General features: G+C 42.2%; 99 protein-coding genes, 1 pseudogene and 1 riboswitch (2 of these 101 only partly in view). Of the genes and pseudogenes, 90 read left to right on the top strand and 10 right to left on the bottom strand.

From position 1 onward, the window contains the following. The 7 genes from V7D18_RS09170 to V7D18_RS09200 form a co-directional block, all read left to right on the top strand. On the top strand, nt 1-484 hold the 3' end of the coding sequence (locus V7D18_RS09170; protein WP_426153597.1) for a DUF2974 domain-containing protein. The gene continues 611 nt to the left of window position 1, outside the view; only the last 484 of its 1,095 coding nucleotides appear in the window; the start codon falls outside the window, past its left edge; it ends in the stop codon at nt 482-484. Nucleotides 485-566: 82 nt separating this feature from the next. Then, a complete protein-coding gene (locus V7D18_RS09175; RefSeq protein WP_426153599.1) occupies nt 567-2,090 on the top strand; it encodes a response regulator transcription factor in 1,524 nt (507 codons plus the stop codon). A gap of 111 nt (nt 2,091-2,201) precedes the next feature. After that, complete coding sequence (locus V7D18_RS09180; RefSeq protein WP_426153601.1) at nt 2,202-3,101, top strand: carbohydrate ABC transporter permease; 900 nt, start codon at nt 2,202-2,204, stop codon at nt 3,099-3,101. Continuing rightward, a complete protein-coding gene (locus V7D18_RS09185; protein ID WP_426153603.1) occupies nt 3,101-3,946 on the top strand; it encodes a carbohydrate ABC transporter permease in 846 nt (281 codons plus the stop codon). Before V7D18_RS09180 ends, V7D18_RS09185 begins: the two co-directional genes overlap by 1 nt. A 26-nt stretch (nt 3,947-3,972) precedes the next feature. After that, entirely contained in the window at nt 3,973-5,754 is a 1,782-nt protein-coding gene (locus V7D18_RS09190) for a cache domain-containing sensor histidine kinase (protein WP_426153605.1), read from the top strand. Between the two features lie 95 nt (nt 5,755-5,849). Continuing rightward, nucleotides 5,850-7,148 (top strand): sugar ABC transporter substrate-binding protein, encoded by a 1,299-nt coding sequence (locus V7D18_RS09195; protein WP_426153607.1) that lies wholly within the window; start codon nt 5,850-5,852, stop codon nt 7,146-7,148. A gap of 78 nt (nt 7,149-7,226) precedes the next feature. Continuing rightward, nucleotides 7,227-9,146 carry a glycoside hydrolase family 127 protein gene (locus V7D18_RS09200; protein WP_426153609.1) on the top strand — a complete coding sequence of 640 codons (1,920 nt, stop codon included), beginning with the start codon at nt 7,227-7,229 and terminating at the stop codon, nt 9,144-9,146. A 73-nt stretch (nt 9,147-9,219) separates the two neighbouring features. On the opposite strand, the gene V7D18_RS09205 is transcribed toward V7D18_RS09200, so the two are convergent. Continuing rightward, entirely contained in the window at nt 9,220-9,666 is a 447-nt protein-coding gene (locus V7D18_RS09205; protein WP_426153611.1) for a hypothetical protein, read from the bottom strand. A gap of 176 nt (nt 9,667-9,842) precedes the next feature. On the opposite strand from V7D18_RS09205, the gene V7D18_RS09210 reads away from it, so the two are divergent. Both V7D18_RS09210 and V7D18_RS09215 read left to right on the top strand, forming a co-directional pair. Then, the gene (locus V7D18_RS09210; RefSeq protein WP_426153613.1) at nt 9,843-10,529 is read left to right on the top strand and encodes a response regulator transcription factor; all 687 of its coding nucleotides are present in this window, start codon (nt 9,843-9,845) and stop codon (nt 10,527-10,529) included. Continuing rightward, a complete protein-coding gene (locus V7D18_RS09215; protein ID WP_426153615.1) occupies nt 10,526-11,998 on the top strand; it encodes a sensor histidine kinase in 1,473 nt (490 codons plus the stop codon). Before V7D18_RS09210 ends, V7D18_RS09215 begins: the two co-directional genes overlap by 4 nt. 105 nt (nt 11,999-12,103) lie before the next feature. Here the strand turns inward: V7D18_RS09215 and V7D18_RS09220 are convergent, their stop codons facing one another. Further along, nucleotides 12,104-12,598 (bottom strand): DUF2127 domain-containing protein, encoded by a 495-nt coding sequence (locus tag V7D18_RS09220; protein WP_426153617.1) that lies wholly within the window; start codon nt 12,596-12,598, stop codon nt 12,104-12,106. Between the two features lie 181 nt (nt 12,599-12,779). Here V7D18_RS09220 and V7D18_RS09225 point away from each other — a divergent pair, with 181 nt between their 5' ends. Further along, a complete protein-coding gene (locus V7D18_RS09225; RefSeq protein ID WP_426153619.1) occupies nt 12,780-13,670 on the top strand; it encodes a polysaccharide deacetylase family protein in 891 nt (296 codons plus the stop codon). Between the two features lie 172 nt (nt 13,671-13,842). Next, a complete protein-coding gene (locus tag V7D18_RS09230; protein ID WP_426153621.1) occupies nt 13,843-14,670 on the top strand; it encodes a lysophospholipase in 828 nt (275 codons plus the stop codon). 463 nt (nt 14,671-15,133) lie between these two features. Here V7D18_RS09230 and V7D18_RS09235 read toward each other — a convergent pair whose 3' ends face one another. Next, the gene (locus tag V7D18_RS09235; RefSeq protein WP_426153623.1) at nt 15,134-16,006 is read right to left on the bottom strand and encodes an AraC family transcriptional regulator; all 873 of its coding nucleotides are present in this window, start codon (nt 16,004-16,006) and stop codon (nt 15,134-15,136) included. A gap of 190 nt (nt 16,007-16,196) precedes the next feature. On the opposite strand from V7D18_RS09235, the gene V7D18_RS09240 reads away from it, so the two are divergent. The 25 genes from V7D18_RS09240 (at nt 16,197) to V7D18_RS09360 (ending at nt 48,544) form a co-directional block, all read left to right on the top strand. Next, nucleotides 16,197-17,048, top strand: coding sequence for a class II fructose-bisphosphate aldolase (locus tag V7D18_RS09240; RefSeq protein ID WP_426153624.1), 852 nt, complete (start codon nt 16,197-16,199; stop codon nt 17,046-17,048). Nucleotides 17,049-17,066: 18 nt separating this feature from the next. Next, complete coding sequence (gene xylB, locus V7D18_RS09245) at nt 17,067-18,593, top strand: xylulokinase (RefSeq protein WP_426153626.1); 1,527 nt, start codon at nt 17,067-17,069, stop codon at nt 18,591-18,593. Beyond that, on the top strand, nt 18,590-19,636 hold the full coding sequence (locus tag V7D18_RS09250; RefSeq protein ID WP_426153628.1) for a galactitol-1-phosphate 5-dehydrogenase: 1,047 nt from the start codon (nt 18,590-18,592) through the stop codon (nt 19,634-19,636). The genes xylB and V7D18_RS09250 overlap by 4 nt, the downstream gene beginning before the upstream one ends. Nucleotides 19,637-19,645: 9 nt before the next feature. Then, nucleotides 19,646-20,581, top strand: coding sequence for a 1-phosphofructokinase (gene pfkB, locus V7D18_RS09255; RefSeq protein WP_426153629.1), 936 nt, complete (start codon nt 19,646-19,648; stop codon nt 20,579-20,581). A gap of 2 nt (nt 20,582-20,583) precedes the next feature. Continuing rightward, the gene (locus tag V7D18_RS09260; protein WP_426153631.1) at nt 20,584-21,465 is read left to right on the top strand and encodes an aldose 1-epimerase family protein; all 882 of its coding nucleotides are present in this window, start codon (nt 20,584-20,586) and stop codon (nt 21,463-21,465) included. A 21-nt stretch (nt 21,466-21,486) separates the two neighbouring features. Continuing rightward, nucleotides 21,487-22,494, top strand: a complete 1,008-nt coding sequence (locus V7D18_RS09265; protein WP_426153633.1) for an aldo/keto reductase — start codon at nt 21,487-21,489, stop codon at nt 22,492-22,494. A gap of 143 nt (nt 22,495-22,637) precedes the next feature. Then, the gene (locus V7D18_RS09270) at nt 22,638-24,242 is read left to right on the top strand and encodes a response regulator transcription factor (protein WP_426153635.1); all 1,605 of its coding nucleotides are present in this window, start codon (nt 22,638-22,640) and stop codon (nt 24,240-24,242) included. Further along, entirely contained in the window at nt 24,220-25,986 is a 1,767-nt protein-coding gene (locus V7D18_RS09275; protein ID WP_426153637.1) for a sensor histidine kinase, read from the top strand. The genes V7D18_RS09270 and V7D18_RS09275 overlap by 23 nt, the downstream gene beginning before the upstream one ends. Next, nucleotides 25,973-26,947 (top strand): substrate-binding domain-containing protein, encoded by a 975-nt coding sequence (locus V7D18_RS09280; protein WP_426153639.1) that lies wholly within the window; start codon nt 25,973-25,975, stop codon nt 26,945-26,947. The genes V7D18_RS09275 and V7D18_RS09280 overlap by 14 nt, the downstream gene beginning before the upstream one ends. Before the next feature lie 124 nt (nt 26,948-27,071). Beyond that, nucleotides 27,072-28,595 carry a sugar ABC transporter ATP-binding protein gene (locus V7D18_RS09285; RefSeq protein WP_426153640.1) on the top strand — a complete coding sequence of 508 codons (1,524 nt, stop codon included), beginning with the start codon at nt 27,072-27,074 and terminating at the stop codon, nt 28,593-28,595. Next, nucleotides 28,576-29,562 (top strand): ABC transporter permease, encoded by a 987-nt coding sequence (locus V7D18_RS09290; protein ID WP_426153642.1) that lies wholly within the window; start codon nt 28,576-28,578, stop codon nt 29,560-29,562. Before V7D18_RS09285 ends, V7D18_RS09290 begins: the two co-directional genes overlap by 20 nt. A 54-nt stretch (nt 29,563-29,616) precedes the next feature. Next, a complete protein-coding gene (locus V7D18_RS09295; protein ID WP_426153644.1) occupies nt 29,617-30,753 on the top strand; it encodes a substrate-binding domain-containing protein in 1,137 nt (378 codons plus the stop codon). Between the two features lie 56 nt (nt 30,754-30,809). Then, nucleotides 30,810-31,247 carry an RbsD/FucU family protein gene (locus tag V7D18_RS09300; RefSeq protein WP_426153646.1) on the top strand — a complete coding sequence of 146 codons (438 nt, stop codon included), beginning with the start codon at nt 30,810-30,812 and terminating at the stop codon, nt 31,245-31,247. A gap of 259 nt (nt 31,248-31,506) precedes the next feature. Continuing rightward, entirely contained in the window at nt 31,507-32,676 is a 1,170-nt protein-coding gene (locus V7D18_RS09305) for an aldo/keto reductase (protein WP_426153648.1), read from the top strand. Nucleotides 32,677-32,738: 62 nt separating this feature from the next. Next, entirely contained in the window at nt 32,739-33,644 is a 906-nt protein-coding gene (locus V7D18_RS09310; RefSeq protein ID WP_426153649.1) for a helix-turn-helix domain-containing protein, read from the top strand. Between the two features lie 182 nt (nt 33,645-33,826). After that, nucleotides 33,827-36,433: an HD domain-containing phosphohydrolase gene (locus tag V7D18_RS09315; RefSeq protein WP_426153651.1), complete on the top strand. Its 2,607-nt coding sequence runs from the start codon at nt 33,827-33,829 to the stop codon at nt 36,431-36,433. A 36-nt stretch (nt 36,434-36,469) separates the two neighbouring features. Then, nucleotides 36,470-36,577, top strand: a riboswitch (TPP riboswitch). A gap of 69 nt (nt 36,578-36,646) precedes the next feature. Then, nucleotides 36,647-37,471, top strand: a complete 825-nt coding sequence (thiM, locus tag V7D18_RS09320) for a hydroxyethylthiazole kinase (RefSeq protein ID WP_426153653.1) — start codon at nt 36,647-36,649, stop codon at nt 37,469-37,471. After that, nucleotides 37,458-38,096, top strand: coding sequence for a thiamine phosphate synthase (thiE, locus tag V7D18_RS09325; RefSeq protein ID WP_426153655.1), 639 nt, complete (start codon nt 37,458-37,460; stop codon nt 38,094-38,096). The genes thiM and thiE overlap by 14 nt, the downstream gene beginning before the upstream one ends. Beyond that, the gene (gene thiD / locus V7D18_RS09330; RefSeq protein WP_426153657.1) at nt 38,093-38,875 is read left to right on the top strand and encodes a bifunctional hydroxymethylpyrimidine kinase/phosphomethylpyrimidine kinase; all 783 of its coding nucleotides are present in this window, start codon (nt 38,093-38,095) and stop codon (nt 38,873-38,875) included. The genes thiE and thiD overlap by 4 nt, the downstream gene beginning before the upstream one ends. Before the next feature lie 76 nt (nt 38,876-38,951). Then, nucleotides 38,952-39,614, top strand: coding sequence for a TetR/AcrR family transcriptional regulator (locus V7D18_RS09335; protein ID WP_426153659.1), 663 nt, complete (start codon nt 38,952-38,954; stop codon nt 39,612-39,614). Further along, on the top strand, nt 39,611-40,807 hold the full coding sequence (locus V7D18_RS09340) for an Acg family FMN-binding oxidoreductase (protein WP_426153660.1): 1,197 nt from the start codon (nt 39,611-39,613) through the stop codon (nt 40,805-40,807). The genes V7D18_RS09335 and V7D18_RS09340 overlap by 4 nt, the downstream gene beginning before the upstream one ends. A gap of 104 nt (nt 40,808-40,911) precedes the next feature. Then, nucleotides 40,912-42,873, top strand: coding sequence for a methyl-accepting chemotaxis protein (locus V7D18_RS09345; protein WP_426153662.1), 1,962 nt, complete (start codon nt 40,912-40,914; stop codon nt 42,871-42,873). Between the two features lie 141 nt (nt 42,874-43,014). Then, the gene (locus V7D18_RS09350) at nt 43,015-43,848 is read left to right on the top strand and encodes an undecaprenyl-diphosphate phosphatase (protein WP_426153664.1); all 834 of its coding nucleotides are present in this window, start codon (nt 43,015-43,017) and stop codon (nt 43,846-43,848) included. A 68-nt stretch (nt 43,849-43,916) separates the two neighbouring features. Then, nucleotides 43,917-47,363, top strand: a complete 3,447-nt coding sequence (gene uvrA, locus V7D18_RS09355) for an excinuclease ABC subunit UvrA (protein WP_426153666.1) — start codon at nt 43,917-43,919, stop codon at nt 47,361-47,363. Continuing rightward, the gene (locus V7D18_RS09360; protein ID WP_426153668.1) at nt 47,360-48,544 is read left to right on the top strand and encodes an MFS transporter; all 1,185 of its coding nucleotides are present in this window, start codon (nt 47,360-47,362) and stop codon (nt 48,542-48,544) included. The genes uvrA and V7D18_RS09360 overlap by 4 nt, the downstream gene beginning before the upstream one ends. A 40-nt stretch (nt 48,545-48,584) precedes the next feature. Here the strand turns inward: V7D18_RS09360 and V7D18_RS09365 are convergent, their stop codons facing one another. Continuing rightward, nucleotides 48,585-49,409 carry a MerR family transcriptional regulator gene (locus tag V7D18_RS09365; protein WP_426153670.1) on the bottom strand — a complete coding sequence of 275 codons (825 nt, stop codon included), beginning with the start codon at nt 49,407-49,409 and terminating at the stop codon, nt 48,585-48,587. A 363-nt stretch (nt 49,410-49,772) separates the two neighbouring features. On the opposite strand from V7D18_RS09365, the gene V7D18_RS09370 reads away from it, so the two are divergent. The 13 genes from V7D18_RS09370 (at nt 49,773) to V7D18_RS09430 (ending at nt 63,313) form a co-directional block, all read left to right on the top strand. After that, nucleotides 49,773-50,153, top strand: coding sequence for a response regulator transcription factor (locus V7D18_RS09370; protein ID WP_426153672.1), 381 nt, complete (start codon nt 49,773-49,775; stop codon nt 50,151-50,153). Then, nucleotides 50,140-50,772 (top strand): chemotaxis protein CheC, encoded by a 633-nt coding sequence (locus tag V7D18_RS09375; RefSeq protein ID WP_426153675.1) that lies wholly within the window; start codon nt 50,140-50,142, stop codon nt 50,770-50,772. The genes V7D18_RS09370 and V7D18_RS09375 overlap by 14 nt, the downstream gene beginning before the upstream one ends. Beyond that, nucleotides 50,765-51,703, top strand: a complete 939-nt coding sequence (locus V7D18_RS09380; protein WP_426153677.1) for a diguanylate cyclase domain-containing protein — start codon at nt 50,765-50,767, stop codon at nt 51,701-51,703. The genes V7D18_RS09375 and V7D18_RS09380 overlap by 8 nt, the downstream gene beginning before the upstream one ends. 89 nt (nt 51,704-51,792) lie before the next feature. After that, the gene (locus V7D18_RS09385) at nt 51,793-52,698 is read left to right on the top strand and encodes a LysR family transcriptional regulator (protein WP_426153679.1); all 906 of its coding nucleotides are present in this window, start codon (nt 51,793-51,795) and stop codon (nt 52,696-52,698) included. Between the two features lie 139 nt (nt 52,699-52,837). After that, complete coding sequence (locus V7D18_RS09390; RefSeq protein WP_426153681.1) at nt 52,838-54,142, top strand: SLC13 family permease; 1,305 nt, start codon at nt 52,838-52,840, stop codon at nt 54,140-54,142. Nucleotides 54,143-54,186: 44 nt separating this feature from the next. Next, nucleotides 54,187-55,122, top strand: a complete 936-nt coding sequence (locus tag V7D18_RS09395) for an alpha/beta hydrolase fold domain-containing protein (protein WP_426153683.1) — start codon at nt 54,187-54,189, stop codon at nt 55,120-55,122. A gap of 12 nt (nt 55,123-55,134) precedes the next feature. Continuing rightward, complete coding sequence (gene dgoD / locus V7D18_RS09400; protein WP_426153685.1) at nt 55,135-56,277, top strand: galactonate dehydratase; 1,143 nt, start codon at nt 55,135-55,137, stop codon at nt 56,275-56,277. Nucleotides 56,278-56,398: 121 nt separating this feature from the next. Then, nucleotides 56,399-57,022 carry a DUF4397 domain-containing protein gene (locus V7D18_RS09405; protein ID WP_426153688.1) on the top strand — a complete coding sequence of 208 codons (624 nt, stop codon included), beginning with the start codon at nt 56,399-56,401 and terminating at the stop codon, nt 57,020-57,022. 99 nt (nt 57,023-57,121) lie between these two features. Further along, nucleotides 57,122-57,553: an N-acetyltransferase gene (locus V7D18_RS09410; RefSeq protein ID WP_426153690.1), complete on the top strand. Its 432-nt coding sequence runs from the start codon at nt 57,122-57,124 to the stop codon at nt 57,551-57,553. 73 nt (nt 57,554-57,626) lie between these two features. Further along, on the top strand, nt 57,627-58,205 hold the full coding sequence (locus V7D18_RS09415) for a TetR/AcrR family transcriptional regulator (protein ID WP_426153692.1): 579 nt from the start codon (nt 57,627-57,629) through the stop codon (nt 58,203-58,205). Nucleotides 58,206-58,302: 97 nt separating this feature from the next. After that, the gene (gene ilvB, locus V7D18_RS09420; protein WP_426153694.1) at nt 58,303-60,024 is read left to right on the top strand and encodes a biosynthetic-type acetolactate synthase large subunit; all 1,722 of its coding nucleotides are present in this window, start codon (nt 58,303-58,305) and stop codon (nt 60,022-60,024) included. Between the two features lie 18 nt (nt 60,025-60,042). Then, complete coding sequence (gene ilvN, locus V7D18_RS09425; RefSeq protein ID WP_426153696.1) at nt 60,043-60,528, top strand: acetolactate synthase small subunit; 486 nt, start codon at nt 60,043-60,045, stop codon at nt 60,526-60,528. A gap of 136 nt (nt 60,529-60,664) precedes the next feature. Then, nucleotides 60,665-63,313 (top strand): NYN domain-containing protein, encoded by a 2,649-nt coding sequence (locus tag V7D18_RS09430; protein WP_426153698.1) that lies wholly within the window; start codon nt 60,665-60,667, stop codon nt 63,311-63,313. Nucleotides 63,314-63,390: 77 nt separating this feature from the next. Here V7D18_RS09430 and V7D18_RS09435 read toward each other — a convergent pair whose 3' ends face one another. Continuing rightward, nucleotides 63,391-64,110, bottom strand: a complete 720-nt coding sequence (locus V7D18_RS09435) for a GntR family transcriptional regulator (protein ID WP_426153700.1) — start codon at nt 64,108-64,110, stop codon at nt 63,391-63,393. A gap of 288 nt (nt 64,111-64,398) precedes the next feature. On the opposite strand from V7D18_RS09435, the gene V7D18_RS09440 reads away from it, so the two are divergent. Both V7D18_RS09440 and V7D18_RS09445 read left to right on the top strand, forming a co-directional pair. Further along, the gene (locus V7D18_RS09440; RefSeq protein WP_426153702.1) at nt 64,399-64,662 is read left to right on the top strand and encodes a CD3324 family protein; all 264 of its coding nucleotides are present in this window, start codon (nt 64,399-64,401) and stop codon (nt 64,660-64,662) included. A 125-nt stretch (nt 64,663-64,787) separates the two neighbouring features. Then, nucleotides 64,788-66,116: a hypothetical protein gene (locus V7D18_RS09445; protein ID WP_426153705.1), complete on the top strand. Its 1,329-nt coding sequence runs from the start codon at nt 64,788-64,790 to the stop codon at nt 66,114-66,116. Here the strand turns inward: V7D18_RS09445 and V7D18_RS09450 are convergent. Both V7D18_RS09450 and V7D18_RS09455 read right to left on the bottom strand, forming a co-directional pair. After that, on the bottom strand, nt 66,104-68,677 hold the full coding sequence (locus tag V7D18_RS09450; protein ID WP_426153707.1) for a PEP/pyruvate-binding domain-containing protein: 2,574 nt from the start codon (nt 68,675-68,677) through the stop codon (nt 66,104-66,106). The two genes, V7D18_RS09445 and V7D18_RS09450, sit on opposite strands and share 13 nt — an antisense overlap. Before the next feature lie 15 nt (nt 68,678-68,692). Continuing rightward, nucleotides 68,693-69,286 (bottom strand): TetR/AcrR family transcriptional regulator, encoded by a 594-nt coding sequence (locus V7D18_RS09455; protein WP_426153709.1) that lies wholly within the window; start codon nt 69,284-69,286, stop codon nt 68,693-68,695. A gap of 309 nt (nt 69,287-69,595) precedes the next feature. On the opposite strand from V7D18_RS09455, the gene V7D18_RS09460 reads away from it, so the two are divergent. From V7D18_RS09460 to V7D18_RS09500, 9 genes and pseudogenes are all read left to right on the top strand, one after another. Beyond that, nucleotides 69,596-70,768 (top strand): HAD family hydrolase, encoded by a 1,173-nt coding sequence (locus V7D18_RS09460; protein WP_426153711.1) that lies wholly within the window; start codon nt 69,596-69,598, stop codon nt 70,766-70,768. Between the two features lie 25 nt (nt 70,769-70,793). Next, on the top strand, nt 70,794-71,441 hold the full coding sequence (locus tag V7D18_RS09465; protein ID WP_426153713.1) for a CatA-like O-acetyltransferase: 648 nt from the start codon (nt 70,794-70,796) through the stop codon (nt 71,439-71,441). Nucleotides 71,442-71,461: 20 nt separating this feature from the next. Then, nucleotides 71,462-72,016, top strand: coding sequence for a GNAT family N-acetyltransferase (locus V7D18_RS09470; protein ID WP_426153716.1), 555 nt, complete (start codon nt 71,462-71,464; stop codon nt 72,014-72,016). A gap of 78 nt (nt 72,017-72,094) precedes the next feature. Further along, a complete protein-coding gene (locus tag V7D18_RS09475) occupies nt 72,095-72,478 on the top strand; it encodes a VOC family protein (protein WP_426153718.1) in 384 nt (127 codons plus the stop codon). A gap of 56 nt (nt 72,479-72,534) precedes the next feature. Next, complete coding sequence (locus V7D18_RS09480; RefSeq protein ID WP_426153721.1) at nt 72,535-73,422, top strand: GNAT family N-acetyltransferase; 888 nt, start codon at nt 72,535-72,537, stop codon at nt 73,420-73,422. A gap of 36 nt (nt 73,423-73,458) precedes the next feature. Next, nucleotides 73,459-73,887, top strand: a complete 429-nt coding sequence (locus V7D18_RS09485) for a GNAT family N-acetyltransferase (RefSeq protein WP_426153723.1) — start codon at nt 73,459-73,461, stop codon at nt 73,885-73,887. Nucleotides 73,888-74,380: 493 nt separating this feature from the next. Then, on the top strand, nt 74,381-75,235 hold the full coding sequence (locus V7D18_RS09490; protein WP_426153725.1) for a CPBP family intramembrane glutamic endopeptidase: 855 nt from the start codon (nt 74,381-74,383) through the stop codon (nt 75,233-75,235). Between the two features lie 79 nt (nt 75,236-75,314). Beyond that, nucleotides 75,315-75,853 (top strand): annotated as a pseudogene (locus V7D18_RS09495) (flavodoxin family protein). 93 nt (nt 75,854-75,946) lie between these two features. Next, nucleotides 75,947-77,512 carry a nitrite/sulfite reductase gene (locus tag V7D18_RS09500; protein ID WP_426153727.1) on the top strand — a complete coding sequence of 522 codons (1,566 nt, stop codon included), beginning with the start codon at nt 75,947-75,949 and terminating at the stop codon, nt 77,510-77,512. A gap of 114 nt (nt 77,513-77,626) precedes the next feature. Here the strand turns inward: V7D18_RS09500 and V7D18_RS09505 are convergent, their stop codons facing one another. Further along, on the bottom strand, nt 77,627-78,508 hold the full coding sequence (locus V7D18_RS09505) for a helix-turn-helix domain-containing protein (protein WP_426153729.1): 882 nt from the start codon (nt 78,506-78,508) through the stop codon (nt 77,627-77,629). 156 nt (nt 78,509-78,664) lie between these two features. Here V7D18_RS09505 and V7D18_RS09510 point away from each other — a divergent pair, with 156 nt between their 5' ends. From V7D18_RS09510 to V7D18_RS09570, 13 genes are all read left to right on the top strand, one after another. Further along, complete coding sequence (locus V7D18_RS09510; RefSeq protein ID WP_426153731.1) at nt 78,665-79,738, top strand: Gfo/Idh/MocA family protein; 1,074 nt, start codon at nt 78,665-78,667, stop codon at nt 79,736-79,738. A gap of 19 nt (nt 79,739-79,757) precedes the next feature. Continuing rightward, on the top strand, nt 79,758-80,504 hold the full coding sequence (locus V7D18_RS09515) for a sugar phosphate isomerase/epimerase family protein (RefSeq protein WP_426153733.1): 747 nt from the start codon (nt 79,758-79,760) through the stop codon (nt 80,502-80,504). A 21-nt stretch (nt 80,505-80,525) separates the two neighbouring features. Further along, nucleotides 80,526-81,491 (top strand): sugar phosphate isomerase/epimerase family protein, encoded by a 966-nt coding sequence (locus V7D18_RS09520; protein ID WP_426153735.1) that lies wholly within the window; start codon nt 80,526-80,528, stop codon nt 81,489-81,491. Between the two features lie 20 nt (nt 81,492-81,511). Beyond that, the gene (locus V7D18_RS09525; RefSeq protein ID WP_426153737.1) at nt 81,512-82,564 is read left to right on the top strand and encodes a Gfo/Idh/MocA family protein; all 1,053 of its coding nucleotides are present in this window, start codon (nt 81,512-81,514) and stop codon (nt 82,562-82,564) included. Nucleotides 82,565-83,010: 446 nt separating this feature from the next. Continuing rightward, nucleotides 83,011-84,453, top strand: coding sequence for an ABC transporter substrate-binding protein (locus V7D18_RS09530; RefSeq protein ID WP_426153739.1), 1,443 nt, complete (start codon nt 83,011-83,013; stop codon nt 84,451-84,453). A gap of 67 nt (nt 84,454-84,520) precedes the next feature. Continuing rightward, entirely contained in the window at nt 84,521-85,432 is a 912-nt protein-coding gene (locus V7D18_RS09535) for a sugar ABC transporter permease (protein ID WP_314463022.1), read from the top strand. Nucleotides 85,433-85,434: 2 nt separating this feature from the next. Continuing rightward, on the top strand, nt 85,435-86,295 hold the full coding sequence (locus V7D18_RS09540) for a carbohydrate ABC transporter permease (protein WP_426153742.1): 861 nt from the start codon (nt 85,435-85,437) through the stop codon (nt 86,293-86,295). 91 nt (nt 86,296-86,386) lie between these two features. Further along, the gene (locus tag V7D18_RS09545) at nt 86,387-87,427 is read left to right on the top strand and encodes a LacI family DNA-binding transcriptional regulator (RefSeq protein ID WP_426153744.1); all 1,041 of its coding nucleotides are present in this window, start codon (nt 86,387-86,389) and stop codon (nt 87,425-87,427) included. 140 nt (nt 87,428-87,567) lie between these two features. Then, entirely contained in the window at nt 87,568-89,331 is a 1,764-nt protein-coding gene (locus V7D18_RS09550; RefSeq protein WP_426153746.1) for a sensor histidine kinase, read from the top strand. Next, nucleotides 89,324-90,844 carry a response regulator gene (locus V7D18_RS09555; protein WP_426153748.1) on the top strand — a complete coding sequence of 507 codons (1,521 nt, stop codon included), beginning with the start codon at nt 89,324-89,326 and terminating at the stop codon, nt 90,842-90,844. The genes V7D18_RS09550 and V7D18_RS09555 overlap by 8 nt, the downstream gene beginning before the upstream one ends. Before the next feature lie 154 nt (nt 90,845-90,998). After that, nucleotides 90,999-92,369: an ABC transporter substrate-binding protein gene (locus V7D18_RS09560; RefSeq protein WP_426153750.1), complete on the top strand. Its 1,371-nt coding sequence runs from the start codon at nt 90,999-91,001 to the stop codon at nt 92,367-92,369. Between the two features lie 62 nt (nt 92,370-92,431). Then, on the top strand, nt 92,432-93,343 hold the full coding sequence (locus V7D18_RS09565; protein WP_426153752.1) for a carbohydrate ABC transporter permease: 912 nt from the start codon (nt 92,432-92,434) through the stop codon (nt 93,341-93,343). A 3-nt stretch (nt 93,344-93,346) separates the two neighbouring features. Beyond that, nucleotides 93,347-94,198 carry a carbohydrate ABC transporter permease gene (locus V7D18_RS09570; RefSeq protein WP_426153755.1) on the top strand — a complete coding sequence of 284 codons (852 nt, stop codon included), beginning with the start codon at nt 93,347-93,349 and terminating at the stop codon, nt 94,196-94,198. 344 nt (nt 94,199-94,542) lie between these two features. On the opposite strand, the gene V7D18_RS09575 is transcribed toward V7D18_RS09570, so the two are convergent. Beyond that, the gene (locus V7D18_RS09575) at nt 94,543-94,770 is read right to left on the bottom strand and encodes a MarR family winged helix-turn-helix transcriptional regulator (protein ID WP_426153757.1); all 228 of its coding nucleotides are present in this window, start codon (nt 94,768-94,770) and stop codon (nt 94,543-94,545) included. Nucleotides 94,771-94,802: 32 nt separating this feature from the next. On the opposite strand from V7D18_RS09575, the gene V7D18_RS09580 reads away from it, so the two are divergent. From V7D18_RS09580 to V7D18_RS09615, 8 genes are all read left to right on the top strand, one after another. Further along, nucleotides 94,803-95,006 (top strand): SDR family NAD(P)-dependent oxidoreductase, encoded by a 204-nt coding sequence (locus V7D18_RS09580; RefSeq protein WP_426153760.1) that lies wholly within the window; start codon nt 94,803-94,805, stop codon nt 95,004-95,006. A gap of 160 nt (nt 95,007-95,166) precedes the next feature. Then, nucleotides 95,167-96,234 (top strand): LacI family DNA-binding transcriptional regulator, encoded by a 1,068-nt coding sequence (locus tag V7D18_RS09585; protein WP_426153762.1) that lies wholly within the window; start codon nt 95,167-95,169, stop codon nt 96,232-96,234. Nucleotides 96,235-96,560: 326 nt separating this feature from the next. Beyond that, entirely contained in the window at nt 96,561-97,955 is a 1,395-nt protein-coding gene (locus V7D18_RS09590; protein ID WP_426153764.1) for an ABC transporter substrate-binding protein, read from the top strand. 56 nt (nt 97,956-98,011) lie between these two features. Beyond that, complete coding sequence (locus tag V7D18_RS09595) at nt 98,012-98,884, top strand: carbohydrate ABC transporter permease (protein ID WP_426153766.1); 873 nt, start codon at nt 98,012-98,014, stop codon at nt 98,882-98,884. Nucleotides 98,885-98,891: 7 nt separating this feature from the next. Continuing rightward, nucleotides 98,892-99,719, top strand: a complete 828-nt coding sequence (locus V7D18_RS09600; RefSeq protein WP_426153768.1) for a carbohydrate ABC transporter permease — start codon at nt 98,892-98,894, stop codon at nt 99,717-99,719. A gap of 12 nt (nt 99,720-99,731) precedes the next feature. Beyond that, nucleotides 99,732-101,078 (top strand): glycoside hydrolase family 172 protein, encoded by a 1,347-nt coding sequence (locus V7D18_RS09605; RefSeq protein ID WP_426153770.1) that lies wholly within the window; start codon nt 99,732-99,734, stop codon nt 101,076-101,078. A gap of 16 nt (nt 101,079-101,094) precedes the next feature. Next, entirely contained in the window at nt 101,095-102,579 is a 1,485-nt protein-coding gene (locus V7D18_RS09610) for a glycoside hydrolase family 32 protein (protein ID WP_426153772.1), read from the top strand. Between the two features lie 31 nt (nt 102,580-102,610). After that, entirely contained in the window at nt 102,611-103,585 is a 975-nt protein-coding gene (locus V7D18_RS09615) for a carbohydrate kinase family protein (protein ID WP_426153774.1), read from the top strand. A 147-nt stretch (nt 103,586-103,732) separates the two neighbouring features. Here V7D18_RS09615 and V7D18_RS09620 read toward each other — a convergent pair whose 3' ends face one another. After that, nucleotides 103,733-104,716 carry a LacI family DNA-binding transcriptional regulator gene (locus tag V7D18_RS09620; protein WP_426153776.1) on the bottom strand — a complete coding sequence of 328 codons (984 nt, stop codon included), beginning with the start codon at nt 104,714-104,716 and terminating at the stop codon, nt 103,733-103,735. Nucleotides 104,717-105,245: 529 nt separating this feature from the next. Here V7D18_RS09620 and V7D18_RS09625 point away from each other — a divergent pair. The 9 genes from V7D18_RS09625 to V7D18_RS09665 all read left to right on the top strand — a co-directional run. Further along, entirely contained in the window at nt 105,246-106,475 is a 1,230-nt protein-coding gene (locus V7D18_RS09625; protein WP_426153778.1) for an ABC transporter substrate-binding protein, read from the top strand. A 108-nt stretch (nt 106,476-106,583) separates the two neighbouring features. Then, on the top strand, nt 106,584-107,465 hold the full coding sequence (locus tag V7D18_RS09630) for a carbohydrate ABC transporter permease (RefSeq protein ID WP_426153780.1): 882 nt from the start codon (nt 106,584-106,586) through the stop codon (nt 107,463-107,465). Between the two features lie 33 nt (nt 107,466-107,498). Next, nucleotides 107,499-108,329, top strand: a complete 831-nt coding sequence (locus tag V7D18_RS09635) for a carbohydrate ABC transporter permease (protein ID WP_426153782.1) — start codon at nt 107,499-107,501, stop codon at nt 108,327-108,329. 18 nt (nt 108,330-108,347) lie between these two features. Beyond that, the gene (locus V7D18_RS09640; RefSeq protein ID WP_426153784.1) at nt 108,348-109,823 is read left to right on the top strand and encodes a glycoside hydrolase family 32 protein; all 1,476 of its coding nucleotides are present in this window, start codon (nt 108,348-108,350) and stop codon (nt 109,821-109,823) included. Nucleotides 109,824-109,849: 26 nt separating this feature from the next. After that, complete coding sequence (locus tag V7D18_RS09645) at nt 109,850-110,839, top strand: carbohydrate kinase family protein (protein WP_426153786.1); 990 nt, start codon at nt 109,850-109,852, stop codon at nt 110,837-110,839. A gap of 26 nt (nt 110,840-110,865) precedes the next feature. Beyond that, complete coding sequence (locus V7D18_RS09650; RefSeq protein ID WP_426153788.1) at nt 110,866-112,221, top strand: NosD domain-containing protein; 1,356 nt, start codon at nt 110,866-110,868, stop codon at nt 112,219-112,221. A gap of 426 nt (nt 112,222-112,647) precedes the next feature. Further along, nucleotides 112,648-113,649 carry a LacI family DNA-binding transcriptional regulator gene (locus tag V7D18_RS09655; RefSeq protein WP_426153789.1) on the top strand — a complete coding sequence of 334 codons (1,002 nt, stop codon included), beginning with the start codon at nt 112,648-112,650 and terminating at the stop codon, nt 113,647-113,649. Nucleotides 113,650-113,757: 108 nt separating this feature from the next. Next, nucleotides 113,758-115,056 carry an ABC transporter substrate-binding protein gene (locus V7D18_RS09660; protein WP_426153791.1) on the top strand — a complete coding sequence of 433 codons (1,299 nt, stop codon included), beginning with the start codon at nt 113,758-113,760 and terminating at the stop codon, nt 115,054-115,056. Between the two features lie 27 nt (nt 115,057-115,083). Continuing rightward, nucleotides 115,084-115,343 carry the beginning of a carbohydrate ABC transporter permease gene (locus V7D18_RS09665; RefSeq protein WP_426153793.1) on the top strand. Its footprint extends 637 nt past the window's final position, so only the first 260 of its 897 coding nucleotides appear in the window; the start codon lies at nt 115,084-115,086; its stop codon lies off the right edge, out of view.

A 115,343-nucleotide genomic window follows, 5' to 3' on the forward strand; every position in this document is an offset into this window, starting at 1 on the left:
TAAGGAAAATACCTTAGATCTCCCTGAACTGGAGAGCAGTCATACGATAGTGGAAAAGACAGTGCCTCAGTCATCGGTGATTGGCATGCTGCTGGAGAACCAGGAGCGCTTTTCCATCGTAAAGAGCAGCAGGACCGGCCTTTTGCAGCACGATCCTTTTTCATGGATCATAGAAGGAGATCATTTTGTAATTGTTGAACGGTTAACGAAAAGTGCCAAATACATGGATAAATCACTGCATAACTGGCTGGGAGCAGTTTCTGATGAAGAACGGGAACGTTTTGTCAATGCGCTGTATTCCGTTCTGGATACGGAAGATACACAAAACATCAGACAGATCGGATCTGAGTGGCAGAAAACCCTTCCCCTGATGATGGGGCGGGTGAGAAATCTTGATGTATATTCCAGATTTTTAATCCATAAAATGCTGAAAACCATGGCTGCATCTGCTCTTAAAAGCATAACGGAAAAGGGGGAGGATTGACAGCTGATTTAGATTAAAGTAATATGAAAACAGCAATTAAATGGGGAAGAACGACGGTCGTTTTATAAAAGGGGTAAGAAGCATGAGGTTACTGATTGTAGAGGATGAAATTCGGATCAGAGAAGGAATTCAAAAGCTTTTAGGTAAGATGAGGCAGGATTACGATATTGTGGGAGAAGCGGAAAACGGGGAAGACGGGCTTCGGATGTTAAAAGAGCTGAAGCCGGATATTGTAATAACAGATATCAGAATGCCAAAGATGGATGGCCTGGAGATGATGAGCAATGCGGTGAAAGATGGAATTACTGCGAAAGCTATCGTATTAAGTGCCTATTCGGAATTTGAATATGCCCGTCAGGCGATGAAGCTTGGAGTGACAGAATATCTGCTGAAACCCATCTCGCTCAATGATTTTTCACAGGCACTGGAACATGTAGAGCTGCAGGTGGAAAAGGACAGGCAGGAGAAGCCTGAAAAGATCGGAACGCTGGAGCAGATACTCTATGATTTCATAAACGGGCGCATGGAGATGGAAGAGGATATAAGAGCTTATTTAAAACACAGTTATCAGATGGAAGAAGCTGAGAGACTGATATTGATCTATGTATATCTGGGAAACCGGTATGAGGAAGAGAAAGATGGCGCAATGAAACAGTTACGTCATGTTTTTTCCGTGTATCCGGATCTGTCTTTCTGCATTCTGGATCTTAGATACAGAAAATCAATGGTTGTGGTTCTTTACCATTACAAGGATGCCCACGATCTGGAGCGGTGGCTGCAGCAGCAGATTCTAAAGCAGAGACCACGGCGGATGACCTTTGGCTGGACAGAGGTAACAGGAGCGGCTGAATTGAAGAGAGGGCTTGACAGTCTCAGCCCTTATATGGACTGGAATATATCCTTTGATGAGGAAATTCTCATTTCCTATCCGAAGATTACGCATGTTCAGACGGTGCCCTGCATCTATCCCATTGAGCTGGAGACGAGGATAAAAGTGACAATCTGTTCCGATAACTGGGATAAGGCAAAAGCGCTTATGGGAGAATTTCATGACAGTTTTCATGACGGTAAGATCTATGCGCCCAAAGAAATTAAGGAGTGCTATGTGCGTTTTTTGTGGGCTGTAATGGGAATTTCCAAGGAACTGGGATGTATCAACTTTGAGTCTTTAAAGCAGCAGAAGCTTTTAGAGATGATTATGGAGGCAAAGCGGAGAGAAGAACTGGCGGATGCGGCAGATTTCCTGTTTGATTATATAAAGCCCCGGGAGGAAGACAGGGAGATCACTCATCTGACAGTAAGGCGGGTGAGAAGCATGATACAGGAATTTTATCAAAGCGGGATCACACTGGATGAGATTGCCTCAAAGCTGAATGTCACACCTGAATATCTGGGAACACAATTTCATAAGGAAATGGGGCTGACCTACAGTACATACATGAAAAATTTCAGGATTAACAAAGCAAAGGAACTGCTGTGCGGGACGCATATGAAGCTGTATGAAATAGCAGCAAAGGTAGGCTATTCGGATCCGAAGTACTTCAGCAAGGTATTTAAGGAGATGACAGGACTGCTTCCGGCAGATTTCAGAAAGACTTTAAAATAGGGGAAAACGTTTAGGTTTTTCCTCCTTTTCAAGGTTTCCCGTATTTTGGGAAACAGTCATACAGTGTAAGATGATTTCAGTGGAAATAAATGAAAAGGAGGACTATTTTCAGTGAAACAAATCAAAAGCTTTTTCCGGTATGAGAATATCGGGCTGCTGTATGCGCTTCCGGCGTTTCTTTATATGCTGTTTTTTGTGGGATATCCCATTGTCAGCAATCTTATTTTAAGTCTTCAGAATGTTACGGTCAGGAATCTGGTCCGTGGATCGAGAGACTTTATTGGTTTTGATAATTACATAAAACTGATGCATGATACTGTTTTTTTAAGGGCGATGTTCAACACCCTGCTGTTTACGGTAAGCTGCCTGGTTGTCCAATTTGTCATCGGCTTTGCGCTGGCACTGCTGTTTCAAAAAGATTTTTCCTTTGCCAGACCGGTCAGAGGGCTTCTTATGATACCCTGGATGATTCCCATGACCGTGACTGCTTTGATTTTTAAGTTTATGTTTTCCACCGATGTGGGGATTATCAATTATTTCTTAAAAAGTGCAGGCCTGATCTCAGAAAATATTCAGTGGCTCACAAGTCCGGCTACTGCGATGACTGCAGTTATTATAGCAAATATCTGGATCGGAATTCCCTTTAATACAATTCTTATTTCAACAGGACTCACCACAATCCCATTGGAACTGTACGAGAGCGCTGCCATTGATGGGGCAAACGGAAGGCAGAAATTCTTTAAGATCACCCTTCCTCTCATGAGAACCACAATCGAATCACTTCTCGTTCTGGGTTTTATTTACACGTTCAAGGTTTATGATATGGTCTATGTAATGACTGGGGGCGGTCCGGTAAATTCCACCCATTTACTGTCCACTTATTCCTACAAATTGTCCTTTGAGATGTTCCAGTACAGCCTTGGCTCTTCCGCTGCCAATGTACTGCTGGTAATTTTGCTGCTTGTGGGCGTTGTGTATTTAAAAATCACGATGAAAGGGGAGAAGGAGTGATGGAGAAGGAAAGAAAAAAAGGGAAAAAGGAATTTCTGTTATGCTTTATTTCTGTAATTATCCTGTGTGTGCTGCTGTTTCCGCTGTTCTGGATCTTTGTTACCTCTCTGAAAACGGAGAAGGAAATCTTTCAGATTCCGCCCACGTTTTACCCCCATGTTTTAAATACAAAATCTTATGCGGCCCAGGTTGGCAACGGAGATTTTAATATGTTCCGGTCCTTTGCAAACAGCCTTATTATTTCTGCCGGAGCCATGGCAATTGCAGTTATTCTGGCTGTTCCGGCTTCCTATGCCGTAGCAAGATATCATTTCAAAGGGAGAAACGGAATGCTTCTGTGCTTTCTGGTGACCCAGATGCTTCCGGTTTCCGTCCTTTTGACACCTATGTTTATTATGTTTAAGGGAATGCATATATACAATACCTGGCTGTCCGCCATTTTATCCGATGCAACGCTTGGAATCCCATTTTCGGTGCTTATTTTAAAAAATTATTTTGCTTCTGTTCCAAGAGATCTGGAAGAAGCTGCCTATATTGACGGGTGCACCCGCTTTCTGGCGTTTATCAGGATTCTGCTTCCGGTTGCAAAGCCCGGAGTGGTGGTGTGCGCAATCTTTTCCTTCCTGTATGGCTGGGGAGATTTAGCCTATGGCATGACATTTATTCTGGACCAGAAGAAACGGCCGATTACAGCGGGAATCTTTAATTTCATGGGGCAGTACGGCACAAAGTGGAGTTATTTAACTGCCTTTGCCATCGTGACGATTATACCGGTTGCGCTGATCTTTTTATTTATGCAGAAGTATATTATATCGGGAATGACAAGCGGGGCAGTTAAGGGATAGAAGTTTTGGAATTGTGGGGGAGCCATATGAAAAAAGTGAGTCTGAAGAAAAAATTAATCCGCCTTTTCTGGGCGACTTCTACAATTCCAATTCTGGTATTAAGCTTTTATTATTTCTATAACATTTCAGTTACATTAAAAAAGAACACCCAGGAGCTGACCAGTGTAAGCTTAATGCAGATGGATAATAATTTAATCATCCGGCTGAAAGCATATGAGGATCTTTTGTTCCAGATTTATACCAATGATGATGTAGTGGCGTGGGTGGACCGGTTAGATCAGAAGGAGAATGCATCGGTTGCCAAGAACCAGCTCCGCAGATATTTAAGGGGACTCCTTAATACAAAAGAGTACATAAAATCTATCACAGTCATTACGCCTGAGGGGTTTAGCATTACTTACAACCAGCTGTCTGCAGCCACCTATGAAAATTCATGGATGAACAGTTTCAGCCTTTCCCAGGAGGAGCTTTATGGGGAAGTATCCTCGGATAATCAGACCCACATTTTCCCCACAGAATACGGGACCAGATTTGCAAATGAAGATTATTATCTGCTTCATCTGGCTCACCGGATTATAGACTACAAAAATTTAAACAAAGAAAACGGCATTGTGATAGTCAGTCTTGATAAAGAATTTCTTCAGAGTGTGTGCAAGGTTCAGGGGCAGGACAGGGATAAAAGTTTTAACTTCATCATTGATGAGGCGGGGCGTATCATTGCTTACCGCGAACCGGAAAAGATTGGAAAAGTTCTTTACGGAAAGGGGGCACCTTTAGAAGCCAGGGTGGAGGCTTGCAAAAAGTTTATAAGGGAAGAGGGCCTGTACGAGGAACGCTATACCTCTGTCTGGCTTTACCACGACGACACTCTGGGCTGGGATCTGGTGAATGTGATGGATCAGGGTAGCTTAATGAAAAATTTGAACAGTCAGATCTATCTGATTGTAGCCTTAAGCCTTATCCTTCTTATGGTCACTGTGTTACTGACATTTGGGGTGCTGGACCGTCTTGTTGACTCGGTGAAGATGGTGGTGGCATCCATGCAGAAAGCGAGAGAGGGAGATTTAAAAGTCCGTATAGAGACTGACAGGAAAATGCCCGTGGAAATTGAAACCATAGCAGTCCAGTTTAATGACATGCTGGAGAAGCTGGAGACGGCACTTAAAAAAGAAAAAATGGCAGGTCAGATGCAGCGCCAGGCAGAGCTAAAGGCAATGGAAGCTCAGATTAATCCCCATTTTCTCTATAACACACTGGATACCATTAACTGGATGGCAATTGATAAAGATGAATTTGATATCAGCAATGCCATTAACTCCCTGGCCACCATACTCCGGTATGCCATTGCGGACAGCAGCGGGGAGGTTTTTGTGCGGGATGAGATCGACTGGCTGAAAAAGTACATTTATTTACAGCAGTTCAGGCTGAAAAATAATTTCACCTGCAGCATCAATGTGGATCCTGATGTGATGGACCGTCGGATTCACAAACTTTTGCTACAGCCGTTTGTTGAAAACTCGATCATTCATGGCTTTGAGGGAACAAAGACCAATCACGTTCTGGAAGTGAGTATGTGCAGGGAAGGGGAAGAATTGCGGATTCTCATCCGCGACAATGGAAAAGGGATGGAGCGTCATAAACTGGAATTAATCAGAAGAGGAATTTTTGGAGAGTCGGATGCAGCGTCTCATATCGGCATGGAAAACGCTATTACCAGACTTCGGATGTACTACGGAGACGATGTGAAAATTGAGATTAACAGCACCTCAGGTATGGGAACGGAAGTTGTTTTACGAATTCCTACTTAAGAATATTTACCCTTTTTAAGATTTGTTGAGTTTTTTCCTGGTTGCATTACCGTTATAATTAAGTCGTTGAAATAAAAAATTAAAGGAGGAAAAACATGAAAAAGTTAATGACAGCCTTACTTTTTGCTGCGCTTCTTGGGGGAGCGGTGACAGGCTGCAGCTCCGGGAGCGGAGCTGTGTCAGCGACGGAAAGTGGGACTAAGACCGCTAATAGCAGTGAAAAAGCGGCGGCAACCGGAAGTGAGAAAGCTTCGGAGACGGAAAAAAGCAAGACCACTGGTGATGTGACAATCTGGTACTACTGGGAGACAGAAGGACATCAGAAAGCACTGAATCATATCATCGAAGAATTTAACGGATCACAAAGTGAGGTTAAAGTACAGGCAAAGTATGTTCCATTTGCCGATTTTAAAAAGCAGCTTTCCATCGGCGCATCTGCAGATGAACTGCCGGATCTGGTAATTCTCGACAATCCGGATCATGCTTCTTATGCGGCTATGGGAATCTTTGCAGATTTAACCGGAAGATTTGATGTTAGCACCTATTATCCAGGTCCCGTAAATTCATGTACGTTAGACGGCAAGCTGTATGGAGTTCCTTTCGGAAGCAACTGTCTGCTCCTTTTCTATAATGAGGATATGTTAAAGGCAGCCGGATGCAAGGTTCCCACCACATGGGATGAGCTGCTTACCACTGCAAAAGCCTGTACAACGGGTCAGGTTTCAGGATTTGCACATTGCAGTCTGCAAAACGAGGAGGGTACCTTTAACTTCCTGCCATGGGTATGGTCAGCAGGTGCCACAGCTTACGATCTGAATTCAGAAGGCGGAATCAAAGCACTGACCATGGTGAAAAATCTGGTTGATTCCGGCGCCATGACAAAGGAAGCAATTAACTGGACACAGGGAGACACCATGAATCAGTTCATATCCGGAAACTTAGCCATGATGATCAACGGAACCTGGCAGGTTCCTACCATGCGCCAGGAAGCGCCTGATTTAAAATGGAACGTTGCTCCGATTCCCATGGATAAAAAACAGGCCTCCGGTCTGGGCGGAGAAAACTATGCAGTGATTGCAGGAGGCAATGAGGAAGGGGCTGTTCAATTCCTCAAATATGCCACGAGCGAGGAGACCTGCCTCTATATGATGAATGCAATGGGATATATCTCTTCTGATTCTGTCATTGCAAAGAAGCAGTTTAAGGGGGATCCGGTATATGATGCATTTGTTGAGGAAATGCAGTATGCAAATGCAAGAGGACCGTTACCGGAATGGCCGGACATCTCTGATGCCATATCATTGGCATTTAATGAGGTGATGACAGATTCTAGCACACCGGAGGAAGCTGCGGCGAAGGCTCAGGCTGTCATTGATGGTATTATTAAAAAATAGAAATACATACAATAAAAAAGAAGTGGCGCCGGCTGTCAATGCCGACGTCACTTTGCAGAGTAAATCAGGAGGTGCAGTATGAATAAAGTGGAAATACGCGACAGATTTTTCAGCAGGTACAAAGAGTTAATCAGAACGGAGATGGTTCCGTATCAGTGGAAGGTTCTAAATGATGAAATTGATATCACCATTGAACGGGAGCGTAACGACGATTCCATTCCCAATGAGAAGAGCCACGTGATTGAAAATTTTCGGATTGCGGCCGGACGGAAAAAAGGAAATCACTATGGCTGGGTATTTCAGGACAGTGATCTTTATAAATGGCTGGAGGCGGTTGCTTACACCTTGCGGGAGAAGATGGATGAAGAATTAAAGCGTCTGGCCGATGATGTTGTGGACTTAATCAGTGAAGCCCAGGAAGAAGACGGATATCTGGATACATACTTCACCATTGAGGAGCCTGATCAGAAATACAAACGCCTGTGGGAGAGTCACGAGTTATACTGTGCGGGACATTTTATGGAGGCGGCAGTGGCTTACTATGAAGCAGCGGGGAATCAGAAGGTTCTTAAGACTGCATGTAAGCTGGCAGACCACATTGACTCTGTGTTTGGTGATGAGGATGGAAAAATTCATGGCTATGATGGTCATGAAGAGGTTGAAATCGGCCTTATGCGGTTATACCGGCTGACACAAAATAACAGATATCTAAAACTTGCCCGGTACTTTTTATTTGTGCGGGGGACCGACTGCGATGGTATGAATTCCAAACATCTTCCTCTGACTTATTATCAGGCTCACCTTCCTGTTTTGGAACAGGATACTGCTGAGGGACACGCGGTAAGGCTTGTTTATCTTTGCACTGCAATGGCTGATGCAGCGGGTGAGACAGGGGATGAGAAGCTTCTTTCGGCGTGCAGGCGGTTATGGAAGAGCATTGTAAACCGGCGTATGTATATTACCGGGGGAATCGGTTCCACTGTTTCCGGGGAAGCATTTACTCTGGATTACGATTTGCCCAATGATACCATGTACTGTGAGACCTGTGCTTCTGCAGGCCTGGTGTTTTTTGCATACCGCATGCTAATGGCGGAGGAGAAGGGGGAATACGGGGATGTGATGGAGCGCGCACTTTATAATACGGTACTGGGTGGTGTGGCTCTTGACGGAAAACATTTCTTTTATGTGAACCCTCTGGAGGTGGTCCCGGGTAAATCATCAAAGGATCCTTTAAAGAGCCATGTAAAATGCGTTCGTCCCCAGTGGCTTGGCTGTGCATGCTGTCCGCCCAATCTTGCAAGGCTTTTAGCCTCTGTGGAGCAGTATGTTTTTGTCCAGAAGAAAAATAAGCTTTTAGTAAATCTCTTTGTGGAATGTAAGGGAAGCTTTGTAATAGAGGATGGCATTCTGGAAATAGATCTAAAGACCGGATATCCTTGGGATGGGTGTATAGAAATAAAGCTAAATTACAGCGGAACCGCCAGTGTCTGCCTGGGAATCCGGGTGCCGTCATGGTCCGATACCTTTGGTGTGGAGATAAATCACGAAAGCGCAGCTTTTGAGACGGTAGACGGATTTATCTATATGAATCAGGTTTTCAGAGAGGATACCATACGACTGAAACTGGATATGGGAGCAAAGCGCTGGTATGCCAATCCAATGGTAGAAAACGATCTTGGAAAATTTGCAGTTTCCAGAGGTCCTCTTGTTTATTGCCTGGAAGAAGCGGATAATGGAAAGAATCTGCACCTTTTGTCAGTGGAAAAACAGGAACCGTTTGAGTATGAATTTGAGGAAACACTTCTGGGAGGCGTGGGAATTGTCACTGCTTCCGGCTGGAAGACAGAAGCGGATCGGGAAGAGGAAGGACTTTACAGAAAAAGTAATTCTGCAGAAAAGAAAGTGAAGACGAAAATCAAATGGATTCCTTATTACAGCTGGGCCAACAGGGGAGAAAACGAAATGCGTGTATGGGTCAGAGAAGATAATCTGCGTTAGAAGGAAGCACAACCACTCCCTGCCGAAATGAGAACGGCAGGGGGCGGTTGTTTCAATATCTTAAATTATTCTGTTAGTTGTTCCGGTATCCTAATCCGTTACCTCTGCGGTGATAACCCATTCCGGTTCCGCTGCATCCGCCTGCGCCACAACCTGTGCCTATACCTGCGCCGGTACCGTTTCCGTCACAGGCTGCCTGCCTCTCACGGATTGCGGCAAGCTGTGCATCTGCCTGCTCCTGGGTCAGTGTTCCATCAGCCACTTCCTCATTGAGCCTGTCTTCGTGGATATCAGCTACTGCCTGCTGGAATTCGCTTAATTTTCCTGCGTCGGCAGCCATGGATCCGTAGGTTTTTCCTGATTTGCGTTCTGCTGTTACCTCATCAATTGTTTTTCCTGTAATACCTGATACTGCTTCGGCCGGTGTCTTGTAAGCGGCAGCTGCAAATGAGGTCATGGTTGCAGCTGAAAGTGCAAGTGCAAGGGCACATCCTGTAATCACTTTTTTCTTGTTTTTCATAGTTTGTAAACTCCTTTCGGTTTGTGTTATTTTCCTTTCGGTAAGTTCATAATAACGTTTGTATATGGCACGAATGTGTCAGAAATAGTCTTTTTGTTTGTCATTTTATTTTTTGTGCCATGAAGTTGCCTTATTTCGCTGTTATATTTATAATAAAATTACAGGAGGTATTTTATATGTCTATAATGCTGATCGCGGATGACAGTCCTCAGTTATTAAATATTTTAAACAGTGCCGCCAGAAAAGAAGGCTACGATACGGTACTTGCACAGGATGGGCAGCAGGCATTAGAGGAATTTTATGATAAGAAGCCGCAGGTTGTGCTTCTTGATGTGATGATGCCAAAACTGGACGGCTTCCAGGTGTGCCGGGAAATTCGCAGACAGTCCGATGTTCCGGTCATAATGGTAACTGCAAGAGGGGAAGATTTTGAGAAGATCATGGGTCTGGATATTGGAGCGGATGATTACATTGTTAAACCATTTTCTCCAGGAGAGGTTATGGCACGGGTGAGAGCCGTGCTGCGCCGTATTGAAAAAGGTGCAGGGGAGCCAGGGAAGATACTTTCTGTTGAGAATCTCACCATAAATCTGGAAAATTACAGCGTTATGGTTGGTGACAAGCCCATACTTTTAACAAAGCGGGAGACGGACATGCTCTGGACGCTTGCAGGCGGAAGGAACCGGGCCTATACCCGTGAGATGCTTCTGGATCTATTGTGGGGATACGATTATTACGGTGATCCCCGTACGGTTGATTCCCACATGAAAAGGCTGAGAGCCAAGCTGGAAGAAGTTCCTCACCCCACTTGGGAGATTCGTACGATCCGGAATGTTGGCTATAAATTTGAGGTGCTCCCATGAATAAGAAAATAGTCTGGAAACTGGTTGCCTCTTTTGCAGCAGTGCTCCTTTTATTTACTGCAATATTAGGTACTGTATTTGTGTCCATGTTCCGGCAGCATACCATTGCAATCACCCGGTCTTCCATGGAAAAAAGAGCAGTTTCCATCGCAGAAACCCTGGCACTCTATGAGAACGGAGAAGGCGGAGCCCCGCAGTTTGGTATGGGGATGGGAATGGGGCACCACGCAATGGCAGGTTATGGGGCATATCTTCGTTTTTTGGATCAGGTAGCCATGGCAACGGTGTGGATTGTAGATGATGAGCGAAATCTCATATCTGCCAGTCATGACGGGGTTACTTCCGGGGAGGAACTGCCTGAGAATGCGGAGAAAATCATCAGCAGGGTTTTAGAAGGTGAAATTACCTACGGAGAAGAATTTTCCGGGTTATTAAATGCACCGACTCTGACCGTTGGCGTGCCTATCCGTACAGCAGACGGGATTTCGGGTGCTGTTCTTCTTCACTCCCCGGTCAGCGGAGTAAATGAAGCTGTACTACAGGGATTGTCCGCTCTGGGAGCAGGAGCTGTGATAGCTCTGGTTCTTGCAGGTATGGCGGCAGTGTGGCTGTCTTACCGCTTTACCAATCCCCTGCGACGCATGAATCATGCGGCACGCTGTCTTGCCGACGGTGATTATATGGCTAAAACCGGTGTTGCACAGGCCGATGAGATCGGTCAGCTTGCCCAAACCATTGATTTGCTTTCCGAACGTCTGACTGAGGCCAGAAAGCAGCAGGCGGCCCTGGATAAGATGAAACAGGATTTTGTAGCAAATGTCTCTCACGAGCTTCGTACACCGGTGGCGGTTTTACGGGGGTCTCTGGAGGTGCTTTGGGATGGGACCATCAATACTCCCGAAGAAATAAAGGAATACTATGATCAGATGTTAGGAGAAAGCAGACATTTAGAGCGGCTGGTAAATGATCTGCTGGATTTGTCCCGCCTTCAGGATGACCAGTTTACCCTTGACATGGGAGAAGTAAATCTCTGCGACGTAATCCGGGATACACAAAGAGCAATCCGCCGTTCTGTAAAGGAGAAAGAGCTTCAGCTTCTGGTAAATTGTCCGGGAGAGGAGTGCGTTGTGAATGGAGATTACGGGCGACTCCGCCAGCTTGTTTTAATTCTCCTTGATAATGCTGTTAAGTTTTCCGCACAAAAGGGAGTTGTGGAACTTACGCTTACAAAGCAGGGAGAAGGCTGCCTGATTACTGTCACTAATAGCGGTGAAGAGATTAAACCCGAAACAATACCATATATTTTTGACCGTTTTTATAAAATAAACAGCCCTCAGAACCGTTCTGGCACCGGGCTGGGGCTAGCCATTGCAAAGCAGATTGCTGACAGGCATACTGCTCATATCAGTGTGGAAAGCAGTAAGGGAAAAACCAGTTTCTTTGTTAGATTTAAAGGTAATGTGATTTAAAACCATATCGCTTTAATAATAAGGAGTGCTGTCAGCAGCCATATGAATATTACTGGCAGGGCATGCTGATCAAAGTTTCAAATATCAGCATGTTTTCCTCTGCTATCAGCTGATGCTGTGTGAATTTGCTTTTATTCTTTTATATTCCAAATAGGTTAATGCGATCATGACAGCGTCAAAGATAGAAAGTATTATTAGAAAAACTGACTGAGTAAACGTATAGCGGTATAGCTGATAAGCTATAAACAGAATTAAGGAGACGATGGTAAGAGGATATGCCCATAAGTTTTTAAACAATAGCAAAAGAATCAGAATGCACTTTATCATTCCATGGGATATCAGGTAAAATACGGCAAAATGCTGGGTACTGATTGAAAAGCTGCTGCTTAAGCTTATCAGGAAATTCGCCACCCAATCCTTTGGATCTTCCGATAATTCATGCTGAGTCAAAAAACGCGTCAGCCAATTCAGCCTGTTCGGGTTTAAGAATAGCAGGAATACTCCGCCAATGATTTCCATCAGGGCGTGAATGCCCTTTAAAAGCAGCCCTATTTCAAAACTCACATGAATGATGTTATTTTTATAAATATCATTTTTCATCTATTATCTTCCCCATTTTTCAATTATTTTTTTATATAATGAATTATTATTATCTAATATAACTGAAATTATCATGTTGATAATATACCAATAACTCCGCATTAAAAAGAAATATATCATAAAGTAATATATATGTATTAAATCAGCATACAATTGTTGTAACGATATAAAAGGGCATATTATGGATCAAATAAAAAAATATGGAATTATTACAAAAAATATAATTTTAATCATAACTTTCAGCCTATTAACTATTTCCATATTTAATAGTATATATAAAATCCATGAGGTCTCTTCTGTACAACCGATTGATGGGATTTTAGTTCCGATCATAATGTATCATCAAGTAAAAGATAGTGGTTTTGGCAATGATGTTATTAGTCCTAATGAATTTGAAAGTGATTTAAAGTATTTAGAAGAAAATCATTACAATCCTATAACAATGACACAATTAATAGATTATGTTTATAATAAAAAGGATTTACCCCAGAATCCAGTCATTCTATCTTTTGATGACGGGTATCTTAGTACCTATTTAAATGTTTATCCTCTGCTAAAAGAATATAATATGAAAATAGTTTTATCTATAATTGGGAAAAGTGTCGATGATTTTTCGAAGGTATGTGATGAAAATATTGAATATTCTCACCTTACATGGAATGAAGTAAAAGAAATGCAGCAATCTGGATTGGTTGAAATACAAAACCACTCCTATAATTTACATAAAATTTCAAAAGTGCGCTATGGATGCAGTCAAATGGCTAATGAATCATTGGAGCACTATGAAGAATTTTTATCAAATGATATAAAGATGCTGCAGGAAGAAATTACGGCTATGACAGGTAATAGTCCAAATACATTTACCTATCCATTTGGCAGATATAACGAAAAATTAGAAACTATCATTAAAAAACTCGGCTTTAAAGCGACCTTAACCTGTAAATTTGGTGTAAATGTTATAAATAATGATCCCGACACTTTATACTGTCTAAAGAGAATACGTCGAGCCCATAATCATAGTATTAAAAAAATGTTAAAAGAAGGAATGGCCACGGTGAAACATAATAAATAAGCCCTTTTTATCTTAACCTGCCTAAGATTTCTTTCACCAATTCGAATTCAAATTCCGTTATACGCAGTCGGGTAATATCATATGGACTTGCTATAAAGCAGTTTTTATAATATGATGAATTTACAGGAGTACAGGTGTTAAAATTCATGTGAATTTGAAAGGAGAAGGTACTATGAATGGGGAAAGCAGAAGGCAGGAGGAAACAATGATTTCTTCCTTCGATGGCACAAAACTGAGATTTAGAAAAGATGCAGTGGAGAATCCAAAAGCGCTGATCGTCATTGCTCATGGCTTGTGTGAGCATTTAAACCGGTACGATTACTTTACGGAAAAGCTTAACGAGAATGGATACAGCGTCTACCGGTATGACCAGAGGGGGCATGGGAAATCAGAAGGGAAAAAAGTTTATTTTAAAGATTTTAATGAGATGCCTGACGATCTGGGGCAGATCCTTGCTCTTGCCAGAGAGGAGAGCAGCGGGAAAAAGGTTTTTCTCTTCGGACACAGCATGGGCGGGGAGACAGTAACACTGTTCGGTGCAAAGAATCCGGGAATGGCGGATGGAATTATTACTTCTGGTGCGCTGACCCATTACAATCACCCGGTTATGGGAGATCAGTTCCCCATTGAGGCACCGGATGATACCTATCTGCCGAATCAGCTTGGTGACGGAGTATGCAGCGATAAAAAGGTGATTGAAGCATATGTTTCGGATCCTCTGGTGGAAAAGGAGATCAGCACTGGGTTAATTAATCAGATTTACGAAGGTGTGCAGTGGCTGAAAGCCAATATAAAGAGCTTCTCCGATCCGGTCCTGATTCTTCATGGAGCTGATGACGGCCTGGTTGCTGCAAAAGATTCCCTGGATCTCTTTGAAGAAATAAGCTCTAAGGATAAGAGCCTGCATGTCTATGCAAACCTGTTTCATGAGATCTTAAACGAGCCGTGCAGAGATGAGATTATTGCGGATATTTTACTGTGGCTTGGAAAACATATCTGATGGATTTGAATATATATTTATAAGAAAAGGCACTCTGCGTTTTAAATTGGCAGGGTGCCTTAAAGCTTATAGGGAAAGTAATTGCACATTGAAATGGTATATGTTACCATAGAGTTTGGAACAATCGTGTTACAGGGTGTGTTGACCTCATTCTCTATTGGAATGGGGGTGATGCTTATGAAGTTTGACATTAAGGATTTAATGACCTTTGGTCTTTTTCTTCTGGCGTTACTTACATTCGTTTTTACGTTTTGTAAGTAGTAATACATAGCAAAAACCACCCTGGTTAAACTTGGCAGTTACGGGGTGGATATGCTACTCATGTAATGGTCAACCACCTTGTGGACGGTTGTTCCTTTTATAATTCTAGAATATCATTACTATTTGTTTCTGTCAAGACTAAGTTAAAATCTAAACAGCCGGAGTGGAAGATCGGAAGAATTAATTAATACTCCTTCCTGCCCTATTTATCCAGTATCATATTCTTCTTCCTGTAATTGCTGGGTGAGATTCCATAATACTGCTTAAATGCATAGGAAAAGTGCTGAATGGAAGAGTAATTCAACCGGTCGGAAATTTCCGATATATTAATGGCAGCGTCATTTAAATAGATCTTTGCCATAGACATCTTTGCTTCTGTTTTTTTCTGCTGAAAGGTCTTGCCGTAATAATCCTTCAAAAACCGCTCGGTCTGGCGTACGCTTAAGCCAAGCCGTTCCGCCAGATGCTCCAGGGTAATAGTCTCGTATTCATAGAGAAAGCATTCTTCCACAATGATATACTTGCTGTCTACCAGATTGGAAGGTGAAAAATGAACCTTTGACTGGGCTTTATATTCATAGTTTCGTACAATTTTAACTACACATTGCTGGAGAAGAGCCTCCACCAGAATCATGTATCCCGTATACCTATGTTCCAGCTCAAAAAAGATCTGCTGCATCAGCGGATACAGCTCCTGGGTATCCTGTCCAAACCAGAAATGGGTTTTTTCGAATTTAAAATCCACCGTATCCGCCTCAGGCTGTGTATGGGCACTGTTTTTTTGCAATTTGAAATAAATACAGTACTCCGCCATAGGATCATTCTTGAAAGGAATCTGTTCATGCTCCACGTGCGGACCTGTCATGTACAGGGTATTGGGTGTAATATTATAAATCTGATCATCGATATTTACTTTCCCATGACCATAAGGAATATAGTGGATTTCATAACTGTTATTCCCGTGGCTGTGTCTTGGCATGGAACGAAGAAACCGCTCAAATACAATGTTTAAGACCAGAAATGTGGTATCGTCGATCACTATTTTTATATTTAAATCTTTATATCCCGTCCTCATGATTTCCCCCTCTGTTTTCCTTCTCTTATCTTACTTTATCAGCATTATTTCTACAAGTCAAGGAATGTTCGATAACACGACATACAGACGCGCCTTCTGTCTGGTTCCCCTCTAATTTTCCTCAGCTGAACCGGTATAATGGTAAGTGTAAAGAATCAAATGACCGTAACAATGTAAGGAGGAAAATAATATGTCACTGGTTACATCGGAACAAATGCTTTTGGATGCTCAAAAAGGCGGGTACGCCATAGGAGCTTTTAATGTTGAAAATATGGAAATGCTGAAGGCTGTGGTGGCTGCAGCCGAAGAACTTCGGGCACCGGTTATGCTTCAGACCACACCGTCAACGGTTAAATACGGAACACTGGAAACATACTATGCCATGGCAGCAGCAGAGGCTGAGAAAGCAACCGTACCGGTATGCCTTCACTTAGATCACGGCAACAGCTACGAGCTTGTTCTCCAGGCAATCCGCGCTGGATATACATCAGTCATGATTGATGGTTCCCACGAAGACTTTGAGAGCAACATCGCTTTGACCAAACGGGCTGCTGATGCTGCCAGAGCCTGCAACATCACAGTGGAAGGCGAGCTTGGAAAGGTTGGAGGCAAGGAGGATGATCTGGAGGCAGAAGCGGACAACAACACAGATCCCATGCAGGCAAAGGAATTCGTGGAACGGACAGGGGTTCATTCCCTCGCAATTGGAATCGGAACCGCTCACGGATTTTATGCAACAACCCCGGTTTTAGACAAAGAGCGGATCGGTGAAGTCAAAAAGCTGGTGTCAGTGCCGCTGGTTCTTCACGGTGCCTCCGGTTTAAGCGACGAAGATGTGAGAGAATGTGTCAGCAGAGGAATGTGTAAGGTAAACTTCGCCACAGAATTAAGAGTGGCCTATACCGATGCAGGGAAAAAGCTTTTAAAAGAGAATCCGGATACCTTTGATCCCAAGAAATTAGGCATGGTTGGAATGGAAGCAGTGAAGCAGTTTGTTAAGAACCGTATTCTGGTCTGCGGATGTGACCATAAAGCGGACTGATTTTATCAGGAGGAAAACATGAAACCTTATTTATTAGGGATTGACGTAGGCACCAGCGCCTGTAAGATCGCCGTTTTCGATAGAAATGGAACCGTTTTAGAGGCTGCAACCGGGGAGTATGAGGTTTACTATCCCCAGACTGGCTGGGCAGAGCAGGATCCGGATGAGTGGTGGCGGGTGATCTGCAACACGATGAAATACATATTTTCCAAATCACAGATAAAGCCGGAAGAAATCGCAGGAATCGGAATCGACGGACAGAGCTGGTCAGCCATAGCAGTCGACAAAGAGGGCAGTGTGTTAACCAACACGCCCATCTGGATGGATACCAGGGCCGATGACATTTGCAGGGAACTGAGTGAGAAAGTGGGAGAACAGCGGATATTTGAAGTGGCAGGCAATTCCCTGCAGCCTTCCTACAGCACTGCGAAAATCATCTGGTACCAGAGAAATATGCCAGAGGTATATGAAAATATATACAAGATACTGCAGTCGAACAGCTACATTGCCTATAAACTCACCGGTCAGATGACTCAGGATCTTTCCCAGGGATATGGTTTTCACTGCTTTGACATGCATACCGGAACCTGGGATCAGGCGATGTGCGAGGCTCTTGGCATTCCAGCGCAGATTCTTCCGGAAATTCACCCCTGCCATGAGGTGATTGGCACAGTGACGAAAGCTGCTGCAGCCCAGTCCGGACTGGCAGAGGGAACCCCTGTGGTAGCCGGTGGTCTTGACGCAGCCTGCGGTACCCTTGGAGCCGGAGTGATCCATGCCGGGGAAACCCAGGAACAGGGAGGTCAGGCCGGCGGAATGAGTATCTGCATCGACAGCTATAAAGCAGATCCAAGGCTGATTTTAAGCTGCCATGTTGTACCCGGAAAGTGGCTTTTACAGGGAGGCACAACCGGAGGCGGCGGAGCCATGCGGTGGCTGGAGAAGGAGTTTGGCGCATTTGAAAGAGAAGAAGGCAGAAGAACCGGGAAAAGCTCCCTGGATCTATTCAATGAAGCTGCCGGAAGCGTCCCGCCAGGCAGTGACGGGCTGATCTTCCTTCCTTATATGGCAGGGGAGCGCTCCCCATTATGGAATCCCTATGCAAAAGGCGTTTATTACGGAATGGATTTTGGAAAGACCAAAGGCCATTTCATACGCGCGGCCATGGAGGGAGTTGCCATGTCCTTAAGGCATAATCTGGAAGTGGCGGCAGAGGCAGGCGCATCCGTTGATGTATTAAGGGCCATGGGAGGATCTGCAAATTCTCTTTTGTGGACCCAGATTAAGTCTGACGTGACCGGCAAGCCTGTGATCGTTCCTTCTTCCGATACAGCCACAACGTTAGGGGCTGCAATCCTGGCCGGAGTCGGAGTTGGAATTTATGAAGATTTCGAAGAGGCAGTTAAGCTGACTGTGGAAAATAAACGGTATCATGTTCCCAATCAGGCGGACAGTAAAATCTATGACCGGAATTACCGGAAATATTTAAGCTTATATGAACATTTAAAAGATATGATGGTTCAGGAAGGAGAAAATGAGTCATGAAAGCAGCAGTTGTTTGTGCAAATGAGGACGTAAGGTATATGGATTATGAGGAGCCGCAGGCAGGTCCCGGACTGGTAAAGATCAAAGTAAAGGCATCCGGTATCTGCGGATCTGATATTCCCAGAGTGCTGCATAACGGAGTACATTTTTATCCCATTGTTCTGGGACATGAATTTTCCGGAGATGTGGTGGAAGTCGGAGAAGGGGTTACATCAGTAAAGCCGGGAGACCGGGTTTCCGGAGCGCCTTTAATTCCCTGTATGAAATGCGATGACTGCCAGAATGGAAACTTCTCTCTTTGCAGACACTATAGCTTTATCGGTTCCAGGCAGCAGGGAAGCAACGCAGATTATGTGGTAATTCCGGAGCAGAATGCGGTTGTATTTGATAAAAGTATTTCCTATGAGCAGGGTGCTATGTTCGAACCTTCTACCGTTGCCCTTCACGGTCTGTTCCAGAATGACTACCGGGGCGGTGAGTATACTGCAGTTTTAGGCGGAGGAACCATCGGCATGTTTACCATGCAGTGGGCGAAGATCTTCGGAGCCAAAAAAGTGGTTGTATTTGATATCAGTGAAGAACGTCTGGAGCTGGCGAAACGTCTGGGCGCAGATGAAGCAATTAATACAACACAAGAGGGCTTTAAAGAAAAAGCAATGGCTCTTACAGAAGGAAAAGGCTTTTCCTATGTATTTGAAACGGCAGGACAGGTGCCAACCATGCAGATGGCATTTGAACTGGCAGCCAATAAAGCCAGTGTCTGTTTCATCGGAACTCCCCATGTTGATTTATCCTTTACCCCTTCCATGTGGGAGAACATGAACCGGAAAGAATTTAAGTTAACCGGGTCCTGGATGTCTTACAGCTCTCCCTTCCCTGGAAAAGAATGGAAGCTGACCGCCCATTACTTTGCAACCGGACAGCTGAAGTTTGATCCCGGATTTGTCTATAAGAAGATGCCCATGAGTCAGGCACAGGAAGCATTCCAGCTCTTTAAGACACCAGGTCTGGTAAAGGGAAAGATTCTTTTGGTAAACGAATAGGAGGGACCGATGATACTGACCGTAACATTAAATGCTGCCATTGACAAACGGTATGTAGTTGATGGTTTTTCACAGGGAGAAGTAAACCGCGTGAAAACATGTTCCTATACGCCGGGAGGGAAAGGCTTAAATGTTTCAAAGCCGGCAGTCATTGCAGGAGGCAGCGTTGTGGCAACCGGTTTTGTAGGGGGCCATGCAGGTAATTATATTGAAGAAGCATTAAGCTCCTTTGGCATCACCAGCGCATTTTACCATCTGAAAGGAGAGAGCCGTTCCTGCATTAATATCTGGGATGAAAAAAATAAGATTCAGACAGAATTTCTGGAACCTGGTTTTGAAGTGGAGGAAGAGGATTTTCTTGATTTTCTGGAACATTTTAAGAAGCTTGTAAAAGAGGCAGAAGTCATAGCCATATCAGGAAGCGTGCCCAGAGGACTTGACGGAACTGCTTACCAGAAGATGGTGAAGATCGGAAAAGAAGCAGGAAAAAAGGTGATCTTAGATACCAGCGGAAATCTGCTTAAGATGGGGATTGAAGCCGCTCCTTCCATGATCAAGCCCAATTTAGATGAGATCCGTATGCTGACAGGAAAAAGCTGCGACAGCCTGGAAGAGATGATTGAAGCTGCAACGGACATTCATAAACGCGGCGTGGAGATCGTGGCAGTTTCCCTTGGCTCGGAAGGCTCCTTCGTGGTATGCAGCTCCGGTATCTACAGAGCAAGAGTGCCCAAAATAGATGCGGTAAACACGGTGGGATGTGGTGACTCCATGATTGCAGGTTTTGCTCTTGGGCTTTCAAAACAGCTTCCAATGGAAGAAATATTAAGAAATGCAAGTGCTGTTTCAGCAGCCTCTGCGTTACGAGAGGAAACAGGCTTCTTCCTGCTGGAAGACATGGAGCGGCTGCTGCCGCAGATAGAAATCACAAGAATCGGGGGTTGAATATGAAATATTCATTAAAAAATGACCGGCTGGAAGTGGGATTTACCTCCCTGGGAGGAGCCCTCACATCCATAAAGAACGAAGAAGGTGCGGAGTATTTATGGCAGGGAGATCCTGAGTACTGGAGCGGGCAGGCTCCGGTCCTGTTCCCCATCTGCGGCAGCTTAAGAGATAACAGGGCAGCCACAAATGGAGGAAAGGAGATCCGGATGCCAAGGCATGGGATTGTCCGCAAGGAAGAATTCAAGCTGGAGTCGGAAAAAGAGGACAGTATCTGTTTTTCCATTTCAGAAAATGAAGAGATGCTGGGAAAATATCCTTACCCCTTTACTCTCTCTATTGAATACCGGCTGGAAGAAAGCAGCATTCATGTGACATATGGAATAAAGAATACAGGAACAGAGGATATGCCCTTCTTCATCGGAGGCCATCCGGCGTTTCGCTGCCCCCTCTTACAAACAGAGGACTATGGGGATTATCAGGTTATATTTGATGAAAAAGAAGAGAAAACCGCTCCCACACCGGACTTAAAAACAGGTCTGGTTGATATGGGACACAGGAAGGAAATCCTCTTTGACGGCACCGTTCTTCCTCTCGCCCATTCCCTTTTTTATGAAGACGGCATCATATTTGACCGGCTGAAATCGAAAAAAGTAACCCTCTGCCACAGGGAAAACGGGCATGGAGTAGAACTGGAGATGGGATCCTTTCCCTATCTTGTAATCTGGTCAGCTGCCAACGACGGACCGTTTCTTGCTTTAGAACCCTGGACAGGACTGTCCACCTGCAGCGACGAGAACGATGTATTTGAAGAAAAACGAAATGCAGCAATTGTAAAGCCAGGGGAAGAAAAACGGCTGAGCTATATAATTACAATTCTATAAAAAGAGAAGGAGAATATGACAATGAAAGAATTTGTAAATCCGGCATTGGTGCCAAAAGTGAAATTATACACAGGGGAGGAGATTCCCTGCGTGGGTATGGGAACCTTTGGTTCCGACCGTTTTACTCCAGATGAAGTATCTGCAGCTGTTGCGGGGGCGATCCGCTGTGGATACCGCTTGTTCGACTGTGCGGCCTGCTATGGAAATGAGGATCAGATTGGTGAAGTATTTCATCTGGCATTTTCAGAGGGGGCAGTGGAACGGAAAGATCTATTCATAATGACAAAAGTATGGAACGACATGCATGAAAGAGTCGAGGAATCATGCAGAAAGAGCATTGTTGACTTACAGTGCGAATATATGGATATGTTCTTTATACACTGGCCATTTCCAAATTATCACGCTCCCCACTGCGATGTAGATTCCCGCAATCCGGATTCCAGACCATTTTCTCCGGAAGAATTTTTAAAAACCTACCGTCAGTGTGAGGAACTGGTAAAAAAAGGACTGATCCGCAACATCGGAATTTCCAATATGACCATTCCAAAGCTGGAAGCAGTTCTTCCTCACATGAACATTATGCCTGCAGCCTGCGAGATGGAGCTTCACCCCTGTTTCCAGCAGCAAAAGCTGTTTGATTATCTGGTTGCTCATCATATCCAGCCTATCGGTTTCATGCCATTAGGTTCTCCACAGAGACCGGAAAGAGATATGTGTCCGGAGGATGTGGCGGATTTACAGACGCCGGAGATGAAACTAATCGCGGCGGCGCACGGCGTTCATCCAGCTGTTATCGCTCTTAAATGGGCCCGTCAGAGAGGACAGATCCCCATTCCTTTCTCCATTCATGAAATGGAATACGTAAGTAACTTAAAGGCAATGACAGAGGATCCCCTAACAGAAGAGGAAATGAACCTGATCGCAACCCTGGAGAGGAACAATCGTCTGGTGAAAGGGCAGGTATTCCTCTGGGAAGGCGCAAACGACTGGCATGATCTGTGGGATGAGGATGGTTTTATTGTAAAATAACCGGGTACATGTTACATAAGAAACAGCCGGAATTTTTGAAGCACACAAATTACTTCAGAAATTCCGGCCTTATTGCTATTTTCTTTTCTGGAAACTGCGCATACTGACTGTAGCGCTTATTGGAGATATGAGGGGATAGTTATATGTATAAGGTATTGTTGGTTGATGATGAAATTCTTATAAGAGAACGGATTTCTCAGAGAATACCATGGGGATCATTGGGGTTCGAGCTTGCAGGAACCTCCGAAAACGGAAAGGAGGCCATCGGCTTTATGGAGAAGCAGCCGGTGGACCTTGTTCTGACGGATATCTGCATGCCCTATGTAGACGGCCTTGAGCTGGCAAAATATTTATATGAAAACAGGAAACATACTAAGACCGTGATTATAACCGGTTACGATGAATTTGAATATGCCAAAAGAGCGGTGGAATACCGTGTGCTTTCCTATGTATTAAAGCCTGTCACAGCAGGGGAACTGATTGAAAAGTTAAAGGAGGCAAAAAAAATCCTTGACGGGGAAGCGGAAAATCTCCAGGTCCGGACCTATTATGAAGGGAGTTACCCCCTTTTAAAAAATCAGTTTCTGCTTCAGCTGGGACAGGGACGGATTCATGAAGATCAGATTGGGGACAAACTAAAAGAATTCCGTATCGATTTTTCCGGTGAATGTTATTGTACGGCTCTCCTGTGCCCGCGGGAACAGACGGAAAAAAAGGAAATATCCCAAATGGCGGACTTAATCCGGAAGGGGTGGAGTGAAGACGTGCTTGTGACCGAAGACGATGACGGCCGGATCCTTCTTTATGTGAAAAAGAAAAACAGCTCACAGATGAAAAAAGAGATGGCGGATATCTGCAATGAATCTGCAGACCTCATTCTTAAGAAGATGGGGAAAACCGTATACTGTCTGGTTGGAACCTGTGTATTTAATTTAAGCGGGCTCAGTTTTTCTTATGAAAAAGCTATGGATATGAAGGAATATCTTTTTCTGGAGCGGGAGCCTGGAATCTATGAGTGGGACAGATTTCAAAAATACAGGCTCAGTGCCCAGGGATTATTAAGTGAAGGGGAACGGGAAAAACGAATTGTGCTTGCAGTCAGAAGCAATCTGGAAGAGGAGATTAAAACGGAGATTGCGCAGATCAGGGAGGAATGCCAGGCCAACTGGGTCACCAGGAATAAGGTTGTGGTGATCTACCAGAGCCTGATCCTTGCAGTCATGAATTTTCTGGAACGGCTTAATCTTGTGGAAGACGGATTTTTCCTGAAAGAACAGGAGATCATATCAGGACTTTTTGGCTGTTCCTATATTTCAGAGATGGAAGAAAAGGTGCTGGACTTTTTTCATGCAGCATTGGAAATAGTGAACAGCAACAGAGGAAATTACGGGGATCATCAGGCGATAGCAGCACTGGAATACATCAACAGCCATTATTCTGACTGCAGTCTGTCCCTCCAGGAGATATGCGAAAAACTGGCCATCAGCGTCAGCTATTTCAGCTCTGCCTTTAAAAACTATACCGGAATGACATTTGTGGAAGCATTGACAAAAAAGCGGATGGAAAAAGCCATGGAGCTTTTGGAAAACACATCCTTAAAGACTTATGAGGTTGCAGAAAAATGCGGATACAACGATGCCAATTATTTCAGCGCCATTTTTAAAAAGGCAACTGAAAAGACACCAAAAGAATATGCGGGACTGAGAAAGAACCGGAAAGGCAGCTATGAGAATCGAAGTCAGGTTTAAAAGTATACGGACCAATATGATCATTTATTTTTCCCTTCTGGTTCTTTTAACCGTAACTGTGTTCCTGTTCTTTTCCATACGGTTTACCAAAAGCAATCTTATGGATAATTCGGAAAAAAACAGCCGTCAGCTGATTGAGCAGGTCAATTTCAATATTGAAAACTACATTGACTACATGGAAAATATCTCCCAGGTAATTATGAACAACCGGGATATAACCGGATATCTTTTTGATGATGAAAAAGACAGCGGAGCGGATTTAAAGGAGGCTTTTCAGACCATCCTCCATGCAAGGACCGATATCTATAACATTGCTGTCCTTGGAAACAATGGAAGATATTTTATCAATAATGGAAGTGACAGCTTAAACATACGGGCCCGGCTTAAGGACAAGGAATGGTATCAGGATGCGAAAATGGCAGAAAGCAAAATACTCATTTCCTCCTCACACGTACAGAATCTGGTAAAGGACGATTATAAATGGGTGGTAACTTTAAGCAGGGGAATCTCCAATCCGGCTACCGGCCGTGTGGAGGGGCTTTTGGTCATTGATTTAAATTACGACGTTATCAATGATTTATGTGAATCCATCAGCCTGGGAAATAAGGGGTATGTCTATATCCTTGACGGAAAAGGAGAAATCGTCTATCACCCCCAGCAGCAGCTGATTTTAAGCGGGGTAAAGAAGGAACTTTTAAAAGAAGTGTCAGCCAGCAAAACCAGTCTTACCCATATTGATGAAAACGGAGAAAATAAGATTTATACGCCGTTCCATTCTAAAAAAACAGGCTGGACCATTGTGGGGGTGAATTATACCTCTGAGCTGGCAGGCAACGAGCTTACCATGAAAACAATGTATACAGTAGCCGCATTTATACTGATTCTGCTGGCCAGCCTGTTTGCAGTCTTACTGTCAGCAAAAATCACAAGACCCATCAAGCAGCTGCAGGCAGCCATGAAGCAGGTGCAGGAGGGAAAATTCCAGCCGGTCAGTATTGAAACAGCAGGGGATGATGAGATCTCCAGTCTGACTCATTCCTTTAACAGCATGACGGAACGGATTGATGAGCTGATGAAGAAAAACAGCAAGGAGCAGGCGGAAAAGAGAAAGAGCGAATTAAAGGCGCTGCAATCGCAGATTAATCCTCATTTTCTCTATAATACCTTAGATTCCATCATCTGGCTGATCGAAACCGAAGATTCAGAACAGGCCATAAAGATGACCTCTGTTCTGGCCAGATTTTTCCGCCAGGCAATCGGCAATTCCAACATCTATGTGACGGTCTGGCAGGAGCTTGAATATACCAGAAATTATCTGCTGATCCAGCAGATGAGGTATAAGGATAAAGTGGCCTTTGATATCAGGGTTGATAAAGAAGTCATGGAGTGCGCTATCGTGAAGCTGGTTTTGCAGCCATTGGTGGAAAATGCCCTGTATCATGGGCTGAAGTATAAAACTGAGCAGGGAAATATCCTCATCTGCGGGTACAGGCAGGGAGAAACCGTGATATTAAAGGTTATAGATGATGGCGCCGGAATGACGAAGGAAGCTCTTGACACTATTTTTCAGAAGAAGACAGACCAGAAGCATAACGGAGTGGGAATGAAGAATATTCAGGACCGGCTTATCATGTATTACGGGCCTGGATACGGCTTAAGTGTGGACAGTAAGGAAGGGGAGGGAACCACAGTGACCATCACCATACCTTACAGGCTGATGGAGGATCTGAATGAAGAAACATAAAAATGCATTTTTAATGATTCTGTTCATGGCATTGTTTTTCCTGTTCCTGTCCGGCGTTTTTTTACTGGATGAGTTCGGGGAGAAGAAAACAGTTAAAATCGTCTTTATACCCAAGGTTCAGGACAAGACAAACGACTTCTGGATGTCCATGATATCCGGAGCGAAAAGCGCAGGCAAGGAATATCAGGTCAATCTGGTTATTCTGGCACCGGATGAGGAAAATGATTATGAAACCCAGAAAAAATACATTGAAGAAGCAGTAAAGATGAAACCTGACGCCATCGCACTTGCTCCCATTCGGTATTCAGAAATGACGGACTGTGTAAAGCAGGTGACAGATGCCGGAATTAAACTCATCCTTATTGATTCCAAACTTGATAAAGACTTAGAGGAAACCTACATCGGCACGGATAACCGGAACGCAGGCCTGCAGATGGGGAAAAAGATGCGGGAATTTGTGAGACCGGACACGAAGATCGCCGTGGTTTCCCATGTCAAAGGTTCTTCCACTGCCATAGAGCGGGAGGAAGGACTCAGAGAGGGGCTTGGGGATGAGGAAAGCAGGATTAAAATGGTCCTGTACAGCAATTCCGACTATAACCAGGCATATGAAAAAACCAGAGAGCTGATGAGGACAAATCCGGATATCACGCTGATTGCGGGGCTGAATCTGTATTCCACAGTGGGAGTGGCAAGAGCCATTAAGGAGATGAATTTAAGCCATAAGGTGCATGTGGTAGGTTTCGATAACGACATTGAAGGAATTCAGTATTTGGAAGAGGGGATCATTGACACCCTGATCGTCCAGAAGCCCTTTAATATGGGCTATATCGGGATCCAGACTGCGGTGGAATCAGTACGGGGAAAGAAGCCGGAGAAAAATATCTACTGCGATACGGAGGTGATTACTGCAGACAATATCTATACCGATGAGAATCAGAAGCTGCTCTTCCCATTTTAAGAAAGTAAAATCTTCTTCTTTTTTTGTAAGATCCTCTATATTAGAAAATTTCAATTCCGATATAATGGAATCATGAGAACGAAGCACATGGTTCAAAACAAAAAAAGAAGCGGAGAGTGAGAATGTGGGCAGAGTTATGCTGAGAATGAAGGGAATTGACAAGTCCTTTCCTGGTGTACATGCTTTGGATCACGTAGATCTGGAGGTAGAGGCAGGAGAGGTCCATGCGCTGATGGGGGAAAACGGAGCAGGAAAATCCACTCTGATGAAAATTCTTACAGGCATCTATTCCAAGGATTCCGGTACCATTGAATTCGAGGGCCAGGAGGTGAATTTTACAACTCCGGGCAAGGCCCAGGAAGCCGGGATTGCCATTGTCCATCAGGAACTGAATATGATGAATCACTTAACAGTGGCCCAGAATCTGTTTATCGGGCGGGAAATGATGAAGGGAGGATTCATCAGCGATTCCATGATGAATAAAGAAGCGCAAAAGCTGTTTCAGAGGCTGAATATTGAGATCAATCCATCGGAGGTCATGGGAAATTTAACTGTAGGGCGGCAGCAGATGTGTGAGATAGCCAAAGCAATTTCCAGAGATGCCAGGCTGATTGTATTTGATGAGCCTTCTGCAGCGCTGACGGAGACAGAGATTGAAGAGCTGTTTAAAATTATCAGGGACCTGCGTTCCAAAGGGCTGGGTATCATCTACATATCCCACCGGATGGATGAAATTAAAGTGATTACAGACAGGGTAACTGTCATGCGTGACGGGACCTATGTGGGTACATTGACAACAAAAGACTGTACAAAGGATGACATCATCAATATGATGGTAGGCCGGGTGATTTACGAAGAACCCAAGCAGGCTGGCAGTGTAAAAGGGGATGCCCCCGTGGTTTTAAAGGTGGAACATCTAAGTGCCGGGAAAATGGTAAAGGATGTCAGCTTTGAACTGAAAAAGGGTGAAATTCTGGGTTTTTCCGGATTAATGGGAGCAGGCAGAACCGAAACGGCCAGAGCTATTTTCGGAGCGGATAAAAAAGATGGCGGGGAGATCTTCATCAATGGCCGGAGAGCAGACATAAAGACGACGGAAGATGCAGTCAGTCAGGGAATCGGATATTTATCAGAGGACCGGAAACGCTATGGACTTGTGGTTTTTAAGTCTGTGGCGGAAAACTCCACCATGGCTTCTCTCTCTTCCTTTATGAAAGGCTTCTTTATCGATAAAAAGAAGGAGCATCAGCAGGCAGAGCATTACGTTCATCTGTTAAATACCAGGACTCCGGGCGTAGACCAGCTGGTGGTGAATTTATCAGGAGGAAATCAGCAGAAGGTGGTAATTGCCAAATGGCTGATCAGAAACTGCGATATTCTGATTTTTGATGAACCCACAAGAGGAATTGACGTCGGAGCCAAAAGCGAGATCTATCACCTGATGAATGAGCTGGCAAAACAGGGGAAATCCATCATCATGATCTCGTCGGAGATGGCTGAAATTTTGCGGATGAGTGACAGGGTCATTGTAATGTGTGAAGGACGCATTACAGATGAAATTCCAATAGAAGAGGTGTCGCAGGAGAGGATCATGGCTGCGGCTACCATGAGAAATCAGGAGGTCAGCAATGGAAAAACTGAAAAATAACCCGCTTGTTAAGGCAATAGGAACCCAGAGGCTGGTGGCACTGCTGGCTCTTATCTTAATCTACCTGGCATTCGGAATCATGAATCCCAGATTTGCAACTTATAACACCATGGTGAACATTTTTGATGCCTCTTATTATATTGGATTCATGGCAATCGGTATCTGCTTTGTTATTGCAACCGGCGGAATTGATTTGTCTATCGGCACAGTGCTTACCATGTCCGGTCTGGTGGCGGGATACTTAAGCGTAAATATGGGATTTCCCATATGGCTGGTGATCATTATCTGCATTCTGATCGGAACTGCCTTCGGTGTTGCAAACGGCCTTCTGGTCGCAAAGCTTGGGCTTCCGCCTTTTATCGCAACACTTGGAACCATGATGCTTTCAAAAGGAATCGGCTCCATTATCACAGGAGCCCAGTCAGTTACCTGGAAATCAGGTTCCGATCCGGAGGGCTGGTACCGCGCTATATTTAAAATTAAAACAGAGAGCGGAATCCTCATTCCAACCGGTTTTCTATTCCTGATTGCGGCTGCAGTTGTTATGGCAGTGGTAATGAACAAAACCAAAGCCGGCCGTTATATCTTATCTCTTGGAAGCAACAAAGAAGCAACCAGATTATCCGGTGTAAATGTAGATAAATATTTAATTATTGCCTATATCATCAGCGGCACATTTGCAGGTATTGCAGGTCTTGCCTATTCTACCATTTATTCCACACTGCTGCCGGGAGGCGGAGCCGGATTTGAGATGGATGCCATTGCTGGCGTTGTAATCGGCGGAACCTCCATGTCAGGTGGAATCGGAACCATAGCAGGCACTATGATCGGCGTATTTATTATTTCCGTATTAAAGACAGGACTCCCATTTGTGGGACTTCAGACCCACTACCAGCAGGTAGCCACCGGTCTGGTCATCATCGTTGCCGTATTTGCAGATGTGTACCGCAACAGGAGAAAGAATTGAGCGCAGTGTAATTCGTAAGAAATTACATAAATAAAATCAGGAGGAAGCAATAAAATGAAAAAAAATGTATGGGGCGTTTTACTCACAGCAGCTATGATGGCATCACTGACTGCCGGCTGCGCAAGCAAGTCATCAACCAATGATGCGGGAAGTACGAAAGCTGCAGAGAGCAAAAGTGAACAGGCAGCTACAGAAGCAGCTGCAAAAGGCAAGGAAGACATGACGGTTTATATGGTGGCAAAGGGCTTTCAGTCCCAGTACTGGCAGGCAGTATATAAGGGAGCGCAGAAGGCGGCAGGAGAACTGGGAGTTCATCTGGAATTTCAGGGACCGGATTCAGAGTCAGATATCGCCCAGCAGGTTCAGATGATGAACAATGCAGTTCAGATGAAGCCGGCAGCCATCGGTCTGGCAGCGCTTGATGTTTCCGCGCTTAACGACAGCATTAAATCTTCCCAGGATGCAAAAATTCCGATTGTCGGATTTGACTCCGGTGTTCCCGATGCACCAAAGGGAGCCGTTGTTGCCAATGCAGCCACAGATAATTACAAGGCAGGAGAAGTTGCAGCTGAGAATACTTATCCCCTTATTAAAGACTTAATTGCAAAATCATCAACAAGTGTCCGCATCGGCGTGCTGAACCAGGATGCAACCTCTGAGTCCATTATCAGCCGTGGTCTTGGCTTTATTGACAAAATAACAGAGTTAATAAAAGCAGACGGAAAAACCGTATGTATCACCGGTAATGATAAGTTTGTAACGGACTCCAAGACAGATAAAGGCAGTTCAGCAGATGTAATACTTGATGTTGCGGTTCCTGCAAAGGTAGAAGCTTCCCTGATGACTACCGATGCCCAGACTATTTTAAACAAACAGGATACCATCTGTATCTTCGCTTCCAACCAGAAGACCGGTGAAGGTCTGATTACTGGTGACGAGAATTTAGGAAGATTAGGAAAAGATGTGATTGGAGTTGCATTTGACTCCGGAACCATGATTAAAGATGCAATCAAATCCGGAAAACTGGCAGGCGCTGTTACCCAGGCTCCGGTGGAAATCGGTTATCAGACTGTAAAGCTGGCAGTTGCAGCTGCAAAGGGAGAATCCGTTGCAGATGCTGATACAGGAAGCCAGTGGTACAACAAAGACAATATGGACAGCAGTGAGATTTCACAAAACTTATACGATTAATTATAAAGCGCTCTCCTTTTTCAGGAGAGCGCTCTTTGAGAAAAGGAGAAAATATTATGTTAAAAGGAATTCCTTCCATTATCAGTCCCGAATTACTAAAAATTTTATGCGAAATGGGTCATACCGATGAGCTTACCATTGGAGACGGAAACTTTCCGGGCCATACTTACGGCAAAAAAGTGATCCGTATGGATGGCCACGGAGTGCCGGAAATACTGGATGCGATCTTACAGCTGTTTCCCCTTGATACCTATGTGGATCACCCGGTTACCCTGATGGGTGTGGTTCCGGGAGATGACGTTAAGACTCCGATCTGGGACAAATATAAGGAAATTGTGGCAAAGCATGACGAGAGGGGAGCTGCCTGCTTTGAAGAAATCGATAAGTGGGATTTCTACGACAGGACAAAAAATGACTCAACTGTTGTCATTATGACTGGTGAAAAGGAACTGTATGCGAATGTGATTTTGAAAAAAGGGGTAGTGACAGAATAGCAATTGATTTATGCATACGGATACAGCGAAAATTGTATTAGAAATCATAAAGTGCGGGGGAGGTGAAAATATAAGCCCCGCACTTTTTTTAGCGTGCTGGGATTTTGAAATATTTATTAAGTTGGCAGATTGATTACCTTTAACCATATTCCAATTACTGATGAATTTGTCTCAATTACAGATCATGGGATTTTGCTATTTGATATGGCAGCAAAAACAGGTATAATAAGAATAAAAAAGTAAACCAGGAGGATGAAGCATGAAGTATCGGATCAATCCCAAAAATCACAACGAACTCTCAGCACTGGGTTTTGGCTGTATGAGGTTTAACCGGGATGAAAAAGAAGTTGAAAAACAGATTATTTATGCCATAGAGAATGGTGTTAATTATTTTGATACGGCATATATCTATCCAAACAGCGAAGTAATTTTAGGAAGGGTGCTATCCAAGGGATACAGAGACCGGGTAAACATTGCTACCAAGATGCCCCCCCACGCCATTAAAAAATATGAGGACTTTGACAAGATCTTTTTAACTGAATTAGAACGGCTTCAAACAGATTATATCGATTATTACTTAATCCATATGCTGCCTGATGCAACAGTATGGAACCGCCTGGTTAAGCTGGGGATCAAAGAATGGATCGAAGAGAAGAAGAAAAAAGGTCAGATCAGGAACATTGGCTTTTCTTATCACGGAGGAAGAGATGAATTTATCCAGCTGGTGGATATCTATCCATGGGAGTTTTGTCTGCTCCAGTATAACTATTTGGATGAAAACAGACAGGCTGGCATGGAAGGAATCAAATATGCTGCCGGTAAGGGGCTTCCGATTATGGTTATGGAGCCGCTGCGGGGCGGAAAGCTTGTGACAAATCTTCCCAAAGAGGCAGAGTCCGTCTGGGACAACGCATATGTGAAACGGTCACCGGCGGAATGGGCATTTCGGTGGCTGTGGAACCAGCCGGAGATTACTGTTGTGCTTTCAGGAATGAATTCCATGGAGATGCTTAAGGAAAACATTAAAGTAGCATCTGAAACGGAAGTAAATGCTTTTACAGAAGATGATTTTAAGCTGTTTGGCAAGGTGAGAGAAATACTTGATAAGACAATTAAGGTCCCCTGTACCGGTTGTAATTACTGTATGCCGTGTCCGAAAGGAGTGGATATCCCGACCTGTTTTTCCTGCTACAATGACATGGAGATAGAAGGGAAATTTGCAGCCATTGGAAAATATATTATGCAGACCGGCATTAAGAACCAGCCCCACAACGCTTCTCTTTGTGTGAAATGTAAAAAATGCGAATCCCATTGTCCCCAGCATATAAAAATCAGTGAAGAATTAAATCAGGTGACGAAATCAATGGAAGGATTTTATTATAAACCACTTCGGTTCTTTATAAAAAGGTTTATGAAGTTTGATAAATAACAGACAAAGCTTCCGCTGATTTGACTAAACCATGCTTAGAAAGATTGGTTGGTGAAATAAATATGATAACTGTTGATTCTATTTCGTTATTGCATGAATTGTTAGGGTATGGTAAACCGAAGCATCCCTTAATTACATTAATAGATTTAGATAATATTAAACTCAGTGACAATTATTATAATGTTCCGTTTATGCTTAATTATTATATGATTTCCTTAAAAAACAATCCTGACTGCGAGTTGAGATATGGAAGAAAATATTTTGATTTTCACGAAGGAAGCCTGATTTTTACAGCACCAGGGCAGATGCTTACAATAGGAGAACAACGGGAAAATGGAAAAACAAACGGCTGGATGCTTTGCTTTCATGAAGATCTGATCAGAGGGACAACCCTTTGGAATAAGATGTCTGAATACAGCTTTTTTGAATATGAAGCAAATGAAGCTTTACAGCTGTCAGATCTTGAAAAGAATACCATTGAAAGTATAGTTGAAAATATACAGACGGAATACAGCGGAAATATAGATATATACAGCAAGGAGTTAATTGTATCAAATCTTGAGGTTTTGCTAAACTATGCCAAACGTTATTACGGAAGGCAGTTTTTAACCAGAACCGTAGTTTGTAAAGAATCAGTTGAAAATTTTAAAAAGATTCTAAAGAAGCAGTGCAGTAAGGAGACCATTGAACAGAACGGAATGCCCAGTGTCAAAAATCTGGCTGCAGCTATGGGCTATTCACCCAATTATCTGTCTGATATGCTGAAAAAAGAAACCGGAAAGACAACTCAGGAATATATAAAGCTACAGGTACTTGATATTGCGCAGGAATTACTGATAAAGACAAAAGAACCCATTTATCAGATAGCTGGTAAACTTGGGTTTGAGCAGCCTTCCAGTTTCACTAAATTTTTTAAGCTGCAGACAGGAGTCAGTCCTCTGGATTATCGAAAACATCATAGATTGTGATTAAAAGTTAAAAGTAAGCGATAGATGAAGTATAATCATTTATGGCTTACTATTTTTTATGACAGGTAACTTTATTCTGCTTGACAACCTGACGATAATATAATTAAAATATTTGAAAGAATGCTGGAATGGGATGACAGATAAAAGGGTTGAATCAGAATACATATGATAGAGGTGATGGTATGCTTAGCCATATACGAATGAAAATGCTTCTGATCGTTATTCCGGTATTATGTGTGGTCATCATGCTGAGTTATAGTGCAAGTGTACGGACAGCAAAGAGGATCGTTGATCATGAGACCAGTGAGAGAATATCTGCAGAAAAGGAAATACAGAAAAATATTATTGAAAAAAACATGAATGATGCTGCTGAAATATCACGTGTTCTGGCAGTGTTTGCGGGGAATGGGTACAAAGATTATTCCCCTGATTATTACATTCATATTTTAGAGCCGGTTGTCAGGGATAATCCGTTTATTTTAGGGGCTGGATTCTGGTTTGAACCTTATCTGTATGATCAGTCCCAAAAATATATGGGACCCTATGTGTACAGGGATGGTGACCGGATTATTCCAACTTTCGAATACAGCAGCTCTGATTACGATTACTTTTCACAGAATTATTACACTCTTGCAAAAAAGACGGAAAAAACTGTCTGGACTGATATGTACTATGACCAGACCTCCAATTTGTATATGATTACCTGCTCTCAGCCTGTTACAGACGAAAACGGAACATATATCGGCTGTGTTACTGTTGATGTAGGTCTGTCTTCCATGCAGAAATTTATCTCAGACTACATTGCCAGATATGACGGTACAACCTATATTATTAACAGGGAAGGAACCTATCTTGCTGCGGAAGACGAAGCTGTGGTGAAGGCAAAAGGCAGCGTATACGATTCAGAAAATCAGTCCTTTCTTTTAGCAGTTTCTGAAATCATTTCCAATGAGGATGGAAGCACTTCCTATCACCGGAATAAACAAAAGATCAGTCTGTATTATAAAACGCTCAATGACCTGGGCTGGAAAATTGTTTTTGAGATTCCGGAGAGTTCCATTAATCAGCCTTTGCGTCAGCTGTCAGACACATTTATATGGATTTTCGGTCTTTCTCTGCTGTTTATGTCTTTCACTGTTTTTATTCTCACGGACAGAATTATTGACCGTCCGGTAAACGCTATTTTAAGAGAAATAAAAAGCATTGGAGAACGCCGGCTCGACCAGAAAGTGAGCAGTGAGCTGGTAACAAGATCAGATGAATTCGGATTAATAGGAAAGTCTCTTGAAGAAATGAAGCAGCAGATAAAGCAGAGCAGTGAAAAGCTTAATCAGTCTCTGAATGAGAATGTCGATTCCCAGAAACAGTTAATCCGGCAGAATCAGATCTTAACAGAGCGGGAAACCCAGATGTATCACAGTCTGAAATATGCAAATTCCCTGATGGAAGCCATTCCGGACACGGTATTCGTCATTTCCAAAGAAGGGGTATTTCTAGACGGTATCGGGGATATGGATCATTTGTTTTTTAAAAAGGATCAGTTTATCGGTAAAAATATTAAAGATGTGATGCCCCGCCGCATCGCGGCAAAGGGAAGTGAGCTGATCAGCCAGGTTTTTCTTACTGGAGAGAACCAGAAGATTGAATATGAATGGACCAGTGGACAGGTCAAAGAATATCATGAACTCAGGATTGTAAAATGGTTTGATGATAAAGTCATTGCAATTGCCAGAAACATAACGGAAACTCATAATTATATCAGGGAAATTGAAGAAATCAGTTATCATGATCAGGTGACCGGACTGCATAACAGAAGGTATTTTGATAAAAAAGCGAAAGAACTGGACCGGAAAGAAAATTATCCAATGAGCGTTATTTTTTCCGATCTCAACGGATTAAAGATGGTAAATGACTCCTTTGGCCACGAATATGGAGATTATATGCTGAAACGATTTGCTGAAATACTGGCGGATTCTGAAAAGGAAGGGGAATTGATCAGCCGTGTAGGCGGAGATGAGTTTGCTATTATTTTAAAAAAGACTGAGAAAGCGGAGACAGAACAGTATATCCGGGAATTAAAAGAAAAATGTGCAGGCGAGACCATCAATGGAATCGAGCTGTCGGTTTCATTCGGCTATTGCATTATAACGGATTCTGGTTTATCAGTTCTAAATGCCGTGAAGCTGGCAGAAGATGAGATGTATCAGAACAAATTATATGAGGCTTACAGCAGAAGAAGCAAAACACTGGATATTATATTAAACACCCTTCATGAAAAGAATCCAAGGGAGGAACAGCATTCCCAGAGGGTAGCAGAACTTTGTGAAACAATGGCCAGACAGATGGGGATGCCTGACAGTGACATTAAGAAGATTAAGGCAGCCGGGCTGCTCCACGACATCGGAAAAATTGGAATTCAGGAAGCGCTGCTGAATAAACCGGGTATGCTAACAGAAGATGAATATCAGGAGATCCGCAAGCATTCAGAAATTGGATACCGCATATTAAACACCTCCCCCAATATGTCGGAAATAGCAGAGATTGTTTTATGCCACCATGAACGGTGGGATGGAAAGGGGTACCCAAAGGGAAGAAGCAAAACAGATATTCCGCTGTATGCTAGAATTATATCTATTGCTGACGCCTACGATGCCATGACAAGTGACAGAAGTTACCGGAGGGCACTGCCGGCTGCTTATGCAAGAAATGAACTGATCCGGGGTGCAGGAAAGCAGTTTGATCCGGAGCTGGTTGATTTTTTTGTCAATCATGTAATCGGATTGAATTGACTTCGGATGTCTGCTGTGTTAAAATCGAGAAAAATCAATATAGTTTTGGGGAGCTGGTGACCCGGCTGAGAGGAAGTTTTGAACTTCGACCCGTTTAACCTGATTTGGGTAATGCCAACGTAGGGACAGCCACTCTTACTGAATATCATGAGATATGTCTTTCCTGGCATATCTCATTTTTTTCCCTCAAAACCAGGAAAAGGAGATAAGAAAATGTTTGAACAGATCATTACAAATGTAAGAAACAAGGTACCACTGGTTCATGCAATCACAAACTATGTGACTGTAAACGACTGCGCCAACATCATACTGGCCAGCGGAGGATCCCCGATTATGGCGGATGACATCAATGAGGTCCGTGACATCACTGCTATTTCTTCTGCTCTGGTGCTCAATATGGGAACCCTGAATGAGAGAACGGCTGCGTCCATGACTGCAGCAGGAAAAACAGCAAATAAATGCGGCCTTCCTGTTGTTTTGGATCCTGTGGGAGCAGGGGCATCAGCATATCGGAATAAAACAGCATTTCAGCTTTTGGAAGAGATAAAATTTTCCGTGATTAAAGGAAATATATCTGAAATTAAATTTCTGGCTGCAGGAGAAGGTAGAACCTCAGGAGTAGATGCCTGTGAAGCTGATAAAGTAACAGAGGAGAATTTAAAGAGTGTGGCAGAATTTGCAAGAGCGTTTTCAAAAAGAACCGGCTCTGTCATTGTGATTACTGGTGCCATTGATCTGGTGGCAGATAAGGCCCATGTGTATGCAATCAGAAACGGCCATTCCATGATGAGTAAAATGACTGGAACGGGCTGTATGCTTTCCGCTGTTACCGGAAGCTATATTGGTGCCAATCCCGGTGATATTTTTAACGCATCAGCAGCTGCCGTATGCGGGATGGGTTTGTGCGGTGAACGGGCATATGAGAGAATGTGTGAGCTTCATGGAGGCACCGGTACATACCGTATGCTTTTGATTGATGAAATGAGCGGACTGGATGAAAAAATGCTGGAAGAAGGTGCAAAGTATGAATGTATCTAAAGAAAACATGCTTTTGTATGTGGTCACTGACCGGACGTGGCTTGGCAGCAGCAGGCTTCATGAGCAGGTGGAGGAAATCCTGGAAACTGGTGCTACCTTTATCCAGCTGAGGGAAAAAAATCTTGATTTTGACAGCTTTGTAGCCGAAGGGAAGGAGATTAGAAGAATTACATCAAAGTATAGAATTCCCTTTGTGATCAATGACAACATTAGAGTTGCTCTGGCTGTGGGAGCAGACGGGGTTCATGTAGGCCAGAAGGACTTAGAGGCAAAAAAATGCAGGGAACTGATCGGAGATGACAAGATACTTGGAGTATCCGCCCAGACAAAAGAACAGGCACTTCTGGCTGAAAAAAACGGTGCAGATTATATCGGGGTGGGAGCAGTTTTTGAAACTTCTACAAAAACCGATGCCAGCCCCGTTTCCTTTGAGACTTTAAAAGAAATCTGCAGTTCCGTATCCATTCCGGTCATTGCCATAGGAGGAATTAATGAGGATAATATCTTAAAGCTGAAAGGGAGCAATATTGACGGAGTAGCCGTGATTTCCGCAGTGTTTGCTGCCAGGGATAAGAAACAGGCAGTGAAGTCCCTTTTATCCCTGGCAAAGGAGGCGGTTTTATGAAAAAGGTTTTGACGATTGCGGGCTCCGACTGCAGCGGAGGCGCCGGTATTCAGGCAGATTTAAAGACAATGACTGTCCACAAGGTATATGGAATGAGTGTAATAACGGCTCTGACCGCCCAGAATACCACAGGTGTTACATCAATTATGGATGTGACACCTGAATTTGCAGGACAGCAGATGGATTGTATTTTTACAGACATTATTCCGGATGCAGTTAAAATCGGTATGGTTTCAAACAGCGGGATTATAGAGACGATTGTGGGAAAGCTGACAGAATACAGCGTGAAAAATCTGGTAGTTGATCCTGTTATGATATCAACCAGCGGCTCGAAACTGCTTTCTGAAAAGGCGATGGATGCGCTTGTTACCCAACTGCTGCCTATGGCCCTTCTTGTCACACCGAATATTCCGGAAGCGGAGGCACTTTGGAATATGAAAATCGGCAGCAAACGCGACATGGAAAAAGCGGCGGAGGCAATCTTTCAAAAGCTGAACTGCGCAGTCCTGATAAAAGGAGGTCATTTAACGGAGAGTTCCGATGATCTTTTGTATACAAAAGAAAAAATGATATGGATAACAGGCAGACGCATTGACAATCCCAATACGCATGGGACCGGCTGCACGCTGTCGTCTGCAATTGCCTGCAGCCTTGCAAATGGCTGTTCCCTGGAACAGAGCGTAAAAAATGCCAAAGCGTATATTACCGGAGCTTTAAATGACCAGTTAAATATCGGTAAGGGCAGCGGTCCGTTAAATCATATGTGGGGATTGACATAAACTGTAAACTGTTATAGTATTAAGTAAACTACAAGTTTACTTTTTGAAAATAACGGAATTACAGGAGGAACAGCAATTGGGAGCGGAAGAACGAAAGCAACTGGAGAAAGAAATTAAGAGAAAGGATATTATTGATGCTGCTGAGAAAGTTTTCTTTGCAAACGGATATGAGAATTCTTCCATGGATGCCGTTGCGAAGAAAGCGGAATTCAGCAAACGAACTGTTTATGTGTATTTTAACAGCAAGGAACAGATCTATTTCGAAATTATGATCAGAGGTTACAGGAAACTTCTCAAGATGATGGAAGAAGGGTTTGAAAAAGAAAAACCAGCCGGTGCACTGGAAGAGCTTCGCTGTATTTTCTACACCTTATTTTCCTTCCGTGACAAATATGAAGATTACTTTAAGGCAATTATGGAGTATGAGGCAAAGGATGAAGGGAATCAGGCCGGAGTCAGCGGGGATTCCAAAGAAGAGTGTTACCGTCTGGGTGAAGAAGTCCTTTTTTATCTTACAGAAGCGTTAAAAAAAGGAAAGAATGACGGAAGCCTTAAAAGTGATATGGACTGTAAGAAAACCGCATTGATCTTATGGGCATTTACCGTAGGAGCCTTTCATGCAGGAGGCAGGAAAAAGGAGTATCTGGAGAATTATCACCATATTAGTGTGGAGGAATTCTTAGAAGAGTGCTTCCAGCTTTTACTCGGGCTTGTTACTGTTAAGGAGAGCCGGGTATGAAAATCAGGTCATGCAAAAAGATCCTTTTAAAGATATTTACCAGCGCTGCCGGTTTGATCTTATTACTTTTGTTTGGATTATTTATACTTGGCGGAGGATTTATGAAGCAGTCTTATTTAGAACCATGGGATAAAAATTATGCATCAAAGTATACAGATCCGCGAATACGGCTGGCAGCAGCCGGACTGCTGGCTGCAAACAACCATAATATGCAGCCGTGGAAAGTGAAGCTGGATAAAGCAGATCCCATGGTACTTTACTTATATGCAGACAGCTCAAGGACCACAAAAGAGGTGGATCCCCTTTACCGGCAGATGATGATCACTCAGGGAACATTTTTAGAATATGTCAGAGTGGCAGGAGAAAAGGAAGGATTCCATACGGATATCGCGGTTTTTCCAGAGGGTGAGTATGAGGAAGGGGATCTTTTAAGCAGCATGGATAAAAAACCGGTTGCAAAGATCACACTTTTACCTGCGAAGCCGGAAGAAAGTCCCCTGTATAACGGGATGTTTCTGGCAGATACAAACCGGGGAAATTATAAAAAGGAAGTTCCTGATTCTTTACAGATTTCAGAGCTTTCTAAACTGCCGGATGAGAACGGGCCATCCATAAAATTTTATACAGAAAAAGCTGATCTGGATAAAATTGGGAACTATGTCATGGAAAGTGCAAAGATCGAGGCCGGAGTAACCAGGGCAATGGAGGAATCCAATGCAATATTCCGTGCAAATGAAAGAGAGAAGAACAAATACCGTTGGGGTTATTCCGTTGAAGGACAGGGAGCTTCCGGTTTTAAACGGTATCTGCTGCAGGGATTAATCACCATGTTCCCTTCAATAAATGAAGGAAAAGGTGCGTCTCAAAACTTCATTCATTATACCAAAACAGCTGTTGACCATACATCCGCTTATGCTGTCATAACCACCAACGGAAACAGCCGTACAGACCAGGTGCTCAGCGGTATGCTTTACAGCAGGCTGGTTCTTACCGGACATACCCTCGGTCTTGTCATGCAGCCTTTAAGTCAGGTGCTGGAAGAATATCCGGAGATGAAACAGCCATATGATGATTTCAGAAACGAATACGCCGGCCAGGGTCAGACCATACAGATGCTTTTGCGGATAGGAAAACCGGAGACTTCCGCTCCAAACTCCATGAGGCGCGATGTCCTCAGTTTCATTATGGAATAATTTGCCAGATTTTGCCGAATTTTGAAATTAATATTTGTAAAAATCCCGATTTCAATGTATAATATTTATTATATTCAAATATTACGACAAGGGGATACCTGCATATGAAGACAATAAAAGGCAAACTGTTTTTTGTTATATTTCTTTTGTTATTTGCAACCTCAGCAGTCAATGTGATTACAGGAATCAGTGCCAGTTATTACAGTATAACGGAAAATACGAAAAGTGACATGAATGCAATGGGTGAAATTGCTGACACTGCATTGGCAGCAGAGATCAGCCTGTTAAAAGAACAGGCACAAAGTCTTGCCAGTCAGATGGGTGAAGTGCAGTCCGGTGATTTAAGTAAGAAGCTTAATTCCATGGATTCAGCGTTAAAAAACACAAAGTTTAAAGCGCTTGCAGTTGCCGGTCCGGATGGAAAGTTATTCAGTACGGATAAAACTCTGGATGGGCAGGATTTTTCAGCAAAAAGTTTTTTCACAGACAGTTTAAATGGGAAAACCACTATTTCCTCTACGGAAGCTTTGGACAATCAGATGGTATTTTACGTATGCTCTCCCCTGCCCTCTGGTTCCGGTGTGGTAATCGGTGTTTTAGACAGTCTTTATTTCAGCAGGATTATTGAAAATATTGTGATTGGAAAAACGGGTAATGTATTTATGCTGGACAGCACAGGTACCTTCGTTGCCAATAAACGTCCAAATCTGGTTGAGGAAAGACAAAACTTTATAGAAAAGGCAAAAACAGATCCTTCCCTGGTAAATGCAGCAAAAGTCTATAATAAAATGATAAAAGGGGAAAAGGGAGTAGACCGGTATGAATATGAGACAGGAGCCAGAATCTGTGCATATGGTCCGGTGAGCAATTCCGACGGCTGGTCCTATGGAGTGGTAGCACCACTTAAAGAAATGACCGCCTCTATCATTTATACGATTATCCTGCTGCTGGTTTCCTCCGGCATTTTAATTATAATCGGCATAATCGCAAGCTTTATACTGGCTAACAGCCTGTCAAACCCCATAAAGAAAATAACCGGACGGATGGAGCTTTTGGCAAACGGAGATCTGGAAAGCCAGGTTTATATACATAACAGTAAGGATGAGATCGGCATTTTATCAAGAAGTATTGCTGATATGATAAGTTCCCTTAAATCCTATATTCAGGAAATAGCATATATTTTACAGCAGGTGTCTGCCGGCAACTTAAACGTGTCATCTGATGTGGAATACAAAGGTGAATTTATAGAAATACAGACATCGTTAAACCAGATTACGGATCAGTTAAATAATGCATTCAGGGAAATCATTATTTCCGCCAGAGAAGTAAACAGCAGCTCAGAACAGGTGGCGGAATCTTCCCAGCAGTTATCACAGGGAGCCACAAGGCAGGCCAGTTCTGTGGAAGAAATAGCGGCTACCATCTCTGATATCTCCCATCACATCAGTTCCAATGCCGCAAATGCAGAAAAAGCCGGAGCAATGTCCCAGCAGGCAGTAAATCAGGTGAGCAGCGGGCAGCAGGAGATGGATAAACTGGTGAAAGCAATGAATGAGATCAGTGAAACATCAACCGAGATCGGAAAAATCATTAAAGTTGTGGAAGATATTGCTTTTCAAACCAATATTCTTGCTCTGAATGCAGCTGTGGAGGCTGCCAGAGTGGGAGAGGCCGGAAAAGGATTTGCAGTAGTGGCAGATGAAGTACGGAACCTGGCAGGAAAAAGTGCGGATGCAGCCAGGGATACGGCGGCCTTGATTGAAAAATCCATTGAGGCCGTGAAAAACGGAAATGAAATTGCCTTAGAAACCTCACATTCCCTGGAGCAGATTGTAAAGAGTACACAGGAGGTTTCCCAATTAATCAATGAAATATCAGGCAGTTCCTCAGAACAGTCCGAGGCAGTATCTCAATTAAAGGTCGGCATAGAGCAGGTTTCCGGAGTGGTACAGTCCAATGCTGCCACTGCAGAGGAAAGTGCAGCGTATGCCCAGGAGCTGTCCGGGCAATCCTTAATCATGACAAATCTGGTTTCCAAATTTGAGTTAACGGACGAAAACAAATAAAAACGTGTTTTTTAGCCCATGACACCATTCGTGTCACGGGCTATTTTTTCTTTGTTACGGCAGGTGTCTTGCATATTTCTGCATAATAGAGGATTATAGGAAAAAGGAATAAAGAATATAAAAGCAGGAGGAATTATAAGAATGGCTTCAATTGCAACAGAATTTTTTAAGGTTGTTTTCTTAGGAATTGTGGAAGGAATTACGGAATGGCTGCCGATCAGCAGTACCGGTCATATGCTGCTTGTGGATCAGTTTTTACAGATCAATGCCAGCGGGAGCTTTAAGGAAATGTTTTTCGTTATGATTCAGCTGGGAGCAATTCTGGCTGTAGTGATTTTGTTTTGGAATAAGATGTTCCCCTTTCAGTGGAGTGATAAAAACAGACCTTTCCTTATAAAAGAAACGTTTCTAATCTGGATTAAAGTAGTGATTGCATGTGTGCCCGGAGCAATTGTGACAATCCTTTTTGATGATTATATCGATGCCCGGTTTCAGACTCCCGGTGTTATTGCAGCAGCCCTGATTTTTTATGGAGCCGCCTTTATACTGATTGAAAACTGGAATAAAAAACGAACACCTGCCGTAACAAAAATAGCAGATATCAATTACAGGACAGCATTTATCATCGGGTTATTTCAGGTGCTTTCCATTGTCCCCGGCACTTCACGTTCCGGTGCGACCATAATTGGTGCGCTGCTCATTGGAGTATCCCGCACGGCTGCAGCTGAATTTACATTTTTCATGGCAGTTCCTGTAATGTTTGGTTTAAGTGCCATAAAGATATTGAAATTTGGCCTTTCATTTACAGGGGAGGAACTCTTTATTCTGGTGTCTGGCATGTCGGTTGCGTTTGTTGTCTCAATACTTGTTATAAAATTTCTGATGAGTTATATAAAGAAACATGATTTTAAGGTTTTTGGCTGGTACCGCATTATTCTTGGTATTTTGGTTTTTCTTTATTTTTCAGTAAAATAAAACTCAATTTCTCTGTTGACTCTGACACGGTGTCAGGGGTTATGGTCGGTTTGAAAGGAGAGTGAAAAATGGATTCGATATCATTCTTAAAACAGAGCATAATCACTGATCCCGGTTCATTAAAACATTATTATGAAGTGCTGCCAAAGGAAGCCTCCCAGCTGCTCGCCACCGTCAGGGGGTTAATAATTCATGGAGATCTTGGAGGACTTTATGGCATTACCTTTGGCAGAAATCAGGCAAAGGAAGAATTGCTGCGGACAGTACCTCAAATGCTTGAAAAACTGCTTGAAATTGATCCGGGGCCATTGTCCTGCATTCGTCCTCCCAAGCGTCGTCTGGTTGGGATGTGCCGGGACTACGCATTGCTTTTTGTGTCTTTTTTAAGACATAAAGGCTATCCTGCCAGAGTTCGGTCAGGTTTTGCCGGTTATTTTCAAAGTGAAATGCCATATGAAGATCACTGGCTGGCTGAATATTATTATGCAGAAGAACAACGCTGGGTAAGGGTAGATGTACAGCTTGATGAAATTCAGAGAAAATATTACGGCATCCCGTTTGATGTCCAGGATATGCCTTCAGACGCAGGTTATATCCTGGGTGGAGAGGCCTGGCTGCAATGCAGATCAGGAGTAAAGCACCCCGAGGAGTTTGGTTATAATAAAAACTGGAAGGGCTGGCATTCTGTAAAAGGAAACCTGCTTCATGATTTTAACAGTCTGCTGGGTATGGAGCTTCTCCCATGGGATTTATGGACAGAATTAAGCCTTAAAAAATATGGTGATTTAAGCAGGCAGGAAAAAGAGTTACTGGATGAAATGGCGGAACTTACAGTCAGAGCGGATTGCTCCGGTAAAGAGCTGTCCTCTTTATGCCAGCGTCTGCCTGGTCAATATATGGAGGCAATCCAGTCCAAGCTTCGGTTATCGAAAATCGGGAAACAGGAGGGGGTTTCTGATCCGGATTTGCTGGAACCAAAGCTTTCTTTATTGTCATTTGATAAGAATGAACAGATACCTTTGTCATTGAAAAAAAATGAACCGTTCCTGGAGATAAAAGGCTGCCGCCAGAACAACTTAAAAAACATTCATATATCCATCCCAAGGGAAAAACTGACTGTTATTACAGGGGTGAGCGGAAGCGGAAAATCTTCCCTGGCATTTGATACGATCTATGCAGAGGGAAGGCGCCGTTATTTAGGAACCATGTCAAACGCGGCACAGATGCAGGAGATGATTGAAAAGCCTGACTTTGATTCCATACAGGGTCTTACGCCCACAATAGCCATTGAACAGAAAAAAGGAAGTTTAAATCCCCGCTCAACAGTTGGAACCCTGACTGGGATTTCCGATCAGCTGCGGATGCTCTTTGTATCAATCGGTACGCCGTATTGTCCATACTGCAGAGTGCCAGTGAAGAAAGACAGCAAAAACAAAAACCGCTGTCCGTCGTGCGGACAGCTTTTTGAAAAACTTACCGTATCCTCCTTTAATGCCAATACTCACGCAGGCGCATGTCATGAATGCAATGGGCTGGGAGTTTTATACCAGGCGGATCCTGACAGAATTGTGGAAGATGAAAATCTGTCCGTTCTTGATGGTGCGACTTCCTACTTTGGGAAGCTCAGGGGGAAAAAACCGACAGGGAACTGGATGACGGGGGAATTATTTGCCATAGCAGCGGATCAGGGCATTGATTTAGAGATTCCGTGGAAGGACCTGCCGGGAGAGTTTAAACATGCACTGTTTTACGGGACAGGAGAAAAGATATACCGGTACTCCTATAATTCCGGAGGGCGGAATACAGAAATAAGAAGACCTGCGGCAGGTGTCCTTGCACATATAAACCGGCTGTTTCGGGAAGCAAGAACAGAGAATAATCCACAGATCCAATATATGCGTAAAATCCCCTGTCCCGTCTGCAATGGAGAATTATTATGTATAGAGGCACGCTATACCACTATTTTGGGCTATCGTTTTCCAGAACTGTCAAAGCTTCCTGCCAATAGACTGCTGGACTTTATTTCCACTTTGGAAAACTGCCTGCCAGAACAAAAGAAGGAGCGGGCAGCAGAGGTTCTGCGGGAAATCAGGATAAGAATTCTGTATCTTATTAAGGTCGGTCTTCCATATCTGACACCTGGCCGTACAGCTCCCACACTATCCGGAGGTGAGCTTCAGCGGGTGCGGTTGTCTGGCCAGCTGTTAAATGAATTAACCGGTCTTACCTATATTTTAGATGAACCCTCTATAGGTCTTCATAAAAGAGACCATCATCTGATGATTGATACCTTAAAGAGTTTAAGAGATAAAGGAAATACGGTGATTGTAGTAGAGCACGACAGGGATACGATGCTGAGTGCGGATTATTTAATTGATATGGGGCCCGGAGCAGGAGTATACGGCGGTGAAGTGGTGGCTGCAGGAAGGGTTGACCAGATAGAGAAGAATCCTTTGTCAGTGACCGGCCGTTTTTTAAGGGAAGGCGGGGGTAAACGCATAACATCTCCCAAAACTCCCCGGGAATGGCTGGTTATTAAAAACTGTACAGGAAACAATCTGAAACATGTAACTGCCCATATTCCCCTTCACGTAATGTGCTGTCTGACAGGGGTAAGCGGGTCTGGAAAAAGTTCCCTGATTTTCGGTTCCCTGATTCCGGCTTTACAAAAAGCATTCAGGTGCCGTGGGAAAGCGTTTCCCATCAGTCAGTCACTGACTGGCTATGAGAATATAAGCGGAATTAGTATGATGGATCAGAGCCCCATTGGAAAATCCTCCCGGTCCACGCCTGCCACCTATATGGGTGTTTGGGATTCTATACGTGCTCTGTATGCAAAACTGCCGGAAGCGGCAGAGTATGAAATAGAGGAAAGCCATTTCAGTTTCAATTCAAAAGACGGACAATGTCCCCATTGCCAGGGACTTGGGCAGATAAAAATCGCTTTTCAGTATATGGCGGATCATTACGTCACCTGTCCGGAATGTAAGGGCAGCCGGTATCAGGAGCGGATACTTGAGGTACTGTATCAGGGAAAAAGCATTGGAGATGTTCTGAATATGGATATTTCCCAGGCAATTCCTTTCTTTTCCAATATCCCGGAGATTGAAGAAAAGCTGGCTGTGCTTGATGAAGTCGGGCTCTCTTATCTGAAACTGGGGCAGAATACCGTTTCTCTAAGCGGCGGAGAATCCCAGCGTTTAAAATTAGCCAGAGAGCTGGGGACAAAACAGAAAAAGCACATGCTTTATGTTCTTGATGAACCTTCCACAGGTCTGCATTTCCAGGATATTGAAAGATTGCTGAAGATTTTTAACAGACTGACTGCTAAAGGGCATTCGCTCCTTATTATTGAACATAATATGGAAATCATAAAGTCGGCAGACTGGATCATAGATATGGGGCCGGAAGGGGGAGAAAAAGGAGGACAGATTATTGCAGAAGGAACGCCGGAGGAGATCAGAAAGAGTACAGACAGCATAACCGGCCAGTATCTGGACGGGGGTGTCTTATGAGCAGAAAGTTAAATGATACCTGGCAGTACAGGCTTACAATCTATCTGGTGAGCCAGGGGATTTCACTTTTTGGATCCTCAATAGTCTCTCTTGCCATTATCTGGTATGTGACATTAAAAACCCAATCGGCATTTGCTGTGACAGGTGTAACTCTTACAACCTTTCTTCCCCAGGCAGTGGTAATGCTTTACGGAGGAGTGTTGGCTGACCGGTATCCGTTAAAAAAGATTGTGATTTTAAGTGATTTTATGATTGCACTGTCAACTCTGGTACTTGCTGCTATTTTCATAACAGGCAAAGACAGCATTTTTTGGATTTTCTTCTTTCACACACTGCGTTCATTGGGGGCAGGGATTCAGCTTCCCGCCTCTAAAAGTATTCTGCCCCGGATTGTACCGGAACAGGCTCTGATTCGTGCAAACAGCTTAAATACCGGAATCTGGAGCTTGATTCAGCTTGTGTCACCGGGAATTGGCGGGCTTGTGATGAATGCAATGGATATGGAAGCTGTTCTTCTGATTGATGTGGGAACTGCTGCAGTGAGTATATCGCTTCTGTTTTTGTTAGAATTGCCTGAATGGAATCGGGAGCAGGAGATGGAGAATACAAAAGAAAGACTGATACAGGGATTCTGGTATATTATGAAATCCAGGTCTTTGAAAAGGTGTCTGTTTCTTTATTCTGTTTTTCAGTTTCTGGTGGTACCGGCCTCCCAGCTCACTCCGCTTTTAGCTTCTTCCCATGCAGGCAGGGAGGTGTGGATGCTCAGCGTTATGGAGACGTCATTTTCTGTGGGAGCTTTGACAGTCAGCATTCTTATGGCTTACAGTAAGAGTTCATCTTTTCCGTTCCGGATGATCGGAGTGTCATCCGCGGTTTTTGGCATCACCATGATATTGCTTCTGCCTGCCCGGGGAATTTTATTGTTTGCTGTTCTCATGTGTATGATGGGGGCCGGAAGCCCCCTTTATTATACCCCTCTGATTACTTATATTCAGGAACATACACAGGAGAACTATATGGGACGCACCTTCTCCTTTGTAGATTTGTTATCTACTCTGGCAATGCCGCTGGGAATGGTGGTATTTGGACCTCTTGCATCAGTCAGTATTCTTATGTCCTTTGCAATTCCAGGAACCCTGCTGATTATCCTTGGAATGTGGATTATTAAAAATATGTGACAAAGGCGGGGCTGCTTATTTTGCAGCCCCGCCTTCCGGTCTATAGTTCCATAAGAGGAATCTGTATTTCTGTTAAATATTCTTCCGGGTTATCCGTATCCTGATGGTCAATAATGGTGATCTGCCGGGTGGGCGCCCCCATGGCACAGGGCTGGTTTTCATCAAGCCATCCGGCAAAGGAAAGATAAGCTCCCGCTAAATTTTCATATGGCCCATAGACCATCATGCCTGCCATCTTGGGGACTGGTTCAAGGGTGCGGCAGGTAAAAACCCCCCTGCTCTTTTCTAAACGTCTGACGATCAGACAGACCTCCATATCAATTCCGGAATCTGAATATTCCTCATCATGATAAATGGCAATACCGTTTTGACGGCTTTTATCGTATTCGATATGTTCCCTGGAGACAAAGTCCATCAGTTCCTTCCAAAGCTGTCCTTCCTCGTAATAATTTTCCACCTTTTTACGGAGGGAGATAACGGGATACGAGGGCACTGATTTAACGGTTACATTGCAATACTGGTTAAGTTCATTGCATTGTATCTGGGTAACGGCCAGACGGATCTGTTCAATGCGCTGCTTCTCCAGTTCAATCATCTTCTCCATATCCTGTATTTTCTCTCCCAGCCGGCGGATCAGATAGCTGTCATTCCAGTTATACAGAAGTTCCTTTGTTTCGCCTACTCCAAAACTGAGTTCACGCAGCATGACAATTTTCTGCAGAAGTGGCACCTGTTTCGCAGAGTACATGCGGTATCCGGTAACCGGATCTCTATAGCAGGGCATTAGTAACCCCTGGTTTTCATAATAGCGCAGCATTCGCACCGATACATGGGTCAGTTTTGAAAAATCACCGATTCGAAGCATGGGTTCACCTCCATGACACCAGTATACGAAGTGTTTTATTATACTTCAAGTACATTTTTATAAATTCCCAAAAGATTCAGTTGTAATTTGAGTGTTCATTTATTAAAATAGAAACAGTAAAATAGTCAGCATTATGATTAAAAAAAATAATGGAAGGTTTGACGCTCAAAATAAGTTATTTAAAATAAAAATCTGCCTTCCATGGCTGCTGTATAAGTGATAATGTGCATGGGACAGATGGGAGGTTCCATGCACATTTTGTCGTTTTTTGACAAATTACGTCGGCGGCGGTAACGAAAATAATGGTATTGCGTACAGATGGATATGCAAATCGGAAGGATTTGCATGAAAGGGAGAGATTGTATGATAAAATTATTAATTGTAGATGACTCTGTTTTTTCACAAAAAGTGACTGCCAGCATTTTAAGAAAATATGTAGAAGAGCCAGATATCCAATTTGCTGCCGACGGCTGGGAGGGGCTTAAAAAATACAAGGAGCTGAGGCCGGATTATGTATTTGCAGACCTGCTGATGCCGGGACTGGATGGGCAGAGCTTAATCAGACTGATCCAGGAATTTGATCCGTCAGCGAATATTGTTGTGGTTTCTGCCGATGTCCAGAATCATGTCAGGGAAGAGATTGAAAAACTTCATATCTTGACATTTATTAATAAACCTTTTACTGATGAGAAAGCCCGGATTATCTGTAATATTATGAAGGAGAAGGACAATGGAAAACCGTGATATGACACAGGATATTTTAAAGGAGCTGTTTAATATCAGTGTAGGACGTGCAGCAGGAATCTTATCAGATATTGTTCAGCAGAAAATACATCTGAATGTGCCCAATGTGAAAATCCTTAATGTTTCCTCGGAACCATATGCGATTGATGAGTATATCTCGATGAAAAAAAACGGAACCCTAATGGTATCCACTCTTTCATTTAAGGAAAATTATACGGGCAAGGCAAGCCTGATTTTTTCCGCAGAAAAGATGAAGACATTTATCAGTCTCTGCCTTCAGGAAGAACAGACGGACACAGATGATATGGATTTTAACGATGTAGATTTTGATATTATAAAAGAAATTGGCAATATTATATTAAACTGTATTATAGGGGAAACAGGCAATCTATTGAATATCAGTTTTAAATATACACTTCCGGAAGTCAGACTCTTTAATCTGCCCGAATTTAAATATGATTATCAGAATACAGGTAATTTATATGTTTTGATTTTATATATTACGTTTGTGATTGGTGATACAGAAATTGAAGGTGCAATTATTGTTGATTTATCGCTTCATTCGCTGAATGATTTATTAACAAGAATAAGCCAGCTAGAGGAATCACTATATGAATAAATTATTGTATCAGGTACTGGATAATCTCAATGAAGGGATTGTTATATTAAATGAAAATTTGCAAATCTTGTACTGGAATTATTATATGGAGGACATCACCAGTCTGAAGAGGTATCATATCCTTAATCAGTCAATTACTGATGTACTGCCCAATCTGGGCAGGAAATATTATCTGGATGCCTTTCATGAAGTACAGGAACAGGGAATTATCCGGTTCTTTTCCGGTGCAATCCACAAGCAGATGTTAAATAATTCCGATCATTATAATTTGAAGGTCACCAGAATTGAAAATGACGGAAAACATTTTATTCAGCTGGAATTCATCAATGTTACCAGTCAGTTTAGTCAGATTAAGCAGCTGAAATCCTATGTGAATCAATTATGGGAAACCAATAAGGAATTAAAGGAGAAGGAAAAGACAATTCAGAAGCTTGCATACCATGACAAATTAACGGGAGTTGCAAACCGCAGTTTGTTCTATGAAGTTTCCGCCAGTTTACTGGCCCAGGCAAAAAGAAATAAAAGTCTGCTGGGGCTTATGTTTTGTGATGTAAATAAATTTAAGTCCATCAATGATACTTATGGGCATGAGTTTGGGGATAAGGTACTGATTCATGTTGCGGAGCTGTTAGGTAAGGCAGCCAGGGAAAATGACCTGGTCTGCAGGTATGGAGGGGATGAGTTTCTCATTCTTCTTCCTGACATGAAAGAGGTGGAAAATTATAATACTGTGGCCTCCAGAATCGTGGAGCTGACTAAAGATGCGGTGGAAATTCAGAACATAACGATTCCTCTGTCCATTAGCGGAGGAATCAGTTTTTATCCGATCGATGCAGATACCATAGACCAGCTGATTGTAAAAGCGGATGCAGCCATGTATGTGGCGAAACAGCTGAAGGGAACGGAAACATACTTTTACTATATGGAATAAAGAGCCGGCTAAATTCTTCTTAATGTTTTTGTCTATACGATAAGTTATGATTACTGAAAGTCATATTCAGGGAAAGGGCGGTAATTGCGTTGAATAAAACGGTGGACTACATTTTAGAAGTAGCTAAATGCGGGGGGATTACCAAGGCAGCGAATAATCTCTATATCACGCCTTCAGCACTCAGCAAGTTTGTACAGACAAAGGAAGAAGAGCTTAAAGTCAAGCTCTTTAACCGGATAGGAAAAAAATTCGTATTAACTTATGCAGGCGAACGCTATGTAGAGATGCTACAGCAGATGATGCATTTAAAACAGCAGATGGACAATGAAATGAGCCGGATATCCAGCATGTATTTGGGCAGATTACGGATTGGATTTCAGTTATCTCTTGCGGAGACAATAATCACTTGTATTATTCCGGAATTGCAGAAAGAGTATCCGAATATTCAGATTATGATAGAGGAAGGTAACTCTACTGAACTGCTGAATATGCTTAATAATAACCAGCTGGATATAGCGGTAACAGTTGTCTATGCAGAGCCGGAGGGTATAAACTGCACAGTTTTAACAGAGGGTGAATTGATTCTTGCGGTGCCGCGTCAAAGTCCGCTTCATGAGGCCGCTGTGGAAAAAAGCGGCTTTTCCTATCCTTGGATTAATTTAGAAGACTGCATGGGGCAGCGGATTATACTGTTGTCTCCCGGGCAAATCTTCAGAAAGTATTCGGATCAGATCTTCCAGAATCAAGAAAGGAATTCTCAATTGGATATCCTGGTTAAAACAACCAGAACTGCACTGCTTTGTGTGGCAAATCAAATGGGAATTACGGTTAATGTGGATATTCTGGTAAAACAACAGCGCTTTGAGAACCGGGTCGGTATGCTGTCATTTGGTGATAAACCTATGATCCACAAGCTGGCAGTATTATCAGCAAGAAATAGTATGCTGACAGATGAGATACAAACCTTTGAGTACATCTGCAAAAGGTTTCTTTAATATCAACCTAAAAGTAAATAAAAGATGAATTTATTGCGATTTACATTTATATTATCCCCATACTATAATCATTAGTATAGAATGTACGTACATCTGAATCAAGAATATTTCATATTTAAGTATGGAAAGGTGGAGAAACATGAATACACTAACGATTTGTCTGATTATCAGTCTGTTGACCGTAATCAGCTATGTGTGGGGAAAAATCAGTATGGCAACCACTGCCATGATCAGTTTTGCAGCCTTCGTGATAACTGGCTGTGTTGAACCCAATGATGCTCTTGCAAATTTCGGAAATTCCAATGGTATTATGATTATGTCCATGTTTGTGGTAGCGGCAGGACTTCAAAGAACTCAGTTTGTAAAAATGGTAGCAACCAGTGTAAATAAATTTTCCGGAGGTTCTCTGGTAAAGGTTATGACTGGTTATGTTATTATTACCATTATCTTAAGCCAGTTTATTCAAAGTCCGTTAATCGTATTCGGCATTATGTCCCCGATGATGGCAGCAACTTGTAAGGATATGAATATCAATCCTTCCAAGGTTATGTTTGCGCTGGGGATTGCAGCAATTGCCACATGCTCGGCTATGCCTCTTGGAAGCGGAGCAACCGTTAGTGCAGAGCTTAATGGATATCTGCAGGCAAATAACTATACAGATTTTGTTGTGGCTTTGACCGATCCAATGAAAGCCCGTTTCCCGGTACTGATTGTATGTGCAATCTATTGCATCTTCTTTGCAACAAAAGTTGCACCTGATATATCCGTAGCTGCAACAGCAGATGAGAATGGAAGAAGAAAGCAGGAAGATCAGAAGCCTCTGCCTCCATTTCAGGAGAAAGCTGGTTATATCATTTTTATTCTAACAACATTAGGACTTATTTTTCAGCAGTCTATCCCAAGATCAATTGTTGCACCAGCTTGGATGATCTGTATGGTGGGAGCTATTCTCATGGTAGTTACCGGTGTGCTGAAAGGCAGAGAAGCATGTGCATCCATGAACATTCCCATGTATTTACTCTTTGTTGGTTCCATGACTATGGGAAGTGCATTATCAGCTTCCGGTGCAGGTGCAGTGGTTGGTGATTTCCTTGCTGGCATGGCGGGTAAGGTTGGAAACCCGTATATAATTGGATTTATTTTCTTTTTAGTTCCGTTTTTACTTACCCAGGTTATGCAGAACAGAGCAGTTATGCTTATCTTTATCCCTATTGCTATTCAAGCCTGCAAAAGTATGGGAGCCAATCCTGTTGGAATCATCATTATGGTGCAGGCAGCCTGCCTAACCGCGTTCATGACGCCAATGGCAACTCCGGCAGTACCTATGTATATGGCAGCAGGTGGATATGATTTAAAGAATGTAATGAAGCAGTCTGTTATTCCGGCAATTCTCTTCTGTGTTGTAACTGTTTTCTGGACAATGACAGTAATTCCGATGTACTAATAAATGCAGAATTGTCAGGCAGATGAATAGAAGGAGAAAGTGCAGTGAAAAAAGTATTGAAACTTGAACGGAACCGTAAAAGCATCACTTTACTGGATAACTTATTATATTCTACAACAAAGGACAGCAGTGGAAATGAACGTAAGCTATATTTATCGATGATGCTGCAGCATGGAAATGTAGAATCCAGACTTGCAAATGGGTTAAAACCAGATGGATTTAAGAGTGAAGAACGAAAGCCGGTGATAATTTTTGTGCCGGGAGGCGGTTACCGGGGCAGTGATAAGAATCTGATGGTTCCTGAAATGGTATTTATGGCAGAGGCAGGTTTTGCCGTAGCTTCTATTTATTACAGAAGCAGTTCAGAGCATGTATTTCCTGCTCAGATAGAGGATGTTCTTACAGCTGTCCGTTTTCTTAAGGCTAATGCAGACCAGTACGGTCTCGACAGAAACCAGATCGGAGTAATGGGGCGGTCTGCCGGCGGACATTTGGCTGCTCTAGCAGGTATGAATCTGACCGAGTACGATACGAAGGAATGGAACGAGTATTCTTCAGAGGTTCAGGCTGTATGCGATTGGTTTGGCCCGGTAGATGTTCCTGCTCTTATAGAAAAGGAACGGGAAGCCATCAAATCAAATCCTGATTACAGGTGGAAAACGCTTGAAGAAACACATCCCGGGGCATTGATGGGAGGAGATCCTGAAACAATGGCAATGCGTTCCGTTGAAGCCAGTCCGCCATACCGTATAACAAGCCGTGCCTGTCCAATACTTATTATGCATGGAGATCAGGATAGGCATGTGCCGGTTGGAGTAAGTGAGATGTTTTATGAAAAACTGGTAGAGGCTGGATTGGAAGATCAGACAGAATACTATATAATCCAGGGAGGCAACCATGGAAGTGATGAATTCTTTCAGCCTGAGGCAAAAGAAATCGTGCTGGAATTTTTTCAGAAGAGATTGAAAAAATCGGAATAATTGGAGGCTGTTATGAAAATTACAAGATTGGAAGCAATAAATGCCAGCAAATATCTATTTTTAAAAATATATACGGATGAAGGAATTACTGGTGTAGGAGAAGTTGGTGCATGGGGTTTTTTAGACGGAACTTTAGGTGTTATTAAAAAATTTGAAGAATACCTGATGGGGAAAGATCCATTTATGGCTGAGTACCACTGGAACTATTTATACCGCAGCATGTATTTCCGTGGGTCTGTTATTATGAGTGCGCTGGCTGCAGTGGATATTGCGCTCTGGGATATTAAGGGTAAAGCTCTTGGTGTACCTGTCTATGAGCTGTTGGGAGGCAGATGCAGAGATAAGGTAAGGAGTTATGAAGCAGTGTTCAAATTTACTCCGGAAGACATGGCAGAGGAATGCAAACGTTTAAAAAGCCAGGGGTATGATGCGGCAAGGCTTATGATTACCGGAGATATCAGAAAAAAACAGGCAGGCCGTGAAAACAGTATTTTTAACAAAAAAATAAGCGATTACATTAATAAAGTAAAAGCCTGCCGGGAAGCAGTGGGAGATGAATTTGATTTGATTCTGGAATGCCATAGAAGTATGGATCCGTCAGAGGCGGTGGCATTTGCAAAGGGAGTTGAAGAATTCCGCCCTCTTTTTCTGGAAGATCCCATTGCACCTGACAGCCCGGAAAGTATGGCTGATGTGGCAGCACGTACCAATATTCCGATAGCAACCGGGGAACGTTTCATAAATATTCAGGAATTCGAAACGATTTTACAGAAGAAAGCAGCAAAATATGTGAGACCGGATGTGTGTGCGTTAGGGGGGATTACCCCCTGCAAGAAGGTTGCAGCAATGGCAGAGGCCAATTATGTCAAAGTAGTTCCTCATAATCCGCTGGGCCCTGTATCAACCGCAGCCTGCTTACAGCTTGATGCAGCTATACCTAATTTTGCAATACAGGAATTTCCATCATTCTATCATCAGGGGAATGAATCTGAGATGACAACAGAGCCATTTCATGAAGAAGCAGGATATATTGTCATTCCTCATGCACCGGGAATTGGTATTGAGCTGATTGATGATCTGGCTGAAAAATTTCCGGCTAATCAGAGAAGCATCTCGGCGCAGACAGCATATGACGGGTCTGTATATGATATCTGATGGTAAAATGAAGATGAGTCCGAAAGGAATTTAGCCTTTTTTTTAATGATGGCATAAAAACCGGTCACAAAGACTGACTATGCATATAATATACCGTATATATTAAATCGTGAGGTATATTATGGACCAGTACACAACCAGACCGTCAGATGAAGTACATGTAGGCTATGTGCGTGTTATGCACACAGTTCCCAACGCTCCCAATGTTGACATATACGTGGATGATGAGATGATTATTGAAAATCTTGCTTATGGAGATTTTACAGATTACTTACCTGTACAGGAGGGAACCTATAAAGTTTCTCTTTATGTAACGGGAACTCAGGATGCTCCTATTATTGAAAATATGCTTCCGGTAGAGCGGGACGTAATGCTCACCGTGGCTGCAGTGGGAACTCCTGATAACATCGGACTGCTTTCCATCACCGATGCTAATGGAGAAATTGTTCAGGGGAGAGCGATGGTACGTTTTATACATTTATCTCCTGATGCACCTGCAGTGGATATTACACTTCCAGATGGAACTGTAATTTTCCGAAATGTTGCATTTAAGCAGATTACTCCTTATATTGCCGCAGATCCCATGAATTTAACGCTGCAGGTCAGACCGGCAGGGTCAACTGATATCGTGTTAGAGATTCCCAATGTTCCCTTATCTGAAGACAGTTTTAATACAATTTATGCTGTCGGGCTTCTGCAGGGGAATCCCCAGCTTGAGGTTCTCTTGACAACAGATGAATTTTAGGGTATAACTTAAAATTAGTAGGGAAAAACAGATAGCTCTTTGTGCAGGAGTTATCTGTTTTTCTATTATCAAAGAAATTAAGACAAAGGAGATGGAAAAATGGTAAGAGAATTTCAGGCAGATGATTTAAGCCGGATTATGGAACTATGGCTGGACACCAACATACAGGCACATGATTTTATTAAAAAAAGCTATTGGCAGGACCATTTCAGTGAAGTAATGGAGATACTGCCAAAGGCATCTGTTTATGTATATGAAGACAATGGAAGCATACAGGGATTTATTGGTCTGATGGACAGTTATATAGCTGGAATCTTTATTTCCAAAGACCATCAGTCCGGAGGAATCGGAAGCCGGCTGCTTAATTATGTGAAAGGTAATCATGATGAGTTATCATTAAAAGTGTATGAAAAGAATAAACGCGCCGTGGATTTTTATTTAAGAGAGGGGTTTCTTGTGACTGAAAAACAGGAGGATAAGGAAAACGGAGAAGTGGAATACCAGATGTCATGGAGCCGGAACTGGGCTTAAAAACGAAACAATTGACAAAATCAGGCTGATGCGCTAGAATGCAAGCATATACTTGCATATGGAGGAAGGCTGATTGGACGATACAAGTCAGAAAATCATTGATGCAGCTATGGAACTTATTAAAGAGAAGGGATATGTTGCTACAACGACAAAAGATATAGCAGGCCGTGCCAATATCAATGAATGTACCATTTTTCGGAAATTTAAAGGTAAAAAAGAAATTGTCCTTACTGGAATGGAACAGGAAAAGTGGCGTGGGAATATATCACCGGCAATTTTTCAAAATGTTAAGTGGGAGCTCCAGCCTGATCTGGAGATGTTTATGCGTAATTATCTGGATCGTATTACCCCGGATTTTGTTAACTTGTCCATTGGACTTCGGGCGCCCCAGATCTATGAGGATACCAGACCCCAAATTTTGAAAATACCGAAGGCATTTCTTGAAACATTAATTATGTATTTTGAAACAATGCATGAGAGGGGAAAAATCCCTTTTCTTGATTATGAGTGTCTGGCAATGACGATTTTTTCCTCTACATTTGGTTTTACCTTTTTAAAAGCCTCCTTTAATGACCAGCTTACAAAGATCAGGCAGGAGGAGTACATTACAGGCAGTGTGTCTTTGTTTTTGAAAGGAATTGAACAGGAATAACAGGATCATGATTCAGTGGTATCATCATTTATTGGTGATGCCATTTATAAAAAACAAAATGCAAGTGAACACTTGCATTAAAAAGGAGGAGTTACTCATGGATATAACAGGTGCCCAGCTTTTTGTAAAAGCCTTAAGAATGGAGGGAGTAGATATCCTGTTTGGATATCCGGGCGGTCAGGCAATCGATCTTTTTGACGCACTGTATGGGCAGAGTGAGATTGAGATAATTCTGCCTCGTCATGAACAGGGATTGATTCATGCTGCTGACGGATATGCACGGTCTGTCAAAAAGACCGGAGTTTGTCTGGTTACCAGCGGGCCAGGTGCGACGAATCTGGTGACAGGCATAGCAACAGCCAATTATGACAGTGTTCCGCTGGTATGCTTCACGGGACAGGTGCCGACGCATCTCATAGGTAATGATGCATTTCAGGAAGTTGATATCGTAGGAATTACAAGAAATATCTGTAAATATGCGGTTACTGTCCGAAGCAGACAGGAACTGGGAAAGATCATAAAAAAAGCATTCCATATCGCTGCCACCGGAAAACCAGGAGTTGTGGTAGTGGATATTCCAAAAGACATCCAGCAGGCATATGGTGATGATACTTATCCGGACACGGTTGAAATCAGGGGGTATAAGCCCATTGCGACAGTCCATGAGGGGCAGATAAAAAAAGCTCTGGAAGCACTGAAACAGGGAGAAAAACCTCTGTTCCTGGTTGGGGGAGGTGTACTGGCAGCCGGAGCAGGAAAAGAAATGGAAAAACTTGTGGATATTACCGGGATTCCGGTGGTGTCAACCATAATGGGAAAAGGTGCCATACCCACAAACCACCCGCTATACATAGGAAATATAGGAATCCATGCCAGTTATGCAGCCAATAAAGCAATCAGTGAATGCGATGTACTTTGTTCCATTGGAACAAGGTTTAACGACAGAATCACCGGGAAAGCGGGTACCTTTGCCAGCAAGGCAACGCTGATCCATATTGATATAGATCCGGCTTCCATATCAAGGAATATCACAGTTGATATCCCCATTGTGGGTGATGCCAAAAAAGCGATCAGTCATCTTCTTCAAAAAACAGAGACCTGTAAATGCGAAGCATGGAAGAAGCAGCTGGAAGAGTTAAAAAAGTTGTATCCTCTTGCAATGAAACAGACCGGTCTGACGCCCCAGTTTATCATTGAGAAGATCAATGAAATGTTTGACAAACTTATTGTAGTGACGGACGTGGGGCAGAACCAGCTTTGGACGACACAGTTTCTGGAGCTAAATGAAGAGAAACAACTGCTGACATCAGGAGGTCTTGGAACCATGGGCTATGGTCTTCCCGCCGCACTGGGAGCAAAGCTTGGCAATCCGGAGAAACACGTAGTTGCTGTCTGCGGGGATGGTGGGATTCAGATGAATATTCAGGAGCTGGCAACAGCAGTCGTGCAGGAGCTGCCAGTGATTGTCTGCATTCTGAATAATGGCTATCTTGGTAATGTAAGGCAGTGGCAGCAGATGTTTTACAATAACCGGTATTCTTCCACTTGCCTGAAGTATAGAAAACGGTGCAAAGCGGGCTGCACAGGTCCTGGAAAAACGTGTCCTGTTTATACTCCGGATTTTGTGAAGCTGGCAGAAAGTTACGGGGCGTTTGGGATCCGTGTGACCAGCAAAGAAGAAGTCGAGGCGGCATTTAAACGAGCCCTCAAAAATGACCTTGCCCCTACGTTAATAGAGTTTATCATTGAACCGGAAGAAAATGTTCTTCCTATTGTTCCGCCGGGAAGCCAGTTAAGTGAAATGATTATGGAATACTAAATAAGGAAGGTGAAGGATATGAAAAAAAGGTGGCTTTGTCTGTTTGTGGAAAATGAAGTGGGTGTACTTGCCAGAATTACCGGGCTTTTTTCTGCGAAAGCTTACAATCTTAACAGCCTTACGGTAGGGACGACGCAGGATGAGACGGCATCTCGGGTAACCATCAGCCTTTTCAGTGATGACCAGCTTTTTGAACAGATTAAAAAACAGCTGAACCGCATGGTGGAAGTTTTTAAAGTAATTGATTATACAGATATTGACATTTACAGAAAAGAGATTATGTTTTTAAAAATATTGAAATGCACAGAAAATGACCGCGCTTTCCTTTTTCAGTTTTCAGAGGTATACGGAATCAGAATTCTTGATTTTAACAAAGATTCGGTATTGATGGAAAGCATAAAAGCGGAAGAAGAAAATAATCTTATGCTGCAGTTATTATACAAGAGACTGGATAATCCGGTTGAAATTGTCAGAGGTGGAAGCGTAGCGGTTGAAGCAGTTTAGAGCTTTGCTGACAAAAACTTTGTGTCAGAGTCAGATCGAATTGTGATCTTCCCGTATACAAAATTAAGGGAAACTGGTATGATAATAATGATATATCAGACAAGAAATGAATGGCACAAAGGATTCGTATAATATTATGAAGCAATTAACCATAGGAATACTGGCTCATGTCGATGCAGGTAAGACCACGCTGTCAGAAGGAATTCTTTATGCAAGCGGGAAGATCGGAAAGCCAGGAAGAGTTGATAATAAAAATACATTTTTAGACACCTACGAGCTGGAAAAAGCCAGGGGCATCACCATATTTTCCAAACAGGCAGTTTTTGATATGGGAGATATTAAAATCACCCTTTTAGATACTCCGGGGCATGTGGATTTCAGTGCGGAGATGGAGCGGACCCTTCGTGTGCTGGACTATGCCATACTGGTAATCAGCGGTGCAGACGGAGTACAGGGACACACCAGAACTTTATGGCGTCTTTTGTCCATGTACCAGATCCCTGTTTATCTTTTTATTAATAAGATGGATCAGCCGGCTGCCGATCAGGACAGATTGATGAGCGAGGTAAAAAAGCAGCTTCATGACAGCTGTATCGATTTTTCCCTGAATGATACAGACAGCTTTTATGATCAGCTTGCCATGTGCAGTGAAAGCATGATGGATGATTATTTAGAAAACGGCTTGGTAAGCGGGGATCAGATCCGGCAGGGGATCAGAAACCGGACTGTATTCCCCTGCTTTTTCGGTTCAGCACTGAAATTACAGGGGATAGAAGCCCTTCTTACAGGAATCAGCCAATACGCCCTGATACCAGAGAATGCCCATGAATTCGGAGCCAAAATCTTTAAAATAACAAGAGATGACCAGGGAAACCGGCTGACTCACTTAAAGCTTACCGGCGGAGCACTCAGCGTAAAGAATACCCTGACCAATGGAGTCTGGGAGGAAAAAATCAACCAGATCCGCATCTATTCCGGAGAAAAATACGAGACAGTGAATGAAGTTACTCCCGGCTGCATTTGTGCAGTAACCGGACTTACCCAGACCAGGCCAGGTGAGGGGCTGGGATTTGAAGAAGCATATGAATCACCGGTACTGGAACCGGTCCTGTCTTATCAGATTGCCTTGCCGGAAGGCTGTGACCCAAGGCAGATGCTTCCAAAGCTGCGCCAGCTGGAAGAAGAGGAGCCGGAGCTTCATATTGTATGGGATGAACATGTACAGGAGATTCAGGCACAGATTATGGGGGAAATACAGATTGAGATATTAAAGACCCTGATCTTAGAACGGTTTGGAGTGGATGTATCCTTTGATACGGGAAGAATTGTATACAAAGAGACCATTGAAAGCCCTGTGGAAGGTGTGGGACATTTTGAGCCGCTGAGACACTATGCAGAGGTCCATCTTTTGCTGGAACCCGGGGAACAGGGCAGTGGTCTGGAATTTTGTTTAGCCTGCAGTGAAGATCTGCTGGCCAAAAACTACCAGAAACTTGTACTGACTCATCTGGAGGAAAAAAATCATAAAGGTGTGCTGACCGGATCTGCAATTACAGATATGAGAATTACTCTTGTATCAGGAAAAGCTCATCAGAAGCATACGGAAGGCGGGGATTTCCGGGAAGCAACGTACCGGGCGGTGCGCCAGGGCTTAAAAGAAGCTCAGTCGGTACTCTTGGAGCCATATTATGGTTTTACGCTTGAACTGCCTGAAAATCTGGTAGGAAGAGCAATGACAGACATTGAAAAGATGTGTGGAACCTGCCAGATATCCCATACAGACGGAGAAGCTGCAGTTCTTACCGGCAGTGCGCCGGTGTCCGTCATGAGAAATTACCAGAAAGAGGTATCGGCATATTCCAAAGGTATGGGAAGGCTGTTTTGTACCTTAAAAGGTTATGAGCCCTGCCATAATCCGGAAGCTGTAATGAAAGAGTCTGGCTACGATTTTGAAAGTGATCTGGACAATCCTGCCGGTTCTGTATTCTGTTCACACGGTGCCGGGTTTGTGGTTCCCTGGGATCAGGTAAAAAAACACATGCATCTGGAGCCTTTCTTAAAACTGTCCCAGTCAGAGGCTGCTGAGGAGACCCTGGGGGGCGGATCTTCCGGCCAGGAAAACCCCCTTATGAGTCTGGAAGAAATCGACCGGATTATAGAAAGCACCTTTTATGCCAACAGAGGGAAACGGACAGAATGGAAGAGAAAAAAGCCTGTTTATGAGACCCGCAGGGATCCGGTCTGCTATAATATGAATCATTCAGAACAAAGGGAAGAATATCTCCTTGTGGACGGTTATAATATTGTATTTGCCTGGCCGGAGCTTGCCAGTATGGCACAGGAAAATATGGATGGTGCCAGAATGAAGCTTCTGGACCAGCTGTGCAATTACCAGGCAATCCGTAAATGCCAGATCATCGCGGTATTTGACGCATACCGGGTAAAGGACCATCGGGAAGAATTTATCGCCTATCATAATATTCATCTGGTATATACCAGAGAGGCGCAGACAGCTGACCATTATATTGAAAAATTTGCCCATGATAACAATCGGAAATACCGGATTACCGTTGCCACCTCCGACGGCCTGCAGCAGATGATCGTAAGGGGAGCTGGATGCGCTTTGTTATCAGCAAGAGAGTTAAAGACAGAGATGGAAGCAGCAAACAAAAGAGTGACTGAGGAATTTCAGGATTCCAGACCAAAAGGCCGTAATTTTCTTCTGGACGCTCTTTCAGATGAGGCAAAAGAACAGTTAAAAGATGCGGGCGGTAAAGAATCATAATTGATGAATGATCCTATAAAATGGCACGGTCCTTACTGCAGAAAGAAATGAATGACACAGGAAGGACCGGACGGATTTTATTTGTAACGGCCGCTGGAGGTGATAGAAAGCTCATATTGATCGCCCAGGATGCAGATATCATCGGATAAGAGCGGTTCGTTCCCCCTGTAGCAGACTCTCTGGATACACAAAAGAGCAGTTCCCGGCGGCACTGCCAGCATCTCAGATTCTGCAAAGTCTGCAGATTTTGCAAAGATTTTATCAGCAGCAGACTGGATCTCCAGATGATATTGCTGCTCCAGAAATTCATAAAGACCGTTAAACTTGTTTGTGAACTGCTCAATATTAGGAACCAGCGCATAGGGTATGTAGTCTTTTATTATGGCTATGGGTTTTTCGTTAATCAGCTGGATCCTCTGAATTCTGGCGATCGGGGTCCCCAGAGCCTGATGGAGCTCTTTTCCCAGCTTTTCAGTGGCGTAAATAATATCAATGTACATGCTTTTGGTGCGGACTTGAAATCCCCTTTTGCGCAGACATTCTGTAACTGAGGTGACTTTGTTTAACGATTGAATTGCTCTGGAGTCCAGTACGATCGTACCTCTTCCCTGTCTGATTTCAACAAGACCTTCTTCCTTGAGAATTTCCATGGCAGTTCTGACAGTGGTGCGGCTTACCTGGTATATCTTTTCAAGTTCTGGTTCGGTTGGAAGGAATTCTGAAACAGGATAGGTTCCATCTTTAATTTTCATTTTTATTAAATCATGAACTACCATATAAGCGGGAACTTTCCCCATAATAAATTAATTATGAAAATCACAGGGCAGCACTTGATTTTCATAATTCCCCCTTTCTTTCACATATTCATTTAGATGACACTAATTATATCATATGTTTCTTTTATAGCAAATGAATGTAAAAAAAAATATTCAAGGAGATCTCATGTGTACAAATAAAAAAAGAAAAAATGATGTTTGGCTCCATGCAAAGCCGGAGGTTTCAGTGACAATTGCATGGAGAAGATTCTGTCACTGAATAAATGCCGGTTTTGCCTTCTGATCTTTCAAAAATAGGAGGAAGCCAGCATGAAATATGTAAACGCAAAAACAATTCTTCCTGATAAGCTGGTCAGGGAACTGCAGCAATATATCCAGGGAGAATATATCTATATACCCGCCCTTTGCAGGCAGAGAAAACAGTGGGGAGAGAAGACCGGGTACAGAGAAGAATTAAAACAGAGAAATAACACAATCAGGACCCAGTACCATAATGGCAGATCCATGGAAGCCCTTGCAGAACAACACTGCCTTTCCCTCTCTGCTATCAGAAAAATTATATATCAGCAATAAACCCACGGAGCTGCAGATGCAGCTCCGAATTTTTATACAGAATAATACAGAGGCATAAAGTGTATTGATTTCTTAAAGAGAGGAGGATACAATAGCTTAAAAAGCCGTAATGGGAGGAAATGAAAATGGATCTGACTTATATGGGATATGAAGAACGAATCATAACACCAAAAAAACCAGTGCAGATAGCAGGATATGATGCCCGAATTGACAACTGTTCAAGAGGAACCATGAAGGATTTAAAGGCCCAGATTCTTGTTAGTAAAAGAAACGAAGACAGATTCTGCCTTGTAACAATCGACAGCCTTGGTTTTACAACCAGGTTGACCAATCTGCTGCGGGAAAGGATTTCAGAGATGCTTTCAGCAAAAATGGAGCAGGTCATGGTCTGTTTTTCCCACACACACGCTGCACCCAATGCTGCAGTTGAAAACGATTATTATGAATCTGTATGCCAGACAATACTCTCAGGAGTAAAAAAGGCGGGTGAATCCATGGAACCAGTTTACGCCGGGTGGGGAATCGGCGAAAATACCGTTGGAATTAACAGAAGAGGGAGCGGTCAGCCAATTGATCCACGGATCGGGGTCTTAAAGATATGCGGGGAAGGGCAGGAAAAAATAAAAGTTCTGATCGTCCGGGTAACCGCCCACTGCAATGTTCTGATGCCAGATAATTACCTGATTTCGCCGGACTATTTCGGGGAGGCAAGAGAAGCGATAGAACGCAGATATGGCTGTAAAGTAATGATGGTGCAGGGGGCGTCCGGGGATGTAAGACCCAGATACCGCCAGGAGAATGCGGATTATCTGGAAATTCATCCGGCAGAGGTACATTTAATGGATATCAGCGATCAGATGAAAGTAAGATATGCCGCGCAGAGCAAAAAAGCATTGAAGGATATGGGAGATGATATCTGTGAGTCCCTGCAGCCGGTCATAGACAAGATTAATCCAATGCCCATCAACAGAATATCTATGTTTTCCGTTAAATCGACCTTTTATGCGGATGTTCCGGAATTGAACCGGGCCCGGGAAATTGCGTCCGAAGCATGGGAGCAGGGGAAAATCGATGGTACAGGCTGGCTTTTGGAAGTGGAGAGACTTCTGAATAATGATGAAATCAGGCAGAGTGCCGAAATTGAAATACAGTTTTTTGCAGTCAATGACGGCTGTCTCTGCGGAGTTCCCAGTGAAGTCATGTCTGATATCGCAGTTGAAATCTGGAAAAAGACCAGTAATCCAATGGTATTTTTCAATGGTTATACAAATGGCTGTACCAGCTATCTTCCGACAGCTGCCGAATATGACAGGGGCGGATATGAAGTTCTCTGGTCCAACCTTCTTTACTACCAGTATCACGGGAGAGTCATGCCATTAAACAGAGATACGGCAAACCGTCTTGAGGATGAGGCGGTAAAGGCGTGGATGGAGTATTGGATTTATTTTTCATGAATCATCACCATCCCTGTTTTACCATCTACGGTAATGATTTGTCCGGTCTGAATCTTCCTGGTTGCGGAGTGAGTTGCCATAACCGCCGGTATGCCATACTCCCGGGCGACAATACTGGAGTGGCTAAGTGGACCTCCAATATCGGTTACAACAGCACTGGCTGAAGCAAATAACGTCGTCCATGCGGGAGTGGTAGTGACTGCAATCAAAATATCTCCAGTATTGAATTTCTCAAAATCGGCCGGACCGTACAGAACGCAGGCTGGAGCCGTCACTGTCCCGAAACTGGTGCCGATTCCGTAAAGAACCGTATTGCCATTAATTATTTCTGGTTTTTCCGGGTTACTGTGAGCATTTTTCTTTTTCTTTTCCGGGATCTCTGGCGGAGAAGTATAACTCTGGTTCTTTTTCCATTCTTCCCGGCGTCCGGGAATTGTTCCGGTCATATCCTGAAGTATCTCCCTCCGGTCAAGCCGATTAACCAGATCTGACAATTCCGTCTCATTGAGCCAGTATATTTCATCAGGCTGTGAAAGCGCTCCTTTTTTAATAAGCCGCTGTGCAACCTCATTCAGCATTATACGAATCACCGGATGTCCCATTCCCATTGAGAAAATAACGTCCTCTCTCATAGGTGCGGTTTTCTGTGCCCAACCAAGCAGTTTTAAGAACAGCTTTCTTCTGGGACCGTTAAGCTGATTGGATATTGCTTTTGCAGCCTCAACCCGTCTTTTTTTAGCCTCAGCCTGACGCGTTAACGGACTTTCTCCCTGACCGGTTGCGAAGGATTTAATTGATTCGAAGGTCGGAGTGAGAACTTCCTGAGGTGTGGGATTGGAAAAATCAAATTCATAGGCGGTACGGCCATAATTTACAAAATGAAGCTGGATCTGTTTTTTCCATTGCGTCCACAGTTCATCGGAGATCATTGGAGGCGGGACAGCGGATGTGAACTGCCTGCTGATATCAGCAGCCGGAGTAATTCTGAGATAGTTGCTCAAATCCGGGTATTGGGAGACCCACTTGCCAATTTTATATAACGATTTCTCTGACTGCAAAGCAATTGTGTCCATTCCCAGTAAAAGTACTGAAATATCCGGTACGCCAGCTTTGGCGGCAGTACCTTTAAATAATTTTGTTAACAGGGTCTCACTTGTAAGTGCTGCAGGCAAACAGAGCTGAATTTTTGTAAAGTAGGTACAGGCCGCTCCAAATACGGTTCGGACCCCATTGAGCAGTTGTTCTGCGCTCATTGATTCCATAGGTTTGCTTTCCCATTCCGTAACAACTGCAGCGAATTCCTTTTGTGCTTTATTAGATCTTTCTACACTCTTTTGATAGGTACGGCGAATGGATTTTGGGGAAAAAGATTTTGTAATCAGAAGAAATGGCTTAAATCTGCAGGACATATAGGTATATCCATTAATCGTGGTATATGCGCCATGTTCGGGCCACAACTTTTGGACGCCATCTTCAAACATATGGTTCCAAAGAATATGTGTCGCCTGATTAATGAGATCCATTCCCAGAGTTGCAAATAAAGGAGTAACGGGACTGGGCAGATGTTCCGCCAGACTGCCTTTGGTGTAGATTACTCCTTTTTCGAGAGGTTTCCATTGGGGAGGCAGAACTGTGATCGGACGGGCCTGAACGATATACATCTGATCCTTTTCCAAAGCCCATTCCACATCCATTGGCATCTGATAGTACTGTTCGATTGTTTTTCCAAGTTTTGTCAATACCTCGACCTGCGCACCGGTGAGAGCCGGTTTCTGACGTATCGAATCAGCAACTGGTACCTCTTTTGTCCCTTTTGCGGTACGGATTGTCATAAGTTGTTTGTCGGCGGTCTCATATGAGGTGATTTTCTCTGAAGTCTTGGAAACAACAATGGTATCAGGGGTGACCAGGCTTGATACTACCGCTTCGCCAAGTCCCCAGGCGGCATTAATGAGCATCTCATCCCGATCTCCGTTTACTGGATTGACAGTAAATAAAACTCCTGCAGCATCTGAAAAAATCAGTTTTTGAACGGTAACGGCAAGTGCTACCGTTGTCTGATCAATATGGTTGATCAAACGATAGGAGATCGCACGGGCCGTCCATAGAGAGGCCCAGCAGCGCTTAACGGCATTAAGAACTTCACTTTCGCCCTGAATATTCAGATAAGTTTCCTGCTGTCCGGCAAAAGAAGCGCCGGGTAAATCTTCGGCAGTAGCCGATGACCGCACGGCAACCGGTACATTGCCCAGCTTTTGACAGGCGGCGGTAATTTCCTTTTTTAGTTCGTCAGTCATTTCTCCTTTTTTAAACATATTGCTGATCTGCAGGGATGCTGCTTCCAGCTTTGCCGTATTACCCGGGTCAAGTCCATCTAATGCGTCGATAATCTGTGGCTGGATTTCATTTGTATTAACAAAGAGCCGGTAGGCCTCAGTAGTAACATGAAAGCCATCCGGAACCGGTAATCCGGCTGACAGCATTTTCGACAGGGACATACCCTTGCCGCCTACGGTTTCAAGTGTTGCCTGATGATGCTTCATTGATAAAATATAAGCCATATCAGAAACCTCCTTTTAAAGAGTGATTCCGTGTAAAAATATATTGACTGCTTCATTGAGCATTTCTTCCATACTATTAGATGGACGGGATGTATATGTGATAGAAAGCATTGAATTAATCAGCAGCCGTGATGCCAGTTGCGCATCGGTCACCCGAAATAGTCCATCCTTAATCCCCTGTTCAATCACCGACTGTACAATATCCTGATAAGTATGCCGTATTTTTTTAATCCGCTCCTGGTAATCCTCATCCAGAAAATAAGCTTTTGTCGCCAGCCACATAAATAAGATGTTATTTTCTTTTGAATAGGCAAGATTAAGCTTCATAATTTCCATTAGGGATTGCTCCGGGGGAAGATTTGTATTGATAATCTTTTGTACCGTTGTGATTGCATTATTAACCTGAGACTCAATCGCATATATGACAATTTCATCTTTTGACTGAAAAAAATCATAAAGACTTGATTTCCCCAATCCTGTCAGATCAGCAATTTCTCTCATTGACGTTTTCTCAATTCCCTTGACCTGAAAGAGATTCAGCGCTGCTTTCATGATGTCAAGGCGACGTTCCGTTTGTTGTTCTGGTGTTAGTGTAAATCCTTTTGGCATAATGGCACCTCCTGTAGCGACCGGTGTTCGCTTCTTAATTTGATTATAAGCGACCATCGGTCGGTTGTCAATAGAAGTATATTCTGGAATTAGCTTTCTGAGTGCGAATCCTGTGGTATATGTGTTATAATGATGGAGAATGACATGGGATGTTTTTTTAGAAGATGGTATACTTGCAGGAGAGATCTAACTCGTGGCAGTCAAATTCCATATGGTCTGTTTCATTCAGTAAGCGATCAATATGAAAGAAATGCATATTATTTATATTAGATACACGTATATATTAAATAAAAGGGTGAGGTATTATTTATGAGTAAAAAAGAATTTAAACGGGAAAGTAAAGAAAAGAAACCAGTACTGGCCATCTGTTACGATTTTGACAAAACCTTATCGCCAGATGATATGCAAGCGCAAGGCTATATTCAGTCAGTAGGCTATGACGTGGGAGATTTTTGGACTGAATCCAATGAATTGGCCGAGAACAACGAGATGGATCAGAATCTGGCGTATATGTACAAGATGGTTCAGGAGGCAGAGGGAAATTTAATCTTCAAAAAAAAGACTTTAGAAGACTATGGTGCAAAGGTCAATTTGTTCCCTGGTGTAGGGGACTGGTTTGAAAGAATATGTGAATATGGGACTGACCATGGCGTTATCGTTGAACATTACATTATTTCTTCCGGATTGAAAGAGATGATCGAGGGGACATCTGTCGCCAGGAAGGGTGCTTTCAAAAAAATATACGCAAGTTCCTTTTATTACGATCCCAGAACCGGTGTTGCGAAATGGCCGGCACAGGTCGTAAACTATACAAATAAGACGCAATTTTTATTCCGAATTGAAAAAGGAATTCTGGACATTAATGATCAGGGGGTTAATGATTCTTTTGCTCCCGAAGAAATGCGGGTACCATTTCGTAATATGGTATACATAGGTGACAGTGATACAGATATTCCTTGTATGAAACTTGTGAATTCATATGGCGGACATTCAATTGGTGTATATAATGCTGCAACAAATGATAAATCTAAAGTTTATAAAATGATGCATGATGGCAGGATAAAATATTATGCGCCGGCTGATTATTCAGAAGGAACACAATTGGATAATCTGGTGAAATCAATTATAAACCGCACGGCTGCCAATGAGGCTTTAGAAGAATTTTTTTACCAATGTAAAAAGGAGAATTTTGAAGCTGATAAACAAAACAGCGAGGAAGGCCGTAAAAAAACTGATTTATTAATTGCGCTGGAAGGCAGTGGGAATTTTGCAACGACACATTCCACAATAAAAGAACTCAATAGCTTTAAAAATTGGACACCAGACGAAAAAGAGCTGTTATTTAAAATTGCAGTTGAGAATAGTCAGGTATTTTACGTATTGGGTGATTTAGATGTAAAACTATTTTATCAAAATGTGCTTATGGATACCCAAAACTATTCAGAAAATGCAAAAAAAGTAAAGGTGGAAATTGAAAAATAAATATAAAGAAAGAGGTACAGATATCATGGAGTATCCATATAAGATAATTGATGAAAACAATTGGAAAAGAGCTTTACACTGTCAAATATTCAGAAACAGTATAGAACCTTCTTATTGCGTAACCTTTGAATTGGATGTTACAAATTTTCTGGCGAAGGTTCGGGCAGAAAAGCTTTCCTTTACATTTTCCCTTATCTTTATCGTTTCAAAATGTGCAAATGATATTGAGGAATTCCGTTATCGTTTTCTCAATGGTCAGATTGTGCTTTATAACAGAATTAACACAGCTTTTACCTATCTTGATAAAGATACTGAGTTATTTAAAGTTGTTAATGTTGAGATGCAGGATACACTGGAACGTTATAATTCTGTTGCAGCCCAGAAAGCTGGAAACCAAAAAGAATATTTCACGGGGCCGATGGGTAACGATGTGTTTCAGTTTTCACCAATGCCATGGGTATCGTATACCCATATTTCACATACAAACTCCGGTAAAAAAGATAATGCCACTCCATTGTTTGACTGGGGAAAATATTTTGACAGAGATGGAAAAAAGATACTTCCCTTTTCAGTTCAGGTCCATCACTCTTTTGTAGATGGGATACATATAGGAAAACTGGCAGAATCGTTACAAACTTATTTGAACATTTTTGAATTAGATATCCGCTTATGAATTCGTAAAAGGAAAAAACAATGAAAAATTATATTATAGAAACAGATCAGCTCGCATTAAGAGAGCTTACAATGGATGATTTTGAGGTGTGGCATCATATATTATCGGATCAGGAAACAATGCAATACTATCCAAGGGCGTTTGATGAGGATAAAACAAAAAGCTGCATCGACTGGAATCTTGCTAACTATGACAAATATGGCTTTGGACTGTGGGCAGTTATTTTAAAGGAATCAAATCAGTTCATTGGTGACTGCGGTATTACCATGCAGAATATCCATGGTGATGGAAATTTGTTTCCTGAAATCGGCTATCATATTGATAAGCGGTATTGGCGCAAAGGATATGCTACGCAGGCAGCAAAAGCCTGTTTGAGATATGCTTTTGAGAACAACGGTTTTGATGAAGTTTTTTCGTATCAAAAGTGGACAAATATTCCATCAAGGAAAGTGGCTGAAAAAATGGGTATGTCATTGCGTGAGGAATATGCAGACGAAAAAAATATAAAGACAAGTGTATATTCCATTACCAGATCAGAATTTTATACAAAATCTGTTATGTCAGACAGAATTTGAAAAGTATGAAAATGAAACAGATGGGACTCTATGGAAAGCATGATTGCGTTGTTAACCGATATAAAAGGAGGATTATGTATGGAAAAAACACTTTATTCAATACTTGCAGTGTTTCCTACACCAAATATAGAAAAAACCGCTGAATATTATAATGAAATTATGGGATTTAGAATTGTTAAATATTTAGATGTAAAAGAACCCCATATATGCCTTTACCGTGATTGCGTGGAAATTGTATTAACTAAAGCAAACAGCGATAAAGTTTACACGAATAGGGAACTGTACGGTTATGGGGAAGATACATATATTATTACGGACAATCAAGAAGGATTACAAAGTGAATTTATAAGTAAAGGAGCTAAAATTGTTCGTCCTCTAAATATGACAGATTATAATAATAAGGAATTTGTGTTAGAAGATATAGACGGACGGTGGCTGGCTTTTGGAATGAAACAAAAATAACACTAAAATTTTAGGTAAAGTAATCTTTCAACATAATTATAAATGGAGGATAAGTAATGCAATGTATAATTAATGGACAAGCATATAATTATATTGATAATGTTATGGAAGAAGAGTTTTCGAGAAAAAGTTACTTTCAGCTTGCAGAAGAAATCTACAATTTAAAATATGAAAAGTGGTATCAATCCGGATATATGGATAACCATTATAAACCATATATAATTATTTACGAAGATACAGCCGTTTCAAGTGTGGCAGTATGCATTAATGATATAATCCGGAAAGGTAAGCGAAAAAGATATGTACAAATCAGTACTGTTATGACTCTTCCTGAGTATAGAAACAAAGGGTTAAATCGATACCTAATGGAAAGAGTTTTAACCGATTGGGTGGATAAATGCGATGCAGTTTATTTACTATCAAATGATTCTGTTGTAGATTTTTATCCAATATTTGGTTTTGAGGAGTACAAAGAGTTTCAATATAGCAAGCCGATCTTAAAAATACCAGGTGCATATAGAAAGCTTGATATAGAAGTTCCGGAAGACTGGAATTTAATTATTAAAAATTATAAAAGAGGAAATCCATTTACCGAATTGAAAGTAGATAATCTGAGTCAGTTTGTATTTCATTGCATACAATTTAGAATGAATGATATTTATTATATTGAACAATATGATGCTGTTGCAGTGGTTAAATATGATAATAATAGACTCAATTGTTATGATGTTTTTGCCGATGCCAATCTTCAACTGGATGATATATTAGGCATTATGGCTAATGATAATACAGATTATGTGTGTCTGGGATTTACACCGGAATTAAAAGCTGGGTATATAGTTGAAGAATCACAGGAGGAAGATAATCACTTGTTTGTACTTAAAGGAAAGGAGAATATTTTTAAAGATAATAAGGTGATATTCCCGATGTTGTCCCGTGCCTGATAAGAGATTTGGAAATTTGTGACGGAGGTTGTATTTATGAAGACAGTACTATTAGATGTTATTTCCGAAGAAGTTATTAAACTGTTTTCCGAACAAGATGACTTTATGATGGACTTTCTCGGTGCTGATAGTGTTTACTATACCCGCTATAGCAAAAATGAAAAAATTGAAAAAGTTTGGTTAACCTACTTTGACGATTTTCCAATCGGATGTGTTGCCTATCGTAAAAAATCTTCTGATGTCGGTGAAGTTAAACGTATGTTTATAAAGCAAGAATATCGTGGACGCGGAATATCTAAATCATTGCTTAATATGGTTGAACAATATGCAAATCAGTGTGGTGATAATACTCTGCATTTAAGCACACGTATTACACTTGAACCAGCAATTACATTGTACCGACGTTCTGGATTTTTAGAAACATTTCACGATGGTCTTTATGTGGAAATGGAAAAAAAGCTGTAAGCCGGCAGGGTTATTTGTTTTTGCTGAAATATACCAGCGATGCTATGATATTAATGATGGACGTAACAATGATCAGCTGCACAGAGATTAACGCTATCTCATGAAGATGTATCCATAAGAGCCGGCCAATCTTTTGCTTTCACTAAAAAACTGGTACTAAAAAGCTGTGCACATATTGATAGGGCACAGGACACAAAACTTACTGCCATAAGAGCAGCGTACTTTGAGCAGCTGATTTTATGGTATTGGCTAAGAATAACCAATGGAGGAAGCCAGGTGGCAATTCCTAATATGATACTAATTGAATTACAGATTTCTATCATCGGGAAACTCCCTTTACAAGACTCAGCAGTCTGTTATTATCATTATTATAGCTTACACTTACGGTAAAGTCATTATAAAAAGATATAATTTCCAGTAATACATATATCAATATTTAGCATGTACGTTCCGTTGTTTAGAAACAGATCATTAATAATATTGGAGGTTCCATATGAAAGAGCAGACACCCTTTCGTCCTGTGGTATGCGTTTTAGTTATTTATTTGATATGTTATGTATTCAGAGCAGTTGAATACATGGTTTTCCGCACAGATCAGTCAATTTTTGGCGAGGCGTTTATACATAAACTGGCAGGTATACTTGTGCTTGCACTGGCAATACGATATTTTTCACTCAAATGGCCAGACATCGGTTACACGCATAAAAAAGCCGTAAGGAATATGCTTTATGGCCTGCTGCTTGGGGCAGCTGTGTATATGATTGCATATGGCATTGAGTTTTTTCTGCAATTATCCAGAAACAGCAGTCCATCTATGAACGTATATGTGACCAGCTATGCGATTGATGGTAATCGGGGAATGCAGACCGGCATCCTGTTTTTCCTGTTTTGTATTGTTGGAAACGTCATCAATGTGGCTATGGAGGAAGGCGTCTTCCGAGGACTATTCGTCAGACTTTTGGAAGGAAAATATTCATTCATGAAAGCAGCGGTATTTTCCTCTGTTCTCTTTGGCTTCTGGCATGTCGCAGCACCTGTAAGAAATTTATTGGATGGAGAAATAAGTCTGATGGGTGTAATTCCGTCTGTTATCATCCTTATATTAACGACAGGAATTGCCGGCTTTAAATTTTGTCTGCTGACTAAAATCACCGGATCGCTTTGGATGTCCATGGCTGATCACTTTTTTAATAATGCCATCATTAATCTTTTACATATCACAACCATATCCGGCGCAGATGAATTGCAGATAATCCGAATTTCCGCTGCTCAGACTATCTCATTTTTAATTGTAATTATCATTTACTTTAAAAGCGGAGGGCGCCGAAAGTCTACGTTTCGTACATAGATACGAATACTCTAAACATATGAATTCAACAATCTTAAATAAAAATAAGCGAACAGACAAGATAATGGAGGTTAACAAAATGTCAAAAATTACAGTGTTAATAGGAAGTCCCCGAAAAAATGGCAATACTGAGATCCTTGCAAATGCTTTTATTGATGGAGTTAATAAACAGGAAAACACCGTGGAAGTGATTTCTGTAACAGGAAAACGCGTTAACGGGTGTACAGGCTGCAATTTTTGCTATAGAGATAACAGTCATAACTGTGCGCTGAAATCGATATGCAGGGAATTTATGAGAAACTTGCAGATGCAGATGTTCTGGTGATAGCCACTCCTGTTTATTTTTATGGAGTTAGTTCTCAATTGAAATGCATAATTGACCGACTGCATAATCCCATACGCAATACGTTTAAAATGAAAGAACTTGTTTTGTTAGCTGTTTGTGCTGATACAATACCCACCGTTTTTGACTCTCTGATATCCATGTATCATGCGGTACTGAGCTATTTTTCCCTTAGAGACGGGGGAATGATCACAGTCCCTGGTGTATCTGAAAAGGGTGATATTCTCGGTAATCCCGCACTTGTGGAGGCTGGTAAACTGGGAGGCAGATATTAGGCGGTAATGCAGATATAAGTATTGCTTTTATTTAATTTATAATTTATTATAATATAAAACAATTAAATCTGTAGGTTAATAGGAGTAAATACGATGAATGAATATCATAAAAAACTAAAAGAGGAAATAGCCCAATTCAGAGAAGCCGGTCATAAGTTTGTAAATAAGGAAATTACTACTGCTGATTTTAAGGGAAAATCAGGAGGCATGGGGGTTTATGCACAAAAGGGCGGGGAAGCTTTTATGATTCGATTAAGGATACCCTGCGGTATTTTATCATTTGCCCATATGAATTTAATCTATAAATTTGCCGTACAATATGGTTTACAACGAATTCATCTTACAACCAGGCAGGCCATTCAGCTTCATGATCTGGATATTGATTCTGTCTGTGATATCATGGAAGCTGCCATTGACCATGGTTTGTATACCAGAGGAGGCGGCGGTAATTTCCCCCGGAACGTTGCACTGTCTCCCCTGTCCGGTGTGGATAAAACAGAAGCCTTTGATCCTACACCCTATGCACTGCAGGCGAACCGATATGTCATGGAACGGATCCTGGAATACCATCTGCCCCGTAAACTGAAAATTGCCTTTTCCAACAATGAAGCGGATACTGCAAACTGTACCATTAATGATTTGGGCTTTTTGTCAGTTCTGGATCAGGGAAAACCCTATTTTAAAATGTTTCTTGCAGGCGGATTAGGTAATAATCCGGCAGTTGCTTTGCCGTATGATGAGCTGATCCCCTTAGACCAGGTACTGTACCATGTGGAAGCTGTAACCAGAATATTTGCGGCGGAAGGGGATTATCAGAACAAGGGAAAAGCCAGGCTGAGGTACATCCCAAAAAGAATGGGAGAAGAAGCATTTATGGAGTGTTACAAAAAACATCTCGCCCAGGTGAAAGAATCCATGGATCTGAATATAAATGTGGATGCAGAAGGGATATGGGAACCTGCAGGTCAGATGCAGTCTTCTTATATCCATACAGACAGCGGTAATCTGATAGTCCAAAAACAAGAGGGATTCTATACAGCAGTCATTCACCCCCAATGCGGACAGCTGCCTGTAAAAACCCTTGAAAAAATAATTACATTTCTCATGGATAAACAACAGGACATACGCCTTACTATGACGGAAAGCATGTACATCCGCAATCTGACCAGAGAAGAAGGAGAAAAGCTTCTGGCAATAATGGAAGAGACCAATCAGGTAACTCTCATTGGTATGAGTGTCAGCTGTGTGGGAGTTCCAACCTGCCAGATAGGAGTTTTAGAGAGCCAGACTTTATTAAAAGAAATAAACAGGGTACTGATGGAAAATAAGATAAAGACGGATTATCTGCCGGGAGTTTCCATATCCGGGTGTTTTAATTCCTGTTCCAGGCATCAGGTAAGTGAAATTGGCTTTGCCGGCTGTAAAAAACGTATTTCCAATGCTCCGGCAGATGCATTTGAACTTCATGTAGGGGGAGCAGCAGGGAACAATAACACCCATTTGGGTAAATGCATGGGTGCAGTAAAAAAAGAAGATATTCCGGACTTTATGGTAAAACTTTCTCAGGCCTTAAATGCCAAAGGAATGTATTTTATGGACTATCTGAAGGAATACGGAGAAGAGTTTGAGGATTTGACGAAACCATATCTGATTCCTTAAATCAGCGTGCGGCAGTTTGAGTTAAAATAAAGAAAATCAGGATTGAAGGCGGGGAAACATGCCATCAACCCTGATTTTCTTTGTTTATAGCAGAGATTCTGCTCTATGTAAAATTTACTTAAGTAAACATGGACATTTATTGTTATCCCAGGGAAGACATTCCTGCTGGCAGTGTTTCAGTGTATCGTTTTCTTTATATACATCAGTATATTTGCTGGGACTGACGCCAAATATGGACATAAAGGCCCGGTAAAACGTACGCATGCTGTTAAATCCAGCACTCATGGCCGCCTCTGTAATCGTGAATTCCTCACTGTCTAACAAGATACCAGCGACATGTCTGCAGCGGAGTGAGTTAATATATTCACTGATACTGCATCCTACATGTTTGTTGAATATGTGTGAAAACCGGCTGGTACTGTAACCGAATTCCTCAGCAATGGTTTTTAGGGACAATGTGTTTTTGTAATTATTGTGAAGATAAGTGAGAACATTGCGTACCAAAGCATCGTCATCCTTTGTATGAGTATTTTCCATCGGAATGTTTTCTGTCAGCAAAGCCAGAATTACATGAATATACCCTCTGGCAGCCAGGGATTCAGGTGTTTTTCGCTGCAGGTCACAACAGCACCGCATGCAGCGGGCCACCTCCTGGGTCAGAACTTTGTTCGATATATGACATAGGGAAAATGTCTTTCCCTTCAGTTTCTTTTGAAAGACAGGTATATAGGAAAGGGGTATCGTCATCACTATGGTATCTGAGTAATCAGGCGTTAAATAACGGTGTACGGTATAGCTTGGCACCAGCAGCAGTTCCCTGGCCTGAATACAGTAAAATTTCCCGTTTAATGTTGCTTCCATGGTACCGCTGCGCACATATACCAGTTCCAACGCACTGTGGAAATGGGGAACGCAGTTGTTATTGATGGAATACCAGGAGGATGAGTTAGCCTGGCTGTCCCGGGATATCTCATAATTATATTTTGAATCGATCATTGCAAGCCTCCTTTTTATATAAAAGAAACGCAGCCAATTATGGCACAAATTATGTTTATTACGGCAAGCGAATACTGTTTTATTATATTATAATCAAATTGTAAAAAATTACAAGTAACGGATTAATTATCATTGAGCAATGAAAGGAAGGGGTATATGAAATCATTAAAGCTGGGAATTATAGGGTGCGGAGGCATTGCAAACGGCAAGCATCTGCCGGCTGTCAGAAAAGAAGGCAGGGCAGAAGTTGTGGCTTTTTGTGATATTGTTGAGGAGCGTGCCTGTGAAGCTGCAAAAAAATATGGCACAAAAGATGCTAAGGTATTTACGGATTACCGGGAACTTATCAAACTGGATCTGGATGCGGTTTATGTTTGTACGCCCAACCGTTCCCATTGTGAAATTACGGTAGCCGCGTTGAATGCAGGCAGGCATGTCATGTGTGAAAAGCCCATGGCTATCAATTATAACCAGGCAATGGAAATGGTGGAAGCAGCTAAGAAAACTGGTAAACTGCTGAACATTGGTTACCAGAACCGTTATCGCGCCGACAGCATCTATCTCAAACAGGAATGTGCAAACGGGGAACTGGGTGAGATATATTATGCCAAAGCAAAAGCCATACGCCGCCGGGCAGTTCCAACATGGGGGGTATTTTTAAACGAATACGAGCAGGGAGGCGGACCGCTGATCGATATCGGCACCCATGCACTTGACCTGACGTTATGGATGATGAACAATTATAAGCCAAAAAGTGTGGTAGGTTCCGTATATCATAAACTCAATGGCGAGAGACAGCCTGCTAATGCCTGGGGACCATGGGAACCTGACAAATTTACAGTGGAAGACAGTGCTTTTGGATTTATCATTATGGAGGATGGGGCTACAATAACCCTGGAAGCAAGCTGGGCACTTAATTCCCTGGATGTCCATGAGGCCAAAACCGTTCTGTGCGGTACCAAAGCAGGTGCGGATATGCTAAGTGGACTGACGATCAACGGTACCAAAAATGACCGCCTGTATGAGCTGAAACCAAACCTGGAAGCAGGAGGAGTTGCTTTTTATGACGGGGATGTCGTCACTCCTGAGGTATTAGAACAGCAAACGTTTTTTGATGCGATTCTTGGTAAAGGAGAATTAGTGGTCTTGCCGGAGCAGGCTGCAGTCGTTACACAGATTTTAGATGCGGTTTATCAGTCTGCCAGAGAAGGACGGCAGATTCTATTATAAAACAGAGAGGTGTTATCTTATGAGTTTGATTGAGGAGTTCAATTTTCAGCTTTATTCACTGCGTGAACTGACTAAAGAAGATTTTCCTGGTGTCCTGAAACGGGTTGGAGAGATTGGCTATACCGGTGTGGAATTTGCCGGTTATGGAGGACTGACTGCCGGCCAGATGCACAGTTTGCTGAAAGAAAACGGATTAAAGTCCATAAGCAGCCACGTACCGCTGGAACGGCTGATCAATGATTTGGATGAGGAGCTGAGCTATAACCGGGAGATTGGGACGCAAACGATCATTGTGCCTTATTATCCCCTTAAAACAATCCACGATGCGGAAATTCTGGCAGAACAGCTTGCACCGATTGCCAGGGCTGTCCGCAGTGCAGGTTTTACATTTGGCTATCATAACCACGCACACGAATTTGTAAAGTCAGAAGACGGAACAGTTCTTCTGGATTTACTGATGCAGCTGACTGATGGGTTGGATATGGTATTGGAATTAGATGTATACTGGGCGGCTTATGCAGGTGTGGATGTAATGGCGTACATGGAAAAACAGAGGAATCGTATCCGGATGCTGCACTTAAAGCAAATGGCCGATTTTGAAAGCAGGAAGTGTGTGGATTTAGACGAAGGTGTTCTGGATTTTAATGCGATTATATGCAAAGGACTGGAAATCGGAGTACAGCACTGTATTTTGGAACAGGAGGAATTCGCCGTATCTCCGTACCAAAGCATAGAAAAAGGGTATAAACACATTATGAATCTGTAGATTCCTGAAAGGAGTATTCGTATGAAATTAGGAGTATTAACAGTTCCGTTATATGACCGGAGTGCAGAGGAAGCGTTCCGTTATCTGAGCAGCTTGGGGGTACAGACTGTGGAGATTGGTACCGGCGGCTCACCGGGAAGCAAACATTCCAATCCAGAGGAGCTGCTTTCCAGTGAGAGTAAATTATCGGCTTATAAGGATATGCTGAAAAAATATAATTTGGAAATCAGTGCATTGAGCTGCCATTCCAACCATGTACATCCAAGTGCAGATATCCGTGCTCAGGCGGCTGCCGATTTTACCCGGACTCTGCGCCTGGCTGAGAAACTGGGAGTCGATACGGTGGTGAGTTTTTCGGGGTGCCCGGGTGACTATGAAGGTGCAAAATATCCAAACTGGGTGACGTGCTCCTGGCCGACGGATTACCAGCACGTCCTGGATTATCAATGGAATGAGGTATTGATTCCTTTCTGGCAGGGAGCTGCCTCTGAGGCCGCCAATTACGGTGTCAATAAGATTGCATTGGAGCTGCATCCCGGCTTTTGTGTATACAATACTGCTACACTGCTGCGGTTAAGAAGAGCAGTTGGTGATGCAATCGGTGCCAACTTCGATCCCAGCCACCTGTTCTGGCAGGGAATCCGTCCGGCTGAGGCCATTAAGGCACTCAAGGGCGCAATCTACCATTTTCATGCAAAGGATACTAAAATTGATGCGGTTAATACACAGATCAATGGTGTTCTGGATACCGGAAATTATGGTGATTTATCAGAACGCAGCTGGTCATTCCGTTCCGTTGGCTGGGGGCATGATGCTGGAGAATGGAAGGAGATCATCTCTGCATTGCGGCTGATCGGTTATGACGGGGCCATCAGTATTGAACATGAAGATGCTTTCATGTCCGTTGAGGAGGGACTTGAAAAAGCCATTGACTTCTTAAAGAATATCGTTATTCACGACCAGCCTGCGAATACGTGGTGGAACTAAAGTCAGGAGAACATTTAATTATGGAAAAGAAAAAACTACATATTGCCTTGATTGGATACGGCGGCATGGGAAGCTGGCATGCCCGCATGCTTAACGAAATACCTGAAACCAGTCTGTGCGGTATCTGGGACATTGATCCTGTGCGCAGGGAAGCAGCGGCTGCGGACGGAATACATGTCTATCAGTCACAGCAGGAATTGCTCAATGACATAACAGTGGAGGCAGTAACCATAGCTACTCCAAATGATACCCATTTACCTGTTGCACTTGCAGTCATGAGTGCAGGAAAGCATGTAATCTGTGAAAAACCTGTGGCACTAAACAGTGAAGAACTAAAACAGATGGCTGATTATGCAAGAAAGATGGGAGTCTTTTTCACGGTACATCAAAACCGCCGCTGGGATGAGGACTATCTGATCATAAAACAGCTTTATGACCGGCAGTCACTTGGCAGAATTTTTAATATTGAGAGCCGCGTACATGGCTCCCGGGGAATACCGGGAGACTGGCGAAACCAGAAAGAGCATGGCGGCGGCATGGTATTAGACTGGGGCGTGCATCTTCTGGATCAGATGACTATGATGCTTGGCGGCCGCAAACCTCTCAGTGTTTTTGCACAATTGACGAATGTTACCAACGAAGCGGTTGATGATGGTTTCCGCGCATTGTTTCAATTTGATGACCAGCTGACTTTTTTGGTGGAAGTGGGGACCAGTAATTTTATCTCCATGCCACGCTGGTATATCCAGGGAGAAAACGGTTCCGCCGTTATTCATGACTGGAAGCTAAACGGCGAAATTGTTATGGTTTCGGATTGGGAAAAACGTGATACAGTACCGGTTGTAACCGCAGCAGGTCTGACAAAGACCATGGCTCCGCGAACTGATGAAACGGTGAAAAAATATCCCCTGCCGGAAGTACATGCCGATATCCGGGATTTTTACCGCAATGTTAATGCTTGTATTCATGAAGGGGCACAGTCACTTATTCAACTGGAAGAGGTTATGGAAGTCATGCATATCATGGAAGCTGTTTTCCGTTCCGCAGAGCAGAACAGTGTAGTATATTTATAGGAAACCTGACAGATAAGTCAAGGTTAAATGGAGAGGCTGGCAGAAGTAAGGAATGTTTCTGCCAGCCTTATTATGTGTCAGAAAAAATTAATAATAAATTATCAGATATATACCTGGATCTTAATGAAAAAATTAATAAAGTGAATAAACGATTAACAATGATATATATGAAAAAAATAAACAAAAATACTTGAAAATAATGTGAATAAATACTAAAAATAGATAATAATATTTAGAAATAATGTAAAAAATGCCTGGATTGGTTCATGAATACGTAAAACGATTAATCGAATGGCAGTAAAAGTGAGGATGTATTGAATCATTTAACTGCTATTCTTTTTATAACACAATGTTAATCGTTTAATCAAAAAGGTAAAGCAGCAGAAGTCTGAGAATGGGCTTAGTAATGGAAAACATTATGCCAATAAATGAAAAGGAGACCAGGTATGAAAAAAAAGAAATTAGTAAGTATCCTGCTGGTTGCTGTAATGACATCGGCAATCATATTATCAGGATGCGGGGGCAGCAGCGGAAAGAAAGCTGTTCCGGCAGCAAACAGTAAGGAGGCTGCGGGCAGCAGTGAAAGTTCCGGCAGCGGCGGAGAAAAAAACGGTGAAAAAGTTAAGATTACATACGCACAATGGGGGAATGAGACAGAAACTGCAGCCACACAGAAAATCGCGGATAAATTTAACAGCCAGCAGGATAAGATTGAGGTTGAAGTAGTAAAGATTGATCATGATACATATGTAACAAAATTAAATGCCATGGCTACCGCTGGGGAACTGCCGGATACGGGAATTATGAGTGAGGCAGGCGTACTGAAATTCGCAGAGAATGGTTTACTTGCAGATATCAGCGATATGTATGAAGCAGGAGAAGCAAAGCCCCTGGATTATCTGACTTTTAAATATGAGGGAGCTCCAGTAGCCTATTCTGCAGCCAATGAGGTGCTGAATCTTTGGTACAACAAAGATTTATTAAAAGAAGTATGCGAAAAGCAGGGCCTGGATATTAACAAGTTAACACCTCCGGCAGCAGCAGATGCCGCATGGGATTGGAATACCTTTGTTAAGACAGCTCAGATGCTGACAATTGACATTAACGGAAAGAATGCATTGGATCCTTCATTTGACCCGAATAACGTAGATATTTACGGCTGTACTGTGAACACACTTCCATGGCAGCTGGAGGTCTGGGCGTTATCCAATGGCGGAGGTTACTTCAGCCAGGACGGAAAAAGCTGTACCATTGACGATGAGGCCACAGTAGATGCCCTTCAAAAGATTGCAGATCTTTCCTCCAAATATCATTGTGCACCTCCAGTCACCAGTGCAGCAAATGCCCTGGAATCTTCTCTGGGAAGCAAGAAAGTGGTGATGGCAACGGATGGACAGTGGAACGTTGGAACTTTCCTGGGCCCGAATGCAGATTTTGAATACGGTGTCGGAGTTCTTCCTTATATGAAGAAGCCTGTAACCATCTGTACCGGAGGGCCCAATGTAGTATTTTCAACAACCAAGCATCCGGCAGAGTCAATGGAATGGCTGAAATGGTATTATCAGGAAGAAAATTCATGGTCACTCATTGAGGCTGGAACGTGGATGCCGATTCTGGATTCCTGGTATACGGACCCGGCTAAAATTGACAAATGGATCAGTAATCCGAATTTCCCGGAAAAAGAGATGTACAAGAGCGCAGTTGTGGATTATGCAAAGAACCATTCAGTTTCCACTGCATGGTACTATGTGAATGGTACGGAAGAATTTAATGCAACACTGAATTCTGCTTTCTCAGGCGTGTGGGCTGGTGAGCAGACAATGAAGGAAGCAATTGACGAGAACAAGGAAGAACTGTTATGTATATTTGAGGAAAGCAATCCGAAGTAAAAATTAAGGATTCAGGCGATCCGGGCAGAAATATGATGGATCGCCTGTTATATGAAGAGGTGCTCAAATGAAAGGGAAAGTGAAAACGAAGACCACATCAAGGGCAGGGAAAAAAGAAGAAAGAACAGCTTACTTGTGTTTGATTCCGGCATTCCTTGGTGTTACTTTAATCAGCTATCTGCCGACACTGGCGGTATTTATATTGAGTTTGTTTAACTGGAACGGATTATCCACTCCGGAGTTCATTGGGTTTGATAATTTTGTCCGTATATTTACAAAGGATATTTACCTGGTTGATTCCATACGTGCCACCATTTATTACGCATTCCTGGCTGTTGTAGGGGCAGTTCTCTATTCGCTGGTCATAGCGCTGCTGTTAAATATGAATATTAAAGGGCGCACCCTGTTCCGCTCCATATTCTTCATTCCCTATCTGCTTCCCGCTATCGGCGTATTCAAAGGCTGGCAGTGGCTGTATGAAGCGAATTTTGGCCTGTTCAATTTTATATTCCGTATGCTGGGAATTCCGCCCCAACGGTTCTTGGACAGTCCGTCTCAGGTCATACCCTCCCTTGTGCTGATCGCAATATGGACCAGCGGCAATCTTATTGTAATCTTTCTTGCCGGGCTGCAGAATGTGCCTGCCGTATATATGGAAGCAGCGAAGATCGACGGCGCCAATGCCTGGCAGCGCTTCTGGAATGTTACCATTCCCAGTATTTCACCAATTATTTTTTATAATATACTGACAGCATTAATCACCCATCTCCAGGTTATCAATCCGTCCCTGGCACTTACCAATGGAGGACCGGCGAAAAAATCCATGTTTATGTCCTATGTAATTTATTTATATGGTTTTAAGAAAAACAAACTGGGATATGCGGCGGCATATTCGGTCATCTTCTTTATCATAGTAGGCATATTCACGTTTATTCTGTTTAAGACGCAAAAATCCAACTTGTTCGGAGAGGAGGAATAACAGTGGCTGTTAAAATAAGGAGCAACAGAAAACATAAAGAAAAAATTGTAAATTTGGCTGCAACAGTTCTGATCCTGATTTTTGCGGCCTTGGTTCTTTTGCCTATCTGGTGGATTTTCCGGTCTTCTTTAATGAGCACAGGAACCTTAAATGAATATCCGCCTTCCTTTATTCCTCATGAGTGGCTCTGGTCGAATTATTCAAAAGCGTTGGAAACATTCAAATACTGGACGTATTTTAAAAACACATTCTCTATTATTATCCCGGCAGTAACGTTCGGAACCATTACCGCTATTTTTTGCGGTTATGCCTTTGCAAGACTGAACTTCAGAGGAAAAAGGTTGTTTTTTAACATCTGTGTTGGTACAATACTGTTACCGGGAATGGTTACACTGATTCCACTCTACATATTCTGGACGAAATTTCTTGGACTTGGAGATACCTACTGGCCATTAATCCTGCCGTTTTTAACCGGCGGCGGATTTTTTAATATATTTCTGATCCGGCAGTTTTTTATGACAATTCCCAGGGATCTCGATGAAGCTGCTTCCATTGACGGAGCAGGCAGGATGAGGATTCTGTGGACCATTCTGGTTCCCTCCATTAAGCCGGCTGTCGTGGTGGTGGGTATGATGCTGTTTATCCAGATATGGAATGACTTACTGCAGCAGATCATCTACATCAACAGTATGGATAAATTTACTTTTGCAATTGCATTGACCAACTTTACCGGTTCTTTCGGTACGAACTGGCCGGTGGCTTTGTCTGCTGCATTTATGACCATCCTGCCTGGTATCATAATCTATCTGTTCGGGCAGAAAAGCTTTGTGGAAGGTATTGTGCTTACAGGCATGAAGAATTGAGAGGAATGTCAATATGGGGATTTTAAACAAGTTCCGCCATAATCAATTCTGTGGTAAACAAAAGAATCATTGAACCAAATGAGGTGACATCATGCCGACAATCAAAGAGATTGCAAAGGCCAGCGGGGTATCCGTGGCAACTGTTTCCAATATTATTAATAATAAGGGACGGGCTGGAGAGAAGACAAAAAAAAGGGTGCAGCAAGTCATTGACGAAATGAATTACATGCCCAATTGTATTGCGAAGAATTTAAAGACGAAAAACACCAAGAGTATTGGTGTTATTGCGGAGGATATGACCGTATTTGCTCTTCCTGATATTATTGATGGGATTACAGAATATTGCGAGAAAGAGGATTACCAGATACTCCTTGTTAATTTACGCCTTTATAAAAAATTTTCCGATACCTATTACCGGAACGAAAATCATAAAGAGATTGTTCATAAACAGATAAATAAATTGCTGTCTAAACAGGTAGAAGGTGTTATCTATGTGGCGGCACATGAACGATTGAATGATGTTATTCCAAAGGAATTACCGATACCAGTTGTAGTAGCATATAGCTTCAGTAACAGGCCGGAGATTCCCTCGATTGCTGTCAACGATTCAGACGGGGCAGAGAAGCTTATTAAATATGTGCTTTCCTGTGGACATAAGAAAATTGGAGTGATTGCTGGAAAAAAAGAAAGTATGCATACACAGGCAAGACTGGAAGGATACCAGAGGGCACTTTTTGAAGGGAATATATTATATGATCCAAATCTGATTGTATACGGCGATTGGGAACGAAAAAGTGGATACAGGAATACGGATACCCTTGTAGAAAAGAAGGTAACGGCTATTTTCTGCATGAATGATATCATGGCAGGAGGAACATATGACCGCCTGAGAGAACTGAACTTAAAAGTGGGTGAAGATATAGCGGTTGTCGGATTTGATAATCGTGAGATGGCAGGTTTTGAGAATCCTCCTCTTACAACTATGGGATTACCGCTTCATGATATCGGTTATAGCTCAAGTGAGGTGATTATCCGCCTTCTTAGCAATAAAAAGCAAGAAGACGTAAAGGAAACATATTATGTGGAATGCATTCCTTTTATAAGAGAATCAGTAAATACAAGAAAGGAATAACAGGCAAATGCCGGAAAGGATCTGTATTATGACGGCTGGATATATATTGGATGAGAAAACAACGATACACTGAAGTCAGGTTGTAACAGAAGATTTTATTATGGTATAATACCATATATTTTTGGAAGGATCCGGATCTCATGAAGTTAAAACGTGGTTACTGGTATAAAAAATATTGCAATTTAAGATTAGCAGAAAAAATGATCATTGTTTATATCCTCATGGTTGGAATCTGCTGTGTCATAAGTATCACAGCACTCCAATACAGTTTTAACATTTATGACGGAAAACTGTATGAAAAATCTCTCCAGGAACTTGACTATTTTACGCAGCAGGTAAACAGAAACTTAGATGAGGTGGAGAATCTCTCGTTTAATATTGCAATTGATATAAAAATCCAGGAGCAACTTGAAAAAATCAAAGGTTTAAAGCATTTCACAGCGGAATACTCCTATGAAGTGTATCAGCTTAAAATGCTTATAATCAATGAACTGGCCAATTCCAATATTATTTCTAACATTTTATATACGGATGGGGATACGACCCGGTTCTTGATAGGGACAGCAACGGGTACTCTTGGTGAAGAGGAGTATGAATCGGTGATGAGACGGATTCATGAGGCCAAAGGTGCTTATGTTGTACAGGAGCCAAGGAAAGAGTATCCCTTCCTTTTAACAGGGCGGGATATCCGTAAACATATTGATGCCAGTCTTGAGTATCTGGGAAGTTTGTTGATTACCAGTGATGTGGCAGGAATGATTGAGAAGAATATTGATGAATTAGAAGCGGAGAGTTCAGCTCTCTGTGTTTATTCTGATAATGGGATTATTTATGAAAATCAGGTTAATATGATGGACAGCATTCCGGAGCTTCAAGGTGATAAAGGCTATCAGATTATAAAAATCCAGGGGCAGCGGTATTTCATGTGCTATTTAAAATCTTCTAAAACTGGTTGGACTTATGTAAATATGTTCCCTTATTCGGACATTTACGGACAGAACCAGAATCTGAGAAATCTGATATTCGGAGGATTTCTCACTCTGTTTATGGTTGTTGCACTGATTCTAAAAAAGATAGCTTATATCATCACAAAACCCCTTGAAAATCTTTCAAAAAGTATGGAAATTGTGGAGGATGGAAATTTTAACGGAGCGAAAAATTATTTGGAAACCAATGATCGTCAGGATGAAATAGGTCTGCTGACACAGGAATTTAAAGTCATGCTGGATAAGATTGATAACCTGATTCATGAAGATTATAAGAAGCAGATTCTTATTAAAGATACAAAATATAAGATGCTTCAGGCACAAATAAACCCCCATTTTCTTTATAATACACTTAACAGCATCAACTGGATGATCCGGGCAAAAAAGAATGATGAAGCAGCTGAAATGACGGTTGCCTTGGGGATGATTTTGCGCTCGGCCCTCAGTAAAGAACAGTTCTTTACTATGGAAGAAGAAACTGATATTTTGAAACGATATATTACTATACAGGAGTTCCGTTTCAGGAAGCGGGTTGTATTCAATATAGATGCTGATGTTTCCGGATCCTATCTGATTCCTCATATGACAATACAGCCGCTTGTAGAGAATTCCATTTATCATGGGGTGGAAAAAATGCTGACACCATGTACCATAGCTGTTACCATAAGAGAAGAAAAGGAACGTATACAAATACAGGTCTCTGATGATGGTCCGGGAATGACGGAAAAAGAACTGAAGGCAGTGCGTTCATTTTCAGCAGAAACACATGGACATGGATATGGGCTGAAAAATATTTATGAGCGGCTGATGATGGCATTCGATGTGAAAGCAGAGTTTGAAATAAGCAGCACGCCTGGTGGAGGAACAACCGTAACCATTAGAATTCCGAAAGTAGAGGCAGAAAAAAAGAATGTATAAAGTAATGCTTGTAGATGATGAAGATATTGAAAGAGAGGCTATGGCAGATATCATCCCATGGGAAAAAGTGGGGATGGAATTAGTGGATATGGCCTGGAATGGGATCGAAGGTCTGGAAAAAATACAGACTAATTTGCCTGATATCGTCATTACGGATATTAAAATGCCTGTTATGGATGGAATTGAACTGATAAAAAGGACCCACGAATTATATCCAAAAATATTTTTTGTGGTCTTGTCCGGTTATGGGGAATTTGAATACACCAGCAAAGCCATGGAGTTGGAAATACGACATTATATTTTAAAACCCTGTGATGTGAATAAAATCGTGGAGGTTCTTTTAAATGTTAAAAAGGAGCTTCTGAACAGAGAAGAAAAATTAAAATCAGAACGGCAATATCAGAACAGTATCGAGCGGATGCTTCCTCAAATCAAGGAACGTATTTTCTATCAAATGATAAGAAAAAAGGAACTCTCGGTTTCGGATAAGATACTTCTTTCAACTTTTACAGAGAATTTTTCAGATGAAGTGATTCTTCTATCCGTCCGCGGGCCCAAGGAATATGACCAGCTGGACCGATTTGCATTAACGAATATTATAACGGAGCTTATGGGGGAAGATCAGGTATATATGAATGCGGGATTAAAAAAGGAGATTGTATACCTTCTGCCTGCTGCGCTTTCACCCCAATTATGTTCTTTGATGCTGAAGGTCCACAGCGAATATAATAAGTACAAGAAAGTCAGACTTCGTTCGGCGGTTAGCAAAAGAGGAAGACTTAAAGAATGTTTCCGACTTTATTGCCAGATTCAGGAACTGTTTGATTTTGGAGGGGTGGAGGAGAAACAGGAATTTTTACATTTTGGAATGTACCATGATAAGGCGGAGGACTCTTTCTTAATGGTGGATTATACCAAAATTCGGAATGCAAAAAATATCCAGGAGCTGATATTTGAAATTTACTGTTCCTGCGTTAAAATGCAAATGCAGAAAATCACATTGGACAGGATGTCAGAGGTGTACGGATTCGTTTTGAGGATCCTGTTTGGTGAGGATGAGAAGGACTTAAAAAAATGCGAACAAGTGTCTGAACTTTTGGAGCAGGTGATCGAGACGTGTGCATTTCATATGAATCTTATATTTCCCAATACGAAAGATGGAAATCGTATGAAAAAAATTTTGTACATGGTTTACTGGAATATAAAAAATCCAGATTTAAATCTTCAGTACATGGCCCAAAATGTGTTATTTATGAATGAGGATTATTTAGGACGTTTCTTTGCCAAGAATATGAATGAGCGGTTCTCAGCATTTCTTGTAAGAATCCGAATTTTACTGATTCAAAGACTTCTGTTGTACCAGCCTGATATAAAGGTTTCTGATCTGGCGGAGCAGACAGGTTATCCGTCTGATGGGCAATATCTTACAAAAGTATTTAAAAAGCATACAGGTATGGTCCTGTCAGAGTACCGCAGGATGATAAAAAATAACATTGAGGAGAGGGCAGAATAAATTTATCTGTGCCTTTCTTTTTTTACAATTAATCATTTGTTTTAGTCGGATTTTTACAAAAACCTAGTCTGTTTATTCCATTTCGTTTTCAAAATAAAGTCTTATAATATAGTATATCAGGTTATTAAAACAACTGAAAAGGAGAGGTGTTATTATGAGAAAAACATTAAAAAGGCTTGCGGCTCTGGGTATAACGGCTGCCATGGTATTTTCAATGACTGGCTGTAGTTCGGGGAATAAGGAAACTGAAACAGCAGGAAGTTCAAAAGAAGCTTCAGCAGAAAGCACAGGAGATACAAATGCAGCAGGCGGAGAGCCGGTTACGCTTAAGATTACCTGGTGGGGTGGCCAGGGGCGGCATGATTATACACAAAAACTTTTGGATCTTTATACGAAGTCTCACCCAAATGTGAAATTTGAGGCGATTCCCTCTGGATGGGATGGATATTTTGACAAGCTGGCCACCCAGGCGGCATCTGGTTCCATGCCAGATTTGGTCCAGATGGATTATCTTTATATAACTACATATTCAAAGAACAATTCACTGGCAGATTTACAGCCGTTCATTGACGATGGAACTATTAATATTTCAAAAGTAGATGAAAAGCTTCTTAATACTGGTAAAATCGATGGAAAAATGACAGGATTTGTGCTTGCCAGTTCCTACCTTTCCATGGGATATAATCCAGATGTGCTGGCAGCGGCCGGAGTAGCTGAGCCAGACAGCACTTGGACCTGGGAGGATTTTATTACCATGTCAAAAACGATTAAAGAAAAGACTGGAAAATACGGATTGTCCAATGGACCAGTGGATGATACAAATTTCTTTAACTACTGGGTTAGACAACGGGGAGAAAGTCTGTTTAGTGAAGACAAAAAATCAATAGGGTATGCGGATGATAAGATCTTCTCTGATTATATTCAGATGTGGGCTGATCAAATGAAAGAAGGCATTATTCCAAATCCTGATGAGTATGCAGCAATCCAGGCTTTGGGGCAGGAAGCAGGTCCTGTAGTGACAGGCGATGGAGCCATGTTGACTGAATGGAACAATTATGCATCAAAGGTAAGCAGCGTTAATGACAAAATCAAGATGGTTACTCCTCCGTTACTGGCAGACTCTCAGGTCAAGGGGCTTTGGCTGAAGCCGGGGATGTTTTTCTCTGTAGCGGAAACCTCCAAGGTAAAGAAGGAAGCGGCAGAATTTATTGATTGGTTTGTAAATTCTGAAGAAGCAAATGATCTTATTATGGCTGAAAGAGGAACTCCGGTATCTTCTGATATCCGGGAACACATGATTCGTTCCGGTAAGCTTACGGTACAGCAGAAAGCGATGTTTGAAGAATTGGAAAAAGCACTGGCGCTTTGCGGAGAGACGCCCGATCCGGACCCAGTTGGAATGTCAGAAGTTAATGAGGCATTTAAGAATTCGGCATACAGCGCATTTTATGGGCAGATTACTCCAGAAGAAGCAGCTGCAAAATTTAGAAAAGATGCGGATGCAATCTTATCTAGAGGTAACTGATGAAGCTAAAACAGAGAGGATCACGCCACGCGTGCCTCTCTGATGTTAAATAAGGAGATATTATGAGGCAAAAAAAGAAAAAAGCTGCTTACAGCCTTTCGGATAATCTGGTTGCTTATCTGCTGTTAGGACCATGGATTTTGGGATTTATTGGAATGTGGCTGATTCCTGCAGTTATTTCACTTTACTATTCATTTACAGATTTTAACCTGCTGAATACCCCGAAAATTATTGGATTTACTAATTATACACGGGCATTTACTCAAGATGATACGTTTGTACAGGCTTTAAAGGTCACGTTTAGTTATGTTCTTGTTCTGGTTCCTTTGCGCTTGGCCTTTGCTCTTTTTGTCGCCATGCTGCTGAATAAAAAACATAAATTCCTTGGACTTTACCGTACCCTTTACTATGTTCCGTCTATTATAGGCGGAAGCATTGCGGTATCCGTTGTCTGGAAACAGATTTTCGGAAATAAAGGGGTGGTAATGACATTATTATCTGTTTTTGGCATTGAACAGGGGATGTCTTTCCTTGGAAATCCAAAGACTGCCTTAAGTGTCATTATCTTAATGGGGGTGTGGCAGTTTGGTTCCTCCATGCTCATCTTTTTATCTGCCTTAAAGCAGATACCTCATGCGCTTTATGAGTCTGCAATGGTGGATGGAGCAAAACCGCATTATATTTTTTTAAGAATTACATTGCCAATGCTTACCCCTACTATTTTCTTTAACCTGATTTTACAGATCATAAATGGTTTCCGGGTGTTTACGGAAAGTTATGTTATTACGGATGGAGGTCCTCTGGATAGTACCTTGTCGTATGTTCTTTATTTGTACCGCAGGGCGTTCACATTTTTTGATATGGGATACAGTTGTGCGTTGGCCTGGATCCTTGTGACAATTATAGCAGTCTTTACAGTGATCCTTTTCAGAACACAAAAGAATTGGGTATACTACGAATCAGAGGGGGAATAAACTATGGGAATGCATACAAAGAAAAAAATAAATTCTATTAAGTTTCATGTTGGAGCATGCCTGCTTGGTTTTTTTATGATTTATCCACTGTTTTGGTTGTTAGCCAGTTCTTTTAAAAGTAATGATACAATGTTTTTAGATACTTATTCCCTTATTCCCAAAGTATGGAATGCGGTGACCAACTACCGCAGTGGATTTGCCGGTGTGGGTGGTGTAGAGTTTGTTACATTTTTCATAAACTCTTTGTTCGTAACGGTAATAGGAACTGCTGGCTGCGTGTTGACTTCTCTTTTGGCTGCCTACGCTTTGGCGAGAATAAAATTTAAATTTTCTGGATTCTGGTTTGGTTGTGTAATGCTCACCATGATGATTCCTCCTCAGGTAATGGTGGTACCCCAGTATATTATTTTAAAAAAGCTTAATCTGATTGATACCTGGATGGCACTTGTTCTGCCTTGGCTTTTTGGAGGTGCATTTTTTATCTTCCTTATGGTACAGTTTTTCAGGGGAATACCAAGAGAACTTGATGAAGCAGCAGAAATTGATGGGTGCGGGAGGATTGGAATTTTGTTCCGTATTCTGGTGCCTGTGGTGAAGCCGGCTATTATAAACGCTTCTATCTTTGCATTTTACTGGATCTGGCAGGATTTCTTCCAGCCACTGATATTTATGAACAGCGCACGCAAATTTACCATACCTTTGGCATTGAATATGTATCTGGATCCTAATTCGTATAATAATTATGGCGGCTTGTTTGCAATGTCAGTGATATCATTACTGCCGGTTATTATTTTTTTCATTATTTTTCAGAGATACCTGGTAGATGGAATCGCTACGGATGGGATCAAAGGATAATCAACAAAGGAGAGCAGAATAGATTGGAGCAAAAGTAGTTAAATAATTTATGGAGCAACAGCTCTGTGAAATTTAGAACCATAAAAGTGTAATTGTTATAGCATATCATTAGTGCTTAAACGTTTACACTTATTTTTTTATACAAAGGGAATAGTTGGTTTGACGTAGTATTTATTTTTTGTATTAAATATGGGTCTTCACCATACAGATATTAATTGAATTAATGATTATATTTTACAGCCGAGTTATATGAAATTGGCATTCCGATTTATATCATGGAGAAATGCAATAGATCATGAAACGATGGTTTATTCTTTGATTGCTGCTTTTGGATTAACAATCATCTATTTGGTGTCATATCCGTTGAAACACCTGAGCATGTAAACAAATGTTTCAAGGTCTGAATCTTCCCATTTTGAAATGCGCTTATAAAACTCTTCTTCTTTCTCCTTAATAGCCTTTAACGCTTTTTCACGGCCTGGTTCCGTTAAAGATAACAATACTCCGCGGCGGTCTTCCGGATGAGTCTCACTTTTAACATAGCCTAATAAAGGATGCTGTACCTGAATCAAAAATAGACTTTTATTTCGGTAATCTGTCACTTATGGAGGACATAAGAAGAATTGGGAATCAGATTAAAACTGCATATCCCCAAATTGATATATTGGTGAATAATGCAGGACTGCACGGCTTCGAACAGCGAATAACCAAAGAGGGATTTTCTGAAATGATTGCAGTGAACTATCTGGCGCCATGGTTGTTAACACATACACTATTAGATTCATTGACAGCTTCAAAAAACGCATGAATAGTAACTGTCGCTTCCGAAGCATCACGCAATCATGGTGGACTTAAATTGCCGGTGGGCTCCTACATTTCTCGGATGCGAAATCATAGAAGATAAATAGTGGAACATTTGCAGTCTACGTGATAAAGAAATCCAAATGCTAATTTCCAGGTAATGAAGCTTGAATTATTACTGGAAGAATGATACAGTGGAAATGGTAAAACAACAAAAAGTAAAAAGTGTTGGAGATGATGAGATGGCAGGTATCAAGGATGTAGCAAAATTAGCAGGAGTTGGTGTGGGCACCGTATCACGTGCCCTTAACAAAACAGGATATGTATCTGAAGAAACAAAGAAAAAAATAAACCGGGCTATGGATGAGCTTCATTACACGCCTAATGAGCTGGCCAGAAACCTCTATCATAAAAAGACTGGGATTATCGCAGTACTTGTGCCAGATATAGCTTATCCGTTTTTTTCCGATCTTGTACGGGCAATCGAAAGTGACCTGTATGAATACGGTTTTAAGACAATGGTATGCAGTACCTTTATGACGCAGAATTATGAAAGGGAATACATAGACATGTTGGACCGATATATGGTTGACGGTATCATCACAGGCGTCCATTCCCTCGATATAGAAGATTACTTAAAGACGGACAAACCTGTCGTTTCCTTTGACCGCTATTTAGGAAAGAATATACCTGTTGTCGGGGTAAATCACTGGAAGGGCGGAACCATGGCGGCAGAGCGTCTCATAGAAGCCGGTTGTACCCATGTGGTACAGTTTCAGGGGTCGAAGGCAGTGAATTCACCGTCACATGACAGGCATACGGCCTTTGCCCGGCGCATGGAGGAGGCAAAAATTCCCGTCGTTACTTATGAACTGGAATGGAATCGGTTTGATGCAAATTATTTTAAACAGGTGGCGGAAGAAGTATTTCTTGGAAATCCGGAAATAGACGGGGCTTTTGGGGCCGATTTGATGGCAATTTCTTACCTGAAGACAGCGCTTACCCATGGAAAGAGGATCCCGGAGGACTTAAAGATTGTTGCTTATGATGGAACATTGCTTACCACTAATATTTATCCGGAAGTTACATCCATTGTTCAGCCTATCGAGACCCTGTCAAAAAAGTGTACGGAATTGATTGTGAAGAAGATCGAAGGGGGAGATGGAGAAAAAGAAGGCCTGAAGGATATCAGAATAATGGTAGATGTTTTACTGCGAGAGGGTGGGACCACTTGAAAGCAGCACACTACATTGAATGAAATTGTGCATAATATACAAAAACATATCATATGGAACGCATTCCATGAATGAATTTTGTATATTTTTTTTGCGCCGTATTCTATTGACAAATTGAATACTATGATTTAAACTAACAACAAGAGGATAGAATTTGACAAAAATGAATCGTCCTCACGAAAAAGTAGTAGTAATGTAAGATTTATGCAGCATATGGTGGGTAAAAACGAGGTATAAAACACGGGATTTATCTATAAAAGATAAATCCTTAAAAAAGTAATCGTATGGAACGCGTTCCATACGGAGAAAACGAAAGGAGAAGTATTATGAGATTAAAGGGGTTAGCAGTCGGACTGGTGGCAGTGGTAACCGCATCCTGCTTAGCAGCTTGCAGTGGTGGAAGCTCAGTAACAAAGGCGGGGGATACAACGGCCGCGTCTGACTCAAAAGAGGCAGCTGGAACGGAAGGCTCTAAAGGAACGGAAAGCTCTGAAGAAACGGAAGACTCCAAAACAGGAGGAGAAACGACGATTAAATTCGGAATTCATGTGGCGGATCCGGAGCATCAGGAGTCGGTCACATACAAAATTGTGCAGGCATTTAATGAAAGATACCAGGGACAGTACAAGGTAGAGTTCGAGGCAGCTGAAAAATCAGCCCATGATACCAACCTGAAACTGAAGGCAGCGGACGGATCTCTTCCGGAAATTTTCTGGATGGACTCCGCAGCCGGACCGGAATATTCGGAAGCTGGTTATCTGCTTGATTTATCAGGATTCCTGTCCAAATACCCGGAGGTTGACAAAGCCTTAGATGTCAGCGTAAAGGAAGCATTTAAGGATAAAATTCAGTATGGCTTACCATATCAGTGTAATGTGGAAGGCTTTTTCTACAATAAGGAAGCTTTTGAAAAGGCGGGAGTAAAGGAACCGGTCAATGGAACTACTTATGAGGAAATGCTTGAGATGATTCCAAAATTTCAGGCAGCCGGCATTACTCCTGTGGCTCAGGGAAGTACCGATACGTATGCAGTCTGGGGTTTTTTGGCAGCCATGGACCGCTACGGATATTCCGATTATATCCACGATATCCTGGATGGAAAAGAGATGTTTTCTAACGATAACATGATAAAGTGTTTTGAAAAACTGGAGGAGCTTGGTAAAAAAGGAGCCTTCCCATCGAATATGTCCACATTAAGCTATTTTGACGCAAAGACAAATTTTGAGGCAGGTACGGCGGCTATGCTCAATACGGGCGCATGGGACTGTGCGGAACTCGACGAGAAGATGGGAGATAAGGTAGGTTTCTGGTGGGGACCTGTTTTCTCAGACAGCAGCTTTGAACAGAAGAGAGCTATGAAGGTTCCATCCGCCCCGATTTGTGTGAGCGCAAAAGTGGCGGATGATGAAAAAATCGAAGCGGCCGTATATGCATTCCTGGAATTCTATTATAGCGAGGACGCGGCAAAGATATCCTATGAAGGCTCTGCGTTCCCTGCAACGAACTATACGGGAATCGAAGCGGCTGACGGCCAGTATGCGTTAAAGGCCGTTATGAATGCACTCCAGGATAACTGGGAAAGCCCGGCGGCACAGCCAGATCAGATCCTTTCTTCTGCCGTACAGACTCAGCTCTACGATTCTATGCTTGGCGTCATGCTTGGTAACTATACGCCAACGGAGGCTCTTGATAAGCTGGATGGACAACTGTCCTACGAATAACGGCATTCCGGTATCTGATGCCGCGGACTTCTCTTTAAAGGAAAGGGGAACCATACATGCACTGGTTAAGTAAAAAAAGGTATGTGGCGGGGCTTATGCTCCCCACAATCCTTGTTTATATATTGTATATCATTGCTCCCATCATTATTGCAATGGGCTACAGCTTTACAAAATACTCCGGGATAGGCGGGGCGAAATTTATCGGCTTATCTAATTATAGAAGGCTCTTTGCGGACGATACCTTTTGGCTTTCCCTTAAAAATACTGTAATAATACTGGCTGTTGATTTTTTGGTTCTTTTGATTCTGGCGTTTCTGGTAGCGTTGCTGTTAAATAATAATCTAAAATTTAACGGACTGTCAAAGGCGCTGATTTTCTCACCGGCGATTATAGCGCCTATCATCGTGGGAATTATCTGGGTCTATATCCTGGATCCGGAGGTGGGAATTTTAAATAACTTACTGGAAGCCATTGGGCTGGGAACCCTGAAACAGAAATGGATCGGCGGAGCGCATTTAACGCCGTTTTCCGTTGCAGTCATCTATTTCTGGCAGCAGTTAGGGTATATCGTAACCATTTATATTGCCGGGTTAAAGATGGTACCCGGGGAAGTTTTGGAGGCTGCCAGGATTGATGGGGCTTCAGCGGTACAAAAGGTCCTGTACGTTATCATTCCCATGATGAGATCGACCATATCTTCCGTTGCAATTCTGGTCATTACCGGAGTCTTCAAGATATTTGAAATCGTACAGCAGACAACTAACGGAGGTCCCAACCATCTGTCTGAGACATTGGTAACCTACAGCTATGCGACCACGTTTAAAAATGCGGAATACGGCTATGGTATGTCCCTGGCAACTGTGACATTTATTTTCTGCCTGCTGGTTGTGGCCGTCTATCAGCTTGCAGTGAGGGAAAGAAAGGAGTGAAGAAAGAGTGGTAAGTAAAAAGAAAATGGCAGTCATGTATATTCTGATGGCTGTTATTACCGTGATAGTTGTATTTCCTTTCGCCTGGATGTTTTTACTCTCCATGAAAACAAACTCGGAGATCATGTTGACCCCCCTTTCCATGCCGGCTTCCTTCAATCTGATGAACTTTGTGAATGCGCTGCAGATTCTAAATTATGGAGAATTGTATTCCAACACCTTTTTTATCTGTATCGTTTCTATCTTGATAGAACTTACTATTACGTTTCTCAGTGCGTTTGTGCTGGCGCGCATGGAGTTCAACAGTAGGATAAAGACAATGCTTTACAGTTTTCTGATTATGGGGCTTGCAATTTCCCCTTTCATACTGTTGTTTCCAGTATATAAAATAAACCTGCTCTTAGGGTTAAGGGGGAAAGCCGGGCTTATCATGCCGTATGTGGCGACCTCCATTTCATTTAACACCCTTTTATTTGTGGGATATTTGAAGGCTCTTCCGAAGGAAATCGACGAAGCAGCCATTGTGGATGGGACGAACCTCTGGCAGCTCATTGGAGAGATCATCATTCCCATGGCGAAACCGGTCATCGCCACCGTGGTTATTTTCAACGTACTTTATATCTGGAATGAATATCCCTTTGCGTCAGTTATGCTGCGGGATGTAAAGGATTATACCCTGTCTATGGGAGTGTTCTTTTTCAAAGGAAAGTATTCCGTGGATTACGGCGGGATAATCGCATCCAGTATTATGATTATCATACCAGAGCTGATTTTCTATGGCCTGTTTCAAAAAAGTATTGTAGATGGTATGACGGCTGGTGCCGTGAAAGGATAAGGAGGAAAAAATATGAATCATTTATCAGGAATGTTTAAAGACTTAACAAAGGTAAAACAAGCAAGGAGCGCAAGGCTTTCCAGTTGGGACCACAGTGGACGTAATCAGGATTATTGGGAAATTCCAGCAGGAGAGAGCATCACTTTGGGGGAGATTGAAGGCCCGGCCTGTATCACCCATATCTGGATGACTTCATCCTGCCGAAAGGTAAAGGAGCCAGGACTTCTGGATCCTGAGATGCAGGCGAAAGCTGCCCCTGTTATGGAAATCCATCCGGCCCTGGGGGTTATATGGGATGCGTATGATCCCTTTTATTACAGAAAAGCGCTGATTAAAATTACCTGGGACGATCAGGATACGCCCAGTGTGCTTGCACCTTTGGGAGACTTCTTCTGTATCGGTAACAGTTATCCGGGAAATTTTACCTCCCTGCCATTTAATGTCTCCCTGAAGCCGGAAGAAGCTGGAAAATATGGCGCACCCTGTTCCGTTTCCTGTTACTTCCCCATGCCATTTAATAAGAAGGCGAAGATTGAGATTGTCAATGAAAATGAGCTCCCATTTATTTTATATTTTTATATAGATTATGAGATGTATAAAGAGCCCATGGCTGAGGATACTGCTTATTTCCATGCGTCATGGCACCGGGAAAGTCCATGTGACGGATGGGGACCTGATCTGCAGATCAATTCTCCGGAAGTCAATTCCGTTTCCAACTTAGATGGTGAGGGAAACTATGTGGTGTTGGAAGCAGAGGGGGCGGGCCATTACGTGGGCTGTAATTTAAGCGTGAAGCATTACCAGGGAAGCTGGTGGGGCGAAGGCGACGACATGTTCTTTATTGACGGAGAGGAAATGCCAAGCATCAACGGTACCGGAACCGAAGATTATTTCAACCACGCCTGGGGAATGCAGAGGAACAATGCGCCATTCTTCGGAACCATCCTTCATGAAGGGGACAATACGGAGGGAATCCATACCGCTTACCGTTTCCATATCACTGATCCGGTGCGGTTTGAAAAGAGCATTAAAGTATCCATTGAACACGGGCACGCCAACCACTTATCTGATGATTGGAGCACCACGGCGTACTGGTATCAGACCATGCCCACCCGGAAATCCCTTACCATTCTTCCTGTGGAGAAGAGAATCCCGGTCACGGCCTCCATTCCTGAAATAGAGCAGCCGGTGGTGAAGTTAAATGACGAGATGAAGGCAGCCAGGGAGGCCTATGAAAAACGCTGGGAGGAATACGCTCCGAAACGGGAAGAACAGTTCAGGATAAAAGAATGCAAGTGCAGAAAGGACTCTGCTGAAAATACGGAGTTTGCAAAGAAATTGCGGAACATTTACCGCTGATAGAGAAGGAGCAAAAATGTCTAAGACACTTCACCTTGAGAATATTAAAAAAGTCCAGAAAGAAATAGACTCTAAAAAAGTTCTTATTAAGAATGCCGTCATGCGTCAGAGATATCATTTCATGGCGGAAGAGGGATGGTTAAACGACCCTAACGGCCTGATTTTTTTTCGCGGCAAATACCACTTCTTTTACCAGCATAATCCTTATAATTCTTTTTGGGGTGCCATGCACTGGGGACATGCCGTAAGTGAAGATTTGCTTCACTGGGAATATCTGCCGGTGGCGCTGGCTCCAAGTGAAGCTTATGATGATCATAAAGAGGGTGGCTGCTTTTCAGGCAGCGCCATTGAGCATGATGGCAAACTGTTCCTGATTTATACGGGGACTACAAATTATGGAGATGGATTTGTCCAGACTCAGTGCGTGGCATACAGTGAGGATGGAATTCATTTTGAGAAATACGAAAAGAATCCGGTAATTACTGCTCCTGAAGGCTATGAACCGGCTAATTTCCGCGATCCAAAGGTATGGGAGCATGACGGAATGTTCTATCTCGTGTGCGGTGCCAAGAAGGATAATCTGGCAAAGGCACTGCTGTACCGCTCTAAAAATCTGCTGGACTGGGAGTATGTCAATGTGATGGCAGAAAGCAGGGGTGAGCTTGGCTATATGTTTGAATGCCCTGATTTCTTTCAGATAGGAGATAAATGTGTACTGATGTTCTCTCCCATGGGACTTCACGAACGTACCTGTGTGTACCTGGTGGGAGATATGGACTATAATACCGGAAAATTCTATCATACCACGATGGGAGAAATTGACTGGGGCTTTGATTACTATGCCCCGCAGTCGTTTCTTGATGCAAAAGGACGCCGCCTGATTGTGGGCTGGGCCAACGCTTGGGACTGGATGCCGTTTTGGAAGGACTGGGGTCCCACATATAAGGAAAACTGGTGCGGTTCCTTTGCCATTCCAAGAGAGGTGCGCCTGATGCCGGACAACACGCTGCAGTTCATTCCGGTGGAGGAGCTTAAAAGCCTTCGGACGGATGAAAGAATCCGTTATGGCGTGGAGGTAGAAAGTGAGCCGGTGGATATATCGGCTGGCGACGGAGTGGCTTATGAAAGCCGGCTTGTACTGGATTTGGAGAGGACGACGGCAGAAAAGGTTGTGCTGGAGCTTCGAAGTGATGGTGATTTAAAGAGTGTGGTGTACCTTGATTTGAAGCACGGACAGATGACATTTGACAGGAACCATAGTGACGGCTGGAGTCGTGGACAGACGAAAAGCCCCTTAAAGCTTATGGATAAAAAGTTACTTGATATCCACCTCTTCTCAGATCAGAGTTCCATCGAGGTGTTTGGCAGCCAGTATCAGACAAATCATTCCTGCAATGTATTTGCTTCTGATGCCCAGAACAAAAACACGGTTCAAGCTTTAGGGGGACAGGCGTATTTTTCCAGTATCATTTCCTATGGGCTGGAGCGGGCTATCCGTTGAATGAGGAGGCTTGTATACAAGGAGGGAAGACATGAAAGAGCAGTATGATGTGATAGCGCTTGGCGAGCTGTTGATTGATTTTACGGAAAATGGCCAGAGCGGACAGGGAAACCAGCTCTTTGAAGCAAACCCGGGAGGCGCTCCCTGTAATGTGCTGTCGATGCTGAATAAACTGGGTTACAGAACGGCGTTCATCGGCAAGGTGGGAAAGGATTTCTTTGGGTTAAAATTGAAGGATACGCTGGAACAGCAGGGCATCGATGCCAGAAACTTAATTTTGGATCCGGAGGTGCATACCACCCTGGCTTTGGTGCACACGTTGGAAGATGGAGACCGGGAATTTTCCTTTTACCGCAATCCGGGAGCGGATATGCTGCTGAAACGGGAGGAAATCCAGCCGGATATTTTAAAGAATACGCGGATTTTCCATTTTGGTACGCTGTCCATGACCCACGAACAAGTAAGGGAAGCCACGAAATACGCAGTTGGAATGGCCGCCCGATACGGAGCTATGATATCCTTTGACCCTAATTTGCGGCCGCCCTTATGGAATTCCATGAATGAGGCCAGAGAGCAAGTTAACTATGGCCTGTCAAAATGCCAGATTTTAAAAATTTCAGATGATGAAATTCAGTGGCTGACGGGAGAAGAGGACTACGACCGGGGAGTGGAAAAAATCAGAAGCCAGTACGATATCCCTCTTATTTTAGTATCCATGGGGAAATGCGGAAGCAAAGCCTACTATGAAGATATGATTGTGGAGGCTGCACCGTATCTGATGCCGGATACCATAGAGACGACAGGAGCGGGAGATACCTTTTGTGCGTGCGTTCTGCATTATGTTCTGCTTCACGGTCTGGGTGGTCTGACGAAAACCAATATTGCAGAGATGCTAAACTTCGCTAATGGGGCCGCAGCACTTGTAACGACAAGAAAGGGTGCCTTAAAGGTCATGCCGGAAAGGGCGGAAATTGAGAAGCTGATTACAGAACCTATTATAAGTTAAAACTGTATTGGGCTCCATTTATTAAGCAAGGAAAATGGTGGAAAAGTTAAGACGGTTTTCTATATGCAGAGCCCTGTTATGATAGGATTTGAATATCATAACAGGGCTCTTTCGGTTCTTCAAAATACCATTATTTGCATGGCGTTATTATGTCAGGGTGGTGTTTTTTCTAATTAGTGTTGCAGGCACAACACTTTCATTCGGCATATAGGAGCCTAAAGACTCTATAGCTATCTGGGCCATCAATGAAATATTCTGATCAATGGATGTAATTGGATAGACTGCATAATCAGATACTGGTGAATTATCGTATCCGATAATTTCAATCTCATGAGGTATACTTACCCCTTTCTTTATACACTCCCTCTCCAGAAGGTTAGCAATGTCATCATTTGAACAAAACACTCCTGTTTTTTTTCCTCTATATTTTTCCAATATTCCGTTTAATAAGTTAAGCATGGCTTTCGTTGCCTTTTCCGAATATGGATCAGTCAGATCTTCATCAATATAAATTTCTTTTGGATTGTTCTTAACAGCTAACTCAAATCCGACGATCCTTTTAAATGACGGCCAATCCTCGTGATAGCCATTATTTATATGAATAAATACTTCACAGCCGTCTCGTATAAATTGTTCTCCTGCCAACTTGCCGCCGATAAAGTTATCATTATTAATCTGCCTGAAATTACCTCCGGGACGTTCGATGGAAACTACAGGAATGCCCAATTGTTCTATCTCTTTACCATCGAGTGTATGGCTTAACAAAATGATTCCTTTCACTCTGTATGATTTTAACTTATCAATTAATTGAAGTTCTTCTTCTTTGGAATCATGAGAGGTATATACGATAAAGCTATAATCCTTCTGTTTCCCAAAGTTTATAAGCTGATTCAGTAATTCAGTATAGAAACTGAGATGTAAATGAGGAAAAATTACTCCTACCAGATTGGACTTCCCGGTTACTAATATGCGGGCTACACTGTCCTGACTGTAATTCAGTTCTTTTATGGCAGTCTGAATCTTATTTTTTGTTTTGAGGGATAGTAACTCAGGTTTATTGAAATAGCGGGAAACAGTAGTTAGGGATACGCCGCTTTTATCAGCAATGTCTTTTATTTTTGTTTTGTTCATACATATAACTCCATTATTTATTATTTATATTAATAATAACACAAATTGATAAATTTTCAATAGATAATGAAAATAATTTCAATACAAGGTAAACCGAAAAATGTTTTTAACTCCAAATATAAAGTGATTCACGCTTGTAATATGGTTCATCATGCACAAAAAAACACATAATCATGTGTACTTCATTGGAATTTTTTTTGAAAAAAATAATGAAAACGATTGACATTAATAATTTCAAATAGTAATATGAATACATAAAAATAAAAACGTAAGGAGAGGGGAATTATGTGTGTATCGGGGACCTAAATATTGATAATTTTGATAGGTATTTTGAAAAGTCGGTCTGGGTAACGGTTGAACATGAACATGTCAATGATCCGGGGAAGGATTATTAAAGTGCAGTTTACTGGTATCTAAAACTGCCACACAAACCATTGCCTGAATTACCACCGGTGGAGGCAAGACTGCCTGAGAGATGGCCGGAATATGGACTAGGGAATAGGTAAATAATTTATTGAGGAGGATAAGAATGAAGAAGAAAATTCTTAGTATTATGCTTGTAGCAGCAATGATAGGAACAATGATTGCGGGATGTGGCTCAATAGAAGGCAAAACGGAGCCGGGGGGTGATAAGAACAGCATTACAGTTCTGGTAGAAAGCGGTTCACCTGCAGAGGCACTGGCGAAAAAAACGGCAGCATCCTTTGAAGAAGAGACTGGATGCAAGGTTATTATTGATGCGGTTGCTTATACCGGAATGTATGACAAGTTATCTACAGAGATTAAGGCAAAGCAGGCTTCCCATGATGTGGCGACTATGGATGTGGTATGGTTAACAGCATTTGCAGATGCGATTGAAGCAATCAATGATGCAGACACAAGTGATTTCCTTCCAACTTTACAGGACAGCGGGACGGTTAATGGAAATCTGCTTGGATATCCAATGTGGGTAAACGCAAAGGTGCTGATTTACAGAAAAGACCTTATTCCTGAAGATAAAGTGCCGGCTACCTGGAAAGAATACCAGGCACTGGCGAAGGAACTGACAACAGAAGATATGTATGGGACAACCGTCTTTGGAAGTGGTTCTGATGCTGTCTGCTCTTTCCTTGATTTTGCATGTCAGGCAGGCGCAGATGGTCTTGTTTATGACAAAGACGGAAATGTAAATATAACAGACCAGGCTTATGCAGATGCATTGAACTTTATGGTGGAAAATGCAAATGCTGACTATACACCGGCTGATTCATTATCAACAGCATCAACAGAATCTCAGGAATTATTTACAAATGGAAAAGTTGCAATGCAGCTTAACTGGAGTCATCAGTATCCTGCAGCAGTTGCAGCTTTAGGAGCAGATAAAGTTGGATGCGCACCTATGATCGGAGGAAGCGCCGGTATTGGAGCAACCACAGGCCCATGGTATGAATGTGTAATGAAAAACTCCAAGAATAAAGAAATGGCACTTAAATATACAAAATTTATGTATGATCACAATGCTGACTACATGGATCTGACTCTTAAGATTGCAGGAAGAACTTCCGTATATGAGGAGGCTGGAAAAGTGGAAGGAAATGAGCATACAACAGCTGTTCTTGACACATTGGCAGCTCCCCAGTCACAACCAAGACCAATGGTGAGCACATGGTCACAGGTCGAAGAAGTACTTACAGGTGTTGTTGAATCTGCTTTAGGCGGAGCTGATGTAACATCGACATTGGAATCAGCAAAAACAAAAATTGAATCCATTGGCAAATAGTTAATCAGATTTCTTAGAAACAGATGATGTGATTAAACAGAGGGGGTTCCGAATGGTTATCAATAACAGGAGGAATACCCCTCTATTTTAAAAAAGGTGGTAAACAGAATGAAGTTAATTTCAAGAAAAACATTATTATTGTTCTTTCTGCCTGGTGCAATATTTATGGGTGCCTTTCTGATCTATCCTATTTTTACAATGGTATATGATAGTTTTAATAAAGTTGGTCTTTCAGGAGACAGGACATTTATCGGAGTGTCTAATTATATCAAGGCTTTTACAGCCGGTGGTTTTTTAAAACAGTTAAAGAACACACTTATTTATATTGTAGTGGCAGTTGGTGTTGAAACAACAGCTGGCTTATTATTCGCTCTGTTTTTTGAATTGAATTATAAGGGTAGTAAAATCGTCCGTTCATTGATGATGGCACCTTTAATGATAGCACCGTTGGTTGCAGGTCTTACATGGAAACTGATGATGAGCTCAAGTTTTGGTATTGTTAATGAACTTCTTACCAGAGTAGGAATTCTCTCAAGCAGCAGTGATATTTTATGGCTGGCAGATTCAAGATGGTCACTGCTTGCATGTTGTATTGCAGATATTTGGTTAACAACACCATTTATGATGCTGATGTTACTGGCGGGGCTTCAAGGCTTAGACAGCAGCATGATTGAAGCAGCAAGAATCGATGGAGCAAGCTTGTTACAAGAGATTTGTTATATAAAATTTCCGGTTATTAAACCAGTCTTATTGACTGCATTATCTGTGAGAATTATAGATGCAGCCAGAACATTTGATATAATCTGGGCGATGACAGAGGGCGGTCCGGACAGTTCTTCGGAAACAATCAGTATTATTATTTACAAAACGCTGACAAGATACAACGACACAGGATATGCAAGTGCAATGGCTGTTGTATTTATTGCCGTATTGGTAATCTTTACTTTAGTGTTTATGCAGAGCTTATGGAATCCAAAGAAAAAAGCCTGACTTGGCAACTGGTCTGATAAGGAGGCAAAAAAAGTGAAGAAAAATAAAAAAATCGGAAAAAAGATAGGAATTACTCTTTCGATTGTACTTACGATATGCTGGCTTTTTCCGTACATCTATGTTATTTGCTGTGCATTTAAGCCGGGAGCAGAAGTAATAGCAGTTCCACCTGCTTTTTTCCCTAAAACGTTTTCCGTAGAGAATTTTGTCGGGCTGTTTGAGAGAATGGATACAGTAAGTTACCTGATGAACAGTTTGATTACAGCACTGGGCAGTACGATTATTGCATTGGTGCTTGGTTCTCTGGCGGCATATGCAATTCAGAGATCGGGAGCAAAGTTATCTGTATTTTTGGTGATTCTAGTCCTTTGTTTGAAGATGATTCCGACATCAAGTATTGTTGTTCCGATTTATGAGTTAATCTGTAATATTGGACTATACGACACTAAGATTGCATTAATTATTGTTTATGCGGCTATCAATATGCCGTTTGTAATATGGACGATGCTCAGTTTCTATGAGGGGATACCGACTACATTAGATGAAGCGGCATATGTAGATGGGGCAACAAGCCTTCAGACATTTAGAAAAATAATCTTACCAATATGTAAGCCTGGTCTCGCAACAGCATTTATATTTACTTTGTTCCTGGCTTGGAATGATTTCCTTGTTTCATTGTTGCTTACAAGTACAAGAGCTAAAACATTTACGGTAGGATTGGCAGGATTTTTGTCAGCATACAATTTGGATCTGGGACCAATGTGTGCAGGTGCATTTTTATTTAGCTTCCCAGTAATGATTATCTCACTTGCAGCTCAGAGATTTATTGTGCAAGGCATGACTGCCGGGGCTGTGAAGGGTTAGAATTGATGGAGGAATTTTATGTCTAAAGAATTAATGCAACAGAATATTGAAAAAGCTCAGTGTGAGATAGATAACAAAAAAAATATTGTAAAAAATGGAAAGATGCGTCAGCATTATCATTTTATGGCGCAGACCGGATGGCTGAATGATCCGAATGGATTAATTTATTACAGAGGAAAATATCACTTCTTTTTCCAGCACAATCCATATAATGGATTCTGGGACAGCATGCATTGGGGACATGCGGTCAGCGATGACATGCTGCACTGGGAGTATCTGCCGATAGCACTGGCTCCTAGTGAAACATATGATAATCATCTGCGTGGAGGATGTTTTTCGGGAAGTGCAATCGAACATGATGGTAAGCTGTTTCTGATGTTTACAGGAACAACCAATGAAGGAAAAGGATTTGAGCAGACACAGTGCATTGCATATAGTGAAGATGGGATTCATTTTGAAAAATATGAAGGAAATCCGGTACTGACTGCACCAGAAGGTATTCCGGCTGACCAGTTCCGGGATCCAAAGGTATGGAAGCACGAGGATACTTATTATATGGTATGTGGTGCAAGCCGTGATAATAAAGCACAGGCTTTGCTTTATCGGTCGAAAGATATGTTTCACTGGACATTTTTCAATGTGCTGGCTGAGAGCCGTGGAGAATGGGGCTATATGTGGGAATGTCCGGACTTTTATCCCCTGGGTGATAAATATGTCCTGACGTTTTCGCCGATGGGTGCGGGTGAACATACCGCAGTGTATCTGGTTGGTGATTTCGATTATGAGACAGGTAAGTTTAACTATCATGTAAGTGGTGAGATTGACTGGGGCTTTGATTATTATGCACCGCAGTCCTTCCTTGCGCCGGACGGAAGAAGAATCATCATTGGTTGGGCAAATGAATGGGAATGGATGCCATCATGGAAGGACTGGGGACCAACCTACAAGGAAGGCTGGTGTGGTTCTTTCAATATTCCGAGAGAAGTGCGCATGATGGAAGATGGTACATTGCAGTTTCTTCCGATAGCAGAGGTAGAAACTATGCGTGAAAATTCGAAACAGAAAGATGCGCTTGTTGTGACAGAAAAGGAGACAGAGCTGACAGCCGGAGACGGAGTATGCTTTGAACTGAAGCTGAAGATAGATCTTGAGAAGACAGATGCGGATAAGCTGGAATTAGATCTGCGCTGTGGCGAGGGCAGGAAGACAGTATGCCTGTTTGACTTAAAGAAGGCGGAAATGAGTGTAGACAGAAATGAAGCGGACGGATGGAGCAAGGGTATCTCGAGAAGCGTGATGCATCTTAAAGGAAAAAAGGAACTGGATGTACATATTTTATCTGACCAGAGTTCTCTTGAAATTTTTACAGACCAATATCAGAATAACCATTCCAACAACATATTTGCCGGAGATTCGCAGAATCAGTTGAAGATTCGTGCATATGGAGGCAGTGTGATCATCAGGGATATTGAGACATATGGATTGAAAGAATGATATTGAATTGGCAGGAGGAGAGTCAGATGATACATAAGGAGTATGACGTAACTGCTTTGGGAGAACTTCTGATTGATTTTACAGAGAATGGAATCAGCAGCCAGGGCAATGTATTATTAGAAGCTAATCCGGGCGGTGCACCGTGTAATGTATTGGCGATGCTTGGAAAACTTGGTAAAAAAACAGCGTTTATCGGAAAGGTCGGGCAGGATCAGTTTGGTGATATGCTGAGGAAGACGATAGAATCTGTTGGAATCAATTCAGAGGGATTGTTGACAGATAAAGAGGTTCATACAACGCTTGCGTTCGTGCATACTTATCCGGATGGTGACAGAGCATTTTCTTTTTACCGTAATCCGGGAGCAGATATGATGCTGAGAAAGGAAGAAGTTTCTTCTGACAAGATTCGAGCTTCCAGAATATTTCACTTTGGAACTCTGTCCTTTACCCATGAGGGGGTCAGAGAAGCTTCCGAATATGCCATTCAGTGTGCGAAAGAGGCGGGAACACTGATTTCCTTTGATCCGAATCTGCGGGAACCGTTATGGGAGGACTTAGAGGATGCGAGAAAAGCCATCGAGTATGGTATGGAGTGTTGTGATATCCTGAAAATAGCAGATAATGAACTGACCTTTATGACAGGAGAAACAGATTATGACAAAGGAGCACTTCTCCTTCAGGGCAAATATCAAATTCCGCTTGTATGTGTAACGCTTGGAAAAAATGGCAGCAGAGCGTATTATAAAGGTATGATGGTTACAGCGGAATCATTTTTACAGGAAAATACCATAGAAACAACGGGTGCAGGTGATACATTTACCGGGTGTATGCTCAATACAGTACTAGAGAAGGGGTTAGATCAGCTTACTGAAGAAGATATCAGACAAATGCTTCAGTTTGCCAATGCCGGGGCGTCCCTAATTACGACGAAGAGGGGAGCTTTGAGAGTAATGCCGGAAAAAGAAGAGATAGAATCAGTATCATTAAGTTTAACGATGCAGCAGCGTAAAATTTAGTGTTAATCTTATAGGAGGATTTATTAATGTTCAGTAGAAATTATTATGACATAACAGAGTGGAATTTTGGTAACCCGTATGAGGATATTGGGGAGGTAATCAATAGCATCATTACGGATATTAAAAGCAGACAAACGGACTCTGATATTAATGAAGGAGGAAAACCAGGCGCAGTTATTTATATCCCGGCAGGTGATTATCATCTTGTCACTCAGGTAGTTATAGACATCAGCTATCTGAAAATTGTGGGTTCTGGACATGGCTTTACATCTTCAAGCATCCGTTTTAACACTCCGGAGAGTGAATGGGCAGATTGGCACGAAGTGTGGCCGGGAGGAAGCCGTATACTTGTGGATATTTCCCCTGAGCCTGACGCTGAGGAATATGCAGGAGCAGCGTTTTATGTTAAGCGTAGCGGGGATCCACGAATAAGTTCGGTAGAGTTTGCTGACTTTTGTATTGATGGTTTACATTTTTTGGACGATGGTTCAGGAAAATCAGATCCGGAAAATACTTATACTAACGGGAAAACGGGTATTTATATCGCAAGTGCGGGGGACTCATTCCGGATTACAGGCATGGGGATCGTGTATTTAGAGCATGGAATTACTATTTATAATGCAGATGCGCTGTCTATACATGATAATTTCATAGCTGAATGTGGCAGCTGTATAGAACTGCGGGGGTCGGGACAAGCTTCAAAAATAACCGATAACTTGATAGGAGCCGGTTATAAAGGATATTCAATTTATGCTCAAAACTTTGGCGGACTTTTGATTACGGCAAACAATATTTTTCCGCGAGGTGCAAGCAGTGTCCATTTTGCAGGAGTGGTTCGTTCCACTATTACAAGTAATAGATTTCATTCATTTTATCCGGGAATGCTTGTATTCCAGGAAAACTGCTCGGAGAATTTGGTTTCTTCTAATCATTTTTTACGTGACCATGAACCCTGGCCTCCTATGCAGGCATACAACAATGGTTTAGATGATTTGTATGGACTCCTGTATATTAGCGGTAATAATAATTCTGTAATTGCTAATCACATTTCGGAGACAATAGATACCCAGTATATTACGCCGTCTGGTGCAGCACCTGTAATAATACATGTTGTTTCGGGTAAGGGAAATTATATTTCTGCTAATCATATTGTTGCCACTACCGAAGCATCGGAGGCGCAAGCCGCGGCAACCGGTTCTTGTTTCACTACGCAAGTAGGAGCTTTGCTTACTGCGGATAAATTGGAGGCACTTGCCGTGACAACAGTGCTGGTAGAAAGAGAATCATTTCAAAATACGATTCTTGATTCGGGAAGTGACGTACAGGTCGTTATGGACAAGACTGTAAATGCATTCAGAGCGACTCCAATTCCAGGAATATAGTTGCGATCACTGGGAATGACCAGTTTAAGGCGATAATCTGGCTGTAAGCAGTGGGAGTAAGTTTTTTATTAATCTTAACATTACAAATTTTTAAATTATATGATTTAAGTCAAATTAAAAAGGTACAGGATAAATGAATCTGATGCAGAATGCGATAGATATCCTGTGCCTTCTTGTGCTATTGTTACCTTTGCTCTTATTCTCGGGTTTTCTTTCTCAATAAGTTGATCTTCTCCATTTTCCGCAGGATTATTTAAAGGAGATGGCAATGGTTGCCATTACAGAGGAAAAATGCACAAAAAAGGAAGACTAAAACAGTAAAAAACATACAAAAGTATAATTGCCTGTTGACGTATCACTATTTAGGTGATATTCTGTATTCAAGAATATGAATACGTATTCACGGATTCTACAAGGAGATTCCATATGATTACAATGACAGAAATTGCAAAGCTCACAGGAGTTTCACAGGCAACCGTTTCCAGAGTGTTAAACGGCAATACATCAGTCAATACGGAAGTAAAGAAAAAAGTATTAGATTGTGCAAAAAAACATAACTACCAACCAAATATCATGGCACAGAGCCTTGTAGGAAATCAGACTTTTCTTCTGGGAATGGTAGTGACAGACATCAGTAACCCGTTTTTTGCCGAACTTGTAAAAGCAATTGAATCAGAAGCAGCTGCAAAAGGGTATACTTTAATGTTGTTTAATACAGACTATGATAGAGAAAGAGAAAAGAAATATTTGGATATTTTAAAAAGATACCGTGCTGATGGAGTACTTTTAGTTCCGGTGTCAGATGAAGAATCTTATGTAGAAGAACTGAAACATATTGACATTCCTATGGTCTCCGTAACGTTGGATTTAAAAATTATTGATTCGGTTTATATATCCCATTATGATGCAGGAGCAAAAGTTGCAAATCATTTGTTAGGTATGGGTTTTGATAGTTTTATCTTTGTAGGTAGCGGAGAAGATGAAAAAGAAAAAGGATTTATTTTTGAGTTACGGAAAAGCGGCATTGATATTGAAAAACATCATTTCACAATTTTAGACAAACCGGGTGCGGATTATAAGGAGATTTTGATTAGGCGTCTAAAGGAAGAAGAACAATCAGGTGGAATTGGTATTTTTGCAAATAATGATGTGCGAGCATTAAAAGTGTTGGAGGTTTTAAAGGAGCTTAAGATAGATATTCCGCAAGATGTTGCATTAGTAGGGTTTGATAATACATTTATTTGTAAGATCGCCACACCGGCACTTACCAGTGTAGCACAGCCAATTGAAGAGATAGGAAGATTAGCAGTGGAACGTATTGTTGAATTAATACGAAAAGAAAATCAGGAGCAATGTGTAAGGTATCAATTAGATACCCGTCTCATTACCCGGGCAAGTACGATAAAGACGAAAAAGAAGATATCATAAATACAATAGAAATAAAGGTACTATTATAAAGTACCTTCATTTATAAACAACGTGAATACGTATGCAATAATATACACAATATTCACAACAAGGAAAGGGAGAAGAATTATGAGGTTTAAAAGAGTAATGGTAACAGTATTGGCGGTGGGTATGATAGGAACATTAGTCATAGGATGTGGTTCCAAAGAAAAAAAAGCGGCAACAAATGAAAAAGGGGCAGCTGTAATACAGGTGTGGGTACATCATACAAATGAAACACCGGAAGGAAAAGCTTATGAAGAACTGGTAAAAGAATTTAATGATCAGCACAAAGGCGAAATTGAAGTACAGTTAACGGGTATTGCAAGAACTGGAGATGCAGGTGGTTATGATGATAAAATTAATGCAGCTATAACCAACTCCAGTATGCCGGATGTATTTACGATTGATGGTCCTACGGTGGCAGCAAATGCTGATGCAGGAGTCATCGTACCAATTGGAGAATATTTTGACGAAGCGGATCTGGCGGATTTCAACAAAGATATTATACAGCAGGGTACATATAACAATGAGCTGTATACATTAGGAACTTTTGATTCTTCAGTATGTATTTATTATAACTCAGATATGTTTGCAGCAGCAGGTATTACTCCGGCTACAGCACAAGACCCCTGGACATGGGAAGAATTCACTGAGGCATGTAAGAAATTAAAAACAGAGAGTGTATTTGGTGCAAATCTTGGTTTAAGTGATATAGGCGAATGGCTCACCTATGCATATCTGCCATTAATTCAATCAGGGGATGGAAGTATTGTATCAGACGACGGAGAAGAAACAGTAGACGGATATTTAAATGGTCAGGCAACAGCAGATGCGTTAACATTTATTAAAAATTTAGTAGATGACGGTTTGGTAAGTGCGACACCGGAAGATTATACTTTTGAAAAAGGTTCATCAGCGATGACATTTTCCGGCCCTTGGGAAATTGCTACATTAAAAGACTTTCCGGAAATTAAATGGGGTACTATGCCATATCCGATAAAAACAGAAGGAGCAGTAAGTGCATCACCATGCGGTTCCTGGACCTATGGAGTTTCAAAGGATTGTCCTGAAGACAAACGGGCAGCTGCAGTAGAAGTTATTAAATGGCTCACTGATACAGAAAGCTGTGTAAAAATGTATGAAGCAATTTCAATGCCACCGGCAAGACAATCATCTTTTTCAAAAATCACTGCATACCAGGAAGCACCATTAGATGTATTTAGTTATCAGATGGCAAATACGGCAATTGCAAGACCGATCGTGGTTAACTATCCTATTCTTTCTGATAAATTCGCAAAGGCAGTTGCAAATGTGGCAAGTGGGATGGATGTCCAGCAAGCATTAGATGATGCAGTAGAACAGTATAATTTTCAAGTCGGGAAATAAGCTTCAGACAGAATGGAGGGCTGATTTATGAATAACCGGATAGCAAAAAGAAGAATAAATAAGGAGAGTGCCACAGGGATTATCTTTGTGGCACCTGCCCTCATTCTTTTATTTGTATTCTTAATTATCCCATTTGTTTTATCATTATCCTATAGTTTTATGGATTATAATATCCTGAAACCGGATAAAAAAACATTTGTTGGAGTTGCAAACTTTATTAAATTGTTTCATGACAAAGTTTTTATAAAAAGTATTATAAATACTTTTGTATTTGAAATTTCCGTTGT

The organism is Lacrimispora sp. 38-1 (assembly GCF_049890855.1).
GTDB lineage: Bacteria > Bacillota > Clostridia > Lachnospirales > Lachnospiraceae > Lacrimispora.

Coding starts and splice junctions, on each gene's coding strand:
- V7D18_RS09175 (WP_426153599.1), top strand. CDS start 567: ATGAGGTTACTGATTGTAGAGGATGAAATTCGGATCAGAGAAGGAATT.
- V7D18_RS09185 (WP_426153603.1), top strand. CDS start 3,101: ATGGAGAAGGAAAGAAAAAAAGGGAAAAAGGAATTTCTGTTATGCTTT.
- V7D18_RS09190 (WP_426153605.1), top strand. CDS start 3,973: ATGAAAAAAGTGAGTCTGAAGAAAAAATTAATCCGCCTTTTCTGGGCG.
- V7D18_RS09195 (WP_426153607.1), top strand. CDS start 5,850: ATGAAAAAGTTAATGACAGCCTTACTTTTTGCTGCGCTTCTTGGGGGA.
- V7D18_RS09200 (WP_426153609.1), top strand. CDS start 7,227: ATGAATAAAGTGGAAATACGCGACAGATTTTTCAGCAGGTACAAAGAG.
- V7D18_RS09205 (WP_426153611.1), bottom strand. CDS start 9,666: ATGAAAAACAAGAAAAAAGTGATTACAGGATGTGCCCTTGCACTTGCA.
- V7D18_RS09210 (WP_426153613.1), top strand. CDS start 9,843: ATGTCTATAATGCTGATCGCGGATGACAGTCCTCAGTTATTAAATATT.
- V7D18_RS09215 (WP_426153615.1), top strand. CDS start 10,526: ATGAATAAGAAAATAGTCTGGAAACTGGTTGCCTCTTTTGCAGCAGTG.
- V7D18_RS09220 (WP_426153617.1), bottom strand. CDS start 12,598: ATGAAAAATGATATTTATAAAAATAACATCATTCATGTGAGTTTTGAA.
- V7D18_RS09225 (WP_426153619.1), top strand. CDS start 12,780: ATGGATCAAATAAAAAAATATGGAATTATTACAAAAAATATAATTTTA.
- V7D18_RS09230 (WP_426153621.1), top strand. CDS start 13,843: ATGAATGGGGAAAGCAGAAGGCAGGAGGAAACAATGATTTCTTCCTTC.
- V7D18_RS09235 (WP_426153623.1), bottom strand. CDS start 16,006: ATGAGGACGGGATATAAAGATTTAAATATAAAAATAGTGATCGACGAT.
- V7D18_RS09240 (WP_426153624.1), top strand. CDS start 16,197: ATGTCACTGGTTACATCGGAACAAATGCTTTTGGATGCTCAAAAAGGC.
- xylB (WP_426153626.1), top strand. CDS start 17,067: ATGAAACCTTATTTATTAGGGATTGACGTAGGCACCAGCGCCTGTAAG.
- V7D18_RS09250 (WP_426153628.1), top strand. CDS start 18,590: ATGAAAGCAGCAGTTGTTTGTGCAAATGAGGACGTAAGGTATATGGAT.
- pfkB (WP_426153629.1), top strand. CDS start 19,646: ATGATACTGACCGTAACATTAAATGCTGCCATTGACAAACGGTATGTA.
- V7D18_RS09260 (WP_426153631.1), top strand. CDS start 20,584: ATGAAATATTCATTAAAAAATGACCGGCTGGAAGTGGGATTTACCTCC.
- V7D18_RS09265 (WP_426153633.1), top strand. CDS start 21,487: ATGAAAGAATTTGTAAATCCGGCATTGGTGCCAAAAGTGAAATTATAC.
- V7D18_RS09270 (WP_426153635.1), top strand. CDS start 22,638: ATGTATAAGGTATTGTTGGTTGATGATGAAATTCTTATAAGAGAACGG.
- V7D18_RS09275 (WP_426153637.1), top strand. CDS start 24,220: ATGAGAATCGAAGTCAGGTTTAAAAGTATACGGACCAATATGATCATT.
- V7D18_RS09280 (WP_426153639.1), top strand. CDS start 25,973: ATGAAGAAACATAAAAATGCATTTTTAATGATTCTGTTCATGGCATTG.
- V7D18_RS09290 (WP_426153642.1), top strand. CDS start 28,576: ATGGAAAAACTGAAAAATAACCCGCTTGTTAAGGCAATAGGAACCCAG.
- V7D18_RS09295 (WP_426153644.1), top strand. CDS start 29,617: ATGAAAAAAAATGTATGGGGCGTTTTACTCACAGCAGCTATGATGGCA.
- V7D18_RS09300 (WP_426153646.1), top strand. CDS start 30,810: ATGTTAAAAGGAATTCCTTCCATTATCAGTCCCGAATTACTAAAAATT.
- V7D18_RS09305 (WP_426153648.1), top strand. CDS start 31,507: ATGAAGTATCGGATCAATCCCAAAAATCACAACGAACTCTCAGCACTG.
- V7D18_RS09310 (WP_426153649.1), top strand. CDS start 32,739: ATGATAACTGTTGATTCTATTTCGTTATTGCATGAATTGTTAGGGTAT.
- V7D18_RS09315 (WP_426153651.1), top strand. CDS start 33,827: ATGCTTAGCCATATACGAATGAAAATGCTTCTGATCGTTATTCCGGTA.
- thiM (WP_426153653.1), top strand. CDS start 36,647: ATGTTTGAACAGATCATTACAAATGTAAGAAACAAGGTACCACTGGTT.
- thiE (WP_426153655.1), top strand. CDS start 37,458: ATGAATGTATCTAAAGAAAACATGCTTTTGTATGTGGTCACTGACCGG.
- thiD (WP_426153657.1), top strand. CDS start 38,093: ATGAAAAAGGTTTTGACGATTGCGGGCTCCGACTGCAGCGGAGGCGCC.
- V7D18_RS09340 (WP_426153660.1), top strand. CDS start 39,611: ATGAAAATCAGGTCATGCAAAAAGATCCTTTTAAAGATATTTACCAGC.
- V7D18_RS09345 (WP_426153662.1), top strand. CDS start 40,912: ATGAAGACAATAAAAGGCAAACTGTTTTTTGTTATATTTCTTTTGTTA.
- V7D18_RS09350 (WP_426153664.1), top strand. CDS start 43,015: ATGGCTTCAATTGCAACAGAATTTTTTAAGGTTGTTTTCTTAGGAATT.
- uvrA (WP_426153666.1), top strand. CDS start 43,917: ATGGATTCGATATCATTCTTAAAACAGAGCATAATCACTGATCCCGGT.
- V7D18_RS09360 (WP_426153668.1), top strand. CDS start 47,360: ATGAGCAGAAAGTTAAATGATACCTGGCAGTACAGGCTTACAATCTAT.
- V7D18_RS09365 (WP_426153670.1), bottom strand. CDS start 49,409: ATGCTTCGAATCGGTGATTTTTCAAAACTGACCCATGTATCGGTGCGA.
- V7D18_RS09370 (WP_426153672.1), top strand. CDS start 49,773: ATGATAAAATTATTAATTGTAGATGACTCTGTTTTTTCACAAAAAGTG.
- V7D18_RS09375 (WP_426153675.1), top strand. CDS start 50,140: ATGGAAAACCGTGATATGACACAGGATATTTTAAAGGAGCTGTTTAAT.
- V7D18_RS09380 (WP_426153677.1), top strand. CDS start 50,765: ATGAATAAATTATTGTATCAGGTACTGGATAATCTCAATGAAGGGATT.
- V7D18_RS09390 (WP_426153681.1), top strand. CDS start 52,838: ATGAATACACTAACGATTTGTCTGATTATCAGTCTGTTGACCGTAATC.
- dgoD (WP_426153685.1), top strand. CDS start 55,135: ATGAAAATTACAAGATTGGAAGCAATAAATGCCAGCAAATATCTATTT.
- V7D18_RS09405 (WP_426153688.1), top strand. CDS start 56,399: ATGGACCAGTACACAACCAGACCGTCAGATGAAGTACATGTAGGCTAT.
- V7D18_RS09410 (WP_426153690.1), top strand. CDS start 57,122: ATGGTAAGAGAATTTCAGGCAGATGATTTAAGCCGGATTATGGAACTA.
- ilvB (WP_426153694.1), top strand. CDS start 58,303: ATGGATATAACAGGTGCCCAGCTTTTTGTAAAAGCCTTAAGAATGGAG.
- ilvN (WP_426153696.1), top strand. CDS start 60,043: ATGAAAAAAAGGTGGCTTTGTCTGTTTGTGGAAAATGAAGTGGGTGTA.
- V7D18_RS09430 (WP_426153698.1), top strand. CDS start 60,665: ATGAAGCAATTAACCATAGGAATACTGGCTCATGTCGATGCAGGTAAG.
- V7D18_RS09435 (WP_426153700.1), bottom strand. CDS start 64,110: ATGGGGAAAGTTCCCGCTTATATGGTAGTTCATGATTTAATAAAAATG.
- V7D18_RS09440 (WP_426153702.1), top strand. CDS start 64,399: ATGAAATATGTAAACGCAAAAACAATTCTTCCTGATAAGCTGGTCAGG.
- V7D18_RS09445 (WP_426153705.1), top strand. CDS start 64,788: ATGGATCTGACTTATATGGGATATGAAGAACGAATCATAACACCAAAA.
- V7D18_RS09450 (WP_426153707.1), bottom strand. CDS start 68,677: ATGGCTTATATTTTATCAATGAAGCATCATCAGGCAACACTTGAAACC.
- V7D18_RS09455 (WP_426153709.1), bottom strand. CDS start 69,286: ATGCCAAAAGGATTTACACTAACACCAGAACAACAAACGGAACGTCGC.
- V7D18_RS09460 (WP_426153711.1), top strand. CDS start 69,596: ATGAGTAAAAAAGAATTTAAACGGGAAAGTAAAGAAAAGAAACCAGTA.
- V7D18_RS09465 (WP_426153713.1), top strand. CDS start 70,794: ATGGAGTATCCATATAAGATAATTGATGAAAACAATTGGAAAAGAGCT.
- V7D18_RS09470 (WP_426153716.1), top strand. CDS start 71,462: ATGAAAAATTATATTATAGAAACAGATCAGCTCGCATTAAGAGAGCTT.
- V7D18_RS09475 (WP_426153718.1), top strand. CDS start 72,095: ATGGAAAAAACACTTTATTCAATACTTGCAGTGTTTCCTACACCAAAT.
- V7D18_RS09480 (WP_426153721.1), top strand. CDS start 72,535: ATGCAATGTATAATTAATGGACAAGCATATAATTATATTGATAATGTT.
- V7D18_RS09485 (WP_426153723.1), top strand. CDS start 73,459: ATGAAGACAGTACTATTAGATGTTATTTCCGAAGAAGTTATTAAACTG.
- V7D18_RS09490 (WP_426153725.1), top strand. CDS start 74,381: ATGAAAGAGCAGACACCCTTTCGTCCTGTGGTATGCGTTTTAGTTATT.
- V7D18_RS09500 (WP_426153727.1), top strand. CDS start 75,947: ATGAATGAATATCATAAAAAACTAAAAGAGGAAATAGCCCAATTCAGA.
- V7D18_RS09505 (WP_426153729.1), bottom strand. CDS start 78,508: ATGATCGATTCAAAATATAATTATGAGATATCCCGGGACAGCCAGGCT.
- V7D18_RS09510 (WP_426153731.1), top strand. CDS start 78,665: ATGAAATCATTAAAGCTGGGAATTATAGGGTGCGGAGGCATTGCAAAC.
- V7D18_RS09515 (WP_426153733.1), top strand. CDS start 79,758: ATGAGTTTGATTGAGGAGTTCAATTTTCAGCTTTATTCACTGCGTGAA.
- V7D18_RS09520 (WP_426153735.1), top strand. CDS start 80,526: ATGAAATTAGGAGTATTAACAGTTCCGTTATATGACCGGAGTGCAGAG.
- V7D18_RS09525 (WP_426153737.1), top strand. CDS start 81,512: ATGGAAAAGAAAAAACTACATATTGCCTTGATTGGATACGGCGGCATG.
- V7D18_RS09530 (WP_426153739.1), top strand. CDS start 83,011: ATGAAAAAAAAGAAATTAGTAAGTATCCTGCTGGTTGCTGTAATGACA.
- V7D18_RS09535 (WP_314463022.1), top strand. CDS start 84,521: ATGAAAGGGAAAGTGAAAACGAAGACCACATCAAGGGCAGGGAAAAAA.
- V7D18_RS09545 (WP_426153744.1), top strand. CDS start 86,387: ATGCCGACAATCAAAGAGATTGCAAAGGCCAGCGGGGTATCCGTGGCA.
- V7D18_RS09550 (WP_426153746.1), top strand. CDS start 87,568: ATGAAGTTAAAACGTGGTTACTGGTATAAAAAATATTGCAATTTAAGA.
- V7D18_RS09555 (WP_426153748.1), top strand. CDS start 89,324: ATGTATAAAGTAATGCTTGTAGATGATGAAGATATTGAAAGAGAGGCT.
- V7D18_RS09560 (WP_426153750.1), top strand. CDS start 90,999: ATGAGAAAAACATTAAAAAGGCTTGCGGCTCTGGGTATAACGGCTGCC.
- V7D18_RS09565 (WP_426153752.1), top strand. CDS start 92,432: ATGAGGCAAAAAAAGAAAAAAGCTGCTTACAGCCTTTCGGATAATCTG.
- V7D18_RS09570 (WP_426153755.1), top strand. CDS start 93,347: ATGGGAATGCATACAAAGAAAAAAATAAATTCTATTAAGTTTCATGTT.
- V7D18_RS09580 (WP_426153760.1), top strand. CDS start 94,803: ATGGAGGACATAAGAAGAATTGGGAATCAGATTAAAACTGCATATCCC.
- V7D18_RS09590 (WP_426153764.1), top strand. CDS start 96,561: ATGAGATTAAAGGGGTTAGCAGTCGGACTGGTGGCAGTGGTAACCGCA.
- V7D18_RS09595 (WP_426153766.1), top strand. CDS start 98,012: ATGCACTGGTTAAGTAAAAAAAGGTATGTGGCGGGGCTTATGCTCCCC.
- V7D18_RS09605 (WP_426153770.1), top strand. CDS start 99,732: ATGAATCATTTATCAGGAATGTTTAAAGACTTAACAAAGGTAAAACAA.
- V7D18_RS09610 (WP_426153772.1), top strand. CDS start 101,095: ATGTCTAAGACACTTCACCTTGAGAATATTAAAAAAGTCCAGAAAGAA.
- V7D18_RS09615 (WP_426153774.1), top strand. CDS start 102,611: ATGAAAGAGCAGTATGATGTGATAGCGCTTGGCGAGCTGTTGATTGAT.
- V7D18_RS09620 (WP_426153776.1), bottom strand. CDS start 104,716: ATGAACAAAACAAAAATAAAAGACATTGCTGATAAAAGCGGCGTATCC.
- V7D18_RS09625 (WP_426153778.1), top strand. CDS start 105,246: ATGAAGAAGAAAATTCTTAGTATTATGCTTGTAGCAGCAATGATAGGA.
- V7D18_RS09630 (WP_426153780.1), top strand. CDS start 106,584: ATGAAGTTAATTTCAAGAAAAACATTATTATTGTTCTTTCTGCCTGGT.
- V7D18_RS09640 (WP_426153784.1), top strand. CDS start 108,348: ATGTCTAAAGAATTAATGCAACAGAATATTGAAAAAGCTCAGTGTGAG.
- V7D18_RS09645 (WP_426153786.1), top strand. CDS start 109,850: ATGATACATAAGGAGTATGACGTAACTGCTTTGGGAGAACTTCTGATT.
- V7D18_RS09650 (WP_426153788.1), top strand. CDS start 110,866: ATGTTCAGTAGAAATTATTATGACATAACAGAGTGGAATTTTGGTAAC.
- V7D18_RS09655 (WP_426153789.1), top strand. CDS start 112,648: ATGATTACAATGACAGAAATTGCAAAGCTCACAGGAGTTTCACAGGCA.
- V7D18_RS09660 (WP_426153791.1), top strand. CDS start 113,758: ATGAGGTTTAAAAGAGTAATGGTAACAGTATTGGCGGTGGGTATGATA.